The 115,343-nt window shown below is 57.7% G+C and carries 103 protein-coding genes, 5 tRNA genes and 2 pseudogenes (2 of these 110 only partly in view); 63 read left to right on the top strand and 47 right to left on the bottom strand.

The features are described 5' to 3' along the window. Both metE and bcor_RS03555 read left to right on the top strand, forming a co-directional pair. Window positions 1–307: the 3' end of a 5-methyltetrahydropteroyltriglutamate--homocysteine S-methyltransferase gene (metE, locus tag bcor_RS03560; RefSeq protein WP_033496980.1), read on the top strand. 2,018 nt of this gene lie to the left of the window's left edge; only the last 307 of its 2,325 coding nucleotides appear in the window; its start codon lies off the left edge, out of view; it ends in the stop codon at window positions 305–307. A gap of 49 nt (window positions 308–356) precedes the next feature. Continuing rightward, the gene (locus tag bcor_RS03555) at window positions 357–1,232 is read left to right on the top strand and encodes a methylenetetrahydrofolate reductase (protein ID WP_033496982.1); all 876 of its coding nucleotides are present in this window, start codon (window positions 357–359) and stop codon (window positions 1,230–1,232) included. 61 nt (window positions 1,233–1,293) lie between these two features. On the opposite strand, the gene bcor_RS03550 is transcribed toward bcor_RS03555, so the two are convergent. From bcor_RS03550 to bcor_RS03540, 3 genes are read right to left on the bottom strand one after another with little or no spacing between them, the layout of a single operon-like run. Beyond that, on the bottom strand, window positions 1,294–1,683 hold the full coding sequence (locus tag bcor_RS03550; RefSeq protein ID WP_033496984.1) for a hypothetical protein: 390 nt from the start codon (window positions 1,681–1,683) through the stop codon (window positions 1,294–1,296). Window positions 1,684–1,695: 12 nt separating this feature from the next. Next, entirely contained in the window at window positions 1,696–2,514 is an 819-nt protein-coding gene (locus tag bcor_RS03545; protein ID WP_033496986.1) for an ATP-binding cassette domain-containing protein, read from the bottom strand. A 35-nt stretch (window positions 2,515–2,549) separates the two neighbouring features. Then, on the bottom strand, window positions 2,550–3,743 hold the full coding sequence (locus bcor_RS03540; RefSeq protein ID WP_051875649.1) for an ROK family transcriptional regulator: 1,194 nt from the start codon (window positions 3,741–3,743) through the stop codon (window positions 2,550–2,552). 258 nt (window positions 3,744–4,001) lie between these two features. Here bcor_RS03540 and bcor_RS03535 point away from each other — a divergent pair, with 258 nt between their 5' ends. The 13 genes from bcor_RS03535 to bcor_RS03475 all read left to right on the top strand — a co-directional run bounded on the left by bcor_RS03535 (window position 4,002) and on the right by bcor_RS03475 (window position 19,217). Further along, the gene (locus tag bcor_RS03535) at window positions 4,002–5,156 is read left to right on the top strand and encodes a substrate-binding domain-containing protein (RefSeq protein WP_033496988.1); all 1,155 of its coding nucleotides are present in this window, start codon (window positions 4,002–4,004) and stop codon (window positions 5,154–5,156) included. 74 nt (window positions 5,157–5,230) lie between these two features. After that, window positions 5,231–6,787, top strand: coding sequence for a sugar ABC transporter ATP-binding protein (locus tag bcor_RS03530; protein ID WP_033496990.1), 1,557 nt, complete (start codon window positions 5,231–5,233; stop codon window positions 6,785–6,787). A 62-nt stretch (window positions 6,788–6,849) separates the two neighbouring features. Further along, complete coding sequence (gene mmsB, locus bcor_RS03525) at window positions 6,850–8,019, top strand: multiple monosaccharide ABC transporter permease (RefSeq protein ID WP_232340304.1); 1,170 nt, start codon at window positions 6,850–6,852, stop codon at window positions 8,017–8,019. A gap of 105 nt (window positions 8,020–8,124) precedes the next feature. Further along, window positions 8,125–8,376, top strand: a complete 252-nt coding sequence (locus bcor_RS03520) for a hypothetical protein (RefSeq protein ID WP_051875648.1) — start codon at window positions 8,125–8,127, stop codon at window positions 8,374–8,376. Between the two features lie 66 nt (window positions 8,377–8,442). Further along, complete coding sequence (locus bcor_RS03515) at window positions 8,443–11,553, top strand: bifunctional [glutamine synthetase] adenylyltransferase/[glutamine synthetase]-adenylyl-L-tyrosine phosphorylase (protein ID WP_238548530.1); 3,111 nt, start codon at window positions 8,443–8,445, stop codon at window positions 11,551–11,553. Between the two features lie 154 nt (window positions 11,554–11,707). Then, window positions 11,708–12,664 carry an aspartate carbamoyltransferase gene (gene pyrB, locus bcor_RS03510; protein WP_033497329.1) on the top strand — a complete coding sequence of 319 codons (957 nt, stop codon included), beginning with the start codon at window positions 11,708–11,710 and terminating at the stop codon, window positions 12,662–12,664. After that, complete coding sequence (locus tag bcor_RS03505) at window positions 12,661–13,074, top strand: aspartate carbamoyltransferase regulatory subunit (RefSeq protein ID WP_033490111.1); 414 nt, start codon at window positions 12,661–12,663, stop codon at window positions 13,072–13,074. Before pyrB ends, bcor_RS03505 begins: the two co-directional genes overlap by 4 nt. Before the next feature lie 19 nt (window positions 13,075–13,093). Next, a complete protein-coding gene (locus tag bcor_RS03500; RefSeq protein WP_033496994.1) occupies window positions 13,094–14,530 on the top strand; it encodes a dihydroorotase in 1,437 nt (478 codons plus the stop codon). Continuing rightward, window positions 14,518–15,594 (top strand): orotidine-5'-phosphate decarboxylase, encoded by a 1,077-nt coding sequence (pyrF, locus tag bcor_RS03495; protein WP_033496996.1) that lies wholly within the window; start codon window positions 14,518–14,520, stop codon window positions 15,592–15,594. Before bcor_RS03500 ends, pyrF begins: the two co-directional genes overlap by 13 nt. After that, window positions 15,591–16,421 carry a dihydroorotate dehydrogenase electron transfer subunit gene (locus bcor_RS03490; protein WP_033496998.1) on the top strand — a complete coding sequence of 277 codons (831 nt, stop codon included), beginning with the start codon at window positions 15,591–15,593 and terminating at the stop codon, window positions 16,419–16,421. Before pyrF ends, bcor_RS03490 begins: the two co-directional genes overlap by 4 nt. A 50-nt stretch (window positions 16,422–16,471) precedes the next feature. Continuing rightward, complete coding sequence (locus tag bcor_RS03485; protein WP_045921793.1) at window positions 16,472–17,431, top strand: dihydroorotate dehydrogenase; 960 nt, start codon at window positions 16,472–16,474, stop codon at window positions 17,429–17,431. Further along, a complete protein-coding gene (gene pyrE, locus bcor_RS03480) occupies window positions 17,422–18,159 on the top strand; it encodes an orotate phosphoribosyltransferase (RefSeq protein ID WP_420796630.1) in 738 nt (245 codons plus the stop codon). The genes bcor_RS03485 and pyrE overlap by 10 nt, the downstream gene beginning before the upstream one ends. A gap of 104 nt (window positions 18,160–18,263) precedes the next feature. Beyond that, entirely contained in the window at window positions 18,264–19,217 is a 954-nt protein-coding gene (locus bcor_RS03475; protein ID WP_158332626.1) for a DsbA family protein, read from the top strand. A 124-nt stretch (window positions 19,218–19,341) separates the two neighbouring features. Here the strand turns inward: bcor_RS03475 and bcor_RS03470 are convergent, their stop codons facing one another. The 3 genes from bcor_RS03470 to bcor_RS03460 form a co-directional block, all read right to left on the bottom strand. Next, window positions 19,342–20,265 carry a LysR family transcriptional regulator gene (locus bcor_RS03470; RefSeq protein WP_033497002.1) on the bottom strand — a complete coding sequence of 308 codons (924 nt, stop codon included), beginning with the start codon at window positions 20,263–20,265 and terminating at the stop codon, window positions 19,342–19,344. A 163-nt stretch (window positions 20,266–20,428) separates the two neighbouring features. Further along, the gene (locus tag bcor_RS03465; RefSeq protein WP_033490105.1) at window positions 20,429–21,217 is read right to left on the bottom strand and encodes a 2,3-bisphosphoglycerate-dependent phosphoglycerate mutase; all 789 of its coding nucleotides are present in this window, start codon (window positions 21,215–21,217) and stop codon (window positions 20,429–20,431) included. A gap of 61 nt (window positions 21,218–21,278) precedes the next feature. Then, on the bottom strand, window positions 21,279–23,195 hold the full coding sequence (locus bcor_RS03460) for a bifunctional ADP-dependent NAD(P)H-hydrate dehydratase/NAD(P)H-hydrate epimerase (RefSeq protein WP_033497004.1): 1,917 nt from the start codon (window positions 23,193–23,195) through the stop codon (window positions 21,279–21,281). A 201-nt stretch (window positions 23,196–23,396) separates the two neighbouring features. On the opposite strand from bcor_RS03460, the gene bcor_RS03455 reads away from it, so the two are divergent. Further along, window positions 23,397–24,086: an MgtC/SapB family protein gene (locus bcor_RS03455; protein ID WP_033490103.1), complete on the top strand. Its 690-nt coding sequence runs from the start codon at window positions 23,397–23,399 to the stop codon at window positions 24,084–24,086. 65 nt (window positions 24,087–24,151) lie between these two features. Here bcor_RS03455 and abc-f read toward each other — a convergent pair whose 3' ends face one another. Further along, window positions 24,152–25,753, bottom strand: a complete 1,602-nt coding sequence (gene abc-f / locus bcor_RS03450; RefSeq protein WP_033497332.1) for a ribosomal protection-like ABC-F family protein — start codon at window positions 25,751–25,753, stop codon at window positions 24,152–24,154. A 121-nt stretch (window positions 25,754–25,874) separates the two neighbouring features. After that, window positions 25,875–27,014 (bottom strand): TspO/MBR family protein, encoded by a 1,140-nt coding sequence (locus bcor_RS03445; RefSeq protein WP_033497006.1) that lies wholly within the window; start codon window positions 27,012–27,014, stop codon window positions 25,875–25,877. Window positions 27,015–27,173: 159 nt separating this feature from the next. Here bcor_RS03445 and bcor_RS03440 point away from each other — a divergent pair, with 159 nt between their 5' ends. The 9 genes from bcor_RS03440 (at window position 27,174) to secG (ending at window position 38,958) form a co-directional block, all read left to right on the top strand. Further along, window positions 27,174–27,776, top strand: coding sequence for a DNA-3-methyladenine glycosylase I (locus tag bcor_RS03440; protein ID WP_051875646.1), 603 nt, complete (start codon window positions 27,174–27,176; stop codon window positions 27,774–27,776). A gap of 201 nt (window positions 27,777–27,977) precedes the next feature. Beyond that, window positions 27,978–30,938 carry an excinuclease ABC subunit UvrA gene (gene uvrA, locus bcor_RS03435; protein WP_081870332.1) on the top strand — a complete coding sequence of 987 codons (2,961 nt, stop codon included), beginning with the start codon at window positions 27,978–27,980 and terminating at the stop codon, window positions 30,936–30,938. Between the two features lie 30 nt (window positions 30,939–30,968). Next, on the top strand, window positions 30,969–33,380 hold the full coding sequence (gene uvrC / locus bcor_RS03430; protein WP_033497008.1) for an excinuclease ABC subunit UvrC: 2,412 nt from the start codon (window positions 30,969–30,971) through the stop codon (window positions 33,378–33,380). A gap of 56 nt (window positions 33,381–33,436) precedes the next feature. After that, the gene (locus bcor_RS03425) at window positions 33,437–34,423 is read left to right on the top strand and encodes a shikimate dehydrogenase family protein (protein ID WP_033497010.1); all 987 of its coding nucleotides are present in this window, start codon (window positions 33,437–33,439) and stop codon (window positions 34,421–34,423) included. Continuing rightward, a complete protein-coding gene (gene rapZ, locus bcor_RS03420; RefSeq protein ID WP_033497012.1) occupies window positions 34,420–35,340 on the top strand; it encodes an RNase adapter RapZ in 921 nt (306 codons plus the stop codon). The genes bcor_RS03425 and rapZ overlap by 4 nt, the downstream gene beginning before the upstream one ends. A gap of 137 nt (window positions 35,341–35,477) precedes the next feature. After that, window positions 35,478–36,449 (top strand): DNA-binding protein WhiA, encoded by a 972-nt coding sequence (gene whiA / locus bcor_RS03415; RefSeq protein WP_033497014.1) that lies wholly within the window; start codon window positions 35,478–35,480, stop codon window positions 36,447–36,449. A 114-nt stretch (window positions 36,450–36,563) separates the two neighbouring features. After that, window positions 36,564–37,760, top strand: a complete 1,197-nt coding sequence (locus bcor_RS03410) for a phosphoglycerate kinase (RefSeq protein WP_033490094.1) — start codon at window positions 36,564–36,566, stop codon at window positions 37,758–37,760. Window positions 37,761–37,866: 106 nt separating this feature from the next. After that, window positions 37,867–38,649: a triose-phosphate isomerase gene (tpiA, locus tag bcor_RS03405; RefSeq protein ID WP_033490092.1), complete on the top strand. Its 783-nt coding sequence runs from the start codon at window positions 37,867–37,869 to the stop codon at window positions 38,647–38,649. 60 nt (window positions 38,650–38,709) lie between these two features. Then, entirely contained in the window at window positions 38,710–38,958 is a 249-nt protein-coding gene (gene secG / locus bcor_RS03400) for a preprotein translocase subunit SecG (RefSeq protein ID WP_033497338.1), read from the top strand. A 310-nt stretch (window positions 38,959–39,268) separates the two neighbouring features. Here the strand turns inward: secG and tal are convergent, their stop codons facing one another. Beyond that, a complete protein-coding gene (gene tal / locus bcor_RS03395) occupies window positions 39,269–40,378 on the bottom strand; it encodes a transaldolase (protein ID WP_033490090.1) in 1,110 nt (369 codons plus the stop codon). 152 nt (window positions 40,379–40,530) lie between these two features. Continuing rightward, window positions 40,531–42,633 (bottom strand): transketolase, encoded by a 2,103-nt coding sequence (gene tkt, locus bcor_RS03390; protein WP_033490088.1) that lies wholly within the window; start codon window positions 42,631–42,633, stop codon window positions 40,531–40,533. A 186-nt stretch (window positions 42,634–42,819) separates the two neighbouring features. Here tkt and hrcA point away from each other — a divergent pair, with 186 nt between their 5' ends. Together hrcA and dnaJ are read left to right on the top strand one after the other, a co-directional pair. Next, entirely contained in the window at window positions 42,820–43,902 is a 1,083-nt protein-coding gene (hrcA, locus tag bcor_RS03385) for a heat-inducible transcriptional repressor HrcA (protein WP_148303950.1), read from the top strand. Between the two features lie 84 nt (window positions 43,903–43,986). Next, entirely contained in the window at window positions 43,987–45,120 is a 1,134-nt protein-coding gene (gene dnaJ, locus bcor_RS03380; protein WP_033497016.1) for a molecular chaperone DnaJ, read from the top strand. Between the two features lie 83 nt (window positions 45,121–45,203). On the opposite strand, the gene bcor_RS03375 is transcribed toward dnaJ, so the two are convergent. Then, entirely contained in the window at window positions 45,204–45,998 is a 795-nt protein-coding gene (locus bcor_RS03375; RefSeq protein ID WP_033497340.1) for a fructosamine kinase family protein, read from the bottom strand. A gap of 109 nt (window positions 45,999–46,107) precedes the next feature. Between bcor_RS03375 and bcor_RS03370 the strand changes: the two genes are divergently transcribed. Beyond that, a complete protein-coding gene (locus tag bcor_RS03370; protein WP_033497017.1) occupies window positions 46,108–46,983 on the top strand; it encodes an undecaprenyl-diphosphate phosphatase in 876 nt (291 codons plus the stop codon). Window positions 46,984–47,485: 502 nt separating this feature from the next. Here bcor_RS03370 and bcor_RS03365 read toward each other — a convergent pair. Beyond that, window positions 47,486–48,988, bottom strand: a complete 1,503-nt coding sequence (locus bcor_RS03365; protein WP_148303949.1) for an MDR family MFS transporter — start codon at window positions 48,986–48,988, stop codon at window positions 47,486–47,488. A 308-nt stretch (window positions 48,989–49,296) separates the two neighbouring features. On the opposite strand from bcor_RS03365, the gene bcor_RS03360 reads away from it, so the two are divergent. After that, window positions 49,297–49,950 carry a helix-turn-helix transcriptional regulator gene (locus bcor_RS03360; RefSeq protein ID WP_033497020.1) on the top strand — a complete coding sequence of 218 codons (654 nt, stop codon included), beginning with the start codon at window positions 49,297–49,299 and terminating at the stop codon, window positions 49,948–49,950. A 631-nt stretch (window positions 49,951–50,581) separates the two neighbouring features. Here bcor_RS03360 and bcor_RS03355 read toward each other — a convergent pair. The 4 genes from bcor_RS03355 to bcor_RS03340 form a co-directional block, all read right to left on the bottom strand. After that, a tRNA-Val gene (locus bcor_RS03355) sits at window positions 50,582–50,654 on the bottom strand. A 34-nt stretch (window positions 50,655–50,688) separates the two neighbouring features. Beyond that, a tRNA-Val gene (locus tag bcor_RS03350) sits at window positions 50,689–50,760 on the bottom strand. 20 nt (window positions 50,761–50,780) lie between these two features. After that, window positions 50,781–50,851, bottom strand: a tRNA-Cys gene (locus bcor_RS03345). 28 nt (window positions 50,852–50,879) lie between these two features. Beyond that, window positions 50,880–50,952: transfer RNA gene (locus bcor_RS03340), tRNA-Gly, on the bottom strand. Between the two features lie 147 nt (window positions 50,953–51,099). Here bcor_RS03340 and bcor_RS03335 point away from each other — a divergent pair. From bcor_RS03335 to bcor_RS07645, 17 genes are all read left to right on the top strand, one after another. Continuing rightward, on the top strand, window positions 51,100–51,957 hold the full coding sequence (locus bcor_RS03335) for a PAC2 family protein (RefSeq protein ID WP_033497342.1): 858 nt from the start codon (window positions 51,100–51,102) through the stop codon (window positions 51,955–51,957). A gap of 112 nt (window positions 51,958–52,069) precedes the next feature. After that, complete coding sequence (thrS, locus tag bcor_RS03330; protein WP_033497022.1) at window positions 52,070–54,124, top strand: threonine--tRNA ligase; 2,055 nt, start codon at window positions 52,070–52,072, stop codon at window positions 54,122–54,124. Window positions 54,125–54,138: 14 nt separating this feature from the next. Then, window positions 54,139–54,813, top strand: a complete 675-nt coding sequence (pgsA, locus tag bcor_RS03325) for a phosphatidylinositol phosphate synthase (RefSeq protein WP_033490076.1) — start codon at window positions 54,139–54,141, stop codon at window positions 54,811–54,813. Between the two features lie 18 nt (window positions 54,814–54,831). Further along, complete coding sequence (locus bcor_RS03320; RefSeq protein WP_476559193.1) at window positions 54,832–55,818, top strand: phosphatidylinositol mannoside acyltransferase; 987 nt, start codon at window positions 54,832–54,834, stop codon at window positions 55,816–55,818. Between the two features lie 38 nt (window positions 55,819–55,856). Then, window positions 55,857–57,062 carry a glycosyltransferase family 4 protein gene (locus bcor_RS03315; RefSeq protein ID WP_051875644.1) on the top strand — a complete coding sequence of 402 codons (1,206 nt, stop codon included), beginning with the start codon at window positions 55,857–55,859 and terminating at the stop codon, window positions 57,060–57,062. A gap of 130 nt (window positions 57,063–57,192) precedes the next feature. After that, complete coding sequence (locus bcor_RS03310) at window positions 57,193–57,948, top strand: YebC/PmpR family DNA-binding transcriptional regulator (protein WP_033497026.1); 756 nt, start codon at window positions 57,193–57,195, stop codon at window positions 57,946–57,948. Between the two features lie 4 nt (window positions 57,949–57,952). Then, window positions 57,953–58,534 carry a crossover junction endodeoxyribonuclease RuvC gene (gene ruvC / locus bcor_RS03305; protein ID WP_033497028.1) on the top strand — a complete coding sequence of 194 codons (582 nt, stop codon included), beginning with the start codon at window positions 57,953–57,955 and terminating at the stop codon, window positions 58,532–58,534. 54 nt (window positions 58,535–58,588) lie between these two features. Then, on the top strand, window positions 58,589–59,200 hold the full coding sequence (ruvA, locus tag bcor_RS03300) for a Holliday junction branch migration protein RuvA (protein WP_033497030.1): 612 nt from the start codon (window positions 58,589–58,591) through the stop codon (window positions 59,198–59,200). 58 nt (window positions 59,201–59,258) lie between these two features. Beyond that, window positions 59,259–60,263: a Holliday junction branch migration DNA helicase RuvB gene (ruvB, locus tag bcor_RS03295; protein ID WP_148303994.1), complete on the top strand. Its 1,005-nt coding sequence runs from the start codon at window positions 59,259–59,261 to the stop codon at window positions 60,261–60,263. An 89-nt stretch (window positions 60,264–60,352) separates the two neighbouring features. After that, on the top strand, window positions 60,353–60,772 hold the full coding sequence (locus tag bcor_RS03290; protein ID WP_238548575.1) for a preprotein translocase subunit YajC: 420 nt from the start codon (window positions 60,353–60,355) through the stop codon (window positions 60,770–60,772). A 134-nt stretch (window positions 60,773–60,906) separates the two neighbouring features. Beyond that, a complete protein-coding gene (locus bcor_RS03285) occupies window positions 60,907–61,491 on the top strand; it encodes an adenine phosphoribosyltransferase (RefSeq protein ID WP_033497032.1) in 585 nt (194 codons plus the stop codon). Between the two features lie 21 nt (window positions 61,492–61,512). Beyond that, window positions 61,513–62,721 (top strand): ADP-forming succinate--CoA ligase subunit beta, encoded by a 1,209-nt coding sequence (gene sucC, locus bcor_RS03280; RefSeq protein ID WP_033497034.1) that lies wholly within the window; start codon window positions 61,513–61,515, stop codon window positions 62,719–62,721. Then, a complete protein-coding gene (gene sucD, locus bcor_RS03275; RefSeq protein ID WP_033497036.1) occupies window positions 62,721–63,647 on the top strand; it encodes a succinate--CoA ligase subunit alpha in 927 nt (308 codons plus the stop codon). The genes sucC and sucD overlap by 1 nt, the downstream gene beginning before the upstream one ends. Next, window positions 63,644–65,149 (top strand): cell division protein PerM, encoded by a 1,506-nt coding sequence (locus bcor_RS03270; RefSeq protein ID WP_033497038.1) that lies wholly within the window; start codon window positions 63,644–63,646, stop codon window positions 65,147–65,149. The genes sucD and bcor_RS03270 overlap by 4 nt, the downstream gene beginning before the upstream one ends. Before the next feature lie 21 nt (window positions 65,150–65,170). Further along, window positions 65,171–66,772: a bifunctional phosphoribosylaminoimidazolecarboxamide formyltransferase/IMP cyclohydrolase gene (purH, locus tag bcor_RS03265; RefSeq protein ID WP_033497040.1), complete on the top strand. Its 1,602-nt coding sequence runs from the start codon at window positions 65,171–65,173 to the stop codon at window positions 66,770–66,772. Window positions 66,773–66,918: 146 nt separating this feature from the next. Next, window positions 66,919–68,292 carry an NAD-dependent succinate-semialdehyde dehydrogenase gene (locus tag bcor_RS03260; RefSeq protein WP_033497042.1) on the top strand — a complete coding sequence of 458 codons (1,374 nt, stop codon included), beginning with the start codon at window positions 66,919–66,921 and terminating at the stop codon, window positions 68,290–68,292. Window positions 68,293–68,566: 274 nt separating this feature from the next. Then, on the top strand, window positions 68,567–68,953 hold the full coding sequence (locus tag bcor_RS07645; RefSeq protein WP_238548574.1) for a DUF3017 domain-containing protein: 387 nt from the start codon (window positions 68,567–68,569) through the stop codon (window positions 68,951–68,953). Here the strand turns inward: bcor_RS07645 and bcor_RS03250 are convergent. Next, window positions 68,950–70,083 carry an MIP/aquaporin family protein gene (locus bcor_RS03250; RefSeq protein WP_051875642.1) on the bottom strand — a complete coding sequence of 378 codons (1,134 nt, stop codon included), beginning with the start codon at window positions 70,081–70,083 and terminating at the stop codon, window positions 68,950–68,952. The two genes, bcor_RS07645 and bcor_RS03250, sit on opposite strands and share 4 nt — an antisense overlap. Before the next feature lie 186 nt (window positions 70,084–70,269). On the opposite strand from bcor_RS03250, the gene bcor_RS03245 reads away from it, so the two are divergent. The 5 genes from bcor_RS03245 to bcor_RS03225 all read left to right on the top strand — a co-directional run bounded on the left by bcor_RS03245 (window position 70,270) and on the right by bcor_RS03225 (window position 75,104). After that, window positions 70,270–71,043: a pseudouridine synthase gene (locus bcor_RS03245; protein ID WP_033490054.1), complete on the top strand. Its 774-nt coding sequence runs from the start codon at window positions 70,270–70,272 to the stop codon at window positions 71,041–71,043. Then, complete coding sequence (der, locus tag bcor_RS03240; RefSeq protein ID WP_033497044.1) at window positions 71,040–73,169, top strand: bifunctional cytidylate kinase/GTPase Der; 2,130 nt, start codon at window positions 71,040–71,042, stop codon at window positions 73,167–73,169. Before bcor_RS03245 ends, der begins: the two co-directional genes overlap by 4 nt. Window positions 73,170–73,413: 244 nt before the next feature. After that, window positions 73,414–73,923 (top strand): zinc ribbon domain-containing protein, encoded by a 510-nt coding sequence (locus bcor_RS03235; RefSeq protein ID WP_045921258.1) that lies wholly within the window; start codon window positions 73,414–73,416, stop codon window positions 73,921–73,923. Window positions 73,924–73,980: 57 nt separating this feature from the next. Beyond that, the gene (locus bcor_RS03230; RefSeq protein ID WP_033497046.1) at window positions 73,981–74,514 is read left to right on the top strand and encodes a ClbS/DfsB family four-helix bundle protein; all 534 of its coding nucleotides are present in this window, start codon (window positions 73,981–73,983) and stop codon (window positions 74,512–74,514) included. A 368-nt stretch (window positions 74,515–74,882) separates the two neighbouring features. Continuing rightward, window positions 74,883–75,104: a hypothetical protein gene (locus tag bcor_RS03225; protein WP_051875641.1), complete on the top strand. Its 222-nt coding sequence runs from the start codon at window positions 74,883–74,885 to the stop codon at window positions 75,102–75,104. Between the two features lie 262 nt (window positions 75,105–75,366). Here bcor_RS03225 and bcor_RS03220 read toward each other — a convergent pair whose 3' ends face one another. Then, window positions 75,367–76,203 carry an SPL family radical SAM protein gene (locus tag bcor_RS03220; protein ID WP_081870330.1) on the bottom strand — a complete coding sequence of 279 codons (837 nt, stop codon included), beginning with the start codon at window positions 76,201–76,203 and terminating at the stop codon, window positions 75,367–75,369. A gap of 101 nt (window positions 76,204–76,304) precedes the next feature. Continuing rightward, on the bottom strand, window positions 76,305–80,027 hold the full coding sequence (locus tag bcor_RS03215; RefSeq protein ID WP_033497050.1) for a YobI family P-loop NTPase: 3,723 nt from the start codon (window positions 80,025–80,027) through the stop codon (window positions 76,305–76,307). Window positions 80,028–80,735: 708 nt separating this feature from the next. On the opposite strand from bcor_RS03215, the gene bcor_RS03210 reads away from it, so the two are divergent. From bcor_RS03210 to bcor_RS03190, 5 genes are all read left to right on the top strand, one after another. Beyond that, window positions 80,736–81,707 carry an ABC transporter ATP-binding protein gene (locus bcor_RS03210; RefSeq protein WP_051875640.1) on the top strand — a complete coding sequence of 324 codons (972 nt, stop codon included), beginning with the start codon at window positions 80,736–80,738 and terminating at the stop codon, window positions 81,705–81,707. After that, entirely contained in the window at window positions 81,704–82,552 is an 849-nt protein-coding gene (locus bcor_RS03205) for an ABC transporter permease (protein ID WP_033497052.1), read from the top strand. The genes bcor_RS03210 and bcor_RS03205 overlap by 4 nt, the downstream gene beginning before the upstream one ends. Next, complete coding sequence (locus tag bcor_RS03200) at window positions 82,549–83,352, top strand: ABC transporter permease (protein WP_033497054.1); 804 nt, start codon at window positions 82,549–82,551, stop codon at window positions 83,350–83,352. The genes bcor_RS03205 and bcor_RS03200 overlap by 4 nt, the downstream gene beginning before the upstream one ends. Window positions 83,353–83,797: 445 nt before the next feature. After that, complete coding sequence (locus bcor_RS07235) at window positions 83,798–85,087, top strand: sensor histidine kinase (protein WP_158332625.1); 1,290 nt, start codon at window positions 83,798–83,800, stop codon at window positions 85,085–85,087. A 1-nt stretch (window position 85,088) separates the two neighbouring features. Next, the gene (locus bcor_RS03190) at window positions 85,089–85,790 is read left to right on the top strand and encodes a response regulator transcription factor (RefSeq protein WP_033497056.1); all 702 of its coding nucleotides are present in this window, start codon (window positions 85,089–85,091) and stop codon (window positions 85,788–85,790) included. A 50-nt stretch (window positions 85,791–85,840) separates the two neighbouring features. On the opposite strand, the gene bcor_RS03185 is transcribed toward bcor_RS03190, so the two are convergent. From bcor_RS03185 to bcor_RS03130, 12 genes are all read right to left on the bottom strand, one after another. Next, complete coding sequence (locus bcor_RS03185; RefSeq protein WP_158332624.1) at window positions 85,841–86,662, bottom strand: DUF1648 domain-containing protein; 822 nt, start codon at window positions 86,660–86,662, stop codon at window positions 85,841–85,843. 514 nt (window positions 86,663–87,176) lie between these two features. Next, complete coding sequence (locus tag bcor_RS03180; protein ID WP_033490038.1) at window positions 87,177–87,374, bottom strand: hypothetical protein; 198 nt, start codon at window positions 87,372–87,374, stop codon at window positions 87,177–87,179. Between the two features lie 113 nt (window positions 87,375–87,487). Continuing rightward, on the bottom strand, window positions 87,488–87,997 hold the full coding sequence (locus bcor_RS03175; RefSeq protein ID WP_269147300.1) for a GrpB family protein: 510 nt from the start codon (window positions 87,995–87,997) through the stop codon (window positions 87,488–87,490). A 224-nt stretch (window positions 87,998–88,221) separates the two neighbouring features. Next, complete coding sequence (locus bcor_RS03170; protein WP_238548573.1) at window positions 88,222–88,647, bottom strand: YebY family protein; 426 nt, start codon at window positions 88,645–88,647, stop codon at window positions 88,222–88,224. A gap of 35 nt (window positions 88,648–88,682) precedes the next feature. After that, on the bottom strand, window positions 88,683–89,543 hold the full coding sequence (locus bcor_RS03165; RefSeq protein ID WP_033497062.1) for an ABC transporter ATP-binding protein: 861 nt from the start codon (window positions 89,541–89,543) through the stop codon (window positions 88,683–88,685). 31 nt (window positions 89,544–89,574) lie between these two features. Continuing rightward, entirely contained in the window at window positions 89,575–90,333 is a 759-nt protein-coding gene (locus bcor_RS03160; protein ID WP_033490031.1) for a hypothetical protein, read from the bottom strand. Then, window positions 90,330–90,980 (bottom strand): hypothetical protein, encoded by a 651-nt coding sequence (locus tag bcor_RS03155; RefSeq protein ID WP_148303948.1) that lies wholly within the window; start codon window positions 90,978–90,980, stop codon window positions 90,330–90,332. Before bcor_RS03155 ends, bcor_RS03160 begins: the two co-directional genes overlap by 4 nt. Before the next feature lie 70 nt (window positions 90,981–91,050). Next, the gene (locus bcor_RS03150) at window positions 91,051–91,884 is read right to left on the bottom strand and encodes a hypothetical protein (protein WP_033497064.1); all 834 of its coding nucleotides are present in this window, start codon (window positions 91,882–91,884) and stop codon (window positions 91,051–91,053) included. Window positions 91,885–91,898: 14 nt separating this feature from the next. Next, window positions 91,899–92,459 carry an RNA polymerase sigma factor gene (locus bcor_RS03145; RefSeq protein WP_051875637.1) on the bottom strand — a complete coding sequence of 187 codons (561 nt, stop codon included), beginning with the start codon at window positions 92,457–92,459 and terminating at the stop codon, window positions 91,899–91,901. 1,024 nt (window positions 92,460–93,483) lie between these two features. Further along, on the bottom strand, window positions 93,484–93,906 hold the full coding sequence (locus tag bcor_RS03140) for a site-specific integrase (RefSeq protein WP_033497066.1): 423 nt from the start codon (window positions 93,904–93,906) through the stop codon (window positions 93,484–93,486). A gap of 32 nt (window positions 93,907–93,938) precedes the next feature. Then, entirely contained in the window at window positions 93,939–94,631 is a 693-nt protein-coding gene (locus tag bcor_RS03135; RefSeq protein WP_033497068.1) for a hypothetical protein, read from the bottom strand. A gap of 417 nt (window positions 94,632–95,048) precedes the next feature. After that, a tRNA-Pro gene (locus bcor_RS03130) sits at window positions 95,049–95,122 on the bottom strand. Between the two features lie 186 nt (window positions 95,123–95,308). On the opposite strand from bcor_RS03130, the gene bcor_RS03125 reads away from it, so the two are divergent. The 7 genes and pseudogenes from bcor_RS03125 (at window position 95,309) to bcor_RS03100 (ending at window position 103,077) form a co-directional block, all read left to right on the top strand. After that, window positions 95,309–96,739 carry a UTP--glucose-1-phosphate uridylyltransferase gene (locus bcor_RS03125; RefSeq protein ID WP_033497070.1) on the top strand — a complete coding sequence of 477 codons (1,431 nt, stop codon included), beginning with the start codon at window positions 95,309–95,311 and terminating at the stop codon, window positions 96,737–96,739. A 149-nt stretch (window positions 96,740–96,888) separates the two neighbouring features. Then, a pseudogene (locus bcor_RS07740) lies at window positions 96,889–97,672 on the top strand (helix-turn-helix transcriptional regulator); the annotation flags it as partial. Window positions 97,673–97,749: 77 nt separating this feature from the next. Then, a pseudogene (locus bcor_RS07735) lies at window positions 97,750–98,865 on the top strand (helix-turn-helix transcriptional regulator); the annotation flags it as partial. 35 nt (window positions 98,866–98,900) lie between these two features. Beyond that, complete coding sequence (locus tag bcor_RS03115; RefSeq protein ID WP_033497072.1) at window positions 98,901–99,218, top strand: hypothetical protein; 318 nt, start codon at window positions 98,901–98,903, stop codon at window positions 99,216–99,218. A gap of 64 nt (window positions 99,219–99,282) precedes the next feature. Beyond that, entirely contained in the window at window positions 99,283–101,853 is a 2,571-nt protein-coding gene (locus tag bcor_RS03110) for a DEAD/DEAH box helicase (RefSeq protein ID WP_033497074.1), read from the top strand. An 88-nt stretch (window positions 101,854–101,941) separates the two neighbouring features. Beyond that, entirely contained in the window at window positions 101,942–102,289 is a 348-nt protein-coding gene (locus bcor_RS03105; RefSeq protein ID WP_033490019.1) for an RNA polymerase-binding protein RbpA, read from the top strand. A gap of 56 nt (window positions 102,290–102,345) precedes the next feature. Continuing rightward, on the top strand, window positions 102,346–103,077 hold the full coding sequence (locus bcor_RS03100) for an HAD hydrolase-like protein (RefSeq protein ID WP_420796645.1): 732 nt from the start codon (window positions 102,346–102,348) through the stop codon (window positions 103,075–103,077). 136 nt (window positions 103,078–103,213) lie between these two features. On the opposite strand, the gene bcor_RS03095 is transcribed toward bcor_RS03100, so the two are convergent. The 16 genes from bcor_RS03095 to rlmN all read right to left on the bottom strand — a co-directional run. Next, a complete protein-coding gene (locus bcor_RS03095; protein WP_148303947.1) occupies window positions 103,214–103,714 on the bottom strand; it encodes a hypothetical protein in 501 nt (166 codons plus the stop codon). A gap of 89 nt (window positions 103,715–103,803) precedes the next feature. Next, window positions 103,804–104,439 carry a MerR family transcriptional regulator gene (locus tag bcor_RS03090; RefSeq protein WP_033497080.1) on the bottom strand — a complete coding sequence of 212 codons (636 nt, stop codon included), beginning with the start codon at window positions 104,437–104,439 and terminating at the stop codon, window positions 103,804–103,806. 32 nt (window positions 104,440–104,471) lie between these two features. Then, window positions 104,472–104,912, bottom strand: a complete 441-nt coding sequence (locus bcor_RS03085) for an FHA domain-containing protein (protein WP_033490012.1) — start codon at window positions 104,910–104,912, stop codon at window positions 104,472–104,474. Window positions 104,913–104,918: 6 nt separating this feature from the next. Continuing rightward, a complete protein-coding gene (locus bcor_RS03080; protein WP_081870327.1) occupies window positions 104,919–105,749 on the bottom strand; it encodes a DUF881 domain-containing protein in 831 nt (276 codons plus the stop codon). Window positions 105,750–105,756: 7 nt separating this feature from the next. Next, window positions 105,757–106,089: a small basic family protein gene (locus bcor_RS03075; protein WP_033490011.1), complete on the bottom strand. Its 333-nt coding sequence runs from the start codon at window positions 106,087–106,089 to the stop codon at window positions 105,757–105,759. Between the two features lie 2 nt (window positions 106,090–106,091). Beyond that, window positions 106,092–107,051 (bottom strand): DUF881 domain-containing protein, encoded by a 960-nt coding sequence (locus tag bcor_RS03070; protein ID WP_033497082.1) that lies wholly within the window; start codon window positions 107,049–107,051, stop codon window positions 106,092–106,094. Beyond that, the gene (locus bcor_RS03065; protein WP_033497364.1) at window positions 107,044–107,658 is read right to left on the bottom strand and encodes a CDP-alcohol phosphatidyltransferase family protein; all 615 of its coding nucleotides are present in this window, start codon (window positions 107,656–107,658) and stop codon (window positions 107,044–107,046) included. The genes bcor_RS03070 and bcor_RS03065 overlap by 8 nt, the downstream gene beginning before the upstream one ends. Window positions 107,659–107,662: 4 nt before the next feature. After that, on the bottom strand, window positions 107,663–108,514 hold the full coding sequence (hisG, locus tag bcor_RS03060) for an ATP phosphoribosyltransferase (RefSeq protein WP_033490007.1): 852 nt from the start codon (window positions 108,512–108,514) through the stop codon (window positions 107,663–107,665). A gap of 51 nt (window positions 108,515–108,565) precedes the next feature. Then, window positions 108,566–108,829 carry a phosphoribosyl-ATP diphosphatase gene (locus bcor_RS03055; protein WP_033490849.1) on the bottom strand — a complete coding sequence of 88 codons (264 nt, stop codon included), beginning with the start codon at window positions 108,827–108,829 and terminating at the stop codon, window positions 108,566–108,568. A gap of 30 nt (window positions 108,830–108,859) precedes the next feature. After that, the gene (gene rpe, locus bcor_RS03050) at window positions 108,860–109,525 is read right to left on the bottom strand and encodes a ribulose-phosphate 3-epimerase (protein ID WP_033490006.1); all 666 of its coding nucleotides are present in this window, start codon (window positions 109,523–109,525) and stop codon (window positions 108,860–108,862) included. A 36-nt stretch (window positions 109,526–109,561) separates the two neighbouring features. Beyond that, complete coding sequence (lgt, locus tag bcor_RS03045; protein ID WP_051875635.1) at window positions 109,562–110,527, bottom strand: prolipoprotein diacylglyceryl transferase; 966 nt, start codon at window positions 110,525–110,527, stop codon at window positions 109,562–109,564. 37 nt (window positions 110,528–110,564) lie between these two features. Further along, the gene (gene trpA / locus bcor_RS03040) at window positions 110,565–111,440 is read right to left on the bottom strand and encodes a tryptophan synthase subunit alpha (protein ID WP_033497368.1); all 876 of its coding nucleotides are present in this window, start codon (window positions 111,438–111,440) and stop codon (window positions 110,565–110,567) included. Next, on the bottom strand, window positions 111,440–113,545 hold the full coding sequence (gene trpB / locus bcor_RS03035) for a tryptophan synthase subunit beta (protein WP_033497084.1): 2,106 nt from the start codon (window positions 113,543–113,545) through the stop codon (window positions 111,440–111,442). Before trpB ends, trpA begins: the two co-directional genes overlap by 1 nt. A gap of 42 nt (window positions 113,546–113,587) precedes the next feature. After that, a complete protein-coding gene (gene hisI, locus bcor_RS03030; protein WP_033497087.1) occupies window positions 113,588–114,022 on the bottom strand; it encodes a phosphoribosyl-AMP cyclohydrolase in 435 nt (144 codons plus the stop codon). Between the two features lie 124 nt (window positions 114,023–114,146). Further along, a complete protein-coding gene (gene hisF / locus bcor_RS03025; RefSeq protein WP_033497089.1) occupies window positions 114,147–114,923 on the bottom strand; it encodes an imidazole glycerol phosphate synthase subunit HisF in 777 nt (258 codons plus the stop codon). Window positions 114,924–115,042: 119 nt separating this feature from the next. Continuing rightward, window positions 115,043–115,343 carry the 3' end of a dual-specificity RNA methyltransferase RlmN gene (gene rlmN / locus bcor_RS03020; protein WP_033490000.1) on the bottom strand. The gene runs 887 nt beyond the window's last position, so only the last 301 of its 1,188 coding nucleotides appear in the window; the start codon falls outside the window, past its right edge; its stop codon occupies window positions 115,043–115,045.

Here is a 115,343-nt window from a genome sequence, read left to right as displayed (position 1 = left end):
TGCTGACGTCATCTCCTTCGAGGCTTCCAGGTCTGATCTGACTGTTCTTGATGCCATCCAGGAGGCTCACTTCGAGACAGAAGCAGGACCGGGTGTCTATGATATTCACTCGCCCCGCATCCCCTCCGAGGAGGAGATCGTCGAGCGGATACATGCCATCCTTGACAAGCTGGATGCCCGAAAGGTCTGGATCAATCCCGACTGCGGGCTCAAGACCCGAGGCAATGAAGAGACCTGGCCCAGTCTGGAACATATGGTCGCAGCGGCCAAGCTGGTCAGGGAAGAACTGTCGTCGTCACAACGGTAACAATGGCGGCCGGTGGCCTGTCCGCCGACGGAAGCAGGGATGATTCATCATGCATGAGCCCATATTCTCGCTGGAAGTGTTTCCTCCGAAGCGCGATGCGCCGGTGGGGACCATCTACGATACCTTGGATGGTCTTGAGGGGCTCATACCTGATTTCATATCCGTAACCTACGGCACGGGCAAGCAATCCGACCGTACAGCCACAGCAAGGATCGCCCGCACCATTCATACCGAGTACGGCATTCCCTCCGTGGCTCACCTTACGGCCCAGTACGCCGACAAGGAGATTGTTGACCAGGCCCTGGATATGTTCGACAGGGCCGGTGTGGCAGCGGTTCTTCCTCTGCGCGGGGACAGTGTGGAGGGGAGGACCCCTGCGGGGGTCTTCGATCATGCCAGCGACCTGGTGGCCTATATCCATGCCAAGCGCCCTGATATGACCATCTTCGGTGCCTGCTATCCGGAAACCCATCCAGAGGCGGCATCACCCCAGGCGGATTTGGACAATCTGAAGATCAAGGTCGATGCGGGTGCCTCCCATTTGATATCGCAGCTCTTCTACGACAACGATTACTTCACCGACTTCCTGGGCAGGGCCAGGGGAACGGGGATCGACGTGCCCATCGAGGCAGGCATCATGCCCATCACCAATGCCGGTCAGGTTCGCCATATGAGCGAGGTCTGTGCAGCGAGCATCCCTCCGGCGGTAAATACCATCCTGGACAGATGGGGCGATGACCGGACGAGTCTGCGGGAGGCGGGAATCATCTATGCCTCTCAACAGATTGCCGACCTGGTCTCTCAAGGGGTGGACGGCATCCACCTGTATTCCATGAACCAGGCCGGTGTCACTCGTCGCATCTGGCACAATGTCCGTCACCTGTTCAAGGTCCGCCAGGCATCGTCATCGATGCTGAGCCTCTGACGGTGGCGAAGGACCTTATCGCCGGGTTGAACGATGATGCCCTCCCATGTCGGGACGGTGCTCAGTTTTTCTTTTTTGATTTCCCGGCAGGGGAGGACTTGCCTCCGGTTTGCTTCCCATGGGATTGCTTCTTGCCGTCTGCCGCCCGGTCGGATTCCACCTCAGGTTGCAACCAGGCGAACCTGGTCTGCATAACCGTCTTGACTGGTGGAACGATGCCAATGATGATTCCGGCTATCATGGCTGCGATGGCCGCCCAGGAGGCAGTATCCTGCCCGATGAGGATGAGCACCACTACCAGGCCGATGCCAATCAACGATGCCACCTGGGACCAGGTGCGCTGGCTGGGGGTCAAGCGTTCGCTGTTCATGGGCATAAGACCGAGGAAAAATCCATCCAGAAGAGCCAGGATTCCGGCCCCGATGATGATGGCATAGTCTGTTGACGGCAATTTTGCCCCCTTTCAGATCTGGTCCAGGCATATCGCCCGTGTACCCCTGAGGGCGTGGGCACGGGCCTGTGCGTCGGTCAAGGCATCGATTCTCTCGGTTTCATTCATGACGGTTTCCGGGTCGATGCCGGATATCAGTGCGACAACCGTCTCATATGACGTTTTTGCGGTTTCGAATACGCCGACGAGACGCCCCTGGCGCATGACGGCGATTCTGTCGGCCACGGCGAAGACATCTGGCAGGTCGTGGCAGACCATGACGATGCTCTGCCCCTCGGCCCTCATTCGTTTGATGTAGTTGAGGACCTCGGCGGTCTGCATGACCGAGAGCGCGGAGGTGGGCTCGTCAAGCAGTATCAACTGCGGGTTGTCCAGCAGGGTCCTGGCGATGGAAACGGTCTGCTTCTGCCCCATGGAAAGCGAAGCCATGGGCTGACCCACCCGAATGGCGGACGAGAGGGATTGGAGGACCTGGCGCGTCCTCTCCTGCATGGTCTCGTCGTCCCTGCGAAGGTGATTGTCGCGCAGCTCCTTGCCCAGGAAGAGATTGGCTGACACATCAAGGTTGTCGCAGAAACTCTGTCCCTGGAAGACCGCAGCCACGCCCAGCTGTGCGGCCGCCCGGATGGAGGGCAAGGTAACCGCTTCGCCCTGCCATTTCATGGTGCCTGAATCTGGGTGGAGCAATCCCGACATGATCTTGATCAGGGTCGACTTGCCTGCACCATTATCGCCTACGACGGCCAGCACCTCGCGATGCCGCACACTGAGACTCACCTGTTTAAGAGCATGAACGAATCCGAATTTGACTGAGATGTCACTCATCTCCATCAATGGCGTGACGTCACTCAAATCGGTCACCTCCTCTATGACGTTTGACCTGCGGATTGCGAGGACACAGCGATGTGTTCGTTGACCTTATCGACTGCCATCATAGCCGCACCCAGCGCAGGGCCGGTAATCGGGTATCGGGCAGGCAGGACTTCCATAGGCACCATGGCATCAGGGAAGAGCATGCGTTGCAAGGTCTCCTGCAGTGGGTCCAGGAAGACCGAGCCGGTGGTTCCGAGTATGCCGCCAAGCACGACAACTTGGGGATCCACTGCGTTGCACAGGTCGGCGACCACGTTGCCTATGCGGATGGCGGCATCGGCAACGATACGCCGACAGCCCGGGTCTCCCTGGTTGACGCTGGACACCAGGTCTTCCAGGGTCATGGTGCCGTGGGTCACGCTCAGGAGGGAAACCAACCTGCTCTCGTCAACCACAGTGTTCAGGCATCCCCTGTTGCCGCAGATGCAGATGTCGCCGAGCGGATCGACCTGAACATGGCCGATTTCACCAGCCAGCCCCGTGGTGCCGCGCCAAGGTTCACCGTTGATGATGATTCCTGCACCGACTCCATCATTGGCGTGGACATAGACGAAATGGCGTTTTCCCGCTGCAATTCCCATTCGTAGTTCTGCCAAGGCCGCGTAGTTGGCATCGTTGTCAACGCTGACGGGCACTTTTAACGCCTCACGGAAGGTGCCTATGAGATCCTGGTTGTCCCATCCCTTGAGGATGCCCGGAATGGCAAGCTGATGTGTGCGGCAGTCCACTGGTGCTCCCAAGGCTATATCCAGCCCCACCAGCTCATCCATGCCGGCACCGATGGAAGTCAGCGTTTCCTTGATCAGGATCATGGCCCGCTCCAGCGTCGTGTCGGGCTTGTGATTGTGGGGAAGGGCGAGATTGTGCTCGGCCAGGATGGTGTGCGACGCATCGACCAGTTCCAGGCGCATCTCGTGACGCCCGATATAGAGCCCGGCACCGAGTCCCTTCTGCCGCGCCAGCATGACCAGGGTTGCCCTACGGCCGTTTCGGGTCGTTGAAGAGGTCTCTAGAAGGTGCTGCTCACCCATTTGCCGAACCAGGTTCGAAATGGTGGCCGTCGAGAGTCCTGTGTTCTCGGCGAGTTCAATCTGGGTCATGGCACCGAATCTCCGAATGGTGTCCAGAAGCAGGGCGCGATTGGCCTCACGCAAGGAGGTCTGGGAGCCGAACAATCGATGTGCCATAAAGCTCAAGTGTAGCCAAGACCCCCAGTCCTCGGCACATGCTTGGCAATCCACACCGTCCGGCGCAAACGGAGCACTCCTATGAGCGATGTAAGAGCCGAGACGATACTTTAAGTTCATATAGATAATGCAAAACAGATTTATAGCAATTCTTGAATTGATGTTTTGAACACAAGGATGTATGCTGACTCCTGAACCTCATCATCGAGGCTGGTGGGCACAGCGGCCCACAGCGCATTCAAAGAAGAAGGAGTCTCCATGAAAATGATGAAACGTACTCTGGCGGCAGCGGTCGGTCTGGCCATGCTGGCTGGCCTGGGTGCCTGTGGCGGTTCCCGCTCGGGGGATAATGGCAGCGGTTCCGAAGCCGTGGGGAAGGGAGCGACGATCGGCGTTTCGATGCCCACCAAGTCCGAGGAGCGATGGAACAAGGATGGCAACAACCTGAAATCAAAGCTGGAGAAGGCCGGGTACAAGGTCGTGCTCTCCTTTGCGGACGACAAGCCGGCCCAGCAGAATGCCGATATCGAGAACATGGTCAACAAGGGTGCCAAGATAGTGGTGGTGGCCTCAAAGGACGGAACCGCAGTGGGGCCGGCTGTCGAGAAGGCCAAGGATTCGGGTGCCAAGGTCATCGCCTATGACCGGCTGATCATGAACACCAAGGCGGTGGACTACTATGCCACCTTCCAGCTGGAGCGCACAGGCGTACTGGAAGCGCAATGGCTGATCGACCAACTGGGTCTGGAGTCCGGAGCCAAGGGTCCCTTCAACGTTGAGCTCTTTACCGGATCGCCTGATGACAACAATGCCAAGTACTTCTTCAAGGGTGCCTGGGATCTCCTCCAGCCTTACTTCAAGTCGGGCGTTCTGGTCAGTCCCTCCCAGCATGGTGGCGGCGTGAACAAGGACTTCAAGCTGTCCGATTGGCAGAAGATCTCGGTCCAGTCCTGGAAGACGGAACAGGCGCAGAAGGATATGGAATCCATCCTGGACTCCACATATGCCCATGGCGAGAAGCTGGATGCGGTGCTCAGCCCCTACGACGGCATCAGCCAGGGCGTAATCAACGCCATCCAGTCCAAGCGTCCAGACATGCAGCCCAATTCTCCGAACTGGCCCAAGATCACCGGACAGGATGCGATGGAGATTTCGGTCGCGAACATCTCCAAGGGTCTCCAGGGTCAGACGGTCTTCAAGGACGTCAACAAACTGGCCGATGCCGTGTACGACATGATCATCGAGCTTGCCGAGGGCAAGAAGGTCTCGGGGCTGAACGGCAAGTTCAACAACAACACCATCGAGGTGCCTTCCAAGCTGCTTGATCCCAAGGGAATCACCAAGGAGAACCTGATGGATCTGGTCAAGGCCAATTACCTGACCCAGGACAGATTCGATCAGCTGACCAAGTAGTTTCACCGGTAGGTCCGTCATCGTGGGTCCTTCCCTGCTGGGAAGGACCCCGGTACGGACAGGAGGTAGCAGTCATGTCCCAACAGGACATCATCTTACGAATGAAGAACATCACCAAGACGTTCGGTCCGGTCACGGCCTTGTCGGATGTCACCATGGAGGTGCGCAAGGGCGAGATTCATGCCATATGTGGTGAAAACGGAGCCGGCAAGTCCACACTGATGAATGTGCTTTCGGGTGTGTATCCCTATGGAAGCTACAAGGGGGAGATCGAGTTCGACGGAAAGGGGTGCAGGTACCGCACCATCAATGACTCCGAGGCCGACGGTATCGTCATCATCCACCAGGAGTTGGCACTGAGTCCCTTCCTTTCGATTGCCGAGAACATCTTCATGGGCAACGAGCAGGCGAAAAGCGGAGTGATGGACTGGAACCAGACCCGGGCCAAGGCGGCCAGGCTCCTTGCCAAGGTGGGGCTGGACGAGAATCCTGACACCAGAATCATGGATCTTGGTGTCGGCAAGCAGCAGCTGGTCGAGATAGCCAAGGCCCTGTCGAAGAACGTCCGGCTGTTGATTCTGGACGAGCCAACAGCCGCGCTCAACGACGAGGATTCGGACCACCTGCTCAACCTGGTCAGGCAACTGAGGGATGACCAGGGGGTCACCAGCATCCTCATAACCCACAAACTGGGGGAGGTTGCGCAGATAGCTGACGGGGTCACCATCATCCGCGACGGGTCAACAGTCGGTTCCATGGAGATTACTCCTGAGAACCCGTTGGATCAGGACCTGCTGATTCAGAAGATGGTGGGAAGGGAACTGACCAATCTGTATCCGGACCATGAGCCCAGGATCGGGGATGAGGTCTTCAGAATCAAGGATTGGACAGTCCACCACCCCTTGGATCCCTCCAGGGTCATCGTGGACCACGCCAATCTGGTGGTCCATAAGGGCGAGATCGTCGGCTTGGCCGGACTCATGGGAGCCGGCAGGACAGAGATGGCGCGAAGCATCTTCGGTCGCTCCTACGGCAGTCACATCAGCGGAACCATCGAAATGCACGGTCAGGAGGTCCAGCTGCACAGCGTCCAGGCCGCCATCGATTCAGGCCTGGCCTATGCCACCGAAGACCGGAAGGTCTACGGACTCAACCTTCTGCAGAACATCAGGGAGAACGCCTCCATGGCATCCCTGAAGAAGCTGAGCCGGTACGGCGTTATGAACGAGAACGTCGAACGCGGCGAGGTGGAGGAGTACCGCAGGGACTTCAACATCAAATGCAGCAACATCGATGTTCCGGTATCAACCCTGTCCGGCGGCAATCAGCAGAAGGTCATGCTGGCCAAGTGGGTCATATCCGACCCCGATGTGCTCATCCTGGACGAACCCACACGAGGCATCGATGTCGGTGCCAAGTACGAAATCTACGAAATCATCGACAAGCTGGTCGACCAGGGAAAGGCCGTCATCGTCATCTCCTCCGAGCTCCCCGAGCTCATCGGCATCTGCGACCGGATATACACGGTCAGCCAGGGAGTGATAACCGACAACGTAGACCGTTGTGACTTCTCTCAGGAGTATCTGATGAAGGGCATGACACAGGATAAGAAGGGAGCAGTGACGCGATGAGCTCGCCAACCACTCAGAACAGGACCTCAAACCAGATCGAAGAGAATGCACCGGGCGAGGGGATGCTGGCCTCCCTGGCCAGCAACGCCCGCCAGTATGGAATAGTCGGCGCCCTTGTCGTCATCGTGGTCGTATTCGAAATCCTGACCAAGGGGGTCCTTCTCAAACCCAACAGCTTCGTTTCGCTGATTCAGCAGAACGCCTATGTGATCATCCTGGCCATCGGCATGGTGATGGTCATCATCGCCACCCACATCGACCTCTCTGTGGGTTCATTGGTGGCCTTCATAGGCGGTGTATGCGCCATTCTCATGGAGCACATGGGAGTCAACTGGATGCTGGCCATCCTCCTCTCCCTGGTGGTCGGTCTGCTTATCGGGGTTTGGCAGGGCTTCTGGGTTGCCGTGGTCGGCATCCCCGGATTCATCACCACCCTGGCCGGCATGTTGATCTTCCGCGGTCTGGCCACGGTCATCGTCGGTGAGTCCGTTCCCATCACCTCCCTAGAGTTCAGGGGAATCGCCCGCGACTACCTCCCCAATATCCTGGGATGGTGGGGGCCTTTCGACGGTCTTACCATCGTTCTCGGTCTGCTCTGCATCCTCGCCTATTCCTGGTCGCAGATATCCAAGCGCCGCAAGACCCTGGCTGTGGGCCTGGTTCCCGAGCCGAAGGGGCTGATGATCGGCAAGATCCTGGTTGCCTCCGTCGTCATCGTTTTCGTGACCTACCTCCTGGCCTCTTCCGGAAACGAGACCCAGGGAGGGACACCCATCATGCTGGTCATCGTTGCTGTCCTGGTCCTGATCTACAACTTCATCCTGACCAGGACGGTCTTCGGTCGTCATGTCTATGCAGTGGGTGGCAACCGAAAGGCCGCTGTGCTTTCGGGCATCAACGCCAAGCGGGTTGACTTCACCCTCTTTGTCCACATGGGCTTCCTGTCTGCTGTAGCCGCTATCTGCATGCTCTCCCGTCTGGCATCTGCAACTGCCCAGGCAGGTATGGAGTTCGAGATGGACGCCATTGCCTCCTGCTTCATCGGTGGAACGGCCGTTACCGGTGGTATCGGCACCATCCCCGGCGCCGTGGTGGGTGCTTTCGTGATGGGTGTCATCAACCAGGGCCTGTCGATCATGGGTGTTGATACGGCAATCGTCAAGACCATCAAGGGTCTGGTGCTGCTTCTGGCCGTCGCCATCGACGTCATGTCCAAGCGTCGCAAGAGCTGACCAGCGCCAAGGGCCTCCATGTACTGGCCCCGGGTCCGTTTGCAAAGACGGGTGCCCGGGGCCGGCCCATAGGTTCCCATCTTGGTATCCACAGAGGAGTTTCATATGAAGATCAATGACAAGGCCCGCTCAAGGATGTACGGGCTTACCGCCGTGGCCTGTGCCCTTTGGCTGATCCAGTCGCTGGCGGAGGCATCGCGGGACGGAAGTCTGCTGAGCTGGTCCACCATCGTGTTCTCGCTCTGCCTGACGGTGGTGACGACATACTGTGGAACCTGTGCCTGGAAGGAGGGCCGGAAGGCGGCCAGCGGGACCGTCGATGAGAACGGGCAGGACCAAGCAAACCCGGAGGAATGAGTACCCTGCTTCAACCTATGTCCGGGCACGCTCCATCTATATAATGCCGATAGGATACGGGTACGGATGAAGGACGGGGGTGGCGGTATGGCGGACGGAGGAGCAACACAGTTCAAGGCCTCGGATCTGATACGGCTTGGATTGCAGGACCTGGACCGCGCCAGGACGGATTTGGACCGCCTGGACCGGATTGGTCTTGACCCACACATCAAGCAAACCGCAATTGGTTCACTGGAGTCGGCCTGCGATCCGGATGCCGCCCTCTCCTCCCTGGTCATGGTCCTCGACCAGTACACCTCCTACGGTCTGCCCGACTTCCTCCAGGAAGGGAACGATCGGGACGGCTCGGCAATCAAGTCACTTATCCGGGTTCTCGGAGCCTCCGAGGCCATGGGAAGACTGATGCGCTCCCGTCCATCCCTGGTTGAAGCCGTGGCCTGTGACCCCTGTCGGTCAGGTGATTGTCCCCTCCAGACGAGGAAGGCCCTCATTTCCGATGCCCTTAGTCAGGCAAGCATGGGATTGCCGGGTCAGGAAGTCCTGGCTCGCCAGGTCGACACCCTTCGCGCGCAATACCGGTTGCAGCTTGCTGCGATTATGGCAAGAGACCTGGCTGCAGAGGAGCCCGAGAAGGTGCAGCCGGATATCAGCCAGGCCCTGTCCGATCTGGCCGAGGCGACTCTGGAGGGGGCCCTGGCCATTGCCGAAGGTCAGGTACCATCCTCCGACAAGTGCCGCTTCACTGTCATCGGCATGGGCAAGCTGGGCGCCAGGGAACTGAACTATGTTTCCGACGTCGACCTTATTTATGTGGTGGAACCCGCGGGAGAGGTATCCGACCATGACCTGACCTCCATAGGTACCAAAGTCGCCATACTTCTCCAGAAGATATGCCAGTCCATCATCCCGGGCACCCTGGAGCCTCCGCTTTGGAAGGTCGACACCGCCTTGAGACCCGAGGGGAAGGACGGCCCTCTCGTCCGCCGGCTGGAGGCCCATGCCGATTACTACCGATCCTGGGCCGAGAGCTGGGAGTTCCAAGCACTGCTCAAGGCCCGCCCCGTGGCAGGGGATGTCGAGTTGGGGTCGGCCTACGCCGAGATGGCCCGGGAATTCGTCTGGAAGGCCTCGCAGCGCAGGAACTTCGTCTATGACTGTCAGGCCATGAGAGCGAGGGTTGAGCAGAACATACCCGAAAAGCTCAGGGAGAGGGAGATCAAACTCGGTCAGGGTGGCCTGCGGGATGTCGAATTCACCGTCCAGATGCTCCAATTGGTCCACGGGCCCAGTGATGAGACCCTGCGCGTCCCCTCAACCATCCAAGCCTTGTCCGCCTTGTCCAAAGGAGGGTACATCTCCCAAAAACACGGGGAGGCCCTGGATGGGGATTACCGGTTCGAACGCGTCATGGAGCATCGCCTGCAGATGTGGCAACTCCGTCGAACGCACCTCTTCCCCGACATTCACCAGGGATCATCCAAGCACCGTCAGCGCCCCAGTCTCAGCGACCTTGAGGGGAACCCGGATTTGCGGCGACTTGCCAGGGCCTTCGGCCTCCATGCCGACCAGATGCTCGACAGGTACGAGGCCACCAGAATCCAGGTCCGCCAGCTCCACCAGGCCATCTACTTCCGTCCAATGCTCCCCATCAACGCCCAGGTGGATGAGGATGAGGTCAGTCTGCGACCGGATGCCGCCAGGGAGAGGTTTGCATCCATAGGGTTCACCGATCCAGACGCGGCCATTCGTCACATCGAGGCTTTGACCAGTGGTGTATCCCGGTCGGCCCGGATCAACCGGATTCTCATGCCCGCCGTCCTGAACTGGCTGGGGGAGGGGCAGGATCCCGATATGGGACTACTGGGATGGAGAACCTTGGAGGAGCACTTCGGCGGTAAGAGCACCTATCTGGGTTTTCTCAGGGACTCGACCTCGGCGGCCCGCAGGCTTTGCCATGTCCTCTCGAATTCAAGGTACCTCTCCGGCGCCCTGTCCAAGTCGGTCCAGTCCGTCACCTGGCTGGGCAGGGATGAAGACCTGCAGCCCAGAAGCCGGGAGAATCTTGACGACCGGGGTCATTCCTACCGGGTCCGTCACGCAGATCAGGCAGGGGCCTTCGCTTCGGCGATTCGAGCCATGCGTCGTCACGAAATCGAACGTATCGGCCTGGGGTGGATGAGCGGGGTCAACGATCAGGGGAGATGCCTGACAGGTATGGCGGACGTTTACGATGCCGCCATCGGAGCAGCTCTGGATTGGTCGGTGGACAATCGTCTCCATGAGGCCGGGCTGGATTCTGCACCCGCCGTCCTGTCCGTAATCGCCATGGGACGATACGGCGGCCGTGATGTGAACTTCAACTCGGATGCCGATGCCATGCTGATCTACCGTCCGGTACAGGGTGCCGACGACCAGAAGGCCGGCAACTTTGCGCGGGATGTGGTGACCGACCTCCGTTCGGTCCTGGGCGGATCCCTCACCCTGGAGCCGAAGATTGACCTGGATCTGGATCTACGGCCTGAGGGGCGAAACGGCCCTCTGGTCAGATCGTTGGACTCCTACCGCGAGTATTACCGGTCCTGGTCATCGACCTGGGAGCATCAGGCCCTGATCAGAGCCAGGTTCGCCGCCGGAGACCAGGACCTCGCGCGGGAATTCCTGGACACGGTTGCAGACCCCCTACGGTATCCGAATCAACCTCTGAGCGAGGAACAGGTGGGGGAGATACGCAGGCTCAAGGCGCGGATGGAGGCCGAGAGACTGCCGAGGGGGGTAAGGCGCGACCGGCACCTGAAACTCGGCAGGGGAGGACTCTCCGATGTCGAGTGGACGGTCCAGCTCCTCCAGCTCCGTCACGCCCACGACTGTCCTGAGCTCAGGGTCACAGCCACCATGCCCGCCCTGGATTGTCTGGAGGCTCAGAGTCTGATCGACCACGATGATGCCGAGGTTCTGAGAACCAGCTGGAACTTGTGCACAGCTGCCAGGAACGGGAACTTCCTATGGACGGGACGGGTCAACCAGGCCGACATTCTTCCGGATGACGGATTCATACTTGGCGGTATCGCCGTGTACCTGGGCTATCCGGCCCACCGGGGACAGCAGTTCGCCAACGAACTCCTGGCCGCCATGCGCCGTTGCCGGGAGGTCATGGAACGACTCTTTTACGGAAACTGACGTCGCGGAGGTCCCCGGGGCGGATTATGATTGTTCAGGTCACGCAAGGTGGCCACCTGAGAAAGGTGAGCCTTTGTCTGAACAGTTTGATGATCATTCGGGGGAACCCCCCTTCACAGATTCCGTTTTTCCCGATTCAGGTTCGGCTCCGACCCTGAAAGGTCGCAGCGTCGTCACCCTTGATGACATCCCCCTGCCTCGAATCGAGGATCTTCTGGATCGGGCTGCGTATATCGACTCACACCGGCGCGAGGTGGCCCATACCTGCGACGGACGGGTCTTGGCCACCCTGTTCTACGAACCCAGCACCAGAACGCGGTTGAGTTTCGAGACCGCCATGCTTCGCCTGGGCGGGCAAGTCATCGGGTTCGCCGGAGCTCAGCTGGCGAGTGTATCCAAGGGCGAATCCATCAGCGATACCCTGAAAACAGTCTCCAACTACGCCGATATCGTGGCCATGAGGCACCCCAAGGAGGGTGCGGCCCTGGTGGCTTCCCGCGCGGCTTCCGTCCCGGTCATCAATGCCGGTGATGGAGGGCACATGCACCCCACCCAGACCCTGACCGACCTGGCGACCATTCGTGCCCGAAAGGGGCGGCTGACCCATCTGACCATCGGCATGTGCGGTGATCTCACCTTCGGCCGCACCGTCCATTCCCTGATATCCACCCTCTGCAGGTGGGGCCACGTGGACTTCGTTCTGATCAGCCCAGATGAGCTCAGAACCCCGGAATACGTCCTGGAACGCATAGACGCCTCCCCGACCTGTACGTATCGTGAAACCAGTGATTTGGGTGGGGCCATCGGCGACCTGGATATTCTGTACATGACCAGGGTCCAGAAGGAGCGCTTCTTCAATGAGGACGACTACCTGCGTCTGCGCGACACCTACATCCTCGACGAGGCGAAGCTGAAGTCCGCCAAGTCGGACATGGCCATCCTCCACCCTCTGCCCAGGGTCAACGAGATCACCACCGACGTGGATAAAGACCCACGCGCGGCCTACTTTGAACAGGTGCGCAACGGGATGCTGGTCAGAATGGCCTTGGAAAGCGCCCTTCTGGGCGATGAACTACCCGGTTACGAAACGAAGATGGAGGTGGAGGCATGAAGGTCACCAGCATCGTTGACGGAGCCATCATCGATCATGTACAGGCTGGCACGGCCCTGAAGGTCCTGCACTATCTGCACGTGGACCCCGCCAGTACGCGGCTTGCCCTGATCATGAACACGGACAGCCGCAAGTATGGGCGCAAGGACATCATCAAGATCGAGCAGACCGACGACCTGGATCTGACGGCCTTGGGCTTCATAGCCCCGCAGGCCACGGTCGATCTGGTTCGTGAGGGGCGCATAGTCAGCAAGCACAAGCCGGATAGACCCAAGCATCTGGTCAATGTCATCACCTGTGTCAATCCACGATGCGTCACATCCGTGGAGCGCGGGGTTGATCAGCGTTTCCACCTGGATGATTCAGGGATCTACCGCTGCGACTACTGCGACGAGAAGGCAGAACTCTGAAGACCGAAGGAGTCAGGGCATGAGGATACGTTTCCAGGGGCTTCGATTATGGCGGACAGGTCGCCGCGTCGACCTGGTTGTCGACACGGCCGCCGCCACGGAGCTGATCGACGAGACCGGAGCCCTGGCCGGGTCGGAGTCTGCAGCAACCAGCACTGTCGACATGTCGGGTATGGTGCTGGCTCCCGCCTTCCAGGATCCCCACGTGCACTTCCGCGATCCCGGGCAGGTCGATAAGGAGGACATGGTCACCGGTTGTACGGCGGCGGCTGCGGGAGGGTATGGCCAGGTTCTGATCCTGCCGAACACGGAACCCGCCATGGACGGCCAGGCCCGGATGGATGACGGGCGTACGGTCATCGAGTACCTCCAGGACTACGAAGAGAAGCTTGGTAGGTCCCTGCCGGTCCATTATGCGCTCTGCGTGGCAGCCTCCAAGGACCGGGCCGGGCAAGAACCGTCCAATCCTGATGACTGGCGGGTTCACCTGTCGTCAAGGGAGCCTCATGGGAGCCATCCGGGAGCTGTTGCCCACCCTGTGCTGGCCATCAGTGACGACGGCTCGGCAGTGACCGACCGGACCCTGGACGATGTGGCCAGAATTGCGCGCGATACCGGTCTGCCCATCCTGGACCACTGCGAGCACCACGAATCGGGTTTCATCAATGAAGGCGAAGTCAGCCGCCGTCTCGGCGTCGCTGGCGTACCTGCCTCGACCGAGTTGGATATAGTCCAACGAGACATCGACCTTGCCCGAAGGACAGGCACCAGGGTCCACCTCCAGCATGTCAGTACAGCCGCGGCTTTCCAGGCCATTCGCCGCGCCAAGGAGGAGGGGTTGCCGGTCACCTGCGAAACGGCCCCCCATTACCTGGCCCTCTGCGACGAGGACGTGCTGGAGCTTGGCGCCATGGCCAAGATGAACCCTCCGCTCAGATCCCGGAGCGACAGGGAATCCACACTTGAAGCCGTTGCCGACGGTACCGTCGACATGATTGCCACCGACCACGCCCCCCATACCGTCAGTGAAAAGGCAGGCGGGCTGGTCAAGGCACCAAACGGAATCATAGGCCTGGAAACGGCCTATGCCATCTGCAACCAGGCACTGGTCGAATCGGGTGTCATCTCCCACCAGCGATTGGTTGAACTGATGAGTCTGGCTCCGGCCGAGCTGCTTGGTACCGCGATTACCGATATTGTGGATATGACCCAGGACAGGAACCTTCTGGACCTGACCAAATCCGAGGGTGCGGGATTGGTCGTTCTGGATCCGGCCGGGGAGTGGACCGTGGATGCGGGCGACTTCCATTCCAAGGCGAGAAACACCCCCTTCCAGGGCTGGGAGGTCAGGGGAAGGGTTCTTGCCACCATAAAGGACTCCCACCTGGTCTTCTCCCGCCTTACATCCGGGCAGGTCAAGGGGTCCAGGGAAGGGAGACAAGCATGGATAGGCTGATAGGACTCATCCAGGAGAAGGGGAATCCGACCGTGGTGGGTCTGGATCCCCGCCCGGAGCTTCTGCCCCCGCAACTCATAGACCAGGCCCGAAAGGAAACCAGGGAAAGCCTGACTTCAGCCGGCTTCCTTGATGACACCTGGTCGAATGACCAGGTCCAGGCGATCTGGGCCCATCATCTGGCCCAGGCCTATCTGAAGTTCAACCTGGCCATCCTCGACGGAGTAGCCGACCTGGTCCCTGCCGTCAAACCCCAGATCGCCATGTATGAGGCCCTTGGTCCATCCGGCATCAAGGCCTACACCAGCACCTGCAAGGCTGCCGCCGACCGGGGGCTGTACGTTATCGGCGACGTCAAGCGAGGCGATATCGGTTCCACTGCCTCGGCCTACGCCGCCCACCTTTCGGGAATGCCCCTGGCCTTGCGGGAAACCGAACAAGGGGGCGAAACCAAGCCTGGCTATGGAACCGGCACCACCCAAGGCCTTGGCTTCCCCTGGTACGAGGACGCCATCACGATCAATCCATACCTGGGCAACGACGGGGTGGACCCCTTCAGTGAAGCGGCAGACGAGACCGATGGCGACATCTTTGTCCTCGTACGGACCTCAAATCCCTCGTCCAGCCAGATACAGGAGCTTCGGGTCAGACACGACCGAGGTGAGGACAGGATGCTCTTCGAGCAGGTGGGGGACCTGGTTGAGGAGTGGGGGGCATCACTGCGAGGTGACCACGGATACTCCCGACTGGGGGCAGTGGTCGGGGCGACCCATCCCGAGGCAGGGGCCACCCTACGCAAGGCCATGCCGCACACCTTCTTCCTGGTCCCCGGGTACGGCGCCCAGGGAGGTGCGGCGGACGACGTGGTGCCCATGTTTGATGCTCGCGGGAGTGGTGCCATCGTCAACTCATCACGGGGCATCATCGCCGCCTGGAAGAAAGACCCGTCCTTCACGCCGGCCATGAGTCTTCCGGCCGCCCTGCACCTGGTGAGCCGGGCAGCAAAGACCGCGGCACAGACCATGAGGGACGACCTGAATCGAGCACTGAAGGAGAGTAGATGAGCCAGCCTGTCTTTACGACCACAGAACCGGTCATCGACCGTGCACGCCGGGCCGGACGCCGGCCTGGACGACGCACCGACGTAATCACCGGGATGGAGGCTCTGGACCAGGATGTCTGGAGGATGACCATCGAGGATCCCTTCGCTGCCCAGGAAGCCCTTCCGGGTTCCTTCGTCAATCTCTACCCGACCGACTCGATGACCCTCCTTCCCCGTCCGTTGGGAATCAGCAGGGTCCTGGGCGGCAACCAGATTGAGGTCATCTTTGGTGTGGTCGGCAGGGGAACACACGAGTTCTCAGAGCTCCGACCCGGCGATTGCATCGACCTGCTCGGTCCTCTCGGCAAAGGGTTTGACCTTTCCGGAAGCGCCCATTACATCCTCGTGGGCGGAGGGCTGGGGGTTCCTCCGCTGATACGGGCCGCCCAGGTCCTCCGGGAGCAGGGTGGTGCACGATCAACCGCCCTGCTCGGGTACCGGTCCGTACACTTCGCCGACAGGTTCATGAATCCCCTGGTGGACGATCTGCGTTCCATCGACAACGGGCGGGGCGATGTCATCACCCTGCTTGATGGTCTTGAACCGACCCTGGACCCTGAAGACACGATCATTCTGACCTGTGGCCCGACCCCGATGATGGGGGCTGTGGCCGCCTGGGCCGGTAAGAGGTCCATCCCCACCCAGTGCTGCATGGAAGCCAGGATGGGATGCGGGTACGGCACCTGTGTGGCCTGTGTCGTGGACACCGTAAATGGACGTCTCAAGGTCTGCAAGGATGGGCCGGTCTTCAAGGCGGATGACCTGCTCTGGAAAGGCGGCAAGCACTGATGGGCGAAATTGCAGTGAATGACGGAAGTATCATGCAGGAAGATAAGGCGATGTCTGCTGGCCGGGATATCACCCCCGGTATGGACCCCCTGGAACCTCACCGTTGGAAGCATGGCACGGTCGTGGCAGGTGTGCCATGGAAGAATCCGGTGGGCACCGCCTCCGGCACCTTCAATCTGGATGCCTGCCAGGACTACTATGATGTGGCGGACATGGGAGCCATCGGCACCAAGGGTGTCTCGCCCGTCCCCTGGGAGGGCAACCCCTCTCCAAGGACGGCGGAGACCCCAGCTGGAATGGTGAACTCCGTAGGACTGCAGAATCCTGGCGTGGACCGCTACCTGGTCGACGAGCTTCCCAGACTCAAGGCCTTGGGGGCCACGGTGGTCACCAACGTGGCAGGTCACAGTGATGATGATTATGCCCAGGTGGTGGAGCGCCTTGCGGATTCCCCTGCTGACATGTTGGAAATCAACGTCTCTTGCCCCAATGTCTCCCATGGGGGCATGTCTGTGGGAACCGATCCCGAAGCTCTGAACCGGCTCATTCATCGCCTACGCACCATGACCGACAAGCCGATGGTGGTCAAACTGTCCCCGAATGTCACCGACATCGTGGCTGTGGCCCAGGCCAGCGTGGAGGGTGGGGCAGATGCCCTGAGCCTGATCAACACCCTGGTCGGCATGCGTATCGACATTGATACAGGTGAACCCATCCTGGCCCAGGAGACCGGGGGAGTGTCAGGCCCCTGCGTCTTCCCCATAGCCCTCGGTTTCGTTTGGAGGGTTCGCAAGGCCCTGCCCGATATTCCGATTATCGGCATAGGAGGTATTGATTCAGGGGAGAAGGCCCTTGAGTTTCTGTACGCGGGTGCCAATGCCGTTGAGGTAGGCGCCGCCGCCCTCCTGGATCCGGTCGCCCCCGTCAGGGTGGCCAGGGAACTGGACGACCTCCTGGACTCACGACCCGAACTTGCTGATCTGCTCTCGAAAGGAAAGACATGGAAATGAACAGGATCGACTCAACCGAGATACCTGCGGAACAGACGGAGGGTCTTCAGCAAGGCTTCACCCGCTTCCTCCTGGAAAGTGGCGCGCTGAAGTTCGGGGACTTCACGCTGAAGTCAGGCAGGCGCTCTCCCTACTTCATCAATGCCGGTGCTTTCAATGACGGTCCAAAGATAGCCCTGCTGGGGGAGTTCTACGCAAGGACCATAGTCAATGCCGTCAAGGCGGGAACGCTCCCGGCCGATATCGACACGGTCTTCGGGCCTGCCTATAAGGGGATTCCCCTGGCCGTCTCGACGGCCATCGCACTTGGAGGCGCCCATGATATGCACCTGGGCTACACGTTCGACCGGAAAGAGGTCAAGGACCATGGCGATGGCGGCCTCATGGTGGGAACCCAACTCGAAGATGGTATGAGGGTTCTTCTGGTCGACGATGTCATGACTGCAGGGACCGCAGTCCGTCAGGCGGTGCCGAAGATACTCGATCAGGCGAAAGTGGAGATCGTCGGTCTGGTCCTCTCGGTGGACCGGATGGAGAAAACGGGTCAGGGCAAGGGCTCAGCGGTGGAGGCCATCATGGAGGAGTTCCACTTCCCCGTGCTCAGCATTGTCAATGTGCAGCAGATTTTCCAGGCTGCGAACGCCATGAAGGACAACCAGGGCAGGCCTTTCCTGACCGACCAGGTGGCTTCGGACGCGAAGGACTATCTGAACCGCTACGGAGCCTGATTTGGTGTAGATTGGAGCAAGTCGATGCAGGCCGCCGACCAGCGGTCTGTGCAGGTTGACCGCGCAGGGCGTGGTCCCGGCCCGTCAAGAAGGACCTCATGGACATGAACCCTACAGAGCAGAGCACACCAGATCAGAACGGACAGCCAGGGCAGCAGGAGACCGTACCCCCCGGGCGACGCCGTGGCATCATCATCTCAGCAGTGGCCCTTGTTCTGGTCCTGGTCATCCTTGCAGCCGGACTCTATGTCTGGCATGGCAAGGACCAGGCTGACAGGGATGCGCAGGCATCGGTATCCGGGGAGACCGTCGCCAAGGGGCCGACCGGAAGCAAGACGGCCTATAAGGAGCTCCAAGAGGTCAAGGCCAAACCATCTGTTGCAGATAAAGAGGGTGGACTGACCATAGCGGCCGGAGGAATCAACACCAAGGTACCCAATGCTCCATCAGTCCATGTCTTCGTCGACCCGATGTGCCCCTGGTGCGGCAAGGTGGGACGCGTCATCGACCCCGAGCTGGAGAAGATGGTCAAGGCAGGTCAGGTCACTGTCACCTACACCTTCCTCAACTTCCTGGATAAGGTCTCCAGTGACCAGTACTCAACGCGGGTTGGGAATGCCTTGGCCACGGTGGCCGAGCAGGATCCCGATCATTTCCTCGATTTTGAGGCCGCCGTCTTCGAAGAGGGCTTCCAGCCTGACGAGGAGGACTACCAGCCGGTCTCGGACCAGGATCTTGCCAATCAGGCTGTCAAGGTGGGGGTTCCCGAATCCGTGGCCGCACAGTTTGCCGAAGGCCGTTACCAGGACTGGGTCCAGAAGGTGAACGATTACACCATCACACGCACGGACGTCGAGGATGCCAAGGGTGAATTCACCACACCCACCATCATGATCAACGGCCGTCTCTGGGACATCAGTGGTGCAGGCAAGGCTTCCGGCGGCCTACAGCACCTCGACAAGGCCCTGCTGAAATCCCTGGGGATTGATGACGACAAGGTGGGTATGCAGGGTGTCATGCCCTCCATAGGTTCCACGGGAAAAGCACTGCCGTTCTGAACAGTGTCCTCCATCGCTACTGAATCGTTGACAAATCGAAGGGGCGTCCTCAAATGGGACGCCCCTTCGATTTGCATACCCGTCAGCTCAGGATATGGTCTCTGCCACTGGGAGGGGGGTGCCCCTACTCGATGAGGGAGTAGCCATGATTGGAGAGCACTTCCTTCAGCTTGTCGAGGTAGAGCTCTGCGGCATGGGATATCTTGGTCCTGCTGTTGACTATCCAACCCAGAAGCATGGATTCGTCAGACTGCAGGGGGACACTGACGATCTTCTCATTGTTCAGGTCCTCATTGTCGATACCGGTGCAGACCGTGTAGGCGTTGAGTCCCACGATGAAGTTCAGCATCGTGGCACGGTCGGTTACGGTGATCTGCTTGGAGGAGTAGCTGGGCCAAACCGCCTCTTCTGCAAAATAGAAGGAACCCTCGTCGCCTTGCTCATATTGCAGGAAGGGGTAGGGTTCCAGGTCTTTCATGGTTAGGATCTTGCGGCTGGCGAGTGGATTCGTCCTGGCGAGGAAGACATGCAGGTCGGCTCTGAAAAGAGGGTGGAAGTCCAGGTGTTTCTCGCGCAGCATCTTGGAAAGTACCTGTTGGTTGAAGCCTGATTGGTAGATGATGCCGATTTCGGATTGCAGGGTCGAAACCTGGTCTATGATATCCCTGGTTCTCGTCTCCCTGATGGTGAACTCATACTCTTCGGAGTCGATTGAGTTGATCATCTCCACAAAGGCCTCGACTGCAAATATGTAATGCTGGGTGGAGACCCTGCAAAGCTGCTTGCGGGGTGTTACCTGCTTGTAGCGGGACTCCAGAAGATCGGTCTGGTCCAGGATCTGTCGGGCATAGGTCAGAAATTCGGCACCATCGACGGTCAGGGCGATTCCCTGGGAGTGGCGGGTGAATATCTCGATCCCCAATTCGTTCTCCAGCTCCTTGACCGAGGAACTCAGGGCCGGCTGGGAGATATACAGCTCATGCGAAGCCTCATTCATGGATCCGCACTCGACGATCTTCACGATATATCGCAGCTGGAGCAGTGTCATGGTTTCAATCTATACCAGCCCCGTTACAGCTCACGCCCACCCTTCTTTCATCGTGGTACGCCAAGCTAGACAGGCGATGGTCGGTTCAGCCGGACTGGTTTCCGGGGAAGTGGAGTGGGGTTGCGCCCCTGGCGGGGGAAGTTAAAACCGTAACCGGTCTCGCCTAGAGGTGCCTTCCGAGTGCGGCTATCTCCTCCATACCCCGCGTTGCCGCCTGCTGGTCCAGGTACCGTCCCCTTCCTTCCACGCAGAGATTGCCGTGGACATCGGTTGTGAACCCGTAGACCATGGGTACTCCTGTAGGTACATTGATGGAAGCTATGTCCTTGTCCCCGATACCTTCCAGGACCTTGATCAGGGCCCGGACAACCGACCCATGGGTGACCATCAGAATTGTGAGTCCCTCTTTCAGTACCGGGGCGATTCGTGCCTGCCAGTATGGTTGCAACCGCGCCAGGAGGTCCTTCAAAGACTCGGCTCTGATTTCGGCCGGGACGAGCGAGTCCAGATGGTCCTGCATGGCAGGAGCATACCGCGGGTCGTCTTCCTGAAAGTAAGGGGAAGCCGGGTCGATGTCAGGAGGCCGCACATCAAACGAGCGCCGGTAGGCATTGAAACGGTCCTGGCCGTAGCGTTTCAGCATCGCCGGTCGCGTCTCACCCTGGAAAGCCCCATAATGGCGCTCATTCAGTCGCCAGGTCCTCTCCACGGGTATCCAGCTGCGGTCGGTCAGATCCAGGACTATATCAGAGGTCAGAATGGCCCTGGACAGGAGCGACGTGAAGACCATATCGGGAGCGAGACCGGCCTGACTGAGGAGTCTGCCCGCCTGCACAGCCTGATCTCTACCTCGGGTCGTCAGTGGAACATTGACCCAACCGGCGAACCGGTTGACGGATTTCTGGGTCCAGGTGCTTTCTCCGTGACGCATCACTATCAACTCAGCGTGCATGGACCCGTTCCTTTCCTTGGCGGGCTTGCCACCCAAGCCCCGTACTCCCGTGCGTCGGTTCTCAGAACCAGAGCGAGCTGTGCTCGAAAAAGAGGGAGGACTCCCTGTCCTGGTCGTTGTCACCCCTGTTCGATCCTGAATCCAGGGCGGTATGCCCGCTCAGGAGCGTGCCGACAGCCTGGGGAAGATGTTCGGCGATTTCCGAGGCACGGATCGGGTGACCCAAAGGACCGTGGGCGTGGCTGCTTCCCTCGTTGGATTCTTCCTGGATTTGTTCGATGAAAGCCTGGGGACGCCTTGGCTGGAAGACCAGAGGTGCCTCCCAACCGGCTTGCCCGGATTCCGAAGCCAAGGCCCCGGCCAGCCCATGCAGGTAGGTTCCGGCTGCAACGAGATCGACTACGGCTTCCGGCTCGTCCTCAATAAGGTCTGCATTCTGAGCCAGAAGGGCACCGATGGTTCCTGCCAGGACATCGCCAGAGCCCGCGGTCGAGAGCCAGGCCGGACCGAACCCGGTGGTCATGACCCGTGGCTGGCCGGTCCCGTCATCGCCGACAACCACTGTCACCGCCCATTTGAGCAGGACTGTGGCACCGGTCAGTTCCCAGGTGCGGATGGCCCATTGGACCGGTGCAGCAAGGACATCCTCAGATTCGACGCTTTCGCCACGGGCGCCGAGGAGGGATGCCATCTCTCCTGCGTGGGGGGTCAGTATGCCCAAGGGGCCGATTCTGTCGGGCAGGAGATCCAGTGCACCTGCGTCGATGACCATGGCCGGATCAGTACCCGTATGGCCCTCCTCCTCATCCTGCGCCTGCCTGTTCAGCAGGGAGGAGATCAAATCCCGTTGCCCGTCTCCGTTCGAATCCGGGGCATCGTCCATCTGGTTCAGAGCCGCCTGAGTCGGTACACCTGAGCCCAGAACCCAGGATTCCACCGGTCCGGTACCCAGCACGGCCTCTGGTATGGAGGAGAGGATGAGCCGACCAACGCTGTCGGGCCCATGGTAACGAATCATCCCCACATTTGCATTGGCGGCTGCAGTGGAGGAGAGGAGGGCTGCACCGTGGTACTGGTCCGAACCCGTGACGAGGCCCACCACTCCACGACTGTATTTGGTGTCATCGATCCGGGGAACCCTGAGAAGGCTTGCACAGGTACCGCTGGTCATACACTCGACGGTCGGCGCCAGGGCCGAGGTATTGAACCCGAAATCCACCAGAACGAGGCGCCCGCAGATGTATGCGGCAGGGGGGAGCATCAGGCATGGCTTCAGGGCGCCCATGGTGACGGTCACATCGGCGGGGATGTAAGCCCCTGGCAGGGTGCCCCCGTCAATATCGACACCGGAAGGGGCATCGACCGCCAAAACAAGTGGGGTCCGCCTGTCCGATGTGGCGGAAGGAACGAGACGATGGGGAAGTCTTCCGTCTTCTCCGATTTCGATGGCCAGGGCGGCTGGAATCCCGCGTAGTGCACCCCTGAGCCCGATGCCGGCCATGGCATCAATCACCAGGTCGGCATCCTGGCATAGCTCAACGGCTTCTGCAAGTGCGTCCGCGGCCTGACTGGCCCCCTCAGGTATGTCGCAGTCCGGAATGGTTGCCAGGGGGTCCAAGGCCATGACAACCCCACCTGCCCTGAGAAGTGCGCTCGCTCCTTCACGATCGAGGCTGCGACCGGTGGCAATCACGGTCACATCGGCTCCACGCCTAGCCAAATCGGCCGATGCCAGCAGTCCGTCACCCCCGTTGTTTCCGGCTCCCGCAAGAAGGACTATCCGGGCGGTATCAGGATCGATCTTCGCCTCACTCATCATGAGCCGGGCCACTGTGGTCAGGGAGTCGGCGGCCATCCTCATCAAGGGCACCCCTTCTTCCAGGAAGGGTTCCTCCAGGGATCTGATCGTATCAGCGCTGTAGGCTTTGGTGGTCAGGTCCCCATACGTCCGGTTTTTGTCTTCAAGCGACGGCTTCATGCCTGCTCTCCTCACTGCTCCGGTGTCTCTCAGGTGGACGCCCTTGGTTCCCCACTCTATCCGATTGCCTCATCCGTCATCAATTTTCCTGGTCCGGTATGGCCGGTGTTTCGCCGAGGGTATCCCTATATGGGTCCGGTCTTGTCAGGCAGGGAAACTATGGTCGGGCACATCGTTGGTCCGTTCCGAAGGAGTGATGCGATGCAAGGATTCACCATGCCCGATACCGGACAAGTCATGGCTCTGGTCATGACCCTTCTCCTTTGTGGCCTGATCGGCTTTGAGCGTGAATTCCTCAAGCATGATGCCGGCATCCGCACCCACATCCTTGTAGGCATGGGCAGCTGCCTCTTCACCATGGTCTCCATCTACGGCATCCAGGCCGCAAGCGGGAGCTATTCCTGGGACGCCTCCAGGATTGCCGCCTCGGTGGCATCCGGTATCGGCTTCATAGGTGCGGGGGTCATCTTCTTCAACCACGACTCGGTGCGGGGTCTGACCACAGCCAGCGCCATTTGGGTGGCCTCCGCAGTGGGTATGGCCTGCGGGGTGCAACTGTTCTCCCTGGCCATCCTCACCGTGGCCTTCTATTTCTTCGCGGTCCTGGTCGTGGCTCCGGTCCTGAAGTGGTTGTTGCGTAACAGGCAGAACACGGTCCTGCGAATCACCTATGAAAACGGACGGGGTTCCCTACGTGAGTCCTTGCTCCTATCCACCCGGATGGGGTTCGAATCACGAGTACTGACCACCCACGAGGTCTCTCATGATGATTGGTTCGGGGCTGAGGTGACCGTCAACCTCCTTGGCAAGGGGGATGTCTCGGAGCTGGTCGAGTCCATAGGCCAAACCGTCGGCGTCAAGGCCGTGCAGGTTCTGGGAGAGGACGACTGACGGGTTTCCCCCCAACCTTATTGAGAGGGCTGCATCATGTGAGCCAAGGATGATGGGGGAGTCGACTACTCTTCGGCAACCAGGTCCAGGTACCCGTCATTCCATAGGTCCTCATCACCATCCGGCATCAGCAGAACCCGCTCCGGGTTCAGGGCCTTGACGGCTCCCTCATCGTGGGTGACCAGGACGATGGCGCCCTCATACTTGGCGATGGCCTTGAGGATCTCATCCCTGGAGGCGGGGTCCAGGTTGTTGGTGGGCTCATCGAGAAGGAGCACATTGGCCCTGCTGGTCACCAGTGTGGCCAGAGCCAAACGTGTCTTTTCTCCGCCGGACAGAACCTTGGTGGGCTTCATGGCATCCTCCCCGGAAAAGAGGAAGGACCCCAGGATCGTTCTTGCCTGGGTGTCGTCCAGATCCGGAGCCACATGCTGGAGGTTCTCCAGGACAGACACGGACTCATCCAAGGTGTCATGCTCCTGGGCGAAGTATCCTATCTTGGCACCGTGCCCCAGAACAACCCGGCCTGTATCAGGCTGTTCGACACCGGCCATGAGTCGAAGCGTCGTGGTCTTGCCCGCTCCGTTGTAGCCAAGGATGACCACGCGGGACCCCTTGTCGATGGCCAGGTTGATGCCGGCGAAGACGATGTTGGACCCATATGCCTTGGAGAGCTCCTCGGCCATGATGGGGGTTTTGCCGCAGGGGGCCGGCTCCGGGAAACGCAGATCGGCTACCTTCTCCGCACGCTCCGCCTCCTGGGTGGAATCCAGCAGTCGCTGGGCACGCTTCATCATGTTCTGAGCGGCCACCGCCTTGGTTGCCTTGGCGTGCAGACGGATGCCCTGCTTCATGAGCCGCTCGGCCTTCTTCTCGGCCACCTCCCGCTCACGGCGACGGCGTTCCTCATCCACAACGCGCTGCTTCAGATAGGCTTTCCACCCCATGGAGTACATGTCGATGCTGGCCTGCTGGGCATCCAGGTGCCAGACGCGGTTCACCGTCTCGTCCAGAAGTTCGGTGGAGTGGGATATGACCAGGAAGCCACCCTCGAACTTGCGCAGATATTCCTTGAGCCATTCGATGGAATCGGCATCCAGGTGGTTGGTCGGCTCGTCCAGAATCAAGGTGTCTGCATCCGAATAGAGGATTCTCGCTAATTCGATACGGCGACGCTGGCCTCCGGAGAGGGTTCCCAGCGGTTGTCTGAGGGTATCCTGACTGAGACCCAGGCTCTCGCCCATGACGATGGCCTGGGATTGTGCTGCATACCCGCCGGCATTCTCAAAGTCCTGCTGGGCCCTGTCATACCGCTTCATGGCCTTTTCCATGATTTTCGGGTCAGGGTTGGTCATATCTATTTCGGCTTTTCGCATCCTGCTGATGGTGGAAGCGATGTCGCGGACGCTCATGACCCTGTCCAGGGCGCTCTGCTCCGGGTCGCCCGTGTGAGTGGACTGGGGCAGGTACCCCAAGTGTCCGCTGATCCTGACCTTGCCGGCCGACGGGAGCATATCGCCCGTGATGACCCGGGTCAGAGTGGTCTTGCCTGCACCGTTGCGCCCGACCAGACCAATCCTGTCGCCCTTGCTGATATGGAAGTCGGTGGCTTGCAAGAGGAGTCGGGCCCCAATGCGGATTTCAAGTCCCTGTGCCTCTATAGCCATGCCGTGCCCGACCCCGCTTTCGTGATGGTTGCAATCGAATGAAGGCCGGTTGACAAGGTCCGACCCAAGGGACCATGGTAGCAAGTACCTGTCCCTTGGGTCGGGCGAATCGGCTCAGGGGTCAACGCCTGGTCAGTTTGAACCGGTTCCAGGGGAAGTAGATGATCAGCGCACCGACGGCGGTCATGGCCAAGACCAGAACTCCGAGCACGGTCACGGTCGAGAATATCCTGATTCCAATGCCGAGGCAGGCCCAGACGATGACCAGTCCGAACACCCAATCGCTCAGTTTCTGCATCATGAGGAAGGCAAGAGCCAGCAGCAGACCGACGACTATCACCGTGGTGAATCCTTGAATGAGGTCGGAGACCCTGGATCCTGAATCAAGGATGGCGTAGGCAGCGTTGACCAGGGTGGCCACGCTCAGCCAGGATGCATACAGGGATAGGGGAGCCCAGTCCAGAACCTTGGCCACCTTTGGGGTGCCCTCTTTGGTTGCGTCACGTCTCACCAGGGCATAGAGCATCCACACCAGGAGGGTCAGCACTGCGATGATGATCAGGGAAACCAGTGTTTGCTGCCGGTGCCAGAAGATCAACCAGGCGACGTTCAGGCAGCATGTGACCACGAAGACCAAGCCACTCAGCGTAAATGGAAGGAACCCGAACTTCTTCCTGCTCGGCCCTGCGAGACTGAACCTGACCAGCCATACGGCCAGTGCGATGTAGATGACTCCCCAGATAGCGAAGACGTATCCAGCTGGCATGATCCAGACGTTCACCTTCTTGGCGATCAGCCCGGTCGTTGTTCCGTTGAATTTGAAGACCTCGGCGTAGCCGTTGAAAGCGACCATGATGAGCCATGCCGCCCAAAGGAGGACATCCTCGAAGAGCTTCCAGGGGCCGCTCTCTTTTTGCTCATCACCTGCCTGGGTCTTGTTGCCGGCATCGTCTTTGGATGACGCGCCTGGTTGGCTTTCGCCATCCCTGTCCTGAGACAGGCTGCGGTTCCTCCCCTCGGAGGATTCCTCCGACTGGTGTTGAGGCCTGAATTGCCCAGCCTTAGTGCCGTCGGACTTCGATTCGTTCTTTGTCTCTGTTCGTTCTCCCGCTCGAGTCCGCTCTTCCCCGCTGTCACGCTCATGTATGGCCGCAGAAGTCCGCCTGGCTTTTTCTCTGGGGTCCTCATCGTCTTCCGACCACAGTCGGCGGGGATTATCGGAGATTCGTTCCCCGTTTCCGGTCCTGCCCTTGTCGCTCATTCTGCCTGCTCCTCTCCGGTCCGGCCCGCTTGCAATCCGCCCGGGTCCTCCCCGGCTGCGGACCATTCCGCCTATATACCCCTACTGTATGCTGGTAAATGGCTCCGAGGCTGTATTGAACCTGCCGGAGTCCTTTCCGCCACGATCAGGGAGAACATCATGATTGAGACGCTTGGAGTAGACCAAACAGCACAGGCAACACCCCAGAAGCGATGTGACTGGGCACAAAGTGACCCCCTGGAGCGCACCTACCACGATGAGGAGTGGGGGGTGCCCAAGCACGGCTCCCAGGCCCTCTTTGAGATGCTCAGCCTCGAGATATTCCAGTCCGGGTTGAGTTGGCAGCTTGTTCTACGCCGGAGGGAGGCCCTTCGCAAGGCGTTTGCGAATTTCGATATACAGACCGTCGCCGGATATGACCAGGCTGACGTGGACCGGTTGGTTCAGAATACCGACATCATCAGAAACCTCGCCAAGATCAAGGCAACCATAAACAATGCCCGCGTGATTGCGGACATGTTCCCCGGAGAGGAGTTTGACCGATACTGCTGGTCATTCACCGGCGGCAAGACCATCAATCATGATTACCTGACCATTCTCACAACACCCCGGTATGACCACCTGGCCGAGATTGTCAGTACGGATATGAAAGGGATCGGACTCAAATTCGTTGGACCCGTTACGGCGCAGTCCTTCATTCAGTCCGTAGGAATCGTCAACGATCACATGCATGGGTGCTACTTGAACGCGTTCCAGGAGTGACATAGCTCAGTCCTAAGTAGAAGTCAAGGCCGTTCGCGCGAAAGAGTCTTCGCCATCATCGAACACTTGTTCGAACAATCCTCTCCCGGCGGTATCATGAGCACACTTACGGTATCAGCCAGCTAGGGAAGCGGACGGGATCAAGTGAATCAGAAACAGCAGGCAAGAACAGCGGTCGAACCGGCAATCGAACAGCCGAAGATGATCGAATCCAACGGATCATTGGTGGCGGATCTCTCCCAGGTTCCCAACGACCGCAAGATCGTCATTCAAGGCGCTCGCGCACACAACCTCAAAAACGTCAACCTGACCGTACCCCGGAACAGAATGGTGGTTTTCACCGGCCTGTCAGGATCGGGCAAGTCCTCCCTGGCCTTCGACACCCTCTTCGCCGAGGGGCAGCGCAGGTACGTGGAGTCCCTGTCCTCATACGCCCGCCAGTTCCTAGGGCAGATGGACAAGCCCGACGTTGACTTCATCGAGGGACTGAGCCCAGCGGTTTCCATCGACCAGAAGACCACCAATCGCAATCCCCGCTCGACGGTTGGAACCATTACCGAGATCTATGACTACCTGCGGCTCCTCTTCGCCCGTACGGGCATCCCGCACTGCCCGGTCTGCGGTGAGGAGGTACGGGCGCAATCCCCGCAACAGATTGTTGACAACCTCCTGGGCAAGCCGGAAGGAACGCGCTTCCAGATTCTGGCCCCCATTGCCAAGGGCCGCAAGGGCGAATTCGTCGAGACACTGGAACTGCTGCGTTCGGATGGGTACTCCCGGGCAATCATCGACGGCGAGATGCGCCAACTTTCCGAGAAAATCAAACTGGCCAAACAGAAGAAGCACACCATAGAGGTGGTGGTTGACCGCCTGGTCATCAAGCCTGCGGCCCGACAGCGCCTGACCGACTCCGTGGAAACGGCCCTCCGCCTTGCCAAGGGAACCATTGTTGTCGACTTCGTGGATCTTGACGAGAAGGACCCTGGCCGACGTCAGCCATTTTCCGAGAAACGTTCCTGCCCCAACGGACATGAGCTGGAGCTGGATGAGATCGAGCCCCGCACCTTCTCCTTCAATGCCCCCTATGGTGCCTGCCCGGCCTGCACAGGTCTGGGTTTCAGCCTGGAAATCGACCCTGAGCTTGTCGTACCGGATCCGGACAAGAGCCTCAAGGATGGGGCGATCGAGCCCTGGAACGGGACCAAGACCCAGCAGCAGTTCTACGGGCACCTCCTGGAAGCCCTTGCCAAGGAGATGGGCTTCTCCATGAAGACACCGTGGAAGGACCTTTCCGAGGAGGTTCGTCACGCGGTCATGTACGGACATGATTTCAAGGTCAACGTCTCCTACAGGAACCGCTGGGGCCGCCTGCGCGAATACTCCACCGGTTTCGAGGGTGTGGTGCGTACCCTCATGCGTCGTCATGACGAAACGGAATCGGAACCGATGAAACAGTTCTACGAGTCCTACATGCGTGAGGTGCCCTGCCAGGTTTGCCATGGCAAGCGTCTCAAGCCGGAAGTCCTCGCTGTGACCGTCGACGGGCTCTCAATCGCTGGAGTCTGTGACATGCCCATAGCAAAGAGCCTGGCCTGGGTCAACGGCCTGCATCTGGAGGGTGCCATGGCCAAGATCGCCGGGGAAGTCCTCAAGGAAATCAAGGCGCGGTTGCGTTTCCTGAGCGACGTGGGTCTGAACTACCTGACCATGTCGCGAGCTGCCGCAACCCTATCCGGAGGAGAGGCACAGCGTATCCGCCTGGCCACCCAGATCGGTTCCGGCCTGGTCGGGGTCATGTACGTCCTGGACGAGCCGTCGATCGGCCTTCACCAGCGCGACAACGACCGACTCATCAGCACACTTCAGCGTTTACGCGACCTGGGCAACACCCTGATTGTGGTCGAACACGATGAGGACACGATCCGCCAGGCCGACTGGCTGGTCGATATCGGTCCAGGCGCCGGCGAGCATGGGGGCGAGGTCATCTTCTCGGGCCGATCCGGGGACCTGACCAAGGCCACCCGGTCGGTCACCGGCGACTACATCGCCGGGCGCAGACGTATCGAGGTGCCCAAGGCGCGTCGCAGGATTCGCAAGACAAAGCAACTGACTGTGGTCGGTGCCCGTGAGAACAACCTGAAGGATCTGAAGGTGTCCTTCCCTCTGAGCGTCATGACCGTGGTCACCGGTGTATCAGGTTCGGGCAAGTCCACCCTGGTCAATTCGATCCTCTACCCGGTCCTGGCAGATAAGCTCAACAACGCCCGGATCGTCCCGGGCAAGCACACCAGGGTAGAGGGTGTGGATCAGCTGCGTAAGGTCATCCACGTGGACCAGAACCCAATAGGACGAACCCCGCGGTCCAACCCGGCCACGTATACCGGAGTCTGGGACAAGATACGTCAGCTCTTCGCCCAAACACCGGAAGCCAAGGTGCGTGGCTACGGACCCGGTCGGTTCTCCTTCAATGTCAAGGGTGGTCGTTGCGAGACATGCCACGGAGATGGGACCATCAAGATAGAGATGAACTTCCTTCCGGATGTCTATGTCCAGTGCGAGACATGTCACGGAAAGCGGTACAACCGTGAGACGCTGGAGGTGACCTACAACGGAAAGAACGTCTCGGATGTGCTTGATATGCCCATCGAGGAGGCGGCCCGGTTCTTCCAGCCCTACACCTCCATCGCGCGTTACCTGAACACCCTGGTCGAGGTCGGGCTTGGGTACATCCGTCTTGGACAGCCCGCACCCACCCTTTCCGGTGGTGAATCCCAGAGGGTCAAACTTGCCACCGAGCTCCAGAAGCGGTCTGACGGGAAAACGGTCTACATCCTGGATGAGCCCACGACGGGCCTTCACTTCGAAGACGTGAGCAAGCTGCTCAGGGTTCTGCACGGCCTGGTGGATAAGGGCAACTCGGTCATCGTCATCGAGCACAACCTTGATGTGATCAAAACCGCTGACTGGATCATCGATCTCGGGCCTGAAGGCGGCGACGGGGGAGGTACGGTCGTTGCGCAGGGGACTCCCGAAGAGGTGGCGGCAAACCCGGACAGCTGGACCGGGCGGTATCTTAAGCCCATGCTGGATGCCGGCAAGGTCGCACAAACCTCCAAGACATCCAAGGGAGCCGGGAAGACCAAACCAAAATCAACCAAATAGAACCCAAGCCGTGCCGAAAAGGAGGTAACCATGACGCGTAGCTGCTTCGAGCGCCACACCCAACAGGTCTGGCGGCAGACCGCTCGTGCGCTCGAAGCCGAATCCCGTACCGGTTCCTTCGCAGGGGAGGAGGGGCCCTCGGGATTGAACAAGAACGGCGCCCCCCTCCTCGGCGATACGCGTGACGGTTTCCGCCCGAAGACCTCAGACATACCCACCCAGCCCGGCGTCTACAAGTGGAGGGATGAGGAAGGCAGAGTCATCTACGTTGGCAAGGCCAAGAACCTGCGCAACCGGCTGACCAACTACTTCCAACCACTCGCCAATCTCCATCCACGCACACAGTCCATGGTTCTGACGGCCAGAAGTCTGGAATGGACCGTGGTGGCCACCGAGTTGGAATCCCTGACGCTCGAATACACCTGGATCAAGGAATTCGACCCCAGATTCAACGTCGTTTTCCGTGACGACAAGACATACCCCTATTTGGCCGTATCGGTCGGCGAGGAGATCCCCCGAGTCTGGATGACCCGCGTCAGAAAACGGCGTGACACCAGATATTTCGGCCCGTACGCCAAGGTCTGGGACATCCGTCATACACTTGATGGCCTCCTCAAGACCTACCCGGTCCGCACCTGCACGTCCGGTGTCTTTCGCAAGGCTCAACTCAGTGGTCGTCCCTGCCTTCTGGCATCGATCGGCAAGTGCTCGGCCCCATGTGTGGGCAGGATCAGCCCAAAGGAGCATCGCAAACTCTGCGCCGAACTGACCGGGGTGATTACAGGTCGCCTGGGTAAGCCCTATCGCGCAAACCTAACGCGGCAGATGAAGGCGGCCAGCGATGACCTTGACTTCGAGAAGGCCGCCCGCCTGCGGGACCAGATAGCCATGCTGGATACGGTCATTGAGCAGAACGCCGTGGCCTTCGGCTCCAATGTGGATGTTGACGTCTTCGGCGTCGAATCGGATGAACTCGAAGCTTCGGTCCATGCCTTCTTCGTTCGGGCGGGTGCCATTCGAGGTGAGCGTAACTGGAGCGTGGAACGGGTTGAGGATGTCTCCGACGAGGACCTGATTGGCGATCTTATCGTCCAGGTCTATTCGGACCTGATGAACGAGACCAACAGCGAGCTATCCAGGACCGCGCCCCACAATGAGATGGCTTTGGAGACACCAGCCGATGAAGATTCAGGCGTTTCCATCAGTCAGGCCAGGGATGCCATGGGATCGACCCAGCGGGTTACCGCCTTGGATGCCGAGGATAGGGCCCGCGCCACGAAGAAAAGGAACACCTATCAGGAACAGACCGGGAGGGCCGACCTCCTTGCCCCCATCTCACCTATTCCCCCGGAGGTTGTGGTCCCCATCCAGCCTTCCCGCACGGAATCCCTTGAAGAGTGGTTGCGGGGACTTCGTGGGTCCTCGGTCAGGATACGAGTTGCCAGCAGGGGCGAGAAGAAGTCTCTGATGGACCGGGCCAATGCCAATGCCCACCAGGCCCTCCAACGTAGCAAGATGAGCCGTATGAGCGACATCGGCACCCGAACGGAAGCCATGAACGACGTTGCCAGGGCCCTGGGCCTGGATAAGGCGCCCCTGCGGATCGAGTGCTACGACATCTCCAACACGGTTGGAGGCCAATTCCAGGTGGCCTCGATGGTTGTTTTCGAGGATGGCATCCCAAAGAAATCCGAGTATCGCCGCTTCTCCATTCGGGGAAAGGACGGGAAGGGGGCCGTGGATGATGTGAGCGCCGTCTACGAGACACTTACCCGCCGATTCCGCCATGGGAACATAGCCGGCGACAGTGGGGAAAGCATGGAAGCCGAGCGGAAAGTCAACCAGGCGAATCTGAAGGGGGAGGGAGCCGACCGGAAGGATGATCTGGGCAGCGACACGGGAACCGAGGAGGCCATCGTCCAGCAGAACGCCTCGGCGCATCACTTTGCCTACAAGCCCAACCTGATTGTCGTTGATGGAGGCAAACCTCAGGTTTTGGCGGCGGCAAAGGCCCTGCATGATTGCGGTGTCGACGATGTGGCTCTTTGCGGTCTGGCCAAGCGTCTTGAAGAGGTTTGGGTGCCGGATGACGACTACCCGATCATCCTCAAACGTCAGTCTGAGGGAATGTACCTTCTTCAACGAGTGCGTGACGAATCCCATCGATTCGCCATCACCTATCACCGTCAGGCCAGACGAAAGGGTGCTTTGCGCTCCGCGCTGGATGATATCCCAGGCATCGGAAAGGCGTACCAGAAGCGACTGCTCAACCATTTCGGCTCCGTCAAGAAGATGAAGGAGGCAAATCTTCAGGAGCTGGAAGGCGTCAAAGGCATAGGCCAGGCCAAGGCCGAATCGATCTATGAAGCCCTTCACCAGGGGGAGGGGCGACCTGCTCCGGAAGCGGACTCCAAGCAAGGCCAGGAAACCATCACCGGGTAGACTGGCTCAAGGTGGAAGCGATGGCACCGATCAAGCGAACCAGATAAGGAGCGGGGATGGATCAGACCGTGAAACGCTGTGCAGTGTTGGGCGATCCCATCGACCACTCCCTCTCACCCGTCCTTCATCGGGCGGCCTATAGGGCACTGGGCCTGGAAGGTTGGCGATACGATCGTATCCGTGTCGGCCATGGAAGCCTCCCCACCTTTTGGGAGTCACTCGACCCCACCTGGGCAGGTCTGAGCCTGACCATGCCACTGAAGAAGGCCATCAATCAGATGGGAACTGCCGCGGACCATTGGTCCGGTGTTCTCGGGGTCTCCAATACAGCTGTTCTTTCTTGGAGTCAGGCAAATCGGAAAGGCGGCGGACCGGCCGTCAGCCTGACCAATACCGATGTCGAGGGGATTGTGTGCGCCTTCAAGGAGGCCGAGGGTTCCCTGAAGGATCCGGACCAGTCCATCGGCATCATCAAGTCGGTAAGCACAGGAACGATGCCCCCTCAGCCAGGCAAACAGCTGCGAGCGCTGATCTTGGGAAACGGAAACACGGCCGAATCAGCACTCTGTGCCCTGGGCTTCCTGGGCGTTGTCCACATCGATCTTGTGGCCCGTCGTCCTGATGCCACCGGGAGACTGATTGACTTGGCCAAGGAATTGAACATCTCGGTTGGTGCGCCGCATGGCATGGATGACAGTGACTGTGTTTCGGACCTGCTCTGCCAGGCCGATCTGGTGGTCTCGGCCCTTCCCGCCCATGCGGCGGATCCCCTGGCTGACCTATTGGACAGCCGTTCAAACCGTCATTCCCCGCAATCAGCAGGTCTTTCAAAGGCACCCCACCTTCTTCTGGACGTAGCCTATGAGCCTCGTCCCTCCAGGCTCACCCAGGCCTGGAAGAATCGGACAGGGGGCAGGGCGATCAGTGGCGACAGGATGCTGCTGTACCAGGCGGTCAGGCAGGTGGCACAGATGACTGGACAACCCCTTGAATCCATCCCCGTCAAGGCTATGGACAGAGCGCTGAAGGAGGAGATGCAATGAGCACCGACGCGACCTCGCCCACACCCAAGGCCGAGACCATCCCGCCTTTCCAAGGCTTCGAGGTGATGCTCATCACGGGTATGTCAGGAGCTGGGCGTTCCCGGGCCGCTGACTCCATGGAGGACATGGGCTGGTACGTCGTCGACAACATGCCGCCCCGTCTTCTGGTTCCCCTGGTCGACATGATGACCTCATCGGGCAGTACCCTGCATCGTCTGGCAGCTGTGGTCGATGTAAGGTCCCGGTCATACTTCGACGACCTCTCGGCCGTTCTGGGGCATCTTGACGACCTCGGCGTCAAGTGCCGGATACTCTTCCTGGATGCATCCGACCAGGTCTTGGTCAAGCGCTTCGAATCCGTCCGGCGTCCCCATCCTCTCCAAGGTTCCGGCCGCCTGATCGACGGCATCCATGAGGAGCGCAAACTCCTGGACAACCTCAAGGAGCGGGCCGATATGGTGATTGATACCTCGGCTTTGAGCGTCCACGATCTCTCGACCCGTCTCTACGAACTCATGCTCGGCTCCGGTCCCACAACAGTCGGAATCCACATCATGAGTTTCGGGTTCAAATACGGGATTCCCATTGATGCTGATTTCGTCGCCGACCTCCGCTTCCTCCCCAACCCCTTCTGGGTTCCGGATTTGCGCGAGCTCAACGGGCACGATGAGCCGGTGCGCGAATACGTCCTCGCCAGCAAGGGTGCCGAAGAGTTCATCGAAGCCTACACGCAGGCAATTCTGACGGCCGTCGACGGGTATGCCCGGGAGGACAAGCACTATGTCACCATCGCCTTCGGCTGCACGGGTGGTCAGCACCGTTCAGTGGCCATGGCCGATGAATTGGCAAGGCGTCTGAGAATCAAGGGGATGGACGTCACCGTATCCGCTCGGGAACTCCCGCATAAACCCCACTGAGGCCCCGATTTGGGACTGATAGCCAAGGGCGGAATTTGTCCAACTTATTCGATATCACAGTAATCCGGTAGTTCGTTCGACCGGCGAGTCGCACGGACCACAGCATTCAACATCGGTTTTTCCTAGGAGGACGGCTCTTGGCCCTACTTGATGATGTCAAAAGCGAGCTGGCCGCTATTGACAACGAACTCCCCGCAGCCAAAAAAGCCCAATCCGCCGCGATGATTCGCTTTGGCGGAGGTCTTCACATCATCCAGCGTCATATTGTGGTCGAAGCCCAGTTCGATTCCCTTCCTGCAGCGCAGTGGTTGCAGAACACCATCAAGGACGTCTACGGGCATGACTCGGATCTGATCCAGGTCAATCGCCAGACGCCTGCCGGCAATGTAATCAGGTATTCGGTCCGGGTACTCCGTGCCGGTGGGGCCTTGGCCCTCCAGACAGGGCTGCTGGACCGGCGCAAGCATCCGGTCCGTGGTCTCCCTGCCGACATCGTTTCAGGCAACATCGCCCAGGTAAAGGCCGCCTGGCGTGGTGCCTTCCTGGCTCATGGTGAGCTCTCCGACCCCGGCAAGGCGTCGTACCTGGAAATCGTCTGCCCGGGGTCGGAGGCCGCCTTGGCTCTGGTCGGTGCAGCCCGCCGTCTCGGAATCAACGCCAAAGCCCGTCAGGTCCGCAGCTCGGAACGCGTGACCCTGCGTGATCCGGACGTGATCGAGCGGATGCTCAACCTCATGGGTGCCCCCAAGTCCTCCAGGGAGTGGACAGGCAAGCGGAGCGATGGTGAATCCCGCGGCAAGGCCAACCGCCTGGCCAATTTCGATGATGCCAACATGCGCCGCTCAGCCAAGGCCGCCGTCGAGGCCAGCGCCAAGGTGACCAAGGCCTTCCAGATTCTGGGTGAGGACATCCCCGAAAACCTCAGAGCAGCTGGTCAGCTGCGCCTTGACCACCGTGATGCATCCCTGGAGGAGCTGGGCCGTCTGGCCGATCCGCCCGTTACCAAGGACGCCATCACAGGCCGCATTCGTCGTCTTCTTCAACTGGCCGCCAAGGTGGAGAAGCAACAGGCCGAGGGTCTCAACACCACCCAGGACCAGAAAGACTGATTACTGTTCCAACCGTCGGCTTGCCTTAGTACCATGGACTACAACGCGGGTTTCATAGCCCGAGGTTGCGCAGACCGGCGGTTTCGTCATGTCTGCAGCTAGGAAAGGAATGGCATGAAAACACTGAAGAGCCTCGGTGATCTCAAGGGCAAGCGCGTCTTGGTGCGTGCAGACTTCAATGTGCCGCTTGACGGCACAACCATCAAGGACGACGGCCGCATCAAGGCCGCTCTGCCCACCATCAAGGAACTCCGCGGCCAGGGCGCCAAGGTCATCCTGATGGCCCACCTGGGCCGCCCGAAGGGTAAGGTCGTTCCCGAACTCAGCCTGGCGCCGGTCGCCGACCGCCTGGGTGAGCTCCTGGGTGTCTCCGTCCCCTTGGCCGACGACACCTATGGTCCCGATGCCGAAGCCAAGGTTGACGCCATGCAGGATGGTGACGTTGTCCTTCTGCAGAACGTCCGCTTCAACCCCGAAGAGACCAGCAAGGACGAGGCGGAGCGCGATGCCTACGCCGAGAAGATCGCCAAGCTGGGTGACGCTTTCGTTTCCGATGGGTTCGGCGTTGTCCACCGTGCCCAGGGTTCCAACTACTCCGTGGCCAAGTTCCTGCCTTCTGCTGCAGGACTCCTGGTCGAGAAGGAAGTCAAGGCGCTCTCCAAGGCGACGGAGAACCCCGAACGCCCCTTCACCGTGGTCCTGGGCGGATCCAAGGTCTCCGACAAGCTTGGGGTCATCGAGAACCTGCTCAGCAAGGCCGACCGCCTGGTCATCGGCGGCGGCATGGTCTTCACCTTCCTTAAGGCCAAGGGCTACGAGGTCGGTTCCTCCCTGCTTGAGGATGATCAGGTCGATACCGTCAAGGGGTACATCCAGACTGCCCAGGAGAAGGGTGTCGAACTGGTTCTGCCCACCGATATCGTGGTGGCTGACGAGTTCAAGGCCGATTCGCCCCACGAAGTGGTCGCCGCAGACGCCATGCCCGCCGGCAGGATGGGCCTGGATATCGGCCCCGATTCCCAGAAGCTCTTCCATGACAAGATCGTCGACTCGAAGACCGTTGTCTGGAACGGACCCATGGGAGTCTTTGAGTTCCCGGCCTTCGCCGAAGGCACCCGTGCCGTGGCCCAGGGCCTAGTGGATGCCACCAAGGCGGGAGCATTCACGATCGTTGGTGGAGGCGACTCCGCTTCGGCGGTCCGTAACCTGGGCTTCCCCGACGATGGCTTCTCGCATATCTCCACCGGCGGTGGTGCCTCCCTCGAGTTCCTCGAGGGCAAGGAACTGCCTGGCTTGAAGGTGCTGGAGTAAAGTCCGTTCATCCAATGCCGGACCACCGGGTCTTGCATCCGGTGGTCCGGCATTGGCGTTTCGTTCCCGAGTCCCGTTTCTCATCATTAGGTTGGAAAGATCTGGTATGGCACGCACTCCTTTGGTGGCCGGCAATTGGAAGATGAACTTCGACCACCTCGAAGCCACCTACTTCGTTCAGAAGTTGGCCTGGCTTCTGAGAGATGCCCATTTTGACCACAAGCGCTGCCAAGTGGCCCTTCTGCCTGCTTTTACAGCCCTGCGCTCAGTCCAGGTCCTTGTGGAGGCCGACAATCTTCCCATCAGTTACGGAGCCCAGTCCGTGTCCGTCACTTCTCAGGGAGCCTTCACCGGCGATGTCTCCGCTGACATGCTGGCCCAACTTGGGTGCAGGTACGTCATCGTCGGTCATTCGGAACGCCGCAAGTACCATCCCGAAGATGATGCCAACATTGTCGATCAGGTGCGAGCGGTCCTGGCAGCCGGCATGAAACCCATCCTTTGCGTCGGCGAGAGCTATGAGGAGCGACGCCAGGGCATTGAACTCGAGTTCGCCGTGAGCCAGGTCAATGACGTGACCCGCGACCTCTCTCAGGAGGACATGGAGAACCTGATTGTTGCCTACGAACCCGTCTGGGCCATCGGAACCGGCATGGTGGCCACTCCTGAGACGGCTCAGGAAGCCGCCCAGGCCATTCGCGCCCATATCGGCAGACAGTTCGGCAAGAAGTCCGGTGAGGCCGTGAAAATACTCTATGGTGGATCAGTCACTTCAAAGAACGCCTCGCAGATGATTCAAGAGCACGATGTCGATGGCTTCCTGGTGGGAGGTGCCTCCTTGGACGTCCAGGAGTTTGCACGTATCGTCCGCCTGGCGGCAAAAGGCTGAATGGGAATCTTCCCAGGGTATCTGTACAATAACCAGTATTCACGTTCATTGGAGGTTGTCGTGACCATTGTCAAGATTGTCCTGGAAGTCATCGTTGTTATCGCCAGTATCCTGTTGACCCTGCTGATTCTGATGCATAAGGGCAAGGGCGGCGGCCTGTCCGACATGTTCGGCGGTGGCATCAGCGCCAACGCCGGCACCTCAGGTGTTGCCGAGAAGAACCTGAACAGGTTGACCATCATCGTCGCCCTGATTTGGGTCGCCATTATCGTCGCTCTGAGTCTGATGGCCAAGTACAAGATCGCCTGAGAAACCCATCATCGGAAAGCCCCGGCGCATCCCGTCGGGGCTTTTCCGTATCAGGTGAAGACCCTTGCAGGAGCGTCGAGGCAGGCATTCCCAAGAGAATCATCGAGTCGATGCCGACCACTACAGGGACTCTTGTTTTTGTTATCGGTCTATTCCGATCCCTTTTCCTGCTTGAGTAAACATGGTCTTCTGCTCTTAATAGAGTCCTACAAAACAGGGTGCCCCGTCCGGTCTGATACCGGACGGGGCACCCTGCTCATCAACAGTTGTCAGTCAGTGACCGACAACTGCGATTCTCAAGATCAGGCTCTCAGCCGTTGACGCGGTCGATGCCCTTCTGGACGTCGGAGAGGACTGAATCCCAGGAAGCGATGAAGGAAGCCACGCCATCGGCCTCCAGCTTGTCGGTCACGTCCTTGATGCTGATGCCCAGGTCGGCCAGCTTCTGCATGATCTGGTGGCTCTCCTCATAGGTTCCCTCGATGGAGGGTGAACCATCACCATGGGCGGCAAGGGCCTCAAGGGTCTTTTCGGGCATGGTGTTGACAATCTGAGGAGCAACCAGCTCATCCACATACTTGCAGTCGGAGTAGGCCGGGTTCTTGGTGCCGGTCGAAGCGAAGAGCGGACGCTGACGGCGTGCGCCCTTGGCCTCCAGGTCGGCCCAACGAGGATCCTTGTCGAAGGCCTGCTCGAAGAGCTCGTAGGCCAGGCGGGCATTGGCCACAGCGGCCTTGCCCTCCAAGGACTTGGCCTCATCCGAGCCGTTGGCTTCCAGGAGCTTATCCACGGCGCTATCGACACGGGAGACGAAGAAGGAGGCAACGGAGCCCATGTGCTTCAGGTCATGTCCGTTCTTGTCGGCCTGGACCATGCCCTCGATGAAGGCATCGATGACCTGCTGATACCGCTCAAGGGAGAATATCAGGGTGACGTTGACGGAAATTCCCTTGGCCAGGGTAGCGGTGATTGCCGGCAGTCCTTCGAGGGTTGCAGGAATCTTGATCATGGCGTTGGGACGATCGACCTTGGCCCACAGCTGCTCGGCCTGCTTCTCGGTCTCTTCGGTGTTGTGGGCCAGACGGGGATCCACCTCGATGGAGACACGTCCATCCACGTAATCGGTCTTCTCGGCGACTTCGCGGAAGATGTCCGTGGCGTTACGCACATCGGTCGTGGTCAGCTCGCGGACAGCGTCCTCGACATCGATGCGACCCAGCTGCTTGAGCTGCTCGTCATAGGGACCAACCTGGCTCAGGGCCTTCTGGAAAATCGAGGGGTTGGTGGTCACACCCACAACGTTGCGCTCTGCAATAAGCTGCTGCAGGTTGCCCGACTCGATGCGGGTACGGCTCAGGTCGTCCAGCCAGATCGAGACACCTGAATCGCTGGTGCGCTGCGTGTTTGCATTTTCTGCCATCTTGTAACTCCTTCTTGGGTTCCTGTTGGGAACACAAACTGCATTTTCTGCCACGATTGTGGCCGGTATTCCGGCCGGGCGACGAACTGTCGCACCGGCCGGGGGAGGGGGACGAGAACCTCTGTTCAGTCAGGGATCCGTACCCCGGAGAATCAGAAGGCCTTGCGGACTTCCTCGATGGAGGCCTTGGCGGCTTCAACCACATGATCCGCGGTGATACCGAGATCACGCATGTTCTCGTCGCCGCCACCCTGCAGCCCGAACTGCTCGATGGAAACGGGCTTGCCGTAGGAGCCGAGGTACTTGTACCAGGGCATGGCCAGACCGGCCTCGACCGAAACGCGAGCCTTGACGGACGCGGGGAGGATCTCCTCCTTGTAGTCGTCGTCCTGCTCCTCGAACCACTCCATGGAGGGAACCGAGATGACACGGGCCTTGACGCCCTGATCACCCAGGGTCTTGGCCGCGGCGACGGCATGCTGAACCTCGGAACCGGTGGCCATCAACAGCACATCGGGCTGGCCGTCGGTATCAACCAGGACATAGGCTCCCTTGCGGACACCCTCACGGGCCTTGGCCTTGGTCTCCTCCAGGGTGGGAACACCCTGACGGGTCAGAATCAAGGCCGCAGGATGGCTGTTGTCCTTCTCGAAGAAGGCACGATAAGCCTCGGCGGTCTCGCACTGATCGGCCGGTCGCACAACCTCCATCTGGGGGATACCACGCATGGCGGCCAGGTGCTCAATGGGCTGATGGGTGGGACCATCCTCGCCAAGGGCCACGGAATCATGGGTCCAGATGTAGAGGTTGGGGATGTCCATCAGAGCGGCCAGGCGCACCGAGGGACGTTCATAGTCGCTGAACTGGAAGAAGGTTCCGTTGAAGGGCCTGGTGTCAGAACCCAGCAGGATACCGTTGGTGATGGCTCCCATGGCGAACTCACGCACACCGAAGTGGAGCTGGCGGCCATACTTGCTGGTCTCAGGCCACTGGGTGGTCTTGTAGGCTTCGGGAGCGAAGGAGACAGCACCCTTGATGTCGGTGTTGTTGGAACCACCCAGATCTGCGGAACCACCCCAGAGTTCGGGCATGATGGGTGCCAGAGCATTGATCACGGCACCGGATGCCTTGCGGGTGGCGACCTTGGAACCGGGCTCGAAGCCTGCCTCCAGGTCGTCGATCGCCTTGTCGAAGCCCTCGGGCAGCTTGCCGGCGTGAATCCTGTCGTAGAGAGCAGCCTTGTCGGGGTTGGCCTTGCGCCAGGCCTGGTAACGCTCATCCCACTCGCTGTGCGCTGCAAGACCGCGCTGAGCGACCTCGCGTGCATGAGCCAAGGCCTCTTCATCAATCTGGAAGGACTGCTCGGGATCGTAACCCAGGGTCTGCTTCAGGCCGGCGACAGCCTCGGCACCCAGGGCTGAACCATGGGCGGAAGGATCGTTGGTCTTACCAGGGGTCGGCCAGGCCATCAGGGTATCGACCTTGATGAACTTCGGCCTGTCGGTAACCTGCTGCGCCTTTTCAAGCACGGCGGCCAGGCCCTCGGTGTCCTCCTTGTAGGACCCGTCAGGCTGGATGAAGCTGAACTCATCGGTGTACCAACCGTAGGCCTCGTACCGCTTGAGAATGTCCTCACTCAGCGCGATCTTGGTGTCGCCCTCGATCTGTATGTGGTTGGCGTCGAAGATGACGGTCAGGTTGCCCAACTGCTGGTCGCCCGCGAGAGAGCTGGCCTCGGACGAGATGCCCTCTTCCACATCGCCTTCGCCGCAAATGACCCAGATGTTGTGGTCGAAGGGGGACTGCCCTGCGGGGGCATCCGGATCCAGCATGCCACGCTCGTAACGCTGCCCATAGGCGAAGCCCACAGCCGATGCCAGACCCTGGCCCAGAGGACCGGTGGTCATTTCGATGCCGGGGGTCAGACCATACTCGGGGTGACCGGGCGTGCGGGTACCAGCAGTACGGAAACGCTTCAGGTCATCCAGGGTGAGGCCGTAACCGGAGAAGTACAGCTGCACATACTGGGTCAGTGAGGCATGACCGCCCGACAGGATGAACCGGTCGCGACCGGCCCAGTCGGGATCGTTCGGATCATGCTTCAGGAAGTGCTGATAGAGGGTGTAGGCGATGGGCGCCAAGGAGATGGGGGAGCCGGGGTGGCCGCTGCCGGCCTTTTCAACGGCATCGGCCGAGAGGACCTTGGCCATCTTGACCGCCCGCTCGTCGAGTTCAGACCATTTGAAATTGGACATATGGTGTCTACTTTCCTTCCAATTGAGAGGTCTTCATGTTCGACTTATGTCGAAAATGTTCGATTACCTTCACATTGCACTCCAATGATATATGTGCGAGCCGACACAATTCGGCTCTTCGTACCATCTTTTTGGCACTCTCGGTATCAGAGTGCTAATACTGGAGACATGACGGAAGGAGCACCTTTGGCCACTACCAGACGCATGCTGGTCCTGCGCGCTGTCGTAGAGGACTATATTCGCTCCCAGGAGCCTGTCGGTTCGGGGTCGCTGACCAGAAACCACCATCTAGGAGTCAGTTCAGCAACGGTCAGAAATGACATGGCGGCCTTGGAGGATGAAGGCTATCTCATCCAGCCCCACACCTCTGCGGGCCGTATTCCCACGCAAAAAGGCTACCGCTACTTTGTCGACCGTCTGGCCACGGTCGTTCCCCTGTCGGCCGCCCAGCGTCGGGGCATCGACATCTTCCTGTCAGGGTCGGTCAGCCTGGAGGACACCCTCCAGCATGCCGCCCGTCTCCTGGCGCAAATCACAGGGCAGATAGCCGTGGTCGCCTCACCCTCCTTGGCCCATTCGAACCTGAGGAGGGCCGAGCTGATCAAACTGGACAGGGGATCCGTACTGGTGGTTGTCATCACCGATACGGGGAGGGTGGTGCAGCGCACCCTTCATGGCTCCCACCAGCCTGGGTCCGACACCCTGTCAGGATTGTCCGACATGATCAACCAGCAATGCCACGATCTGTCACTGACCCAAGCAGCGGAAAGGTGCCAGCTCTTGGCCGATTCAAGCCCCGAAGCCGACACCAAGTCCATGCTGCGGATACTGGCTGCCGTCTTCGAGGAGATGGCGACCAAGGAGCAGACGAGCGGACTCTATATGGCTGGCACTTCACAGCTGACACACAGTCAGGTCGTTTCCATAGGCGACCTGGCCCCCCTCCTTGACGCCCTTGAGGAGCAGGTGGTCCTGATGCGCCTTATGAAGGCGCAAAGCGAGCTCTCCCGTGAGAACAACGGGGTCAGTGTGGCCATCGGTACTGAAACCCAGACCCCGGAACTGGTCCATGCATCCGTGGTCACCTCGGGTTACGGCCATGCCCAACAGCCACTGTCGGGCAAGAAAGGCGATGGCATGACCGATGAGCCGATAGCCTTTGTGGGATCGATAGGCCCCACCCATATGGACTATGCGGTTACCATGAGTGCAGTACGAGCCGTGGCGTCCTACCTGACCAGTTTCCTGGCCGGGACAGATGACCAGTAAACAGGGACCAGCACACTCAGTCGGACCAACCTGACCCAGGTCTATGGGAAAATAAGCCAGAACAGCAGCACAGAAGGAATACCGGTGGCAGATTACTACGAGGTTTTGGGCGTCGATCGCACGGCGAGCGAAGATGAGATCAAAAAGGCCTATCGAAAGATGAGCCGCAAATACCATCCGGACATCGCCGGAACTGAATACGAGGACAAGTTCAAGGAGGTCAACAGCGCTTACGAGGTACTCTCGGACCCTCAGAAGCGTCGCATGTACGACCAGGGTGTTGACCCCAATGACCCCCAGGCATCCGCGGCGGGGGGCTTCGATATGGGCGATGTGTTCAGTCAGTTCTTCGGAGGCGGATTCGGAGCTGACGCACAAGGCCCCATTCCTCGTACGCAACCCGGGCGCGATGTGCTTGCCGGGGTCGATATAGACCTGAAAACCGCCATCTTCGGAGGTACCGTCCACACCCAGCTCCACACCTTCGGCCTATGCCAGGAGTGTGGCGGTTCCGGCGCCCAGAAGGGCACTTCTCCCGTTACCTGCCCGGTCTGCCAGGGGAGGGGATACGCCCAGAAAGTGGTACGGACCCTTCTCGGTCAGATGATGAGCCAGGCACCTTGCGAACGATGCGAGGGGCACGGCACAATCATCGAAAACCCTTGCCCACAGTGCCTGGGGCACGGCAGGTCGAGAATCAAGAGGGATGTGGGCATCAATATCCCTGCCGGTGTGGCCGACGGATCTCGACTCCGCCTGAACTCACAGGGCGAGGTAGGAGAGGGTGGCGGTGCCGCCGGTGACCTCTACATCGACATCAGCATCAAGCCCGACAAGCGGTATACACGCAGCGGCCAGGACCTGCACTGCTGGATTTCCATACCCATGACCTGGGCCGTGCTGGGTCATGCCGTCGATCTGGATACCTTCGACGGGCCGCGTCAGATTCAAGTGCCGGCCGGGAGCCAACCCGATGACGAGGTAACGCTGAAAGGCCTTGGTGTCTCCAAGCTGGGCAACAAGGAGGAACGAGGCGATATCGTCGTTCACGTCCTGGTGCAGATTCCGACCAAGCTTGATGACAAGGAGCGGGATCTGATAGAGGACTTCGCCAAGAGCCACGACTCCGACGCCAGGGAGATTCCCCAGAAATCCAAGCCGACCGCGGCAGGAGCAAAGAAGGGAATCTTCGATAAGCTCAAGGACATCTTCAACTAGCAAAACCCGAGCGAAGCAATCGGCCCGGAGTCAGCACGATAACCTGCTGACTCCGGGCCGATCTGCGAGTGGACCGGACTTGCTCAACCCAGAAGAGACCGGCACATGGACCGATACTCACTGACATAGCCGCCACCGAAGAAAGCGCAGTGTCCTGCAATGGCATAGAGCTGCCAAAGGGTAACCCGGTTCTCGTACCCCTTGGCAAGCGGATGAACCGATTGGTATCCATCAAGTATCTGGCTCAGATAGGGAATGCCGAAGAGGTGGAGCATCGCCAGGTCCTCTTCACGGTGCCCCCCATGTGCTGCTGGGTCTATCAGGACGGCCTCGGTCTGCCCTTCCTCCTTGGTCCACATCACGTTGCCGCTCCACAGGTCCCCATGAACCCTGGCAGGCTTGTCGTCCGCAGCGGCTCCCAGAAGATCCGGAAGGGCCTGGATAATCTCCTGGGTTACATCCATATCATTGCGGTTCAGAGCCCGCCTGTCGATGGCCATCCTGACCATAGGCTCCAATCGCCCCTGACCCCAGTAGGTCACTGGGTCGTCCCAGTCGCCGGTATCCATGGGTAGGGGGTCCTGGAGTGGTCCGAAATAGCAGGTGCCGGTATATCCATCCGGCGCCGATCCAAAGTGATCAGCACCGGCATCATGCATCCGCGCCAGCTGTGCCCCGAAACGGTAGGCCGCGCCCCCGTTTGGCGAGGTCGATTCCACCTCTTCGATGTCCAGGAAGTCCCCGCCCCAGTCATATACGTCGACCACGCGTGGTCCACCAACCGACTGTGCCTGGCCCAGCCAGCGGAGTCCCAGCCCTTCGCATTCGAAGAATCCGGCAGGAGCCCCGCCTCGTGTTTTCCTATATGTTCTGACCATCGCCATACCCTCCTTGAGGAACAGTCCGATGATTCCATTGTGGGCATTCTGCGCGACATGCAGCGCTCCCACGCCGTACATCCTAGGAGGGGGGCTAAGCTGTCGAATCATGAACTTCTTCGAATCCATCCTTTTTGGTCTGGTGCAGGCGCTTACGGAGTACTTCCCCGTCTCATCGAGTGCTCATATCCGTATCCTCGGAGGATTGCTGGGGCAGGATCCAGGTGCAGCCTTCACTGCAATCATCCAGTTCGGCACCGAGCTGGCTGTCCTCCTCTACTTCCGTCATGACATAGCGAGAATCCTGACTCACTGGTTCCGCTGCCTCCTGGGCAAGGATGGGACATCCTGGCGCGAACGTCTGGGCTCCAAGGACCACGATGCCGCCATGGGTTGGTACATCATCATCGGCACCATCCCCATCGTCCTTGCAGGCCTCATTTTCCAGAAGCTGATAGAGACCAAGCTGCGTAACCTGTGGATTACCGTAGTGGTGCTCATCGTCTTCGGTCTTCTTCTCGACTACTATGATCGCCATGGCCGTGAGGTCAAGGAAATCAAGCAGATGAACGCCAAGGATGCCATCCTCTTCGGTGTGGGGCAGATGCTGGCACTGATCCCCGGCGTATCACGCTCCGGAGGCACCATCACCTTCGGCAGAGCGCTCGGCTACACCCGGGAGGCCGCCACCCGAGTCAGCTTCCTGATGGCCATCCCAGCGGTATTCGGAGCCGGCATCCTGGAGACCTACAAATCGGTTAAGGACATCAATGCCGACGCCGCTTTCCCCGGTTGGGGTGCTACCATCTGCGCTACGGTGGTCAGCTTCGTGGTTGGCTATCTGGTCATCATCGCCTTCCTGAAAATCGTCTCAAGGTTCTCTTATCGAGGCTTTGTCATCTACCGGGTATGCCTCGCCATAGTGGTTGCACTGCTCCTGATCTTCAACGTCCTTCCTGCTGTCGGCGGCGTAGCCGCAGCCTGATCAGGATAGTTCCCGATTTTGTGAGCCCGCCCGTTAGAGGGGGGGCTCACAAAACCATACTTACCGCCATACGTGGGAACCGGATGGCAATCTTCCCTCAAGCGACTGCTTTGGCATCTTTGCAAGAAGACGGCGATTCTCTCTAAGCGTCTTCATCTGGTCTGAGGTACCGGTATTGCCTGTCATCTTCACACCGATGCAACTCTTCGTCCATCCAAATCCAAGCAATCGTTCCGGGCAGTGGTATAAGAGAAGTAAGACAGCGATGGTAGCAGAGATTCACCAGCAATCACCATCGCTGCGCCGAACCACATTTGACTCTTCACACGAGTAAGGATCGGGACTTCTGCAACGTCTCCGATCGCGAGGGGCGGCCACCCAACATCCCCAATACCGGTCGCCCCTCCTTTTCACCCTGAGCTGAGACGCAGGGCTGTTCAAATATTACCGCAATTCTGAGAGTCGCGCGAAAAGCCAATGTTACGTCTCAAACGTACGGGCGTCACCGATTCTGGTTGTATTCGGACAGGAGCATACCGCTGCGCCGATCACAGAGATTGATGATGAAGGCGGTAACCAGCAGTACCAGACCTACCAGGAAGATGCAGTGGAGTCCCTGATAGACGATTTCGCGGGCTGGTTCCAGGTATTCCGTTGGGACCTGACCGGCGGTCTGCGGATTGATCATCCGATTCATCATGTCGTTGGTCAGACCCGGTTGTGCTGCCACACCGTGGGCCGTGACCACGTTGAGAACGATGCCGAAGATTGAAATCATCAGAGTCTGCCCAAGCGATCGCGCCAGAGTGTTGAAGCTGGTTGCAGCTCCGACCTGGTCGAAAGGCACCACACTCTGAGACGTCACCGTGGAAACAGTGACTGCAGTGCCGAACCCAAACCCATATAGGCAGGAGATGGCAAGAAACACGGCGAACGGTGTGTGCTGGGGGAGGAAGACATAGATGGTGCAGGCCACCAGGAGGAAGATAAGGGCCAGCCCGGTCACTTTATGGGGCGGATGCTTGATAATCAGCCGTCCAGCCACAAAGGAACCGACAAGCCAGACAATGGAGGAGGGGGTCACGGCGAATCCACCCATCGACGGATTGAGGCCGAGGACGGACTGCATCCAGATGGGCAGGTATGTTTCGAACCCCATCAGGAAGCCAGAGATCAGAAGTATCACCACGTTCTGGATCACGAATGATCGATTCGAGAAGAGGTTCAGGGGCAATATCGGATCGGTCTGTCGGGTTTCCACCCTGACCAGGGCCACCACGGTAAGAGCGCAGATCAGGAACAGCACGAGACTTACCCACAGGTAGCGGACTTCAGCCAGGTTCTGCAATCCAAGCATCAGCGTGACCAAGGCCAGCACCAGGAGGGAGATACCCTTATAGTCCACGGCCGAGGTATGCCTGTCGCCTTCCTCATGAAGGAATACCTGAATCAGCAGAACGACAATCAGCCCGATGGGGACGTTGATGGCGAAGACCCAATGCCAGCTGAGCTGCTCTACGATTAACCCTCCCAGGAGTGGGGCGATGATGGAGGCAATACCCCAGGATGAGGAGTTCAGCCCTATGACCTTGGCTCGCTTCGCCAGGGGATAGATATCGGCCAGGACAGTGAATGTCAGGGGTTGTATGGCTCCGGCTCCCAGGCCCTGAACGAACCTGCAGGCAATCAGCTGCGGCATGGACTGCGCTAGGGCGCAGAGGGCGGAACCGACAACAAAGACCAGTAGGCCTATGGTCAGAAGGGGTTTACGTCCGTACTGGTCGGAGAGCTTCCCATATATGGGCGTGGTCACGGCGGTCATCAGGAGATAGATGGAATAGACCCAGTTCATGACGGACAGGCCATGAAGATCAGAGACAATCGTCGGCATTGCCGTCGACACTATGGTTCCCTCGATGGCCGTCATGAACGTGGCTACAAAGGCCGCCAGGGTAACCAAGGCCACATTCGTTCTTCTGCCTGTGGCTCGCACTGTATTCGACACTGCTACTGCTTCCTTTAAAATCCGTATCACACTGAACCCACATATCCTACAACCCACCCGAGCAACACTCGACAGGCCGCGCGGACCGGTCAAAGAACAAAATGCAATTCGGATGGGATAATATTAGATTCGCTTCAACACCTTTATGGTGCGCTATGCCGGCTTACGGGCCGGGCCGGGTCCGGGGGCGGGAAGACGAAGGATTCGGAAACATAACAGAACAGGAAGCTGATACGGATGGATACGTCCGCTTCCTACGACATCAACCGGTAGAGGAATCTGCCCTGTTAGGATGTTGAGGACCAGCAATGCACTTCACAGTCACCAATCTCGAAGAGGTTTTCCCACTGGCTGAGTTCCTGTCCGATGCCTTCGGACCGATGGCCGAGATTGCGGTACACGATCTGGACAGGCCACATGCCTCCATCGTGTTCATACGCAACGGTCATCTGTCGGGCCGCAAGAAGGGCGACTCCATGACCAAGGAAACACTGGAGTTGACTCGAAAGGCCAGGGACAGTGGCATTGATTTCATTTCCGACTACCGGGGTCACGATTTGAACGACCACCAGTTCAGGGTTTCGTCATTCTTCATCCGAAACAAGGAAGACGAAGTCATTGGTGCACTTTGCATCAATATCAACATCACCGAGCTTCAACGTGCCGCCCACCTCCTTCAGACCATCAGCGAAACAGATTCGGTCAACGGTATGGTCACCTCCGGTATACCCAGTCAGGAGCTGGAAGAAAACCCCGAAGAGAACATCCGAAGGGTTACCCGTGAGGTGATCAAGCAGGTTCATATACCTATCGATAAGCTGAGCAGGATCGAACGCCTGGCCATCATCAAAGACCTCAAGGACCGGGGTATATTCCTGATCAAGGGGGCAGTAGGTGTTGTGGCGCCCGAACTCAAAGTTTCTGTACCGACGCTCTACAGGTACCTGCAGTCACTCAAATAGGTGCAATCCGTCGCCGCCCTTTCCCCAAAAAAGTAAAAGAAACCTCCGACAGGGGAGAGGGGGGTATATTTCTTCACGCTGTCGGAGGGGAATTAAAAGTCGGCCTTTCAGAATCTCCGTAAAGACCGGTGCGTGACCCACCGGAGCGAATCACAAAAGTCCAAAATCAGCACAAGAGCATCCTCAGGTTGAGGATTCCGGCTAGCTGCTGTCTCAATCTGGCAAGTACCATTGTCTGGGTTGTATGAGTCCGCCTATCAGGACTCAACACCTCATACATGGTTCCACCTCTCAAACCAGATGTTCAATGAACAACCTGATGGTCAGTTCTCAGTTAATAGTAATTTATCACACAATCGGGTTGACCACAAGCTCAACATTCCGCTTAACGCCTTTGTTTTGTCAGAATTACCAACTGCTCGCTCACGAAATGCCCGACCTGGAGTAGGCACTCCCGATCCAGATAAATCATTATTCTGCTCAGGCTCTCACCGCATCCGGCTTACTGACATGTCTATGTTCAGTCATTGCCACGCACGAACAGGGTATCGACAACATGCATACGGACCAGCGGCAGTAAACAAGGAGCGACTGAAAAGGGGAGTGCAGATGATGAGTAGTGGATTGAGGGTGGGCGATGCAGGAATCGAACCTGCGACCCCTTCGGTGTGAACGAAGTGCGCTAGCCGCTGCGCCAATCGCCCGGAATCCTGAACGACCGCATAACCGCGATCCTCGTGGGCGATACTGGATTCGAACCAGTGACCCCTTCCGTGTCAGGGAAGTGCGCTACCTCTGCGCCAACCGCCCGGGTCATTCTCTTTCGAGAGAGGTGGGTACGAGAGTCGAACTCGTCTATACGGCTTTGCAGGCCGCTGCCTAACCGCTTGGCTAACCCACCGTATTGGTTAAACTGCTCGGAAACCTCGAGCGGGCAACGGGACTCGGACCCGCGGTCTCGACCTTGGCAAGGTCGCGCTTTACCAACTAAGCTATGCCCGCACTTCAAACAATCACTCACATGACTGCCTGAGCACGAGAAACTACTATATCCGCGATTACGGATTGTGGCAACAAGAGCGTGTCGCCGCCCCTCCGCTGATGGCATACCCCGCCCTTGGATGCCTGTACACCGGTAATCTGAGAGATATGAGTGAAGAAGCCAAGCAGCACTGCGTCATGGTATCGGCTTTTGACGGATGGAATGATGCCTGCTCAGCCTCGACCAATGTGATTCGTCACCTCCTTGAGGCCTACGACTCGCATGAGGTCGGCAACATCCATGGCGAGGGGTTTTACGACTATCAGATGTCACGCCCCATGCTCTGCCATGTACAGGGTCGGAGGCGTATTGTCTGGCCCGCAACCAAGTTCTATCGGGTGCGGATCAATGCCAGTCTCACCCTGCTTCTGGAGATGGGGCCCGAGCCGAACTACCGCTGGACTGACTTCTGCCGTCAGAGTATCCACATGGCCGAAGACTACGAAGTGGACTCCATCATCACCCTGGGTTCCATGTTTGCCGATTGTCCCCACACCAGACCACTGCCCATAGACGACCTGGCAGGAGACCAGGCCAGCATGGACACGGATGGTCATTCCGGCCCCATCGGCATTCCGACCGTCCTCGACTCCCTGGCAGCCCAGGACGGATACACAACCGAATCCGTATGGGTCTCAGTACCGCAGTACCTGGGAAGCGATGAATGCGCCCAGGCCACCCTGCAACTGTTGGAACGTCTCTCTTCGATGTTGGGTGTCGGCCTGGAGCGGGGGCATCTGCCCCGTAAGGCCGAGGAATGGAAAGCCCAGGCCGCAGTCCTCCTGCACTGCAACGACGACCTGGCTGGTTATGTACATCGCCTGGAGATGGAAGCCGACAAGCAATCGGCCGACCGGATGAACATGCAGGTTGACGAACCGACAGCCCATGAACTGATCAAGGAAGCGGAGGACTTCCTGAGATCGATGGGGGACAAGGGCCAGGGTGGAAATTCCAATGGCTAGGTCAGGAACCGGCTCATCTTTCGGCTTGTCTGACTGACGGCATAATCTGTGCTCGACAACCATGTCCAGCCTGCACCCTGTAACGCGGGCTCCGATAGCAAGGACGGCATTCATGACGCAGTCGAACATCTCCATACAGTTGAGCGGTGAAAACAAGGAGGTGGCAGCGGATCTGACTGGTGTCCAGCTATTTGCTGATGACAAGGACATCGTTGCGGTCAGAATCGATGGACAACCGCGCGACCTTTATACCCCCCTTCACGATGGTGATTCAGTTGAGCCCATCGAGCTGGCCAGCGAGGACGGACTGGCCATCATGCGTCACTCCGCGACCCATGTCATGGCCCAGGCTGTCCAGGAAATCAGGCCGGATGCCAAACTGGGGATCGGCCCGGTGATCAAGGACGGGTTCTACTACGACTTCGATGTTGAGCAGCCCTTCACTCCCGACGATCTCAAGGAGATCGAGAAGCGGATGAAGCGGATCATCAAATCCTCCCAGCGCTTCCAGCGGCGGGTGGTGAGTGAGGAAGAGGCCCGTGCCGAAGAACAGGGTCAGCCTTACAAACTGGAGCTGATAGGGGCCAAGGAGGCCGAAATCAGCGGTGAGGAAGCCACAGAGGTAGCCACTGGTGGTGAGCTGACCATGTACGACAACCTCGATCGTGACGGGAACACGGTGTGGAAGGACCTTTGCCGCGGGCCCCACCTGCCCAATACTCGCTATATTCAAAGCTTCAAACTGATGCGTACGGCCGCGGCCTACTGGCGTGGCGACGAGAAGAATCCCATGCTTCAGCGCATCTACGGCACCGCCTGGGCCTCCAAGGAGGACCTGAAGGCATACTTGGCCCGGCTGGAGGAGGCCGCCAAGCGCGACCACCGCAAGTTGGGCGCCGAAATGGACCTGTTCTCCTTCCCGGACGAAATTGGTTCCGGCCTGCCGGTCTTCCATCCCAAGGGTGCCGCAATCATCAACGCCATGGAGGACTACTCCCGCCAGATGCACCGCCGCAACGGGTACTCCTTCGTTCAGACCCCGCATATCACCAAGGGGCATCTCTACGAGATTTCCGGGCACCTGCAGTGGTACAAGGACGGCATGTACCCTCCCATGCATCTGGACGAGGAGCAGAATGAGGAAGGGCAGGTGACCAAGCAGGGGTTCGACTACTACCTGAAGCCGATGAACTGCCCCATGCACAACCTGATCTTCAAGTCCCGCCAGCGCTCATACAAGGAACTGCCGCTCAGGCTCTTCGAGTTCGGCACGGTCTACAGGTATGAGAAGTCCGGCGAAGTCCACGGCCTGACCCGTGTAAGGGGATTGACCCAGGACGACTCCCACATCTACTGCACCAGGGAGCAGATGAAGGGGGAGCTGACCAGCCTGCTCCAGTTCGTACTGAAGGTACTCAAGGACTTCGGCCTGAACGACTTCTACCTGGAACTCTCCACCAAGGACCCGCACAAGTTCGTCGGATCGGATGAGGTATGGGAGGAAGCCACCAACACCCTCGCCCAGGTGGCGAAGGACTCAGGTCTGGAACTGGTGGATGACCCCGAGGGCGCCGCCTTCTACGGCCCCAAGATCTCCGTCCAGGCCCGCGACGCCATAGGGCGTACCTGGCAGGTCTCGACCATCCAGCTGGACTTCAACCTCCCCGAACGTTTCCAGCTTGAGTATGTTGCGGCCGATGGTTCCCATCAACGTCCGGTCATGATCCACCGGGCCCTCTTCGGATCCATCGAGCGGTTCTTCGCCATCCTCCTGGAGCACTATGCCGGCGCCTTCCCGGCATGGCTGGCCCCTGTCCAGGTGCAGGCCATTCCCGTGGCCGACGAGTTCGCCCCGCATCTTGAATCCTTCCTAGAGGAACTCAGGGACGATATGGTCCGTTGCGAAATCGACCGCTCCGACGACAGATTCGGCAAGAAGATCCGTAACGCCTCCAAGTCCAAGGCTCCATTCATCCTGATTGCCGGCGAGGAGGATGTCTCCAGGAACGCGGTGTCCTTCCGCTTCCGTGACGGCAGCCAACTCAACGGAGTCCCGGTTGACTCCGCCCGCAAGTGGATTGCCGAGGCCATCAGGGCACGGGCACTGATCAATTCAGTCGACGACTTCACTTCGCAGACATCCGCCACGGATTCGCAGCAGGACTGAGGCAGGACCGAACCATGTTCGAACATTTACGTGGCCCCTGGAAGCGCATCATCGCACCGATAGCCAGGGGGCTGGTACGGATTGGAATCAGTGCCAACGGGGTAACCATCATCGGCGCTGTCGGTACCGTTGTGGTGGCAATCGCCACAGGTTTGACCGGGTGGCTCCTGCCCGGTGCAGTGGTCCTGGCCGTTCTGGTTGCGTTCGACTCCCTGGACGGGTCCGTGGCCGCACTGACCGGTGGCGGCACACAGTTCGGGGCCTTCCTGGATTCCACCCTGGACAGGATTGCCGACTGGGCGGTCCTGGCCGGTGTCATCATCTACTTGCGCCGTCATGAGGTGCTCTGGGCTTCGGATCCGACCCATCATGGACCTGATGTATGGGCGCAGATCGGTATGGCTGCGGCACTGTTCGCCATCATGACCTCTTTCGTCACTTCCTATGCCCGCGCCAGAGCCGAGGCTGAGGGTTTCGAAGCCAAGAACGGCATCGCCACCCGGTCCGACCGTCTGGTCATCATTCTGGTGGGGATGGCCCTGACCGGTGCTGGCCTCCCCTTGGCGGTCCTCAGCTGCTTCCTGGTGGTTCTCGCTCTTCTCGGCATCGTCACGGTCTGGCAGCGGATCAGTCTTGTCAACCGTGCCATGAGCAAGAATCCACAACCTGCCGATCCCAGCCACGAGTGAGGCCATATGCTGGACCGCTTGTTGATCCTGACTGCGAGGTATGCCCGCTGGGTACCTGAAACCCTTCTGCGGGGGTTTTTCCTCCTGGCGGCCGATGTCTCCTGGCTTCTGCACGTCGGTGGGGTCAGGCAGCTTGAGGCCAACCTGGCCCATGTAGTGGGACCAGTAGGCAGGAAACAGCTTCGACATATCAGCAGACGGGGCATGCGGTCCTATTTCACGTACTTCTCCGAGGCGCTGACCGTGGGCGCCAGGACGACAGAGCAGCTCAAGGCACGAATCAGACCAGCGGGGACCGGGTATCCCGAGCCAGCCAAGACCATGATCGAATCCCGCTCAGTGCCTATCGGCATGGGTCACCAGGGTAATTGGGACTATGCCGGGTTCTGGGCAGGCAGGACTGTCGGCCCCGTCACTACCGTTGCCGAACGTCTGTCCAACGAGGAGCTGTTGGAGACCTTCGCCCAGATTCGCCGTGATCTGGGGATCAACATCATACTTACCGGAGAGCATGGCATCACCGAGCGGTTGGCGGACACACTTGCGAGTCCTGAACAGGTGGTCCCTCTCCTCGCCGACCGTGATCTGAGCCGAAACGGGGTCTTCGTCAGGGCATTTGACTCCTGGATTCGAGTGGCTGCTGGCCCTGCCGTCATCGCATTGGATTCCCGCCTTCCCCTGTACACGGTCAACATGTATCGCGAACGATTGACCGGTGACCGCAGGCATCAGGCCGGAACACCCCTGGGCTACATCTGTTCGATCGACGGCCCGATAGACACCGATGCCTTCCAAGGCCTTCCACGAGACCAGGCCGTCCAAGAGCTCAGCCAGGCCTGGGTGGACCAGTGGTCGCGCGGTATCATGGAACATCCTGAGGACTGGCATATGCTCCAGCCGATCTTCATCGATGACCTTGATCTGTCGCGGATGCACGCGGTACCTGAACACATATCCGCCGAAGTGGAGCTGAGGCGGGGAAAGGCACGGGGGAACCGGTCTTGAGTGCAACCAAGGAAAACACGAATCCGGATACCACCAGGATGGATCCCCTTGAAGGCCGGCATCTCCGGGTCGGTATCATCTCTCCCTACTCCTTCGAAACCCCAGGCGGGGTCCAACTCCACATACGAGACTTCGCCCAGCAGCTCTTGAAGCGCGGACACCAGGTCCAGGTCCTGGCTCCGGGGCGAAGAACCAACGACATGCCCCTCTGGGTGCAGACCACAGGGTCTTCATTCTCCGTGCCTTACAACGGATCGGTGGCCAATCTCAGCTACTTCGGGTCCGCTGGCCGCATCACCCGCCAGTGGGTGCGTCAGGGACGTTTCGACATTCTCCATCTCCACGAGCCCGAGGTGCCCAGCCTTAGTCACAAACCGCTAATCAAGGGTTTCCTTCAGAGTCCCTGCGTGGCCACCTTCCATGCCTCCTTCGATACCTACCCGCTGGCCATGAGGCTCACCCAGCCCTATCTGCGCTCACGGCTGTCCGGAATCAGCCAAGCCATCTGCGTCAGCAGGTCAGCCATGCAGACCGCCCAGCACATCCTGACGGACCGTACCAATACGCAGATCATCCCCAACGGCATCGATGCCGGCTTCTTCCGCGATGCCGCCCCCAAACCCGCCTGGCAGGGAAGGCCAGGAGCCCCCACCATAGGTTTCCTGGGCAGGATGAAAGAAGACCGCAAGGGATTCCGCATCCTTGCCCAGGCGGCCCCGACCATTCTCGATGCCGTACCCGATGCCCGGTTCCTCTGCGCCGGAGACGGGGAGGCTGAGGCAAGGCGGATGCTCGAGGAGATCGATCCCGGTCTGCTCAGCCATGTCACCTTCCTGGGAAGAATCAGCGACGATGACAAGGCCGCCTTTTACCACAGTCTGACCGCCTACGTGGCACCACAGACCGGCGGCGAGAGCTTCGGAATAGTCCTGACCGAGGCGATGGCCGCCGGTTGCCCCATTGTGGCTTCGGACCTCCAGGCCTTCCGGGACGTCTCCGAGGAGGGAACAAGGGCCAGGCTCTTCACCAATGGCGACCCCATGGACTGCGCACGGGCGGTCCTCGAACTCATCGGTCAGGACGACACCCGGCGTGATCTGTCAAGACTGGGCCAGGAGCGTGCCTTGGACTATGACTGGGACCATGTGGCCGAGCAGGTGCTCGAGGTATACGCCCAGGCACTGGCAGAAGAGGCTCCCGGCGGCAGGGGATGGAACCCTTTGAAGAAACATTTCGGGAAGTGAACACGACACCGTCGAACCAGGCATTTCCCAGAGCGAAGACAGTTGGCACCCGACCCTCTCGACCTTTATGATTGTCAAAGAGCCAAATTAGAATTCCATTCGTTTACGCATTCGTACCGTCAGGAGTCATATGTCAGGGCATTCGAAGTGGGCCACCACCAAGCACAAGAAGGCAGCCATCGACGCCAAGCGTGGAAAGCTCTTCGCCAAGCTGATCAAGAACATCGAGATCGCCGCCCGTACCGGTGGCGGTGACCCCGACGGCAACCCGACCCTTTACGATGCCATCGTCAAGGCCAAGAAGTCATCCGTTCCCGCCGACAACATCTCCCGGGCCGTAAAGCGCGGTTCCGGTGAGGAGGCCGGGGCTGCCAACTACGAGACCATCGTCTATGAGGGCTATGCTCCTGCCGGCGTAGGCATCATCATCGAGTGCCTGACGGACAACAGGAACCGCGCTGCGGCAGAGGTTCGCTCCACACTGACCAAGGGTGGCGGCTCCCTGGCCCAGAACGGGTCCGTCAGCTTCAACTTCGAGCGCAAGGGTCAGATTGTGGTCCCCGCTGAGGGCACTGACTACGATACGGTCTTCGAGAAGGCCGCCGAGGCAGGTGCCGAGGATGTCGAAGACAACGGTGAGAGCTTCACCGTCCTGACCGACCCCAGCGATATGGTCGCGGTCCGCAAGGCCCTTCAGGACGCAGGAATCGACTACGATTCCGCCGACCTGGTCCTTAACCCCAAGAACGAGGTCTCCCTGGATCTCGATTCTGCCCGCAAGGTCTCCAAGTTGATTGACAATCTGGACGATCTGGACGACGTTCAGGAAATCTACAGCAACTGGACCGCCCCTGACGACGTCCTGTCCCAACTGGACGAAGAGTGAATCAGTGATTGTTCTCGGCGTCGATCCGGGCCTTACCCGTTGCGGCGTCGGCGTTATAGAAGCCGGTGCATCGCGCCGGCTTTCCTTTATTCACGTCGATGTGGTCCGCTCCGACCCGGACCTGTCCCAGGACCTGCGTCTGCTGGCCATATACAACGGCCTGAGCGACAAGATCGACCGGTTCAGCCCCGATGTCGTTTCCATCGAGAGGGTCTTCGCCCAGTCCAACCGGAATACGGTTCTTGGAACAGCCCAGGCCGCAGGACTGGCCATGTTGGCAGCCGCTCAACGTGGCATCCCTGTAGCCCTCCATACGCCGACCGAGGCCAAGATGGCAGTGACGGGCAATGGGCAGGCCGAGAAGATACAGGTTGAGCGCATGGTTGCACGGATATTGAAGCTGGACAGGCTGCCGCAACCGGCTGATGCGGCCGACGCCCTGGCTCAGGCCATCTGTCACGCGCTCCGGCCAGCAGGAGCCCTACAGGGCGGGGAGCGGGAGGAACACTTGACACCCGCACAGCGTCAGTGGGCACGGGCAGCCGCGCGACAGGGCAATCATGGGGGAGTCCACAGAGGAATGTAAGCTGATTCGAACAGACGTTCGAATATCCGGGACAACAACCGTAGAGGTGATTAATTGCTGGCTATGCTGACAGGACGTGTGTCCGCCATCGAGGCGGGATGCGCCGTCATCGACGTATCCGGGGTGGGGTATGAGGTCCGTATGCCCCAATCCGACCTTGGGTCAATGAGATCGGAATCGACCGTTACGGTTTTCACCTCCTTGAACATCTCCCAAGACTCCGTGACTCTTTATGGGTTCCTCTCCCGTTCCGCCAAGAGCCTTTTCATCCAGCTGCAGAAGGTGAGCGGCATCGGCCCACGTGTGGCTCTCTCCATCCTTTCGACCCTTACCCCGGACCAGCTGGCGCAGGCCGTGGCGGACGGCGATTCCACAGCCCTGTCCCGGTCACCGGGCCTGGGAAAGAAAGGTGCCCAGAAGATAATCCTGGAGCTCTCCGGAAAACTGGACATCAGCAGTATCGGAAGCACTCAACCCCGTAAGAACATCGATTCAGGCAGTCGACAGGTGGTCGAGGGTCTTGTCTCCCTTGGGTGGCAGCAGCACGATGCCGAGCAGGCCGTCAACAAGGTCTGCAAGGAGAACGATTTCCCGATGCCACTGAGCAAGCAGGATGTCCCCAAGGTCCTCAAGCAGGCCTTGACCCTCCTGGATAGGGGGCGCTGACGTGCCGATCTTGTCGAATGAGCCCTCAAACGAGGACGCCAACGAGGAATCCCTCCGTATGGTTTCGGCCAGACCCATTGAGGGGGAACCAGTCAGTGATGAGGAGCTGCGGCCGGATTCCCTATCGGGTTTCATTGGCCAACCCAGGCTTAAAGCCCAGCTCAAGCTCTTCCTTGAAGCCGCCATCAAGCGGGACGTTGCCCCCGACCACATACTCCTTGCAGGTCCTCCCGGATTGGGCAAGACAACCCTGGCCATGATTGTGGCGCATGAGCTCGAGGTCCCGATTCGGGTGACCTCGGGACCTGCTGTCCAACATGCGGGTGATCTCGCCTCCATTCTGAGTTCACTGGAGGCGGGCGAGGTCCTCTTCATCGACGAGATTCACCGTCTGCCCAGGGCTGCGGAGGAGCTCCTATACATAGCCATGGAGGACTTCCGAGTCGATGTCATGGTGGGCAAGGGTCCCGGCGCTTCGTCGATTCCTCTGACCCTGCCCAGGTTCACGGTCATCGGCGCCACCACTCGTGAAGGCATGTTGCCCTCCCCGCTTAGGGCCAGGTTCGGCTTCACGGCCCATCTGGACTTCTACCCCCATGGGGAATTGGAAAAACTGATCGAGCGTTCGGCCTCGGTCCTGGGCCTCTCCCTGGAGGACGATGCCGCCCGCCAGCTCTCCCTAAGGTCCCGGGGCACACCCCGAATCGCAAACAGATTGCTGAGAAGGGTCCGAGACTGGGCCATCGTCCACGATCTCACCTCCGTTGGTCCGGATGACGTCAAGGAGGCCCTCGCGCTCTACCAGATTGATTCCGAGGGACTGGACAGGCTGGATATGGCAGTTCTCAAGGCCATTGTCAATAGCTTTGACGGGGGACCTGTCGGCCTGAACAATCTCGCTGCCATGGTGGGGGAGGAGTCCGAGACCGTGGAAACCGTCTGCGAACCCTATCTGGTCCGTGAGGGCTTCCTGGTACGAACCCCCAAGGGCCGCGTTGCCACTCCTAAAGCATGGGAACACCTGGGTAAAAAACCCGCCAAGGATGTCATGAAGCTGTTTTAGACTAAGTATTTCAGACAGTATGCATGGCCGACTGTTTATTCCGGCCACAATATGAGGAGTCGACAGGAATTATGGAATCCATGCTATTTATGATTGTCATTATCGCGCTGATGATTCTGATGATGTGGGTTAGTGGCCGCAAGAGCAAGCAGCAGCAAACCGCCATCCAGGACTTTCGCCAGTCTCTGAAGCCCGGCGACGAGGTGGCCACCAGCACCGGACTATTGGGGAAGATCGCTTCGGTGGACCAAGAGAAGGAGCAGGTGGTCATAGACTCCGAAGGCTCCCTGTCCCGTTGGCGCATCCAGGCCATCACCAAGCCGCCGATTGTCCCTGCATATGTGCATGACGACGAGGTCGATGAGGAGGGCAATCCCCTGCCAGAAGTTGAAAACGAGCAGGATGACTCCCCGTCTGATTCGTCAGAGCAGAGTTCCAAGGCAGACAAGGTCGACGACGAATCCAAGGATTCCACCGACAAGACCACATCTGCAGATTCCCGAGAGTAGGCTCCTGCTGAACCTATCCGAGCAGTGACAACTGCCATTACAGAGTTTGTCGATTAAAAAACGCCTCGTGTGACATCGAACAGGTATGATTGCAGAGTCTTATCAGTTCCAAGGAGCGAGACAGAAAGAAGAACATGGCTCATTCTGGCGATATTGAAATCGGACAGCTCGAGGTTGTAGGCGAGAGCGACGCCAATTATCTCATCTCCTTGATTCGCACCATACCCGATTTCCCCAAGCAGGGGATTCTTTTCAGGGACTTCATCCCCGCGCTCTCTGACTCACGCGGCCTGGGCATCCTGCTCGATGCCATGGAGAAGACCCTTCCGGTTCCTGTCGATCAGTTCGATCTGGTTGCCGGACTGGAGGCCCGAGGATTCCTGATTGGGCCTCAGCTTGCCGCCAAGACGGGCAAGGGGTTCCTGGCCATCCGCAAGGAGGGGAAGCTCCCTCCTGAAACCCTGTCCCAGGAGTACTCACTTGAGTATGGCAATGCCAGAATCGAGATAGAGAAGTCCTGCATTCAGCCCGGTCAGCGTGTCCTCGTAGTCGACGACCTCATTGCCACGGGTGGCTCCGCCCAGGCCGCCGCCCGTCTCATTGAGCAGGCTGGGGGTCAGGTGGCAGGGTTCAGCTTTGTCATGGAACTCAATGGCCTTAAAGGCCGCGAAGCTCTAGGGCCTTACCCGGCATCCAGCCTGCTCAATATGCCGGCCTGAGCGCAAAGGAGGAGCAGACCCATGGATCTCTATGAGTACCAGGCCAGGCAGCTGCTTGAGGAGCACGGGATTCCCCAACCGCGTGCCGTCTATGCCTCCACAGTCGAAGAGGCCGGAGAGGCCGCGGATACCATCGGCTACCCCTGTATGGTCAAGGGACAGGCCACCATTGGCCATCGCGGTCAGGCTGGTGCCGTGAAGCGTGCGCACAATAGGGAAGAAGCCATGCAACTGGCCGAGCAGATTCTTCCCATGACCATTTCCGGTCATCCGGTCAGGGGAGTCCTGATCACCAAGGCTGAGAACATCCTGCATGAGTACTACGTGTCCATCTCCGTGGATCGCGCTTCAAGGGATTACGATGTCCTCGCCACTGCCAACGGTGGAACCGAGGTTGAGGCGGTCGCCCTACAACACCCGGAGTCGGTCAAGCGCCTGCACATCAGCCCCCTGGAGGTCTTCGACCGTCAGGCCGCAAAAGCCATGGCTGGTCGCATCGGTTTCTATCATGCCGATTTGGACCAGGCCGCCGACATCCTTCTTCATATGTGGGAGACCTTCCAGGAGTGTGATGCCACACTGGTGGAAATCAATCCTCTGGCCAAGGTCGGTGACCCGGACGATGAATCGACCAAGCACCTTGACGCCTTGGACGCCAAAATCTCTTTGGACGGAAATGCGGCCTTCCGCCATGATGGCTGGGCCCGTTTCTCCGACAGTGACCAGGATGATCCCTATGAGCGCAAGGCCAAGGAAAATGGCCTGCACTACGTACATCTCAACGGTCAGGTCGGAGTAATCGGAAACGGAGCCGGTCTTGTCATGAGCTCTCTGGACGCGGTCTCCGGAGCAGGTAAAGAGCAGGGAACCGCAATCAAGCCCGCCAACTTCCTCGACATCGGAGGTGGTGCCTCGGCCCAGGTCATGGAAACCAGCCTGGATGTGGTTCTGTCCGACCCCCAAGTGCGGTCCGTCATGGTCAATGTCTACGGTGGCATCACCTCGTGCGCCCAGGTCGCACAGGGGATCGTGCAGGCGGTTTCCCATCGGGATGACCCCAGGCCCATTGTGGTCCGCTTTGACGGCAACGCAGCCCAGGAAGGGCTGAGCATCATCGCAGAGAGCCACGATTCTCGCCTTACAGTGACGGATACCATGGAGGAGGCCGCAGCCCAGGCTGTCCGCCTGGCCAAAGTCAGCACAGCTTCCGATTCCAAGGAGGGTGAGTGATGGCCCTGTTCATTGAGGACGGAGCGCCGGTGATCGTCCAGGGAATGACCGGGCACCAAGGCATGGTCCACACCGCCAGGATGATTCAGGCAGGGACCAGGATTGTTGGAGGGGTCAACCCCCGCAAGGCCGGAACCAACGTCGACTTCGCCGCGACTGACGGTACCACCGTCATACAGGTCCCGGTCTTCGCCGACTGTGCCCAAGCCGTCGCTGCCACACATGCCGCTGCCTCGGTCATCTTCGTGCCGCCCAGGTTCGCCAAGGATGCCATGGTTGAGGCCATCCTCGCGGGTATCCCCCTGATTGTCGTCATTACAGAAGGTATCCCCGTAGCGGATACGGCATACTGTGTGGCTCTGGCCCACGACAAAGGCTGCCGCATCGTAGGCCCCAACTGCCCTGGGTTGATGACCCTGCCGTCGCAGCCAGATGCAAAAGGCACCAATCTGGGCATCATCCCCGACGGGATTGTGGGACGCGGGCCAATCGGTCTGGTCTCCAAGTCCGGCACTCTGACTTATCAGCTGATGGGAGAGCTGGCCTCCATCGGATTCACCGCCTGCCTGGGCATAGGCGGCGACCCCATCGTGGGCACAACGATCCTTGAAGCGCTCCAGGCCTTCAACAGGGACGAGGAGACCAAGGCTTGCGTTCTGATTGGCGAAATCGGTGGCACGGCCGAGCAGGATGCCGCCCGTTGGGCCTCCACCCATATGACCAAGCCGATTATTGCCTATATCGCCGGATTCACGGCTCCGGAAGGTAAGCAGATGGGCCATGCAGGAGCAATCATATCCGGCGGCAAGGGAACTGCCGCAGACAAGAAAGAGGCACTGGAGTCCGTCGGCATAAAGGTCGGCACTACACCCGGCCAGGCCGCCGAATTGACCAGAACAGTACTCTCGGAGCACGGCATCATATGATCGCACGTCTCAGGACCTGGGGTAAGGGGGCCTTGGAGGCCCTCCTCGCCATGTCCATCTACGCTGTGACCCTAGGGGCGTGCATGGCCCTGATGCTGCTCATCATCTCGATAGAGGAGGGCGGTCCTTCCCTGTCGATTGCCACGGTCCCTCTTACCGAGACGCTGATTCTACTCACCCAGGGAGCGGGCTTCACCGCAGGATCCTTGACGTTGACCATCATGCCCCTTCTGCTGACCATCGGTCTGCTGTGGCTGATCAAAGCCCTGGTCTCCTGGCGCGGCTTATCTGTGGGCGGCTGCTGTCTGGGTACCCTGACATGGATGATCCTGAACCTGGTCATCCTCCAGGGCACACAGACGATTCAGGTGGACACCACGCCGGTCATCATATTCAAGGCCGCCCTGGTCTTCCTGTCCGGCTATGCCCTGGCCGTGGTGACGTCCAAGGAGTTCCACACCTGGTGGGAGAGCGCTGTTCAGGAGAGAATCCCCGCCTGGTTGCGTCGTTCAGTTCGCTTGGGTCTATCGTGGGGTGCCGCACTGGTAGGTATATTCCTCGCGGCTGGACTGATCGCCTTAATCTGTTGGGTTGTCTTATACCATGGCGCCGTTGCCAAGCTCTTCAACCTGGCTCGGATGGGACCAGCATCTTCCGTCGTCACCTCCATCGCCTCACTGGCCTGGTTGCCGACCCTGGTGATCTGGGCTTATTCCTGGCTTATGGGTGACGGGTTCTCCATAGGAGAACTGGCCTCCTTCACTCTTTGGTCAGGGCATGCCAAGAGCCTTCCTTCTGTACCGCTCTTTGGTCTCTTCCCCGACCCCGTTGCCGACCAGGGTGTAAGGACACTCCTCCTCAACATCCCACTATTGGCCGGGCTTGTTCTGGGTGTCCTATTGCTCCTGGGCTCACGGAACCATCGACTCTTCACGGCAGTTCGCAAACACGGCGTCCTGTCCTGGACCGTTATCAGGCATTTCCTCCAGTCCACACTGTCTATGATCCTGGCCTGGATGACCTGTCTGATCATCTCCTGCCTGGTCTTTCTGTTCTCCAATGGATCACTCGGCACGGAGCGCCTCGCTTCAGTTGGCGTCTCGATACCCGCTTCCGGGAAAATGATCGCAACCTCCCTGGGCATGGGTCTTATGACCAGCTGGGTTCTTGCCATCCTGACCGGATCACTGCTGGTGCTTTGGAAGCAGGTCCAATCGCACATCCAGATGAATGGCGCCTTGGTCAACGGTATGGCGACTTGGGATGGCGATACCGAAGAACAGGACGAGGACAATGAACCGGCAACTGATGCCTCGTCAGAGGACCTCCCGGAAAATCGCAGTCAAAACAGCAAAAGGAAAACGAACGAAGGGCAATCCGATCACCGGGAAGGATCCGGCAACGCTTCCCGTCGCGTCACTTCCACCGGGAAAAAGCCCAATCACCCTCGAACCGCGAGCAGTACCCGAAGCGCAAGGTCCAGCAGTCAGGAAAACCAATAATCAACCTATCGAAGGAGAGCCATGGCTGACACCACCAGAAGAATCGCCAGGGCATTGGTATCGGTCTATGAAAAAGAGGGACTAGAGGAGCTGGCAAGGGCCTTTGTCCAAGCCGGCACCCAGGTCGTTTCCACAGGCAGCACGGCAACAACACTGGAATCAATGGGAGTTCAGGTCACTCCCGTCGAAAAGGTGACAGGATTCCCGGAGAGCCTCGGTGGACGTGTGAAAACCCTTGACCCACACATCCACGCAGGCATCCTGGCTGATATGACCAACCCGGATCACGCCCGCCAACTCAAGGATTTGGAGATTCAGCCTTTTGACCTGGTGGTGGTCAACCTTTATCCATTCGCTCAAACCGTTCTTTCCGGTGCAGACCCAGCCGCCTGCCTGGAGAAGATCGACATCGGCGGCCCTGCCATGGTCCGCGCGGCGGCCAAGAACAATGCCAGTGTTGCCATCGTCACCGACTCAGCGGATTACTCCTTGGCCGCGGAGCGTGTGAGTTCCGGTACGGGTTTTGACCTTGCAGAACGCCAGGCACTCGCTGCAAAGGCCTTCGCCATGACGGCAGCCTACGACGCCGCAATCGCTGAGTGGACCGCGGAACACTGGTCCTGTACTACAGAAGACGGTTCAAACCAGACCGCCGCACCTGGTAATCTGACCAGGACCTGGAATCTCTCACATGAGCTCCGGTACGGAGAGAACCCCCACCAGCATGCTGCCTTATACCTTGATCCGCTGGATCGAACAGGATTTGCGTCCGCAATCCAGCTGGGTGGAGCCAAGGCCATGAGTTACAACAACTACGTGGATGCGGATTCGGCTTGGCGAACGGTCTGGGATTTCGCCGACCGCCCAGCCGTGGCCGTGGTAAAACACTCCAATCCCTGCGGTCTGGCCATCGGCGAGACTATCGCTCAAGCCCACCTCAAAGCCCATGCCTGCGACCCCATGAGCGCCTATGGCGGAGTCATCGCCGCCAATCGCCCAGTCACCCTTGCCATGGCCAAGCAAGTCAAACCAATCTTCACCGAGGTCATCGTGGCCCCGGATTACGAGGATGAGGCTCTTGACCTTCTCAAAACCAAGAAGAACCTGCGTATCCTCAAGGTAGAGCGTCCGCCCCGGCATCTGCCATTCCTGCGTCCAATCGACGGAGGGGTCCTGGTTCAGTCCGAAGATCTGATTGACGCACCAGGTGACAACCCGGACAGTTGGAGGTTGGTTTCCGGCCCGGAACCCGACGACCCGACCATGAGCGATCTGATGTTCGCCTGGCGTGCCATTCGCTCAGTCAAGTCCAATGCCATCCTTCTGGCCCATGATGGTGCAACCGTAGGCATCGGTATGGGCCAGGTCAACCGAGTCGATTCCAGTCATCTGGCTGTAGAGAGGGCCAACACCCTGGCTGAGGGCCTTAACCGTGCCAAGGGCTCCGTTGCGGCTTCCGACGCATTCTTCCCCTTCGCCGACGGTCTGGAATACCTGGCCGAGGCCGGAGTGGTGGCTGCCGTCCACCCGGGTGGATCCATCAGGGACGAAGAGGTCATCGAGGCTGCCAAAAAAGCCGGCATGACCATGTACCTTACCGGAACCAGACACTTCTTCCACTGAAGCGCATCAAAGCGGGGGAGGGCAGGCGTCCCTTCCCCCCGTTTGTTATACCCCGACATACACCCTCCCGATGAGGCTACGGTGATAGGATAAGTGGACTGTCAGCGAGGAAGCTGCTGGATGCCTATGATTCAAAGGAGACCAAGGTGACATATCAGACCGTAAACCCGTATACGAATGAGCTCATCAAGACCTATCCCGATGCCACTGATGCGGACCTGGAGGATGCCCTGGCGACCGGGCATGCCCTCTACAAGCGCTGGAGGAGAGAGGATGGTGCCTCGGAACGTGCCGGGCAGCTCCGCCGGGTAGCGGATATCTTCCGTCAGGAAAAGGATGCCCTTGCCGCAAATCTGACCAAGGACATGGGGAAGCTGATTACCGAAGCTCGGGCAGAGGTTGAGCTCTGTGCAAACATCGCCCAGTACTTCGCCGACAAGGCCGAAGACCTGCTCAAACCGACTCCTTTGGACAACCCCGCAGGCAAGGCCTATTACGTCAAACAGGCCACCGGCGTATTGGTCATGGTCGAGCCTTGGAACTTCCCCTACTACCAGATCATGCGGGTCTTTGCCCCCAACTTCATCCTGGGCAACCCGATGATCCTCAAGCACGCCTCCAATGTACCCGCCTCGGCAATGGCCTTCGAGGACGCTGTTCTGCGCGCCGGTGCACCCGAGGGCAGCCTGACCAACCTCTTCATCAACTACGATCAGGTCGACAAGGCCATCGCGGACAAGCGGGTGGCTGGTGTGGCACTGACCGGTTCGGAACGCGGCGGGGCCTCCGTAGCCAAGTCGGCCGGGATGCACCTGAAGAAGTCCTCCATGGAGCTGGGCGGCAATGACGCCTTCATCATTTTGGATGATGCCGATTGGAACCTCCTCAGGAAGGTGGCGCCTGGTGCCAGACTGATGAATGCAGGCCAGGTATGCTGCGCCTCCAAGCGCTTCATCGTCATGGCCGACAAGTACGACGATTTTGTCTCCATGATGGTGGAGTCCTTCTCCAAACTGGTGATGGGTGATCCAAGCAACCCTGAGACCACCATGGCCCCCATGTGCACGACCCATGCTCGCGATGGCCTCCAGAAACAGCTGAATCAGGCCGTCGCAGCCGGCGCCAAGGTCGCGTACGGAAACAAGCCAGTCGATTCCCCCGGGGCTTTCCTGATGCCTACCATCCTTACGGACATCACCAAGGACAATCCGGCATACGACCAGGAGATGTTCGGACCTGTGGCGACCATCTACAAGGTCAATTCCGAAGACGAGGCCATCGAACTGGCCAACGACTCCAGCTACGGCCTAGGTGGAACGGTCTTCTCGCAGGACATCGAGCACGCCGATGAGCTGGCCCGTCGGATCGAGACCGGGATGACCTTCATCAACGGCGGCTGGGTGACCATGCCGGAACTGCCCTTTGGTGGGATCAAGAACTCCGGCTATGGAAGAGAGCTCTACAGTCTGGGCTTTGACACCTTCGCCAACGAGCATCTCATTTTTGACCATGACCACTGATTGAACAACTGATCCAGCGTTATAAGAGAGGTGTCAACGTCCTTTGCGGGGCGTTGACACCTTTTGCTGATTCGCTCGGTCCGGGAATCTCCTATGCGAAGAACCGGGATCGCACCAAGAACCGTTCTTCAATGCGCTCAGGCGGCCCGGTGAATCGTAACCGGGGGCCATTCCTTGTTCCGCTCTTCCTGAACTTGCCGCGTAGGGGAGGGGTACCCTGTTGGCACAGGTTGGTAGACTGCGGAGAAGAAAAAGAGATATCACAGGAAGGCCAATGATGAAATCGGCGGCGCAGCATGCAGACTCCGGGGCTCTGACCTCTTCCGTACAAGGTCGCGAGCAGACGAATGAAGTTGAGAGAACGCCGAACCGGGAGTCTCATGGACATCCTTTCGTTTCGGAGTCGCATGAGGGACATCCCATCTTCGAGGGGGTCATCTTCCTTGTTGTCATCGCATCGGCACTGGTAGCCATATCCGGAAATACGATGGCCGCGACGGTCATTGTGTCCGTCGCGGCCATCGTATCAGGAGTACTCCGCCTGATACTCAGGAAGAAAAGCCCCTGGAAGGTCAGGTCGGTCGCTTTCGACTCCTTCATCGGCATCTGCCTGGGAGTCGGGCTCCTTCTGACCTATCTGAGTATCCAGCTCCTGCTTTAGTCCTCCGAGTCTGAGGAAGCCTTGGCCTGCTGGTCCTCTTTCAGACGATTCAGGTAGGAATCCACCTCGGAGGAGTGCAGATGTACCGTCGCCCCAGCGGCTGTCACTTCTGATGCGTCCTTTTCTTCCTCTGCAACGGACTTCGGGTCAGACGCCACACTGGTGTCATCGTTGCCCTTATCCTGCGACTCGTCAGAAGGATCCATTTCCTCGTTCTCGCCTACAGAAACCTTGGCGATCCGAGCGCGGTTGCGCAGACCGTCGGTGACGATGCCTGACAGGATGACAATCAATGCCACCAGGGAGGCCGCCAGAAGCGGGCAGATCCAGAAGAGCCAGAGCTGGGACAGCGGAGAAACAGCCATATCCTTGGACTGGGCAAAGACGGCGATGCCAGTGGAGCGAGCGGGGTTCAGACCGGCATTGGTGATCGGGTAGGTGATGAGGGTGCCGGCACCGTAGGCAAGGCCGGTATAGAGGGCATGGTTCTTATGCGGCCGCCCGTCCTTGCGGAGCGTGGCTACCGCTGTACCGACGACAAGCAAACCGCCGACCAGCTCGACGATGATGGCGAGGCCCGTGCCGAAGGAGATGTGGTGCTGGGCAAGCGTGGCTGCGGTGGGGGAGCCTGATCCAAAGCCGTTCACAGTAAACATGAGCCAGGTCTTGGCGGGGAAGGTCTCGTTCGACGGAACGAAGCCAATCAGGACCGCTGCCGCACAGACGGCACCCACCAGTTGGGAAACGATGTAAAGGATGCCGTCAATCACCGAAATCTGCGAGGTGAACATGGCAGCCACGGTTACGGCGGGGTTGAAGTGCCCACCTGAGATTGACCCCAGCATGGCGGTGACCACAATGTAGATCACAGCGGTGCCGATGACAGGAAGGGTCACCGTGGGAACGTCCAGGAGAATCTGGCTGAACGTGAAGGTCAGGTAGAGCGCCAGGCAAATCAGGAAAGTGCCGGCAAACTCCGCTCCAACCCTGATCCATCTGATGTCTCTGGCATGGAAACCGACCTTGCCGGACGTCTTGTCGGCGGTTCCCTTGTCTTCGTTGGTCTCCTCTGCCGTGTTGTTCTGCCCGAGCTGCTGGGCAAGCGGTTCTACGGTTGGATCCACGTTCATTTCCCCTACCTTTTATCAGACTGGTCACTTATGGCGTGAGCAATACTACTCGAAAGACATCACAACCATCCGTTATACTATATCGAGGTCTTACCGGTCTTCTTGCCCGGTATAACCGCACAGCCCCGTTCGGGGCTTTCCTATGCAAGTCACATGTCTTTTCAGACAGGCCACGTTGGGAGAACGATGCCTCATCCATATTCGCAAGCCATCCGCGCGCGTCAGAACGACGAGGAGGGAATTCGCCTCCAGAAGATCCTGGCCCAGGCCGGATTCGGCTCCCGCCGTAAGTGCGAGGAAATCATCACCCAGGGCAGGGTCGAAGTTGACGGTGAACTGGTCACCGAGCTGGGCAGCCGAGTCGACCCACAACACCAACAAGTCCGCGTTGATGGATCCCGTATCCATCTGAACGACAAACACGTCACCTTGGCCCTGAACAAGCCTCGTAGGGTCCTTTCCACCATGGACGACCCCAAGGGCCGCTTCACCCTCCGCGACATCATCGGCGACAGGTACGAGCGGGTCTTCCACATGGGCCGGTTGGACTACGATTCCGAAGGGCTGATCCTCATGACAGACGACGGGGAGCTGGCTCAGCATGTCATGCACCCCAAGTATGAGGTCCAAAAGACCTATATGGTCACCCTGAAAGGCCACATCGGCGGGAACGTCTGCCGTCGCCTGGTCAGCCAAGGGGTTGAACTGGACGACGGTCTGATTCGACTCGACCACTGCGCCATCGTCGACCACAACAGGGAGCACACCATGGTCAAGGTCGTGCTTCACTCAGGCAAGAACCGAATTGTCAGGCGCATCTTCGGGGCCATCGGTTTCCCTGTCATCCGCCTGGTGCGCACCCAGATTGGCCCAATCAAACTCGGAGAGGTCAGACCCGGGTCCTATCGCGTCCTGTCGCCGGCCGAAATCAAGTCTCTCGACAAGGAGGTGGGTCTGTGATCACCGTAGCCATCGACGGACCTGCTGGAGTCGGCAAGTCATCCACCTCCCGTGCCCTGGCCAAGCACTTCGGCCTGGCATACCTGGACACCGGAGCCATGTACCGGGCCAGCGCCCTCTGGTGCATCAGGCAGGGGATGGACCTTGATACCGACAGACCGGACCAGGAGGCCATAACCGAAGCCGTAGCAGCCTCCATCACGGATGGGCACCTGGAAATGGGATTGGACCCCGACGACCCCAAGGTCAGCCTGGACGGCGAGGATGTCGGTCGTGAGATCCGTTCCAGTCAGGTATCGTCGCACGTCTCGACGGTTTCCTCAATTCCCTCAGTCCGAAGGGTGCTGATTGCCGCCCAACAGGCCATCATCGCCGAACAGGGTCAGGAAGAGTCCATATCCCAGGGCCGCGGCATCGTGGCCGAGGGACGTGACATCACCACAGTGGTGGCACCCGATGCCCAGGTCCGCGTCCTCCTTACGGCTCGCGAGGAGGTCCGTGAGGCCCGCAGGTCCGGACAGACCGCATCCGGGGCCGGCACCGGCCCCGACAATGTTGCTGCAAGGGATGCCAAGGATTCCAAGGTCACCTCATTCACCGACGCCGCTCCAGGAGTCACCACGGTCGACAACTCCGACATGACCTTTGAGCAGACATTGGATACTCTGATCGATCTCGTTTCCGGTGTCATGGAGGAGGATTCTTTCGACCAGTACGCCCAGGCCCTTGACGAGTATGAGCTGAGCGAGGAGGATCGCGCCCTCCTGGCTGGGTCAGGTGACACGGAGTCCGATGAGGCCGCTCCCAGACCGGTCGGTGTCCTGGCCGTCGTAGGAAGGCCAAACGTCGGCAAGTCCACCCTGGTCAACAGGATTCTCGGTCGTCGTGCCGCCGTTGTGGAGGACACCCCGGGTGTCACCCGCGACAGGGTCAGCTACGAGGCGGAGTGGGCCGGGACCGACTTCAAACTGGTCGATACCGGTGGGTGGGAATCCGATGTGGAGGGTATCGAATCCGCCATCGCCTCACAGGCTCAGGTCGCAGTGGGACTTGCCGATGCCGTCATATTGGTAGTGGATGGTCAGGTGGGTTTGACGGCCAGTGACGAACGCATCGTTAAGATGCTTCGAGCATCCGGTAAGCCTGTGGTTCTGGCCGTCAACAAGCTGGATGACAGGATGGCGGACTATACAGCCTCCGAATTCTGGAAACTGGGATTGGGTGAACCCTATGCCATCTCAGCCATGCACGGCAGAGGGGTCGGCGACCTCCTTGATGCCGCCCTTGACCAGCTGAAGAAGGCCGACAAGACTTCAGGTTTCCTTACGCCTGGGGGACTGCGTCGGGTCGCTCTTGTGGGCAGGCCCAACGTAGGCAAGTCATCCCTCCTCAACCAGCTGGCGCACGAAGAACGGGCAGTGGTTCACGACCTTGCCGGCACCACCAGGGACCCTGTCGACGAGGTGGTCAGTGTGGACGGTGAGGATTGGCTCTTCATCGACACCGCCGGCATCAAGCGTCGCCTCCACAAGATCTCAGGTGCCGAGTACTACTCCAGCCTGCGCACCCAGGCGGCCATCGAGCGGTCCGAATTGGCCCTCATCCTTTTCGATACCTCGCAGCCCATCGCCGACCAGGATCTGAAGGTCATGAGCCAGGCCGTGGATGCAGGCAGGGCCATTGTACTTGTCTTCAACAAGTGGGATCTCCTGGACGACTTCGGGCGTCAGCGATTGGAGCGACTCTGGGAGACCGAGTTCGATCGTGTCACCTGGGCCGAGCGGGTCAACCTGTCGGCAAAGACAGGTTGGCACACCAACCGTCTGGCCCGGGCCATGCGCACCGCCTTGGAATCATGGGACCAACGGATTCCCACAGGCAAACTCAACTCCTTCCTGGGCAAGGTTCAGGCCGCCCATCCCCACCCCCTGAGGGGTGGGAAGCAGCCAAGGATTCTCTTCGCCACCCAGGCCTCAACCAGACCGCCGCGGTTCGTTATCTTCGCTACAGGATTCCTGGAGCACGGATACCGCCGCTACCTGGAGCGTTGTCTACGTGAGGAGTTCGGTTTCGAAGGGTCGCCAATCCAGATATCGGTTCATATCCGCGAGAAGAAGCGGAAGTAAGCCCCTATCTAGAACGAACGTAAAGACGGGGTCCCCGGTCCGGCCTGTGGGTCGGCAGGGGACCCTTTCCGTGTTTTCGCGGTAGACCCCATTTGCGCCTATCCAAGCCTGTCACCTTCACCCTCTCGCAGTCGCGGTACAGGGCCTGCAACGAACTGTTGCTGATGCTGACAGCCTTGATGAGTACTGATAAAATAGTCTAAAGCCGGCCTAGTGCCGAGCAGAGTAATTCAAAGGACCGATAATGCCGATACAGGACCTACTTCCCGAACTGCGCAAAGCAGCAAACATGACCCAGGCCGATTTGGCCGCCAGACTCTATGTCACCCGACAGGCGGTCTCACGATGGGAAACAGGGGAGACCACACCCAGTATCGATATGGTTAAGTTGATTTCTTCGGTACTTGATGTACCGGTGTTGAAACTCCTGGAGATTCCGGATGAGCCCGTCTGCCAGTCCTGCGGTACGGCCTTCTCCGCACCAGGCACAGAGCACGGCAAGGACAGTGACGGGAAACCGGACTCTGATTACTGCCAGTGGTGCTATAACTGCGGATCCTTCACCCAGGAGTGCATGTACGAACTTATCGAGTCGACCGCTCCTTTCTTTGCCGAAGCAACCGGCGTAAGCGTTGAAGTGGCCATTTCCTATCTTGGCGCCTTCATTCCCAGTCTGAAGCGCTGGCATCAGCAGCAACAGCACCATGAGAATCATCAAGAATCAAACTCTCAAAAAGACTGCAAGGACTGCTGAGGTCCGAACAGAAGACACCATCGGATTTCAATCCACTGTTAAGGAGATATACGAACCATGCCAAGGCCCCGGACCAAGGACGAGCTGGTTACAGCAAGCACCACGAACTTCGACAAGCTCATGTCTCTTTTGGACTCGATGAACGGCGAAGAGCTCAATGGTGAATTCCACTTTGATGTGACCAAGGAGAAGGAAGCCCATTGGAAGCGTGACCGTACCATCAAGGACGTGCTGATTCATCTGTACGAGTGGCAGGTTCTGCTTCTGGACTGGGTTGAGAGCAATCAGAAGGGCATCAGCAAGGAATTCCTGCCCGATGGATACAACTGGCGCAATTATGGCGAGATGAACCAGGAGTTCTGGAAGAAGCATCAGGACACCACATACTCCCAGGCACTTGACCTGCTCAAGGGAACCCATCGCCGGGTCATGGATCTGATGAACTCCTTCAGCAACGAGGAGCTCTTCACCACCGGGTACTTCCCCTGGACCGGCAACTATCCCCTCGGCACTGCCTTCGTCTCCAATGTCTCAAGCCACTATGAGTGGGCCCTGAAGAAGATCAGGAAGTATGCTCGGTCTCTGAAATAGGATCGAATCGTTGAAGAGGAAAGAGTCGGGGCCGCAAGGTCTCGGCTCTTTTTGTATGCTGGATACTGAATTTCAAACCGAGGGGCCTGGAACGTCGGTTTCTTCGAACCAGGCCATGCTCAATGCACGCAGGTGCACTAACCCTGGAAATCAGTGACAGCGTTCACATCGCAGTGGTAGAGTGAACCTGACAATCAACACTGTCGTCAAACAACTGTTGGAGTGGTGAATCGTAGATGATTCTGGCGGGGTGATGTACCCGAATATGTCTTTTTCGGATAGTTCTCCCCGTTTAATTTGCTAACAGTGGTGGATTGTCTTATTTGCATTTTCTTGAATGTCGGACCGGAGGGGAAACTATGAGATGGATGAATAACAACAATCCAAGGGAAGAAATCGCTAAGATATTTGCCAACTGCGAAGACCCGATGGACACAGCGGTGAAATGGGCCCAGAACATCGCCGCGTCTAAGGAGATGAATCCAAACAAGGACAAGATTGTGTTTATCCGTGAACTCAGGCGAGAGGAGCCGAGTCTGGATCTGAAAACAGCTACGTACCTTGCCCGGATGACAGCGAGAGTTTCCTGAACCGGGTAACCCATTCTCTCGTCCGTATGTCCGTCGGCTTGTAATCGCTCAGAGTGCATCAATTCGGCGAACCTCCGAGAACCATCATGAGCTCTCACTGCGATTTCGATGACGTTCTTTATCCGATTCGGCGCTAAAGAGCTAAGTCGCCGGCATGCCTTGAAAGCGATAGGCAAATCTGAGAGGACTTTGCGTCTCCAATTGAAGCCATATCAGCATGCCAATATAAGGGTTACAGGAAGGTTGCCTCAAGCAGCTCACTTTAGTGCTCGATCACACTGCCGAGCCTCAGTGAGAGTCCGTACTCTTCAGCCATTTGCATTACTTGACTGTCGGTCATCTTATCGGCGGTCTGTGTTTTGGCCAGGTTGTCCTTTTCGAAGGTAGCTATATCCGCTTGGTGAATCCTCGCCATACCTGCTTTCCTGTTGATCTTCTCCAAGAACACCTCCTGAACCCCAACTTCTCTCAGTTCATGCAGAAGGCGGGACATACGGTCCTCTTCGTAGAACATATACGGGAAAAGAGGGCCTATAAAGGCGTATGTTCGAATACCTGAATCGGCCAGCTGCGCAAGGGCCTTTAATCGCTTCCTCATGGGATACCCTCTGGGCTCAATCATGCTGATAGGTTCATCTTCTTCGATGTAGTGCACGGTCATTCCGACCTCGCAGTTAGGGAGTTGACTCAGAATATCCCTGTCACGGGCAACAATAGGCGAGCGCGTCAGAACTTCGATGCTGCCGTCGATTTCCGCGGAGGTGAACTCCTGTAGAATTGATTTGGTCAGCTGATAGCGGTTTTCACATGGCTGATAAGGATCCGTTACAGAAGACAAGAGGATTCTTTTCCCGAAGTATTTGTCTTTTCTTCTACCACTCAGCTCTTTCTTAATCAGTTCCGGAGCGTTTACCTTCGCATACACAAAATTGCCCCACGATGATTCTGCGATGCCGGCAAAACGTGCCATAAAACTTGCATAACAGTATTTGCATCCGAAAGAGCACCCGAGGTAGGGATTAATGACATAATCCGCATCAGGAAGATTGCTGGGCGTAATGATGGATTTGACAGCCACTTCGTTGACTTCCACTTTCATTTTAGCCCCATCTGCTTATATCGACATAGATACTGCTCCTGAAAGAACCCCAGAAGGTAATGCTAACTCTAGAACGTAATGAGAGTCATAGTGCATTGGACTCATCGCCGATGAGACAGCTCATTCTCGACTTCTACAAGCAACTCTATCTGAGTAGCTATGCGCACGCTGTTTCGCTTTGCGTAAATATTTTTGGGGGTCTTCTTTTCTATTTCCACAAGTTCTTTGTCCACAAAGAACTTGATAATTGTCTCGTTACAAGCTGTATTGGGAAGACGGACGTTCTTTACTCTCTTATCCGTCGAAACCAAGCTTTTATATCCATCAACGCGTACCTTCCGTAATAGCGATAGGACTTCCTCCACCTTGAGAAAGGGGAGAGAGAGTGTAATCAACTCGGAGAACTGATCAGGCGTTTCGAAATAATCGCTGGCGCTCAAGAGTGATGAATAGCTTAAAGGACTCAGTTCTTGTGTTTCGACTACACTGTGAGACGTCTCTAAGATCAAATCCGGTCCTGCCGGGAATATGTAACATTCAGGATTATTCCATATCTCTTCCCTTATGGCCGGAGTCGTTTGTTTATCGATAATAATCTTGCATGCATCCTTTGGTTTTAGGCTGTCTTCCATATAAGTGCTGAAGTTCTTTGAAGCAGAAATGTAGTTTATGCGTTTTTCCCAGTCCGCGCTCTGTATTACTTCCCATGATTCAGCACTATCCGGTATTATTCCTGACTGAAGATAATCGGAATAGCTCTCATCATTGCCACAGACAGCTAATTGTATCGTCGTAGGGTCTATGAACTTATCCCTTGGAAGTATACTTCTGATTAATTCAAGCTTATTCGGGTTTTTGTTCACGAGATTGATTAGTTCTTCTGCAAGCTCTTCCCTTGCCTCATCGGGCCTTTGATCGACGTCAGTAAGAAAACTCTGTTTCTCCAAGAACAGCTTTAAAGCATTTTCTTTAACAGACCGCCAAGTTCGATCCTCATCCTCCTCCATAACCTCAACGTCGTCACCATCCTCATCTATGAACTTATCCTCTTTGCAGATGCTGTTGGTAACAGCTTCGACATTCTTAATTGAAGGTTTTACTCTGTTCTCCTTAAGCAAAGCGGGGACGAATTTATCCCAGTCAGGTTTTATACACAGTGAACCGTCTGCAGAGAACTCCCATATGTCGCTAACCTCGATATCCGGTCGAGCCCAGTGAAATAGATCTCTCAGCGTATCCTCGTCAGGGTTATCTGCATCTGAGAGTTCTTCCAGGATACTTAGGACCTCATCATCCTTATCAGTGCTCAAAGAGTGATCCCCCTTTTGCATAAAAGAGAGATACTCCTTGATATGCGTCAAGCTGTCCGTGTAAAAGCGATACCAGATTTTCTTGTCAAGCGAATCAGATTTGAGATTTGTGTTTTCCTCATTGCCTTCGTCACCTCTGTTCCTTCTCATCTCGTCTAGAGACGGAACCCGACCAAGCAATGTCAGATTCTGTCGATTGTACTCATATAGCCCGGCTTCTACAAAGTCGATTTTCAAAAAATCAGACAGTTTAGCTATAGCTTGAACTCGGACCCCTGCTTCTTTGCATATCGCTACCAGCGGCTTGCAAGAATTTCTTTTGAAGCTAGAGAAAGCGTTCTCTTTCCCATCTTCAGAGTTCGCTATACCCTCTATCAGTTTTTTTGCACGACCTCTATCATCTTCGCCGAGCGTGTAGTTGATGTTCGGTGATAGATTAGCAAGGACGATATTGAGGTCGCTTCTCATCTCGTCTTCGCTCATGGTTTGTTGGAGCAGGAAATGGAATATCCCCGGGCACTGCTTAGCCAGGAACCTCAGAACCTTGTCTGTCAGTTTTCCACTCTGCAAGTAAACGGACAAAAAGTCTGTACTCGTATCTTCAAGTTCAGAGAGCTTGGTGATCTGCTCGTTGAAAAGCGAGCTATATACTTCATCGTCTGCGCCCGCAAGGAAATCTAAGAGATTACAGTTCATCAGTGCAGGCTCACGGAACGCTCGCTTTCCACGCTTAGCGACCTCTTTTATCACGCTCTTGGATTCACTGTCAGTAAGTTGGAAGTTATAGGAGGGTTTATGTAGATTAACCTGGTGATAAATAAAGTTGCGGGCACTCGCGGGGAGAGATTCACCAAAGACTATTGAATACTGAATATAATCCTCATTCAAGTAGTCTGACCGCAATAGCGCAGTTGCAAGTCCACTATCACCAAATGAATCATCGATAAACGTCCGCAATGAGCGATTCCCTCGAGCATCACCACCGTCAGCATTACCCTTATCGTCAAGACAAGAGGTATATTCATCCTTCGAAATCAAATCAACAATACGGGCGCTCTGTACATCATTCAGATCCTTTTCGAAACGCGACAAATCCTTATTGCCGTCTGCCTCGTCATCTGCACTATTAGCTCTGTTGATTTGGTTTCTGATTGCTGTTATAGCCTGGTCTACTATCGTTTGCTTAGCGTTATATATGAAGTCAAGCTTGCTATTTCCTTCCGAGAGCCTGCTTGCATCTTCAAGATAAGTGTTCTTATATATGAGAAATCCGAGCAAATGAGCACAATCAAGTCCTGATTTCTCTAACGAATTGCATCTATTGAGTTTCTCCTTATAAACTTTATATTCGTTACTTATGTTTATTAGAAGCCTCATATCAGGAATATACTCTGCAGCGATATCAAGAACCTCAACAAGGCTGTCTTCTTTATCAAAATAAGCTGCCGCTAAGTACTTAGCGTTTTCATGGGAGATAAAAGGAACGACCGGTATGATAACGTCGAAGAACTTCGTCCTAGCAAAAGGCACTCCATCCACCTGGCGCAACAAATCACTTTTCTCATTGCCTGCGATTAGCTGATCAGGGAAAACGCTATCTTTTATTGCATATATGAACTGGACTTTATTTAAATCACGGTCATCTTTTTCTTGAGTTTTCCTTACTTTTTTCCGAGTTTCCCCTACTTCGGATTGCAAGCTTAGGTTAATTATGCTATTAAGTTCTCGTAAAGAGTCAAATATCTCCGGGGTTTCAAACCTATCCAAATCCTCAAGTATCACGATTCTCTTATCCGTATTTAGGAAAAAGTAAACTATTTCATCCAAGTACTTATCGAAGTACGTGTGAGTACCGTCTTCCGGAGTTAAGGTCACTGCCATACCGCCGGCTCCAATTTTCTCGAGCGTAAAGTGCCCAGCATATTTTTCCTGTATCATCCATACCATTAAGACGAGTGCAGAAAGAACAAATAAGGGAAAGAACATATATCCGCATATCGCAACCAGCCATGAGCCGCAACTGCTAGGAAATAACGTACCGACAATACTTGAATAAGCTCCCGAAAGTAGAAGAATGCCGAAACAGATAACACCGCCTATGACGCTGTAGATGAGTCGTTTCTGCCAGCTTGTCACATGTATACGATGCAAACGCGAAAGGGGTAAGTCCTCTGGAGATACGCTGTAGAAAAGCTGTTTAATTATCTCCTTTTGGATTCTATTAGTTCGACTCTCAATCGCCACTTCTTCACGTGTAGCGCCCGCTTCTTCCCGTTTAAGTTCGTCTGTTCCACCGGCAAGAGGTGCAAATGAAATACGTGCCACTTTTTGTTCATTAATTTTGGATACCTGCTCCAAAATAGAACTTTTTCCAGTCCCGTAGGCACCGGAAAGAGCGATATTCAAAGCACCAGCATGCAATGCGTCTTCAACAAGCTCTACGTAGTACCCATGCTCGCCCTCGTTATAAGTGGGCGAGAGCAGTTTCAACTTACCCTCTTGACGATCAGACACGATGCCCCCTCATGGCTAGCAGATAAACACAAATTATACAGATTCGTGTACTCAATTCGCCGTGTATAGGTATAAAATTACCGGTATTTGATTTGCTCCACTTGAGAGCAGAATCAGATTAATCTGCTGATTGTAATACGCCATGGCTGATCGTTCATCATCAGTTTGAGCACCTAGCGGACTGGAAGTCGATTAAGTGCAAGATCGGTTATCTCACACTAAGACAGTTACGCGATACGCCCAATTACTTATCACAACGACAGGGCAGTGCACTCTCAACATTTATGCCATTCATCAAACTGATACAAGGTGAAGTAAGAGAAAACAAATTGACCTCGATAACCTATCCTCACCATAAAATTCCATCGATGATACAAAGTGCTCCGGTCCACGAATAGTGTGTTTTAGTTCGCTCCAAAAAGATACGCGAGGCTGAGCGTAACCGCGGATGTACTGACACCAGGTGAAGTAGTGTCCAACTGCTCGGTCGGGGATTTGGAACCAATCCCTATATCCGTAGACGATTCATGATGTCGACCGGACTCTGGGCATTGCACCTTAAACGTTCCGATTCGGTAAATACACACCGTCTCGGAAGAAATGCCGGCGTATATGTCCACCTGGGGGGACATATACGCTTTTCGTGTTGCCCGCACTGCCGAAAGTAGCTTCCATAGAGTTAGAAACCACTTAATTACGGAGGCAGCAATGAACGGATATCAAGACATTCAATCTCATGCGGCTGTTGTGACGAAAGACCTGGTCAAATCCTATGGCACCTTCAAGGCTGTGAACGGACTGAACCTGCAGGTACCCATGGGTGGTGTCTATGGACTGCTGGGGCCTAACGGTGCAGGAAAGTCTACAACTATGAAACTCCTGCTCGGTTTAACGGATGCAACTTCAGGTAGGATGTGGATGCTCGGACAGGAGGTGGAACGTCACAGCCACATCCAACCAGGTCGTGTGGGATCCATGATCGAAGGCCCCAGTTTTTACCCGAGCTTGTCTGGTCTGGACAACTGCCAAATGGTGGCTGATTATTTGGGTCTGCCTTCCAACTCGTCCACAGCTGTGTTGGCTAAGGTCGGGCTAAGAGGGCATGAGGACAAGAAGGCCAAAGACTACTCCCTGGGGATGAAGCAGCGTTTGGGCATCGCCATGGCGCTCATATCCCATCCTGAGCTACTGCTTCTGGACGAGCCAACCAACGGTTTGGATGCCGAGGCGGTAGTCGAGGTGCGCCAGATGATCATGGATCTTGCAGCTAGCGAAGGTGTTACGGTCATCCTCAGCAGCCACATTCTCTCCGAAATCGAGAAGATAGCACCAATGGTCGGCATCATCGCGGCCGGACGACTGCTCTACCAGGGCTCCTTGGAAGATCTGCGCGACGAGGGGCACATAGACCTGCGCGTTTCCGACCCTCAACTGGCGGCAGGCACGCTTGAGCACGACGGCATCGATTATGGGTACATACAGGAAAGCAGGACCTTGCGAATCCCGGAGTCCGATGATCGGCTAGTCGGTAGTTTAGTCGCCCAGCTAGTATCCCAAGGACTGCAGGTCTATCGTGTGGCCTCCGAACGCAAGAGCCTTGAGGACGCTTTCTTGGAATTGGTGGAAAGTACCCAGGCCCATGTACCACAGATCGGACTCCAGCAGGGGGCTTCACGATGAGTGTCATCACCACAAACACCCTGAAATCCGTGGAGCCCAAAAAACATGGGGGCGCCGGAACCATGCGTTTCAGCAGCCCGTTGATGCTCATTTCCATGGAGGTACGCAAGCTGAAGGGCTCATCCTTCTGGTGGATGCTCATAGGGATGATTATCCTGGTTTCCTTGTGGTCAGGATTCGCTGTCATGAAACGTACAGGCGGCAATCCAGCGACTCGCACCCTGACCTTGACACAAGGCGACATCTACCAGACCATCAGCCTGCTGGCCCCAATCCTTGCCGCCCTCCTTACCAGCCGGCTGGCCATCTTGGAAACCAGCGAGCGCATGGACCTCAAATGGCTATCCTTGGGGCAGGGAGAGACCAGGAGGTTCTTCGCCAAGCTAGCGGTGGCAGGAACGGCTTTATCGCAAGTATTTATAATTCCCTTAACATGGACACCTCTGGCGGCCCTGGCTATGGGCTTCAAATCTGATGGTGACCTGTCTTCTCTGATACTTGCACCAGCCCTCATTGCTTTTATATCATCCTTGTCCGTAGCCGCCATCCAGCTGATGCTTTCCATGACCATAAACAAGCAGGCTGTCGGCCTGGGTGTAGGCGTGATCGCCAGTTTAGTGGGTTCGGGCCTGGGACCGATGAACGCAGCCCGACTGGGCTGGTTCTTCCCGGCCGGCATCAGCTCTGCCGCCAGTCCTTTCCTGACCACGGTTACGTCGGACGGCTACGCCAGAATGACGCTCGTTACCAATCCCTGGGTCTTGGTACTGACCAGTCTGATTGCTTGCATCCTCTGGACCAGCATTTCAGCATTCGTCATCACAGTAGGGGAGTCACACCGATGAGCAAGCAGGCACTCAACACCGTGAGCATTAGCGGCCAAATGGGCAAAATCCGCAAACGACCTTCCGTTACGGCGGCCTTCCATTGGGAGATGCATAAGGCTGGCAACCTGTGGTACTGGCTTGCCACCGTATTATTCGATGCAATCGGCATGTTCAACGGTTGGGACCAATACATCAGCTACCGTCGCGATTTCCAATCACAAGGAGTGACTTGGGCTGCTGTCTGGGGGCAGGCCATCCTCCTGCCCAGCATGGTCTTTATGCCAATCTTGGTCGCTGCTTTTGCTGCCCAAATTGAAGCCAACGAACACAGGGGGCGCAACTGGCAGCGATTAAACGCATCAGGAACAGCCAGCACAGCCATAGCAGGCAAGATGCTCCACGGATTATTCGCATCATTCCTGACCATCGTCATCTTCGAGCTGGAGTTCATCGTTGTGGGTATGAGCGAGGGCTTCAGCTTGTTCCAGATTGGCCCCTACCTCCTGCGGGCCATCCCCATGATCATGTCCGCCTGGGCCGTCATGACCCTGACGCAGGCCATCGCTGCCAGGGCCGAGTCATTCGCCTCTACCATGTCCATCATGCTCCTACTCACCTTGGCTGGTTGTGCCCTCTCGGTCATCGCCCCCAGCTTGGCCATGCCTTACCCGCTGGCATTAATAACAACCGCATCAGCAGCCAGAGACCTGGGCAACATCGCCTCAGCCTCCTCCATCATCGCATCAACCGTGGTATCTGCCCTCTGGGTTCTTATCGGGGCACTTATCTTCCGTCGGCTGATCAGGAAAGCCATTTGACCGGTAGGACCGACCCATCGTAAGAAAAGACATACGCCATGACCATCAGCACCGACAAGGCAGGTACCCCAGTACTCCATTTAACCCGCCGCCTAATCATATTCATTACGGCATTACTGGCGCTATCCACTCTCTCCGGATGCTCAACCGGTCTAGGAGTTAGCAGACAGAACGATTTAGTAGGAACACGATCAGAAGCACTGATTCGTACTCAGGCGAGTACACAGCCTCCTATCAAGGACTCACCGGCACGGAGACCCTCTTCTGGGGAACCGGCAAACACGCGACCATTCACGTCACCGGCAGCCTCACTCTTATCTCACAAGAGGAGTAATTAGTTCATGAACAAGAAGATCCGTTCAGTACGAACATGCACCACACCTCACACTCATTGCAACAACGATTCCACCTGGCGACTTCTTCCTTTTCGCCAGGTGACAGCATAGTGAATAATGATATTGAGGAGGGGACCGGAACGATGAAGCCGAACAGGAAGCTGACTGATTGGTTCGAGTACTGGAACCAGCCAACCACAACTTACGTAATGGTCTTCTTGTGCGCCTTGTACGAAACAATGATGCTCACGCGACTGATCCTAGTTCCCGACAGCGCCAACCGAACTCTGCGGCGGTCTCTGGACAACACCGAATGGGGACTGCCTCTATTTGTTGCTATCATCACCCTGTCCCTGGTTTTGCTCTGCTTACGCCGTCGACGACCTACAGCAACTCTGCTAGCCTCTACCATCCTCATGCTCTTGACCGCAGTAATCTACGGTTCTGCATATACCTACCTGCTGCTGATATGGTTTATCGACCTTTACGCCTGCACAGTTGAGACCAAGAACCCTAAGAGCCTTATCGCCTGCTTGATCCCAACCGCTCTTTTGGGATTAGTGACCACAATCCTGGCGACCTTGTGGCATCAGGATGCCGACTTCACCGGTCTGCTCTACCCTACAGCCATGTACTTCGCCTTATGCCTAGTTTTAGGACTGGTATCTAGGACACGGCGAGAACGATACGTGTCCGAGCAGGCACTCGCGAACGAACGTAAGCGGAGTCAACACCTGGCACAAGAACGTGACCAGGCAGTCAACCAATCCCGAATTGCAGCTGAGCTCCATGACAGTGTGGGCCACGATCTGACTGCCATCATCGCCCTGTCTGAGGGCCTGGGCCAAATCACCGGAAAACCAGATGTCGACGACGCTATCACCATGATTAACCAATTGGCACGTCAGGGACTGACCGATACCAGGACAGCGGTGAAAGCACTACAGCCGCCAACCAATACAGACGGGCATCAGCCTGCGCCGGTAGGGCAAAAACAGGCATACCACTGGGATGATATCAACCCGATTATCAATCACGCACGGCAAATAGGAATGACCGTCGCACTGACCGAAACCGGACGCAGACCCCAAGACCCCGTACAAGCAAATCTGAGCTTCGTCATAACCAGAGAGGCCATCACCAACGTACTCCGACACGGGTGTCACGTCGACCGTATCGTAATCTCCTGGGACCATGACAGCCACGACGGCATAACCATCTCGGTCAGAGACAATGGTGAACCCGTTCAGGAAACATCCAGCATCGGAACCGGACTGAACAGACTCCAAGAAACTCTTCGAGGATACGGTGGTTCTCTGAAATCAGGGCCGACATCCAACGGATGGCTCCTACGAGCCCATATCCCTTCACTCAAAGAACCCGCAGACAGCGAGGAATAACATGATCCGTGTCATGATCGTAGATGACCAACGTCCCACCAGAATGGGATTTGCACTCATGGTAGACAAAGATCGTGAATTGCAGGTAATAGGTCAGGCAGCGAACGGCAAAGAAGCCCTCGACTTCCTGGAATCTGCCGAGAAGCAACAACAACTTCTTCCCGACGTAATTCTGATGGACGTGCGAATGCCGATTATGGACGGTCTTGACGCTACCAGCCTCATCAAGGAACGATACCCCTCCATCAGGGTTATCGTCCTGACCACCTACGACCAGGACGACTATGCTTTCGGCGGCCTTAGTGCAGGTGCTTCTGGATTCCTGCTCAAAGATGCCAAAACAGCAGACCTGTGCAAGGCAATCCGATCGGTATATGCGGGTGATGCCATCCTCACCCCCCGTATAACAGGTGAAGTTATACGTAGGGGGATAACCACAGCGAAAACAAACAGCGAAGAAATGGAGTTGCAACAGCAATTCGCCACCCTAGGCAAACGCGAATTTGAAGTCGCCTCCCTCATCAGCGAGGGCATGACCAACGCTGAAATAGCGCAAAGATTAGGCATACAGGCCGACTCAGTCAAAAAGACTGTAAGCCGGATACTCAATAAACTCGGCGTCAGAGAGAGGCTGAACATAGCCGTTCTCTGGTACAAAGCTGCGATGGACACAAACAGTAAGACATCATCCTCAAAGCACTGAAGAAAACCTCCCTAAGTCATGGGGGAGGCCTTCTTAAGCCGAAAGGAGCCTTAAGGCATGGGTCTGTGCCCGATTCGGGACATATTAAAATTCCAAGGCCCGGAAGCATTGGGATTGTTGCTATCTCGTCGGGCCTTAAACGATAGCAGCGTAAGAACCGCAGCTTCCATTAACGCCGCAACAATGAAAGCCCAAATAATCCATATTCCGTGCAACAACACACTCAGCAGAAGCATCAGCACCCCAGTCAAGAGAAGAACTGCTGAACCTTGATATTGCAGCACTTTCCAGAACTTAGAATCTTTAGGCAGTCCACTAATGTGCATTCCCTTTACCAAAGGCATTGCCATTCCTGCGATACAAGAACAGACTCCTATGGCTACTCCAGAAAGTCGAATAATTATGTCATCATCTGAAAAAGATGATATTTGTTTAAAACCCCCGTACAATAAATCAGCCGTAATTAGAGCTAGAATAAACTGCACCCAAATGCCTCCTATCAATAAAATCTTTAATGATGTGTACAGAGACATGTCAGAGTCATTCCCGATTCCATGGAATCGTCTTACGAATAGCTCCATAAGGAACCATATCCCAGCGAGTGCAGTATTCGTTATGAGAGGTATCAGGAAAACACTAAAACCGCTGCCCCATCGATCTGCACGACTGTGAATATCGAAGTGAATTGGAATAGTCTCCGGCATCATTGGGACAATGATCGCAGCAACCGCAATCATTAAAATTGAGATGCTCCACATAATAATGCGGAGAATCCATAGCGTTCGTCTGTTTCTGTCGGTTAAAGCGTCCTGATCGATACTCTTTGGCATCTCGCGGTTGAGAATTTTATTACCTTGAACTCCTAAATTCAATGAGCCTAACCACCTTGTTATTGAGCTTATAAACGTATGCACTACTGTATATTGACACTTGAATCTGGTTAGATATCGTCCCCGGGATGTAACGGCCGCAATCCGCCGCAACACTGTGCGGCCGGAACGAGCCTGAATGTGCCCGATTGGATCTGCAACCCTCATACGTTAAGTCTGATGGGGATTGCTTTCCACGGCACAATTATCATTGGTCAGCGCTTAGCATCCGACAGATGCTGTCAGCTTGTTCTGCTGACCTGAGCGATCGATGTTTCTTCCTGCTTTGTCTTCGAGGCCTTGCCTTCGGTCTTGATGGCCAGGAACCATGGGAAGGCCAACAGCACCAGGCCTATGGAGCACATGGACAGGAGCGGTGTGGGCTGGTGTCCGTCCAGAACGAATAAGGAGAATAGGGGGCCCAGAATATAGTGTTGAACAGACCGAACATCCTGCCGCTGAATCGGGGGCCTGCCAGTTGGGCGGCCACTACTGGCTGGGAGATACCCAGCATGACCTAGCCAAAGCAGAAGACGATGCCGCCCAGGCAGGCCGTGGCCAAAGCCAGGACGGTGGATTCGAAACGAAGGCCAAGCACGATAACGATCCGGCCCAGGGCCCAGAACAGTGGCACGGTCATGAACATCAGGACATGGTTGCCTAGAGTCATTTCGTCACTGCGCATGCTGGCGTGCATGAAATCTTCGCCAACCACATGGAGCGCATGGCATCTGCCAGTTTTAGAACACCCCGGCAGGTTCATCCCGCCAGGATGTTCTCCGTATATGCACTACAGCGCAGTTCACTGGGGTAGGGCGTTGGGCGGCCTTACTCGCCCACCCGTATGAACCCCCACAATCTCTCGATGCAGGGCGACTTGGCCTCGATGTAGGCGTCAATGTCGTCGGGGGAACGCGATGCCGCCTCCCGCTTGACTTCGGAATATTCGCGCACCGCCGCGGGGTGGGTCCGCAGGTAATCGCGGAAGGCGCGGTGCCGGGCCAGCTCCGATGAACCAACCGGGCAGGCGTACAAGTGATGCGTCATGAGCTCCGGTTTGCCGCTGTAAGAGAACGCCTCGCGGCCCGCTATTCCGAGCTCGCCCTCATCCTCATACCCCAATGCTTCCAAAGCCGAGACCACCTCGGCCAAGCGCCCGCTGTCGGCATACACCAGGTCCAAGTCGATGATCGGCTTCGCCCACAAACCACACACCGCAGTAGACCCCACATGTTCAATCCCCACCACTGCATCCCCAACACCTGCCCCATCTAACCAGTCCGTAATACCAGCGCTAATACGATCGAACTCCATATGCCAATCCTCGTCGTGGGACACCACACGCACGTGTTCAGTTCGCACAGTTGGTTCCTCTCCTTCGCAGGTAGCTCAGAGTCTGTACCGAGTCTTCATCTTTCTTGGCTGTCCACATATACCAGATTGGTAACGGTTTCGTCCTCAGTTTGGGAAGACCTGTTTTCAATAAACGTTAAACCGTTAGGTTACTTGGGATCCGGCAGGCTACCTGGGGAGGGTTACCTGCTGGATCTTGATGGCGCATTTTATTTTGGTACGTCGCAGACTGAGAATGCGAAACTCATCAGAGTTCCTACGGACTTATCGTTATCTGATTTTAGTGTTTCGATACTTTTGAGATTCTCGTTGTCTGGTACTTGGTTGAGTGCGTACTGTTTGCCGTCTGAGGTGGTAAAGCGGAGGATGGGGTCTCCCTGCTTGTTGTGCTCGCATGACACGGTGCCTTTATCTACTTTCAGAGGCCAGGTGTGTCCCAGATCTTCTTTCGAGATGATTTGTGGGTTACTGGTAGCTGCAACCTTATTGCTTCCATCGGTGGGATAGTTTTCAGGGTGATCCATGCCATCAGTGCAGCCGGCAACCCCTACTGTCAGGGTGATTGTGGCACATATGAGGAGGAGGGCCTTGATGCTCTGCTTGATTCGCTTCATGATTATTTGACGCTCTTTCATACTTGAATATTGGATTGTCGTGTAATGGACGGTATCTAGTACTCGTTGGCTAAAGCCATGTATCCGTCCTCCAGATTGGGCGCCGTTTCGACGGAACCTGTGGGTGGGGTGTCGGTGACTATGCGGTACCTTGTCCCGTTTGGTGTGGGTTCGGCGTTGATGATCGTGGCATTGTTCGGAGGGGCGGTCATGGGGGATGTGACCCAGGTGTGGCCGGCGGCTTCATGGATCAGCCCCTGTGTGGGCCCGTCATACTGTCTGCGTCCGGAACGTAGTACGCATACCCAGGGGCAGGTTTGTGCGACATCATCGAGTATGTGGGTGGAGAGGATGACGGTTCGGTTCTGCCCCAGCTGGGCGAGGAGTGTGCGGAACCGCATACGCTCTTCAGGATCCAGCCCCGCTGTGGGTTCGTCGACTACTAGTAGCTGGGGGTCGCCTATAAGGGCCTGCGCGATGCCGACCCTCCGCTTCATCCCCCCGGATAACCCCGCGATAGGTTGGTTCATCACGTCTTCCAATCCCACCTGTTCCAGGAGGGTGTGTGCCTGCTGCTGCCGCACGTGTTTATCATCGATCATTTTCAAGATGCCGATGTAGTCAAGGAATTCAAGTGGGGACAGGTTGTCATACGGGGTGATGTTCTGTGGCAGGTAACCCAGGTTTCGTTTTAACGTTCGCCTATTGCCTGGGGAGGATAGGTCCTGTCCGTCAATGAAGATTTTACCCTTGGACGGTTGGATTATTCCAGTGAGAATGCGCATGAGGGTTGTTTTGCCGGCACCATTTGGTCCTATAAGTCCTATCATGCCTTGTGGAAGGTCAACAGTCAGATCGTTCAAAGCGGCTGGTCTGCCGCGAAAATCCTTGGTCAGATGATCAATAGTTATAAACATGTGAGTAATTCCCTTTCAAAGCAGTGGACAGTCAGACCCGCGCTTTTATGCGGCTGGAGGCTATGTTTGCACCAGCGAAGAGGAGGAAGATGATACACACTTGCCAAAGCAAAGATATGACCCCTGATTGGACGGTAAAGGGGCCATTCGCCGGTACGTACATAGGATTGGCATGGAACCATCCCTGCGCAATGGGATCGCCGTTGACCGACAGGGGGCCGCCATTGAGCGTCGGAAGTGGTAAGAGGGGGGTATAGAAAGCCAGCCACGCCCATACCAGGACGGCAAGAATTCGGGCTAGGACTGTGGGAATCAAGGCTCCCAAAAGGGCGGATACTCCCATGGCAATCAGTATTGATGGTGAGAGTATGACAAGCGCCACTGCCAGGGCCACGAGTATCGCCTTAGCGCTGCCGTGGAAGGTTTGGTAGACCGCGATCAATACCAGGAAAAGCAGGGAGGATGATATGCAGATAACCCAGGCCCCCAGCACATGAGCTGAGCTGATGACAGCCATAGGTAGGGGGGAGGTGGATTCAAGCTCGTCCATTCCTGTCCGCCTACCGGCAGTCATCAAATTGCTGAACGATGCTGCGTATGCCAGCGAGGTGAATATGGCAAGAACCTGTCCGGTAAAGACAAGACCCTCTATGCTGTTAAGCCCAGGTGACATAGGAGAGGCATAGGCCAAGAAGAGGGCGAAGAGCGCCAGCGGTATGCTGGCTATCCACAAGGCCTTACGACGATAAAACATCAGTAGTGTGATGCGCACAAGACTGAGTATGCTCATAGGTCTGCCACCTTTACTACATTGCGTTCCGTATCACTGCACATCTTCCACCCGAAGATTGCACAGGCTGCTGCAATAATCATTGGAACGAGTCGTTGCTGGACCGGATCGGTTATGTACGGATCCCATATGAAACACAGAAACAGCCAAATGGCCATGGAAGCCAACGATGACGTTGGCATGGACATGGTCAGTACGGCTACAAGAAAAACCAAGCAATTGACAATGAAGATACCGCCAACCGTAGTAATCATGCTCACCCAACCCAGGTCACGTGGCCACAGTCGCATCATATGCAAACCGAGAAAAAGAAGGCCTGCGGCAGTAAGAAATGCCACGGTAACGATAAGCAGCCTGGTCGCTTGAACCTTCCGCCATCCAGTTGGAGTTGACTCAGAAAGTTCAACGAGTGGGTCGCCGTTGAGCACAAAAGCCGCACATATGCCGGAAGCAATTATCGGCACCTGAGTGAGAACCATCATAACAACTCGTATGCGGCCTGATGACCAATTTCCCTCTAGTACGATGCCCGCAAGAAGAACACCTGCGGTCAGTATGAAAGGCAGCAGCACCGGTATATAAAGTCTTTTGAGCTGTATACCTACGAAAGCCAACCTCATCCACCCCCTCATGTCTGGTTTGGCCATCGGGGGCCGCCAGACATTACTCGCTACATATGCTGTCTACATAGTTAGTAGCGAGAGTGGATGGAAAGGTTCAAAGATTTTTATTTCCACCGGCGAGTCGGGCATGCCAGGCAAGAGGGGCAGAAAAGATGGCAACACATAGGAGTCCCACTGTTAGAAGGATGATCCCTGACCAGGCAGCGCTTGTAGTGGGTACAAAATTGATCCATGTCGGTAGGAGAAATGATGGCCTGAGATCCTGCAAAGTTCTCAATAATGGTGCAAGTACCCCTAGGAGCAGCGCCACACCAGAGTATTGCCATATGCATAACAGAGCCACAATATTCGCCAGGAAGGTCATGGGGGCTATCACTTGGGCCATAACTGGTAGGGGTTTTATTGCTGGGTTGATCGCAGTTGCAATCAATAAGGCCACGCCCCCGACGACAATATTGGAAATAAAGGCCAGAACGAGCCTGGTAGCCACTACAACTTGAGGTCCCAGAGGCATACTGAGCATTAATTCACGATCATCTTTAACAGGAAAAACCAGGATTATGGTCAGCGCCATATCGAGCATGAGCATATTTGAAAAAACATGCAGACTGAGATTACCGTTCCGTGCACTATGCAAAGTGTTACTCATTACAACGGCACCAGCAGCTATCACAATCTCTACCAGGATGATATATCGCGGTAGAAGGCGGAATTGGGCCCGAATAAGTGGTCCACAGGAACGCACTCGACGCATGAACGGTATTGGTTGATCCGTTGCCAGCGACGGCTCCTGGTGGATTGCCTTCATTACATTGGAAAATGTTGGAACTGGTGGCACGACATTCCGCTCTTTTTCCCTCAGCACCTCTTGAACTTCACCCTGGAATTCTTCGGCAACCGGGCTCGTGCTGTCATATCGATCTATCATAATCACCCCTTACTTCACCTCTGACTCTGCAGTGTTTGGGTTTTAACTGGAGCGCGGTCGGCCAACTGTGGTCGCAGGATCCGCCTTGCGCGAGCAAGGCGAGACTTCACCGTCCCAACCGGAACGTCCAGCAGGGAGGCTATCTCCGGGTAGGATAACTCATGGAGCCATGCCAGGGTCACCGTGTATGCCATTTCTGCGGGGAGTGCATCAATCTTTTCCCGTATTATGTCCATCGCCAGATCCCTATCAACGAGTTCCACCGGCCCCAGATGATCATCTGTTATCGAGTCAAGTTCCACCTGATCCACTTCGTCGGGTAGTTTTGGTTTGCGCCGTTTCATATATATTTGCCGTCTGGCAATGCTGAGTATCCAGGTAAGAACCTGGCTATCCGCGCGGAAGGTCTTCGCGGAGCGCCAGCAACCCAGCCATGTGTCAGCAAAAACATCACTGGCATCCTCATCGCCGGACAGGCGCAGGGAAATGAAAGCCTGGACGGTATGGGCATACTTATTGTACAGTGCCTCAAAGGCGGATTCATCCTCGGTAGCCATCATCTCGAGCAGCGTCATATCATCAGTTTCTGGATCAATTCGAGATCGCTTCACCGATGATGCCCCTTCGCCACTGTGGAGATAAACGTCCTTCCCCGTATTGCTTATGCTCTAGACACATAGTACCGCCACAAGCACCATCGCCTACGGGAGCGCCACCAACGCCAAGGAAAGGACTTCCCACCAGAAAAGGACGGTCCTGGCGATACACCTAGCCCCGACACACCTTAATGAGCTGCATTTTCCTTTCGACTTAGATGCGTTGCCCCAATCGTATCGGTGTCATGCAAGTTCCCCCTTAATCCAGCTTCCAAGGGGAGGGCACCTGGTCGTGTTCCGAGGCGTTCGCACATCTAGCGCAAATGGTGAGATCTGCTGCTGCGATGATCCTTCTACCCAAGGAGCCCGTGTCAGTGAAGTAGAGTGGTCCAGGTTCTGGTCGAGTTTTCCGGATGCTCACTCCTTTTGAAAGATGCGCGGGCTTGGCGGGAACTGGACCCGGTCATCTCGAAACAGAGCAACGAATCAATCTGATATATAGATTGTTTGGTCTTTGGAGATTTAGCCCACCGTGACTGGATCCATTTTGTTTGGATGCTCCGTAGCCTCCAATGATGAAGTGCATTCCTTCTCCACCATTACTTCGCGGCCCGTGTTGATGTTACCGGGTTTGGGCTGTGACCTTGATAGTTTCCGGCCAGTCGTTTAGCTGTAGCTGGCGACTGCTGGTGAGCTTGCGTGGTCTCTTAGGCTTCGCGGTCAGCGCGGGATTGACGTGCTTACTCGCCGCAAAAAGTCGAGACGGCGAATTCAAAAGACGGTGCTTCTGCACAAGATCGAGCAGAAGCACCGTCTAGTATTAGGAGTGCTTGAGATTCTGACTGCAGCTCAGCTCTGTAACATTTGTTGGGAACCTTTGATATCTGATTTGGATATCCTGTCCAATGACTTCGGCAATCTCCCCTGTACGGTTGGGCCATAGGTCCGCGTAGGTGTCCAAGGTCTCGATGCAGAGGCATGGCCCAAGACGGCCTGAAGGTCTTCACGTCGGCCCCGACTTGATTGCTAGGGAAGCGTATGTGTGACGGAGAGAGTGGATTACCAGGCCCTCGATATCCTGCATGCCCGCATCCCGAAGGGCCGGCGCCCATACCCTGTTCCGCCAGTTGGCGGTGGTCTGCCTGCCTCCTCGCAACCCGCGCAGCAGATAATCCTCGGGATTATGGCCGTCCAACAAGTCCTTGATTTTGGGCAGCAGCCGGCTTAGCACGGAAACGAACCTTGTCCTATTGTCTTTAGGCAATGTCTCGGCCAGGCGAGAGTCGGCATCGACCGACTGGGTGCGCAGGACGTTGATCCGGTTACAGTTCAAATCCGCATCACCGCACCGCAGAGCCAAAGCCTCGCCGATGCCCAGTCCTGTATACACGAGCATGCAGACGACCATGGCGTTGTCCGCGTCCATCTAATCCGCGAGGGTCTTGATCTCCTGTGAGGTCAGGTAGATTCGCCGTTGGACACAGCCCTGTTGTGCGGCACCCTGGTCTTGGTTACAGGATTGACGTCGATCCAACGGTTTTCCACCGCCACATCCAGGATCGAGCCCAGCACGATCTTGCCGCCCGAACGGATTGAGGACGCAGACAGTGAGGAAGCCGAGCCTCGTTCACCCCCGTATGGCGCCGTTCCTTCGGCCAGGCTGACGTACCAGCGCTGGATTCGTGACGTGGATATCTCCTTCAATACGACATCTCCCCATTGGGGCATGACCCACACTCGCAGCTCGCGCCTGTAGCGTCCTTCGGTCGAGCCCTTGATCGTACCTGCCAGCCCATGCTGCCAGAGTTCCGTTGCCTCCCGCAACGCTCTGCATGAATCCTTGGGGTCCATGTACCGGTTCGACCGTATGCGGTCCTCAATCTCGGCCATGAACGCCTCGTCGTCGGCCAGGTAGTGGAAGAGTTTGCGGCGGCCCGTGCCGTCAACCCTCCAGCGCACCTCCCAGCGCGCGCCTTTGCCGTAGTCTTTCGATTTGAATTCATCGGGCACTTTTGCTTTCCCTGGCTCGTCGGCGAACATCGCCAGCGAGTGCTTCGCCGATGGCAGGGGTTCCATCTTCGTGCGATGCCCGTCAGCCGTCGTGACCTGGGTGGACTTCAACCACTTGTCATGTATCCATGCTTTTGCCATACCAACCTCTATGCGTCAGATATCAATTCGTTCCGATTAGCGATAACCAGCACGAACTCACGGCGGCGCACGCTGACGCATAGGAACAGGTATGAGCCAAACACAGGAGACAACGAATACAAACCCGGACTTGACACCAGCCAGACTGCTCACGCCTGCGCAGGCGGCGGAGATTCTGGTAATACTGGTGAGCACCCTGAACGCCTGGAGGGCGCAGAAAACCGGGCTTCCATACGTGCATATCGGGCGTCTGTCAGATACCGGCCCGAGATGTGGCGGCGCTTATCAGCCGCAACACGGTGCGGCCGGAGTGAGCCCGGAGGGGGACCCTGCACATACGCTGTGCCCGAAATGTACCCGATTCCGAAAACAAGAATGGTTCCAAGGCTGTGAAAGCTTGGAACCATTGCTATCTCGTCGGGCCGGCGGGATTTGAACCCGCGACCCCTTGACCCCCAGTCAAGTGCGCTACCAAACTGCGCTACGGCCCGATGTGCATGAGCACCGAGGAGAAATATTAGCACAGCACCTCGGTCGGTCCAAGTCTTGGCGAGTCTCGCGAGCGCAGCATCCTTCCATCACGAGGTAGAAGCCCAAACTCGGTTGCTATCATGGGATGTTTAGGAGCACTCCATACGGATGTTCCCGCGGTACTGCTGTAACCCGAAAGGGGATTCATGAGCGAACAAGGGTTTGACCTCTCATCCGCAAAGATGCATGCAGAAGGCATGAGCGATCTCTCGGTCCAACAATTCAGGCACTTGTATGAGACGTGGAGCAGCGGCGACTTCGGCGGGAAGGTCCGAGAATCCCAGGTACAGCCCCTCAAGGATGTCCCTCGCATCAGCGAGATTCACGACACCATGGACATGGACATGGCCCTGGATGCCTTCTCCCGGACGGCTTTCCTCAAGCTCAACGGAGGTCTGGGGACTTCCATGGGGCTGGAAAAGGCCAAATCCCTCCTGACCATCCGGCGGCACAAGGCCCGGCGGATGAGGTTCCTGGACATCATTCTGGGGCAGGTGCTGACTGCTCGAAAACGCTTGGAAGTGCCCCTCCCTCTGATTTTCATGAACTCCTTCAGGACCTCCAAGGACACCATGCGGGTAGTTCACCAGGACAAGCGATTTACGCCTGAAACCATGCCCACGGAGATTATCCAGCACATCGAACCCAAGCTCATCGCAGATACCGGCGAGCCCGTCTCCTATCCGGACCAGCCTGAGCTGGAGTGGTGCCCCCCAGGTCACGGCGACATATTCTCGACCATATGGGAATCGGGTCTCCTCGACACTCTTGAAGCCCAAGGAATCGAGTACCTCTTCATCTCGAACTCCGACAACCTGGGTGCCAGGCCATCCAGGACCCTCGCCGGTCATTTCGCCCAATCGGGCTCACCGTTCATGATTGAAGTGGCCAGGAGGACGGAGTCCGACAGGAAAGGCGGCCATATCGTCATCGATCGTGAGACGGGCCACCTCCTCCTGCGTGAGATGACCCAGGTCGACCCCCACGATAGGGCCTCGGCCATGTCCATCCACAAGCACCCTTACTTCAACACCAACAGCATCTGGGTCCGGGTGGATGCCCTCAAGGAGAAGTTGGAAGAATACCGGGGCGTACTGCCCCTGCCCATCATCGAAAACAGAAAGTTCGTCGATCCCACCGACCCATCAACCACCCCCGTCGTACAGCTGGAGACGGCAATGGGGTCGGCCGCATCGCTTTTCGAGGGCGCCACCTGCGTTCAGGTCGACAGGATGCGATTCCTGCCCGTCAAGACCACCAATGACCTTTTCATCATGCGGTCCGACCGTTTCCACCTGACGGACTCCTACGAAATGGAGGACGGAAACTACGAGTTCCCCAACGTAAATCTGGACGAGCGCTACTACAAGTACATCTCGGACTTCGATGATCGTTTCCCTTACGGGGTCCCTAGTCTGGCAGCCGCCAAGTCGGTCACCATCGAGGGGGATTGGACCTTTGGCCGGGATGTCACCCTCTACTCGGATGCTCATCTGGCAGACCGAGGAGCATCCTCCTACATACCCAATGGACAGTATGTGGGACCCCAGGGTGTCGAGCCTGACGAATGGGTCTGATGTCAAGGCTTCGGACCATGTTCAGCCTGTCAAGAAATGGTACTGTATTTGGGTGTTTGGTACCCACGCGCCATAAAAAGAACCTATTATATTGAGAAGTGCGTTTCGGGCGCACTGGTGTTTTACACATTAACGATACGCGAGGACTGATGGCAGAAGGCACGAACGGAAGACGGCGATTCTCGGATAAGTGGGGCAAGCACGAACTTGATGTCCTAGCCGTTTTATCCTCAGCCTTCCCGCAATGGTTGACCTCCAGGCAGATTGCGCAACGGGTCAAGGCCTATGCGGATTCATACGGCGAATTGGCCGATCAGGCAGCCAAGGCCGCCTTTGCCAAGCAGTTCCAGAGGGATAGGGCCAAGCTGGCCGCCATGGGTATAGCCATCGAGTCCCGACAGCCCGAGTATTCTTCCAAGTCCGAGGGGCAGGACTTCGCCTCCTACCGCCTACAGTTGGGGGACGAACCGCGTATACGCATGCACTTCGCCCAGGAGGACATGCCGGTCCTGGCAGCGGCAAACTACCTGGCCCGGTCCATCGCCATGTCGCAAGAGGCCTGGGAGGAGCCGGTCAGGCCCGTATCGCGCACAACCCCACGAGTACCCCAGGTACCCATCCCCGGGCTGGGGCTTGACTCCATCGCGCCCGGTCTGGGAACACAGCACCTGCCCGACGATCTGGTCAGGGTCATCGACTCCCGACGTTTTGCTGCCACGGTGGACGTTGATGGTGAGAATCTGAACGTGGCTTATGCGGATTCCGACGATCTGGCCATGTTCGTCCTGGAACATCCCGGTGCGTCGATCGTAAGCCCCCAGGAGGCCGTCGACGCCTTCCACCGCAGGCTGGAAGCCGCCACCCGGTTCCAGCTTGCCGACGAATCCATCAGCCCCGGGGCGGCGACCGTGGTTTCCCCGGAGATTGTACGTTCCAACCCGGCGGAGCACATCGCAACCGACATGGACGATGACGACATGGACCTGCCTCACGCAAGGCGGGCAAGCGCCTCATCCTTCCAGACGGGCTCCGAAGTTGACCGCCGCCTGAGGCTCATGCTCTTCCTTTCCGCACATCTGGGGGAGGAGTTCTCCCTGAGCGAGCTGGCCGACCGCTTCATCGGCACACCCCGGAGCAAGGAAGAGCTGCGCAAGTTCGTCAACACCATCCACAAGGACATCAACACCCTGACCACGGTCTCGGACGACGGAGAGATGGCCGGCAGCCAGTTCTTCGACATCGACTGGTCCCTCCTGGATGAGAACGGCATCGTCTCTGCGACCAACTCCTTGGGTCTGGAACGCCTGGCCGGCATTTCACCCCAGTACCTGAGCATGCTCACGGCATCGCTCAACTATCTGGCCCACTCGCCCCTCCTGCCGGAGGAGTCCCGAGCCCAGGCCGAGTCCCTGTATGAGCGCCTGCGTACCCATGTCGGCCCGGGGGAGACCCCCTGGCTGAGCCTGACCGGGTACGAGACCGAACCCAAGAGCTTCTCGGTGGTCCGTCGGGCCATCAAGACCGGTTCACTGCTGGACATGGAGTACACCGATGCCGCCGGCCGGACCAGAAGGAAGGTGGTGGCACCCGCTAAGATCTTCGTCGATGAGGGTGTCTACTACGCCGCCGTCTGGACCGATATCGGCGATGCCGCCAAGGGCACCTCGGCCGAGGACACTCCCTCGGATTCCGGCTCGGAATCCAAAGGTACCCACCATCTCAAGCAGGGGACTGGCAGGAACCGCCAATGGCAGGTATTGCGGATTGCCAGAATCGAACATGCTGACATCGTCCAACCCAGCCACAAGGTCGAATTCCCGGATGTGCCAGTCAGTGAATTGCGTAAGTGGAGCTTCGACAACGGTACAGCCGCGGTCTTCATCACGGATCGGCCCGACCTGATGTACATCAAGTCCCTGCCCGGCGCCTCGGTGGAGCCCTGCGGCACCGGGCAGAAGGTACATTTGACGGTCTCTTCGGACTCCTGGTTCGTGGCCTTCTGCATCGCCCACGCCAAGCACATCACCGCAGTCGCCCCGGAGACCCTGCGTACAATGATATTGGCCAGGGCCCAGAGGGAGATCACCATCAGCGACTCAGCCGAGGAAAACCAGAGCGACGAGTGAAACTCGGGCTTACGAGCCCCAAAAAGGAGCCGATTATGCCGGGATGGGTTTGGATACTGCTGGTCCTGTTCATGATTGCCATGCTGGTCATCGGGGTCGTCTATGCCATAATCCATGCAATTCGGGCCGGAAAGACCGTGGGCCAGGTCGGTGAGTCCGTCAGCAGACACATGCCACAGCCGGTTGACAAGGATGCTCGCCCCCGAGAATCGACAGGCCCCTTCTTTGCCCAACCGCTGAACAAGGCTTCCGAGCGGTATTCCCAGGCACATGCCGATCTGCTCAGACGAAAGAACTACAAGCGAGACAGGCACGCATCAGCCTGGGCCCGATGGAAGCACTTCAATCGGTAGTGAAGGCACTCGAGGCCAACCATTCCGGAGCAAGGCATAGGACCGGCTCCATCATCGGAGGAAAATGTCAGGTCGCCATCAGGACAGTCAGGAATCTGACCAGACGCTCAGCCCATCGCAGCGGTATGCCAGGTTCAGCAAGCGCCGTAAGCGTATAACCGGAGCCTCGGGACGCTTCCAGAACATGCAGCCTTTCGCTCTGGACGGGTTCCAGGTCGAGGCGATTGAAGCCCTGGAGGACGGCCAGAACGTCCTGGTCGCGGCTCCGACAGGGGCCGGCAAGACCATCGTGGCTGATTTTGCCGTCTTCCTGGCCCACGAGCAGAACGTCAAGACCTTTTACACCACACCCATCAAGGCTCTGAGCAACCAGAAGTACCACGACCTGGTGGCCCGGTACGGTGAAGACCATGTAGGACTGCTGACCGGCGACACCTCGATCAACTCCGAGGCAGACATCGTCGTCATGACCACCGAGGTCCTGCGCAACATGCTCTACGAGCGTTCATCCACCCTCTCGGCCCTGCGATACGTGGTTCTGGACGAGGTTCACTTCCTGGCCGACAAGTTCAGGGGGCCGGTCTGGGAGGAGGTCATCATCCACCTGCCCAGCTCCACCCGAATTGTCGGACTCTCGGCTACAGTCTCGAACGTGGAGGACTTCTCTGACTGGATTTCGTCGGTCCGGGGCAAGACCAAGCTGGTGGTCTCGGAGCGACGCCCGGTGCCATTGGAGCAGCATGTCCTGGTCCAGGCCGACAGGCACACCGAGCCCGAAATCATCGACCTGTATCGACATGATGGCTCCGGACGACAAACAAACAGAATCAATCACGGTCTCATTAACCGATTGTCGCAGCTCAACAGGCAGGGCGAGTCCCGCAGGAGCGCGCGGGGACAGGCCGGCAATCACCGGCATGGTCGCCATGGCCGCGGGGGAGAGGGGCCCCAGAGCCGCCGTCAGGGGGAGCGGTACCGTCCCAGCCGTGCGGCTGTTGTGGACGAGCTGGATTTCATGGATATGCTGCCGGGAATCTACTTCATCTTCTCCCGTACCGGCTGTGACCAGGCCGTTCAGCAATGCACGCGTGCAGGTCTGCAGCTGACCACCGACACCGAAGCACGTAGAATCCGTCAGATTGTCGACTCCATGGCCGAGGGTCAGCTGAGCCGCGATGATTTGAAAGCTCTGGGTTTCGCTCAGTTCAGATTCGCCCTGGAACAGGGCTTCGCAGCCCATCATGCCGGGGTGGTGACCCTCTTCCGTCAGATAGTCGAACACCTGTTCGAACTTGGGTTGGTCAAGGTTGTGTTTGCGACCGAAACCCTGGCTCTGGGCATCAACATGCCCGCTCGTTGTGTGGTGGTCGAGAAGCTCGAGAAGTTCGATGGAACCGGGCACGTCGGTCTGACCCCGGGGGAGTTCACCCAGTTGACCGGGCGCGCCGGACGTCGCGGTATCGACGATATCGGTCACGTGGTGGTCGTGGACCATCGGGACTTCAGCCCCGAAACAATGGCGGCCCTATCCAGCAAGCGCGTCTACCCGCTGCACTCCAGCTTCAAACCCACCTTCAACATGGCGGTCAACCTGCTGAACAGCAGCACCTACGACAGGGCCCGCAAGACCCTGGACCACTCCTTTGCCCAGTGGGAGGCGAACAGGTCGTCCTCCGAGCTTGAAGCCAGGATACAGACCCTGACCGAAGCCCTGGATGGATATCGTGAAGCAGCTCAGTGCAGTCACGGAGACCTGATTGAGTTCATGGAAATCCGTGCCGATCTCTCCTCCGCTCAGAAGAACGAGCGCCGCCAGCTGAAGAAGCAACGTTTCAGCAATGAGCGAGAGCGTACCCAAGCCTTCAGGAACCTGGACGAACGCATCGAGCAGCTTCGCGAAAAGGAGCGCAACCATCCCTGCAGGCAATGCCCGGACCTTCCCCGTCATATGCGGTGGGGGAATCGTTGGATCCGCGAGCACAAGGAACTTCAGAAGGCCGAGGACAGGTACGAGTCGCGCACCGGTTCGGTCTCAAGGCAATTCGACCGGATATGCACCATCCTGACCGACCTGGGATACATCCGACAGATCGATCTGGAGGATTACCAACTGACCCGGCGCGGGCAACTTCTTCGACGAATCTACAGCGAGCAGGACCTGACCCTGGCCCAGATTCTGGACAAGGGAATACTGGACGACCTGGAGCCGGAAGAGCTTGCCGCAGCCGTGTCCGGCTTGGTCTATGAATCACGTAGGGGAGTCGCCGACAGGGATGATTCAAGGCGGCAATCCGCCCCGCTGGCAGGTGCCATTGCCAGCATGAACCGAGAGTGGGAACTGGTGCGGGATGAGTGTGAAGACGCAGGTCTGGATCTTCCTGGTGAGCTGGATTTCGGCCTGGGAAGAACGGTCTACGACTGGGCCTGCGGGGATTCCCTGGCAACCATCCTCAAGGACACGGACCTCACGGCCGGGGATTTCGTCCGGAATGCCAAGCGCCTTTCGGATGTTCTGACCCAGATTGTCCAGGCTGAGCCCTTCCTGGGGTCAGGTGGCCACAGCCTGGCACTCCGGGCAAGCATGGCAGCCAACCAGGTCAATCGCGGTATCGTGGCCTATACGGGTGTGGAGTAGGGTGCCAGGCTCGGGCCTGGGGAATAAAAAGCAAGTCAAACCTGTTCTGTAGCTTGGGAGTACAGGACCTGAACGTTATGGAGGAAGTATGGCAGAGCGCAGCTTACGCGGCATGAGCATCGGTGCAAAATCACTGGAGTCTGACCAGAACGTGGATTTCGCAGCCCGCAGTGAGGTCGCCTATGTCTGCCCCAACGGCCATCGGACCATACTGCCGCTGGCTGAAGGCGCCGAGATTCCGCAGGAGTGGGAGTGCCGGTGTGGCCAGATTGCCCGTCTGGAAGGCAACGACGACGAGGAAATCGGCAAGAACGGAAAGCCGACCAGGACCCACTGGGATATGCTCCTTGAACGCCGCTCCGAGGAAGAACTTCAAACAGTCCTCGACAAGCGCCTCAAGATGCACAGAGAAGGCTGGTTCCCGGACTACGAGTAACCTGACCATCGGTTACATCATTTTTGCTCTTATGCCTATACAGAGGTAAGGGGATTCTGAACTTGGACACGACGACCACCAGGGCGAATCGAAACGTGGTGCTGCTTGACCTCGACGGCACTCTGACCGCCTCACATCCAGGCATTCTGGCCTCGGTGGTCAAGGTCTTCGAGGAACTTGACCTGCCCGTGCCCGATGAGGCCGCCTTACGCCGGTTCATCGGCCCGGCCATCTCGGTCTCCTTGAGGCGAAACCATGTACCGGAAGACCAGATTGAGCGTGGCGTGCGGATTTACCGACATTACTACGCCGACATATCCGCCTTCGAAGACCCTTCGCATCCCGGTACTTTGGTACCCGGTCGTCTCTACGCCTCGGTTTTCCCTGGCATAATCGACCAATTGGATGAAATGAGGCAACTCGGGTTCACCCTGGCTGTGGCCACCTGCAAGCCCGAGTACCAGGCCATACCCGTCTGCGAGTATTTCGGACTGCGTGACCATCTCGATGCCGTCTACGGGGCCAGCGTCGATGATAGCCGCGCCACCAAGGACAAGGTCATCGCCTATGCCTTTGAGGGGCTTGGATTCTCATCTGACAGAGGTGACCATGCACTCATGGTCGGCGACAGGTGGACCGACGCAGATGGTGCCCGAGAGAAGGGTCTCGACTGCCTGGGTTGCGGCTGGGGCTACGCTGAGCCCGGAGAGCTGAAAGACCATGGCGCATACAAGGTCATCGACCGAGTCGATCAACTCGCCGATACCGTTAAGGAGTACTTCGCCTGAGGGTATTCTGCAACAGAAAAGCCTCTACAACCCACCAATACGGTGGAATGCCGGATATGCATCAATAAACCCGTAACGCCGATAATGTACGTTATGTCAGATTCGATAAGCGGTGCAGTCAGAGAACCATCAAGCCTCACTCGCCCAGAGCTGGTGGCACTGCCGGGTATGGCACATTATCGTCCTGACCAGGCAGGTGCCCTGGCTCATAGAGACAGCCCGCCTTGTGCAGACAGTCGCTATCCGCCTGGACAATGTAGGTGGTCAGATTCAAGCTGCTATCTTCCATCAGGTCGCAAAGCCGGTAAACCCTGTATGCCCGCATAACCGTGACCCAGACAAATGGCGACACAGATACCGAGGGTGAATCAGGAATGTCGAGTGGCTTATCCGGAGCCCACTGCAAGGCAGCGCCATCTTTGAATTGCCGGTCTTCACTGATGGTTTCAATCAATGTCTGGTTGGTATAGGCAGCATCCAGAACATTCCTGTAAGCCAACTCGGTCTTTCCATAATGCCTGTTCGCATCATTTGCCAGAAACCAGGTGCCGAGTAGGCACATCCCGTAGGCAATCAGACAGATGAACGCAACTTTCGCGGCTTTTCTGGCTTTTGAATTTCCCTGTGCGTGAGTCATCCTCGTCCCCTCTTCACTCAGATCCATGGATAGAGCCCAGTGCAGAAGGAAAAGGTGCTCTCCAGGCTTTACTGCTGCATGCAGGTTGTTCAGGCCTGCTGACGTTGCCTGTGCTGGAGTTCCAAACGCTTGCGCATACGCATGGCCGTCAACTCATCAATCGGCCTGTCGGGCACCCCGGAACGAATCTGACCGCTTTCCAGGTCAACATGGTCGCACGCCTCCAGGTCCGCTTCCATGCGGCGCCAGATGACGCCCACGGAAATGGCGAACACGGCCCTCCCGGATTTCATCAGTGAAAAGACCTGATCGGGACCGCTGCATTCGATGACCTGATCCCCATCACAGACCACGGTCACATCTTCGAGCTGGGTTATGGTTCTCCTGGACAGATAGTTCACTGTTGCCGTGGCATTGACCAGATTGACGCCCGCATCCAGGAGCCGTTTCAACACGGCGAGGATGACCACGTCCTTAAATGAGTAAAGCCTCCGGGAACCGGATCCGTGCGATGATTTGATGGACGGCTCGACAATCCTCTTCCGGGCCCAGTAGTCCAGCTGCCGGTATGTGATGCCGGCCACCTTGGCGGCTACCGTACCGCGGTAACCGCGTGTGATTCCTTCGGCCTGCTCAGGAGTGAAGAGCTCCCCCTGGACCGGCTGATGTGCAAGGCCAACATGAGAGACCACTCCCCCATCTTCGGATTCCGTCCGATTTGCCATCGGCTTCTCCCCCTGCCCTGCAGAAACGATCACTACCTGGATGCAACCGCCGTGTTGTCAAAAAAGACAAGCCGGAACTTGCCAATCATGATCTCGTCGCCATTATGAAGATCGGCCTGTTCAACCCGTTCGCGGTTGACGTAGGTTCCGTTCAGGCTTCCCGTGTCCTGGACCTGAAAGCCATTGGGCACCTTCCTGAAAATGGCGTGGGTCCGGGAGACCGTGGAATCATCAAGGAGAATATCCGCCTTGGGATCCCTGCCCACGCTCACCTGGTCCTGATCAAGCAGGTATCGGGAGCCCGACACCGCACCCCTGGTCGAAATGAGCAGGGCCGTCCCTTCGGGCAGACGGGCCATCGTCTCCAGGTCATCCTTGGTCAGAGGCCTGTCACCATTGGACGTCACCGGGATGTTCAGTGCGGGCATGCCGATGACGGTGGTCTCACCCGCAGTTGGAATAGGTTCTGTCATAGTCCTCTATTCTACAGTCTTTGCGTACTGATAATCCTGGCCGCGGCGAACCTGGTCGATTTTGACACTATCGGACTGTTCGACGCTGATTGAGGCATGGTATTGGACCTTGATCCTGGACCCGACTCCACCCGCGATCTGTATGGCGTTCTGAAGGGCATCCGGGTCCCCTATCGCCTTGATTGTATAGGGCGCCGCAATCTTTCTTCCGTCACACTGCAGACCCGACTTGGTGTCCAGGAAGTAGGTACTGGTAACGACGCGCACATCGCCGAAGGAAATGACTTCGGCGCCGGCATTACGCAGCTCCTCGATCAGGTTGAACATGGTCGATGCATCAATCCTGTCCGAGGTTTCGGAAATGGTGATGGTCACTCCCCTGCCCTGAGCCGGAAGCCGCCCGGATAGGATACCTGAGTTCTGCTCGTTCTGTTGTGCCACCCTGGCCGCCTCTTTTTGCTTATCCGCGGCCGATTTGATGGACGTCAGCTGTTGGTTGAGCTGGCTCTTGCGCTCTTCCAGCTTGTCGACCTGGGTGCTGGTCTCATCCAGGAGGCGGACAAGCTCCTCTTCGGAAAGGGTCTCATAGGACGACCGGTTGTTGTGAACCTGGACGGCATACCCGAACCCCAGTAGTGCACACATCAGGGCCACCAGGACACTGGTAATGATCCTGACCCTCGTGGCATTGGCGTTGAGCGACTTGGGTGGCTTGCGGCGAACCACAGGAAAGGCGCCGGTCTCGATGTCATCGTCGCTGGTATGCACCTGCACCTTGGTCTTCGGCGGGATGCTCACGGGCATATCGCCCGCATTGTCTTTTCTGCTGTGCCTCATATTGCGGTCATCCCTTGAAGATGAAACGACGGATGGAAGAGACGTTGGAGAAGATGCGGATGCCCAGGACCACAATCACGGCCGTGGAAAGCTGGGATCCGACACCCAGCTGATTGCCCAGGAAGACCAGGAGGGTCGCGGTGATGACGTTCGATATGAAGGAGACCACGAAGACCCTGTCGGAAAAGCTGCGCTCGAAGTAGGAGCGAACAGCCCCCATCAGGGCATCCAGGGCCGCCACCACCATGATGGGGAGGTAGGGTTGCAGTCCGATGGGTATGTCGGGTTGCAGGAAGATACCCGCTACAACCCCTAGGACCAGTCCGAGAATTGCCGCCATAATCACTGACTCCTTTTGGCATAGGAAAGGTTGGGAAGCCCGACTGCATTCATGGTGATGTCGTTCTCCTTGGAGATGTTGACCGTGATATTGGCCTTCTTGAAGCCGTTGAGCCTCCCCTGTAGGTCCTCACGGTCGAGGATGCTCTCCAGACTGGACTGATCGCCGATGGCCTCGATCTGGTATGGGGCCTGGATGGAGGTCGTCCCCACGAGAATCGTCTGCCCGGCCGTCCTGACTGAGGTCTGCGTACCAATTCGGTTCCCGTTGATGGCTATGGCTTCGGCCCCGGCGGACCAGAGCTTGGTCAGGAACCACTGGAGATCCTGATCGGTCACCGTTTTGATCTGGTCGTTCTTTTCGGGAGAATCCTTGGAAGAAATGGGGTTGGCCAGGTTCAGGACAATACCGTCCCCCTTGACGCGGGAGGACCCGTTGGCTACGTCATCATTTGCCTGGGTCCTACTGATGGCAGAAGCACCGGCCTCGGAAGAAAGACCGTCGATCTGTCCCCTGAGTGACGATATATCATCGGAGAGCCCGTCGGAACGCTTGTTTACCACCTCTACCTGGGTGATCAGTTTCTCGCGGACCTTCTGACGAGGATCCTTATGCAGCACCTGAACGATACCTGTGCCGGCCAAACCCACCACGAGACAGATGACGAAAACGAGAACCCTGTTGAACCAGATGCTGAAGGTCGAACGACCCTCCCGAGGCAGAAGCCGGGCATCTTCAAACATGGGGTCCATGGGCCGGTTGGTCAGATCGTCAATCAGTCTCAGGGACTCGTCGGCCATGCGCCTGCGTCGAGTCGCCGCCACCGCAACCGTTTCCGTCGGAAGGTCCACATACCTTGTTCCCAGACTGGCCGTCGAATGCGAAAAGACCGCCCTCCGGTGAATCAAGGCCCGGTCGGGCGGTACTGGGAAGGAGTCCGGAGTCAGCCTGGGCTCAGTCATGGATACTGTCCGCCCTGAGGAGGCCTATTCCCTGATAGGCATATATCAACCCGGCAAGCCAGTAAAGCGCCACGCCCCAAATGACGGCGCCCAGAGCCACCAGGTGGAAGACACGGAAGAACGTGTTGTGGCCCACATCGGCAAAAATCAGCGCGGGTATGGCCAGCATCAGAACCGCCGTACCGGTCTTTCCGGCGAAGTGAACAGGAAGGGGGCCGTAATCATGCTGGGCCAGGACCAGTGTCAGAATACCCAGGAGAACATCTCTGACACCCACCAGGACCATAAGCCACCAGGGCAGGATATTGGCCATGCTCAGAGCCAGAATCGAGCAAAGAATAAGCAACCGGTCGGCCACCGGGTCAAGAATCTGCCCCAACTTGCTCACCTGGTTGAAGCGTCGGGCGATGATGCCGTCCACCCCATCCGACAAGGCGGATATGAGCAGAACCACCAGCGAGATAATCAGGTGGCGATTGGCGACCAGATAGGCGATGAGGGGTATGGAACAGATGCGAAGCAGGCTGATGACATTCGGCACGGTGAGAATCACCGACCTGGGTTCGGGACTGTACCTGCTGCGTGAGATTCGATCGATCAGAGCCATCATGCTACATTCTAGAGGCTTGCAGGGCCGTTACGATAATGGCGCGCGCACCGACACCATAGAGACGGTCCATGAGGTTGTTGACCTGGTCCTTCGGGACCATAGCCCTGACTGCCACCCATTGCTTGTCATGCAGGGGCGAGACCGTTGGCGACTCGAAACCGGGGGTGATACCGACGGCTTCGGCAACACGTTCGACCGGAATGTCGTAATCCATCAGCACATAACGCTGGGCGGTCAGAACCCCCTCCAGCCTGCGAGACAGGACGGACAAGCGTTCATCATCAGGCTTCAGGTGCGGCGACCTGATGAGAATTCCCTCCGAATGGAGGATGGGGTCACCAAAAACCCGAAGTCCCGCATTGCGCAGGGTGGTTCCGGTGGAGACCACATCGGCAATCAAGTCTGCCACTCCGAGCTGGACCGAGGACTCCACAGCCCCGTCCAGGTGGATCAGCTCTGCCTTGAGACCCTTGCCGGCCAGATAGTCTTCAAGCAGACGATCGAAGGAGGTCCCGATCCGCTTGCCGTCCACGTCCTCAAGGGATTTGACAGGACTGGATTCCGGGGCTGCAAATCTGAAAGTGGAGGCACCGAATCCCAACTGCATGGTCTCGACCGCGCGGGTGCCGGAGTTCAGGAGGAGATCACGACCGGTAATGCCCAGATCGACGGTGCCCAGGCCAACATAGACCGCTATGTCGTTCGGGCGGAGGTAAAAGAGCTCGATACCGTTGTCCGCATCCTCAACCACCAGTTGCCGGTCATTGGAGCGCAAACGGTAGCCGGACTCCGACAGCAGCCTCCATGCAGGCTGTGACAACATACCCTTGTTGGGCACCGCGACCTTCAGCACGGCAACCTCCTTATAGAGCGGAAGTGATTCTACGACGGGATGGTGGAAGGCTCACAGATGCCTGTATACATCCTCCAGGCTGATGCCCCGATCAATCATCATGACCTGTAGATGATACAGCAGCTGGCTCATCTCCTCGGCCGTCCTGTCCGCGCCCTCGTACTCGGCCGCAATCCAGGTTTCCCCGGCCTCCTCGACAATCTTCTTACCGATGAAATGCGTACCCTTGTCCAGCTCGTCCACGGTCAGCGAACCTGCCGGGCGGGACTCGGCCTTGGTCGAGAGTTCCTCGAACAGCTCCTCGAAGGTCTTCATCTGGTCATCCCCATTCTCCCCATGGACCAATCAGTCCCTATAGCTCTCCTGGGCGGCCTGCCGAATCTGGTCGATGGCCTTGGCCGGGTCATCTGCACCATATACGGCTGAACCCGCCACGAGGACATCGGCTCCCGCCTCTGCCACGATTGGTGCCGTAGCGGGGCTCACTCCGCCATCCACCTGGATGCGGGTATCCAGACCCCGTGCGGTTATCTGGTCACGGAGACGACGGGTCTTGGCCATCTGATTGTCCAGGAACTTTTGCCCGCCAAAGCCCGGCTCTACGGTCATGACCAGAATCATGTCAAACTCGTCGAGAATGTCGAAAATCGGCTCAACCGGTTCGGCAGGACGCACGGCCAGGCAGGCCTTGACCCCCATGTCGTGCAATTGGCGTGCCAGCCGGACAGGAGCATGAACAGCCCCGGTATGGAAAGTGACGGATGCAACGCCCAGCTTGGCGAATTCCGGAGCCCAGCGGTCGGGATCCTCGATCATCAGATGCACATCCACCGGAAGATCCGTCACCTGGCAGATGCGTTCCACCACGGGCTCACCAAGCGTCAGGTTGGGAACAAAGTGGTGGTCCATCACGTCGACATGGACCATATCGGCGTTGGCAATGGCCCTGAGGTCCCTCTCCAGGTTGGCGAAATCGGCGGACAGGATGCTAGGTGCTATCTGAATGCTCATGAAGATTATTCTAGGGTGTACGACAGACCTGTGGAACTAATTCATGTCCCTGTTGTCCGCATCCTTGGCCTTGGTTCCGTCACCCTTGTCCCGTCTTCCCTCGGCCTGGGCCTCCTGACGTTCCTCCAACTCGGTGATGGTTCGCAGTTTTTCAGATAGCAGAGGGGTCGGCTTGCCTGTGCGAGCAATAGTCACAAGAGCGATACCCGCCAGGATGAAGACCACCACGGAAACCCAGACATTGACTCTCACACCGAGGAACTCGTGCGCGAAGTCGATACGAAGTGACTCGATCCAGGTGCGGCCCAATGTGTACCACATCACATAGAGGGCAAACAGGGAACCGGCCTTGAGTACCTTCACCGCCTTGTGTCCCACCCATACCAAGAGGGCGGCACCGATCAGATTCCAAATCATCTCATACAGGAACGTCGGATGGAACAGGGTGCCGACAGGACAGGTGGCCCCGTCATAGCACTGTTCACTGCTGCCGATGGCGGAACCTGCAGCATCGATCTTCAGACCCCAAGGAAGGGTGGTCGGAGCACCGTACAGCTCCTGGTTGAACCAATTGCCCAACCGCCCGATGGCCTGGGCAACCAGGAGTGCGGGGGCCACACTATCCGCCAGGAGGGCGGTCGGATAGTTCTTGTGACGGCACCAGGCCCATGCCGCCAAGGCCCCAAGGAGCACGGCCCCCCAGATGCCCAGGCCGCCCTGCCAGATTCGTAGGATATTTGCCGGGTTGCCATTGGCCCCGAAGTACCGCTCGGGCGTGGTGACAACGTGGTAGAGCCGTGCGCCGATAATGCCGGCGGGAACCGCGCAGATGGCGATGTCCAGAATCTGATCGGACCGGCCGCCCTCCTTTTTCCAGCGGCGGGCCGTGATCCAGGCGGCCACAATGATGGCCAGGAGCATGGTCAATGCGTAGAACCGTATTGTGACCGGGCCCAGTTGAATGCTGGATACCCCTGGCGATGGAATATAGGCAAGCGTCATAAGGCCCACAGTTTAGACCCTGGGCTTTACAGCCCGCTCACTTCTTGGACTGGGAAATTCCCCAATGCAGATCGGAGCAGGTCGAAGCCAGGGCATCCAGTGCCTGCCTGCGGTCCCTGCGTGGTCTGCCCTGGTCATCCAGGAAGCAGTGCACAAGAGCCGACCCGACTATGACCCCGTCCGAATAGGTACCGACCTGGGAGGCCTGCCGAACGGTCGAAACGCCTATGCCCACGCATACGTACGGAGCTCCGGCCTGCCTGACCCTTGCCACCAGTGCCTCTGCCGACTCGGACACGCTTGCTCTTTCCCCGGTCACTCCCATCCGAGAGGTTGCGTAGACAAATCCTCTGGCTGCACGGGCCGTGAGCTGCAGACGCTCATCAGTCGAATCCGGCGAGACAAGATAGATTCGGTCAAGGCCATACCGGTCAGACTGTTCTATCCACTCCCCCGATTCGTCGACAATCAAATCAGGAGTGACCAGTCCAGCCCCACCGGCCTCAGCCATGTGCTGGGCAAATGTTGCCACACCGTGGTGCATGATCAGGTTCCAGTAGCTCATGACCAGGGCCTTTGCCCCGGCCTCCTGGACCTGCTGTACCGCCTCGAAGACACCCTCAACCTTGACCCCATTGTCGATGGCGCACTTGCTGGCAGCCTGAATCACCGGGCCATCCATGACAGGATCGCTGTAGGGCAGTCCAATCTCAACGATATCGACCCCGTTTTGGACCATGACCCGCATGGCCTCCAAGGATGTGGGCACGTCGGGGAATCCGTACGGGAAGTAGCCGATGAAGGCAGGCCTGCCCTCCTGACGGAGGGTCTCCAGGGTGGTCGCCACCGGACTGATCGCACGGCTGAAACCCCTGGGCTGGGCGGGTGATTCCTGCTTTGACTGGTTGACCATCATCGGGCCTCCTCATCCACTCGACCGTTCTGGTCATGTCCGCCATCGGATTCCGGGGTTCCGGCCTCGTCCTCGGCCAGATAGCCGAACCACCTACCCGCGGTGTCCATATCCTTATCGCCCCTGCCGGAGATGTTGATCAGGATCACGGGATCCTTGACTCCCTTTGAAAGGAGATCCGCTGCGGCTTTGCTGGCACCAGCCAGGGCATGCGAGGACTCCAGAGCCGGGATTATACCTTCGGTCCGGCAGAGTTCCCTGAAGGCCTGCATGGCTTCCTGGTCGGTCGCATAGTCGTACTTGACCCGGCCGATGTCGCGCAACCAGGCATGTTCCGGTCCGACCGAGGCGTAATCCAGACCTGCTGAAATCGAGTAGGTGTCCACGGTCTGGCCCTGTTCGTCCTCCAGGAGGTAGGACTTCGCCCCCTGAAAGACACCGACCTGACCTGTTCCAGGCGTCAGGCGGATGGCGTGCTTGCCGCTCTTGGGTCCGTTTCCACCGGCCTCGTAGGCATAGAGAGAGACCCGGGAATCATCCAGGAAGGTGTTCATGATGCCGATGGCGTTGGAGCCTCCACCAACGCAGGCCACCACTCCGTCAGGGTGGTCGATGCCGTAAGCAGAGAGCTGTCCGGACGCCTCTTCACCGATGATCTTCTGGAAATCCCTGACAATGGTCGGGAAGGGGTGGGGACCTGCAACCGTACCCAGGAGGTAGTGCGTTGTCTCCACATTGGTCACCCAGTCGCGCAGGGCCTCGTTGATGGCATCCTTGAGTATCTTGGTCCCCGTGGTCACCTCTACGACCTCGGCGCCCAGCATCCGCATCCTGGCCACGTTCAGAGCCTGCCTTTGGGCATCTATCTGCCCCATGTATATCCGGCACTCCAAGCCGAGGAGGGCGCAGACGGTGGCCGTGGCCACTCCATGCTGACCGGCACCGGTCTCGGCAATGACACGTTTCTTCCCCATACGCTTGACCAGCAGACCCTGACCCAGGGCGTTGTTGATCTTGTGGGCTCCGGTATGGTTCAGGTCCTCCCTCTTCAGGAAGACCCTGACCTGACCGCCGACGCGATCACTGATCAGCTTGGCGAACCGGGGGGCAGGGGTCAGAGCGGAGGGCCTGCCGACGTAAACCTGGTTGAGCCTGCTCAGCTCCGCCTGGAAGGCCGAATCAGCCTTGGCGTCCTTGTAGACCCTTTCCAATTCGTCCAGTGCACCTACCAGAGCCTCGGGGATGTACCGTCCGCCGTAGGGGCCGAAGTACGGACCGTCATGAGTCGAGAAGGGCAAGGCCTCAGCGGCCTTGAACTTGTGACCGGCCTGGACCAGCACCCTGACCGCCCCCTCCTGGTCCTGGGCGGTGACCAGACCCTCGCCGATCAGGACCGCATCGGCCCCGGCCCTGGCATACTGCTCAAGTTCAACCGTTCCGAAAACCCCGGATTCCGCCACCTTGACGACATCAGCAGGCAGGTTGGCGGCCAAGCGTGCATACTGGTCCACATCGACGCTCAGGTCCTTCAGGTTCCTGGCATTAATACCGATTACCTTGGCACCAGCCGCAATCGCCCGCTCGATCTCCTCACGATCATGGGTCTCGACCAGAGCGGTCAATCCCAGGCTCTCGGCCAGGGCAAGCAGGTGCTTGAGCCTGGTGTCGTCCAGGGCGGCCACAATCAGGAGGATCATGTCGGCCCCGTTGGCCCTGGACTCCCAGACCTGATAGTCGGAGACGATGAAGTTCTTGTTGAGGACGGGGATGCCCACGGCTTCCCTGACCTTGCGAAGGTCCTCCAAGGACCCCAGGAATCGCCTGCCCTCGGTCAGGACCGATATGGCCGCGGCCCCGCCGTTGGCATACTGACGGGCAAGGGCGGCGGGATCCTTGATATCGGCAAGATACCCCTTGGAGGGTGAAGCACGCTTGATTTCCGCAATGACCGGAATGCCGGCGCTCTCCTTGAGGAGGCGGGCGACATCCAGCGGCCTACGCTTCATCCCCCCGACCTGCTCCTTGAGCTTCTCCAGGGGAATCTCCCGTACCCGGGCCCTGGCATCCTCCACGGCACCGGCCACCAGTTCGTCCAAGACAGTCATAGAGCCCTTCCCTCCAACTTCCTCTGTTTCACCTGCACAACCTTAGCGTCTTTCTGCACGCGACTCCCCCTCCACGCCAGGAATATCCGCCTGACCAAGGCCACCTTGGACAGCCGGCAGGGGTCCTCCCGCTTCGAAGCATGACCTCGTCCCTGTATGGCAGGCCGCACCTACCTGGTCGACCTCGACAAGAAGGGCGTCACCGTCACAGTCCAGGCTGACCCCCTTTACGTACTGGACGTGTCCGGAGGTATCCCCTTTACGCCAGTACTCCTGTCGGGAGCGGGACCAGAAGGTGACCCTCCCTGTGCTCAGGGTTCGTCTGAGGGCCTCTTCATTCATATATCCCACCATGAGCACCTGACGACTGTCATACTGCTGGATGACTGCGGTCACCAGGCCCATGGAGTCTTTCTTGAGCCGGGCCGCTATGGCCGGGTCCAACTGCTGTCCCCTATCGTCCGAAGACTGTGACATCGGTCCCCAACCTCCTTGGTTCAAGTGATTTGCCCGACCAATCCCGGGCCACCCATCTTCCATGGTTCGGTTTTTGCGCTCGGACTGGATAATCCTCGTTGCGCCAGAATCCCAACAGATCCGGTCAGGCCTGCCATCGAACCGGGTATCCGGCCGCATGCAGCGCTTGTTTGACATCCTCAATGGAAACCTGCCCGAAATGGAAGACGGAAGCCGCCAGAACCGCGTCGGCCCCTGCCTTGATGGCAGGAGGGAAATCGGCTGCACGACCGGCACCGCCACTGGCGATGAGAGGAAGGGTGACGGCCTTGCGCACATCGGAGATCATCTCAAGATCGAACCCTTGACGGGTACCATCCGCATCCATGGAATTGAGCAGAATCTCGCCTGCTCCCAGCTCCTGGGCCCGCTTAACCCAATCAATGGCGTCGATGCCCGTGGACCGATGCCCTCCCATGGTGGTCACTTCGTATCCTGAAGTGATTCCTTCCGCATCCGAACGGCGGGCATCCACTGAAAGCACAAGAACCTGGCGCCCAAAGCGCCTGGCTATATCACCAATGACCTGAGGGTTTGCAATGGCTGCCGTGTTGATACCGACCTTGTCGGCGCCTGATCGCAGCAAGGTGTCGACATCCTCGGGGGTACGCACCCCTCCGCCGACCGTCAGTGGGATGAAAATCTGGTCGGCGGTGCGCCTGACCAGGTCCACCATGGTGGCCCGACCATTCCCCGACGCAGTAACATCCAAAAAGGTCAGTTCGTCGGCACCCTGCTTGTAGTAAGCGGATGCCAACTCGACAGGGTCCCCTGCGTCTCGCAGATTTTTGAAATGGACACCCTTGACCACACGGCCCTGATCGACATCCAGACAGGGAATGACACGAACCGCTACCGTCATGCCATCCACCTTCCTCCCCGAATCAAGCGCCTGAATGGCATTCTATCGCCCCTACCCATCAGCCTTCAAAGCACGTCCACATTGCAGACCGGGAACATCCGGAGTGCGAACCCGCCATATCAGGCCTGAAGCTTGATGGACTTGGCGGCGAGCTGCCCACAGGCACCATCAATATCCGAGCCACGCGTATCCCTCATGGTTGCAGCAATACCGGCCTTGTGGAGGATGTCCAGGAAGCGTTTCTCGTCTTCCGGCTTGGATGCCGTCCAGCGCGATCCTTCAATTGGGTTCAACGGTATGGGGTTGACATGTGCCCAGTCGTCCCCGTAGTGGTTAAGCCGCTTGGCCAGAAGCTGGGCATGTTCGGCCTGGTCGTTGATGCCTCGCATCAGGGCGTACTCGATGCTCACACGTCTGCCG

Origin of the sequence: Bifidobacterium coryneforme (genome assembly GCF_000737865.1) — a bacterium.
GTDB classification, from domain to species: Bacteria; Actinomycetota; Actinomycetes; order Actinomycetales; family Bifidobacteriaceae; genus Bombiscardovia; species Bombiscardovia coryneformis.
This window is presented reverse-complemented; position numbering and strand designations above follow the sequence as displayed.

Bases quoted from the DNA above. Each gene is read 5' to 3' on its own strand.
- bcor_RS03555 (WP_033496982.1), top strand. From the start codon at position 357: ATGCATGAGCCCATATTCTCGCTGGAAGTGTTTCCTCCGAAGCGCGAT.
- bcor_RS03545 (WP_033496986.1), bottom strand. From the start codon at position 2,514: ATGGAGATGAGTGACATCTCAGTCAAATTCGGATTCGTTCATGCTCTT.
- bcor_RS03540 (WP_051875649.1), bottom strand. From the start codon at position 3,743: ATGGCACATCGATTGTTCGGCTCCCAGACCTCCTTGCGTGAGGCCAAT.
- bcor_RS03535 (WP_033496988.1), top strand. From the start codon at position 4,002: ATGAAAATGATGAAACGTACTCTGGCGGCAGCGGTCGGTCTGGCCATG.
- bcor_RS03530 (WP_033496990.1), top strand. From the start codon at position 5,231: ATGTCCCAACAGGACATCATCTTACGAATGAAGAACATCACCAAGACG.
- mmsB (WP_232340304.1), top strand. From the start codon at position 6,850: ATGCTGGCCTCCCTGGCCAGCAACGCCCGCCAGTATGGAATAGTCGGC.
- bcor_RS03520 (WP_051875648.1), top strand. From the start codon at position 8,125: ATGAAGATCAATGACAAGGCCCGCTCAAGGATGTACGGGCTTACCGCC.
- bcor_RS03515 (WP_238548530.1), top strand. From the start codon at position 8,443: ATGAAGGACGGGGGTGGCGGTATGGCGGACGGAGGAGCAACACAGTTC.
- bcor_RS03505 (WP_033490111.1), top strand. From the start codon at position 12,661: ATGAAGGTCACCAGCATCGTTGACGGAGCCATCATCGATCATGTACAG.
- bcor_RS03500 (WP_033496994.1), top strand. From the start codon at position 13,094: ATGAGGATACGTTTCCAGGGGCTTCGATTATGGCGGACAGGTCGCCGC.
- pyrF (WP_033496996.1), top strand. From the start codon at position 14,518: ATGGATAGGCTGATAGGACTCATCCAGGAGAAGGGGAATCCGACCGTG.
- bcor_RS03490 (WP_033496998.1), top strand. From the start codon at position 15,591: ATGAGCCAGCCTGTCTTTACGACCACAGAACCGGTCATCGACCGTGCA.
- bcor_RS03485 (WP_045921793.1), top strand. From the start codon at position 16,472: ATGTCTGCTGGCCGGGATATCACCCCCGGTATGGACCCCCTGGAACCT.
- pyrE (WP_420796630.1), top strand. From the start codon at position 17,422: ATGGAAATGAACAGGATCGACTCAACCGAGATACCTGCGGAACAGACG.
- bcor_RS03475 (WP_158332626.1), top strand. From the start codon at position 18,264: ATGAACCCTACAGAGCAGAGCACACCAGATCAGAACGGACAGCCAGGG.
- bcor_RS03470 (WP_033497002.1), bottom strand. From the start codon at position 20,265: ATGACACTGCTCCAGCTGCGATATATCGTGAAGATCGTCGAGTGCGGA.
- bcor_RS03465 (WP_033490105.1), bottom strand. From the start codon at position 21,217: ATGCACGCTGAGTTGATAGTGATGCGTCACGGAGAAAGCACCTGGACC.
- bcor_RS03460 (WP_033497004.1), bottom strand. From the start codon at position 23,195: ATGAAGCCGTCGCTTGAAGACAAAAACCGGACGTATGGGGACCTGACC.
- bcor_RS03455 (WP_033490103.1), top strand. From the start codon at position 23,397: ATGCAAGGATTCACCATGCCCGATACCGGACAAGTCATGGCTCTGGTC.
- abc-f (WP_033497332.1), bottom strand. From the start codon at position 25,753: ATGGCTATAGAGGCACAGGGACTTGAAATCCGCATTGGGGCCCGACTC.
- bcor_RS03445 (WP_033497006.1), bottom strand. From the start codon at position 27,014: ATGAGCGACAAGGGCAGGACCGGAAACGGGGAACGAATCTCCGATAAT.
- bcor_RS03440 (WP_051875646.1), top strand. From the start codon at position 27,174: ATGATTGAGACGCTTGGAGTAGACCAAACAGCACAGGCAACACCCCAG.
- uvrA (WP_081870332.1), top strand. From the start codon at position 27,978: ATGATCGAATCCAACGGATCATTGGTGGCGGATCTCTCCCAGGTTCCC.
- uvrC (WP_033497008.1), top strand. From the start codon at position 30,969: ATGACGCGTAGCTGCTTCGAGCGCCACACCCAACAGGTCTGGCGGCAG.
- bcor_RS03425 (WP_033497010.1), top strand. From the start codon at position 33,437: ATGGATCAGACCGTGAAACGCTGTGCAGTGTTGGGCGATCCCATCGAC.
- rapZ (WP_033497012.1), top strand. From the start codon at position 34,420: ATGAGCACCGACGCGACCTCGCCCACACCCAAGGCCGAGACCATCCCG.
- bcor_RS03410 (WP_033490094.1), top strand. From the start codon at position 36,564: ATGAAAACACTGAAGAGCCTCGGTGATCTCAAGGGCAAGCGCGTCTTG.
- tpiA (WP_033490092.1), top strand. From the start codon at position 37,867: ATGGCACGCACTCCTTTGGTGGCCGGCAATTGGAAGATGAACTTCGAC.
- tal (WP_033490090.1), bottom strand. From the start codon at position 40,378: ATGGCAGAAAATGCAAACACGCAGCGCACCAGCGATTCAGGTGTCTCG.
- tkt (WP_033490088.1), bottom strand. From the start codon at position 42,633: ATGTCCAATTTCAAATGGTCTGAACTCGACGAGCGGGCGGTCAAGATG.
- bcor_RS03375 (WP_033497340.1), bottom strand. From the start codon at position 45,998: ATGGTCAGAACATATAGGAAAACACGAGGCGGGGCTCCTGCCGGATTC.
- bcor_RS03370 (WP_033497017.1), top strand. From the start codon at position 46,108: ATGAACTTCTTCGAATCCATCCTTTTTGGTCTGGTGCAGGCGCTTACG.
- bcor_RS03360 (WP_033497020.1), top strand. From the start codon at position 49,297: ATGCACTTCACAGTCACCAATCTCGAAGAGGTTTTCCCACTGGCTGAG.
- bcor_RS03335 (WP_033497342.1), top strand. From the start codon at position 51,100: ATGAGTGAAGAAGCCAAGCAGCACTGCGTCATGGTATCGGCTTTTGAC.
- thrS (WP_033497022.1), top strand. From the start codon at position 52,070: ATGACGCAGTCGAACATCTCCATACAGTTGAGCGGTGAAAACAAGGAG.
- pgsA (WP_033490076.1), top strand. From the start codon at position 54,139: ATGTTCGAACATTTACGTGGCCCCTGGAAGCGCATCATCGCACCGATA.
- bcor_RS03315 (WP_051875644.1), top strand. From the start codon at position 55,857: ATGGATCCCCTTGAAGGCCGGCATCTCCGGGTCGGTATCATCTCTCCC.
- bcor_RS03310 (WP_033497026.1), top strand. From the start codon at position 57,193: ATGTCAGGGCATTCGAAGTGGGCCACCACCAAGCACAAGAAGGCAGCC.
- ruvB (WP_148303994.1), top strand. From the start codon at position 59,259: ATGGTTTCGGCCAGACCCATTGAGGGGGAACCAGTCAGTGATGAGGAG.
- bcor_RS03290 (WP_238548575.1), top strand. From the start codon at position 60,353: ATGATTGTCATTATCGCGCTGATGATTCTGATGATGTGGGTTAGTGGC.
- bcor_RS03285 (WP_033497032.1), top strand. From the start codon at position 60,907: ATGGCTCATTCTGGCGATATTGAAATCGGACAGCTCGAGGTTGTAGGC.
- sucC (WP_033497034.1), top strand. From the start codon at position 61,513: ATGGATCTCTATGAGTACCAGGCCAGGCAGCTGCTTGAGGAGCACGGG.
- sucD (WP_033497036.1), top strand. From the start codon at position 62,721: ATGGCCCTGTTCATTGAGGACGGAGCGCCGGTGATCGTCCAGGGAATG.
- bcor_RS03270 (WP_033497038.1), top strand. From the start codon at position 63,644: ATGATCGCACGTCTCAGGACCTGGGGTAAGGGGGCCTTGGAGGCCCTC.
- purH (WP_033497040.1), top strand. From the start codon at position 65,171: ATGGCTGACACCACCAGAAGAATCGCCAGGGCATTGGTATCGGTCTAT.
- bcor_RS07645 (WP_238548574.1), top strand. From the start codon at position 68,567: ATGATGAAATCGGCGGCGCAGCATGCAGACTCCGGGGCTCTGACCTCT.
- bcor_RS03250 (WP_051875642.1), bottom strand. From the start codon at position 70,083: ATGAACGTGGATCCAACCGTAGAACCGCTTGCCCAGCAGCTCGGGCAG.
- bcor_RS03245 (WP_033490054.1), top strand. From the start codon at position 70,270: ATGCCTCATCCATATTCGCAAGCCATCCGCGCGCGTCAGAACGACGAG.
- bcor_RS03235 (WP_045921258.1), top strand. From the start codon at position 73,414: ATGCCGATACAGGACCTACTTCCCGAACTGCGCAAAGCAGCAAACATG.
- bcor_RS03230 (WP_033497046.1), top strand. From the start codon at position 73,981: ATGCCAAGGCCCCGGACCAAGGACGAGCTGGTTACAGCAAGCACCACG.
- bcor_RS03225 (WP_051875641.1), top strand. From the start codon at position 74,883: ATGAATAACAACAATCCAAGGGAAGAAATCGCTAAGATATTTGCCAAC.
- bcor_RS03220 (WP_081870330.1), bottom strand. From the start codon at position 76,203: ATGAAAGTGGAAGTCAACGAAGTGGCTGTCAAATCCATCATTACGCCC.
- bcor_RS03210 (WP_051875640.1), top strand. From the start codon at position 80,736: ATGAACGGATATCAAGACATTCAATCTCATGCGGCTGTTGTGACGAAA.
- bcor_RS03205 (WP_033497052.1), top strand. From the start codon at position 81,704: ATGAGTGTCATCACCACAAACACCCTGAAATCCGTGGAGCCCAAAAAA.
- bcor_RS03200 (WP_033497054.1), top strand. From the start codon at position 82,549: ATGAGCAAGCAGGCACTCAACACCGTGAGCATTAGCGGCCAAATGGGC.
- bcor_RS03190 (WP_033497056.1), top strand. From the start codon at position 85,089: ATGATCCGTGTCATGATCGTAGATGACCAACGTCCCACCAGAATGGGA.
- bcor_RS03170 (WP_238548573.1), bottom strand. From the start codon at position 88,647: ATGAAAGAGCGTCAAATAATCATGAAGCGAATCAAGCAGAGCATCAAG.
- bcor_RS03165 (WP_033497062.1), bottom strand. From the start codon at position 89,543: ATGTTTATAACTATTGATCATCTGACCAAGGATTTTCGCGGCAGACCA.
- bcor_RS03160 (WP_033490031.1), bottom strand. From the start codon at position 90,333: ATGAGCATACTCAGTCTTGTGCGCATCACACTACTGATGTTTTATCGT.
- bcor_RS03155 (WP_148303948.1), bottom strand. From the start codon at position 90,980: ATGGCCAAACCAGACATGAGGGGGTGGATGAGGTTGGCTTTCGTAGGT.
- bcor_RS03150 (WP_033497064.1), bottom strand. From the start codon at position 91,884: ATGATAGATCGATATGACAGCACGAGCCCGGTTGCCGAAGAATTCCAG.
- bcor_RS03145 (WP_051875637.1), bottom strand. From the start codon at position 92,459: ATGACGCTGCTCGAGATGATGGCTACCGAGGATGAATCCGCCTTTGAG.
- bcor_RS03140 (WP_033497066.1), bottom strand. From the start codon at position 93,906: ATGGACGCGGACAACGCCATGGTCGTCTGCATGCTCGTGTATACAGGA.
- bcor_RS03135 (WP_033497068.1), bottom strand. From the start codon at position 94,631: ATGGCAAAAGCATGGATACATGACAAGTGGTTGAAGTCCACCCAGGTC.
- bcor_RS03125 (WP_033497070.1), top strand. From the start codon at position 95,309: ATGAGCGAACAAGGGTTTGACCTCTCATCCGCAAAGATGCATGCAGAA.
- bcor_RS03115 (WP_033497072.1), top strand. From the start codon at position 98,901: ATGCCGGGATGGGTTTGGATACTGCTGGTCCTGTTCATGATTGCCATG.
- bcor_RS03110 (WP_033497074.1), top strand. From the start codon at position 99,283: ATGTCAGGTCGCCATCAGGACAGTCAGGAATCTGACCAGACGCTCAGC.
- bcor_RS03105 (WP_033490019.1), top strand. From the start codon at position 101,942: ATGGCAGAGCGCAGCTTACGCGGCATGAGCATCGGTGCAAAATCACTG.
- bcor_RS03095 (WP_148303947.1), bottom strand. From the start codon at position 103,714: ATGACTCACGCACAGGGAAATTCAAAAGCCAGAAAAGCCGCGAAAGTT.
- bcor_RS03090 (WP_033497080.1), bottom strand. From the start codon at position 104,439: ATGGCAAATCGGACGGAATCCGAAGATGGGGGAGTGGTCTCTCATGTT.
- bcor_RS03085 (WP_033490012.1), bottom strand. From the start codon at position 104,912: ATGACAGAACCTATTCCAACTGCGGGTGAGACCACCGTCATCGGCATG.
- bcor_RS03080 (WP_081870327.1), bottom strand. From the start codon at position 105,749: ATGAGGCACAGCAGAAAAGACAATGCGGGCGATATGCCCGTGAGCATC.
- bcor_RS03075 (WP_033490011.1), bottom strand. From the start codon at position 106,089: ATGGCGGCAATTCTCGGACTGGTCCTAGGGGTTGTAGCGGGTATCTTC.
- bcor_RS03070 (WP_033497082.1), bottom strand. From the start codon at position 107,051: ATGACTGAGCCCAGGCTGACTCCGGACTCCTTCCCAGTACCGCCCGAC.
- bcor_RS03065 (WP_033497364.1), bottom strand. From the start codon at position 107,658: ATGGCTCTGATCGATCGAATCTCACGCAGCAGGTACAGTCCCGAACCC.
- bcor_RS03055 (WP_033490849.1), bottom strand. From the start codon at position 108,829: ATGAAGACCTTCGAGGAGCTGTTCGAGGAACTCTCGACCAAGGCCGAG.
- rpe (WP_033490006.1), bottom strand. From the start codon at position 109,525: ATGAGCATTCAGATAGCACCTAGCATCCTGTCCGCCGATTTCGCCAAC.
- lgt (WP_051875635.1), bottom strand. From the start codon at position 110,527: ATGACGCTTGCCTATATTCCATCGCCAGGGGTATCCAGCATTCAACTG.
- trpA (WP_033497368.1), bottom strand. From the start codon at position 111,440: ATGGTCAACCAGTCAAAGCAGGAATCACCCGCCCAGCCCAGGGGTTTC.
- trpB (WP_033497084.1), bottom strand. From the start codon at position 113,545: ATGACTGTCTTGGACGAACTGGTGGCCGGTGCCGTGGAGGATGCCAGG.
- hisI (WP_033497087.1), bottom strand. From the start codon at position 114,022: ATGTCACAGTCTTCGGACGATAGGGGACAGCAGTTGGACCCGGCCATA.
- hisF (WP_033497089.1), bottom strand. From the start codon at position 114,923: ATGACGGTAGCGGTTCGTGTCATTCCCTGTCTGGATGTCGATCAGGGC.